The sequence below is a fragment of the Paenibacillus chitinolyticus NBRC 15660 genome, assembly GCF_000739915.1.
In the GTDB taxonomy this organism is placed as follows: Bacteria; Bacillota; Bacilli; order Paenibacillales; family NBRC-103111; genus Paenibacillus_F; species Paenibacillus_F chitinolyticus.
The window spans coordinates 1-115343 of sequence record NZ_BBJT01000008.1 but is presented as its reverse complement, the minus strand read 5'-3'; the positions used below and the strand labels follow the sequence as shown (position 1 = coordinate 115343).

General features: G+C 53.2%; 99 protein-coding genes, 1 pseudogene and 1 other annotated feature. Of the genes and pseudogenes, 76 read left to right on the top strand and 24 right to left on the bottom strand.

Annotated elements, in window-relative coordinates:
• The first annotated feature begins 165 nt into the window (after window positions 1–165).
• Together pdxR and PCH01S_RS19490 are read left to right on the top strand one after the other, a co-directional pair.
• Entirely contained in the window at window positions 166–1545 is a 1380-nt protein-coding gene (gene pdxR, locus PCH01S_RS19495; protein WP_042232132.1) for a MocR-like pyridoxine biosynthesis transcription factor PdxR, read from the top strand.
• A 342-nt stretch (window positions 1546–1887) separates the two neighbouring features.
• The gene (locus tag PCH01S_RS19490) at window positions 1888–2649 is read left to right on the top strand and encodes an HAD-IIB family hydrolase (RefSeq protein WP_042232131.1); all 762 of its coding nucleotides are present in this window, start codon (window positions 1888–1890) and stop codon (window positions 2647–2649) included.
• Window positions 2650–2681: 32 nt separating this feature from the next.
• Here PCH01S_RS19490 and PCH01S_RS19485 read toward each other — a convergent pair whose 3' ends face one another.
• The gene (locus tag PCH01S_RS19485; protein WP_042232129.1) at window positions 2682–3374 is read right to left on the bottom strand and encodes a M24 family metallopeptidase; all 693 of its coding nucleotides are present in this window, start codon (window positions 3372–3374) and stop codon (window positions 2682–2684) included.
• A 222-nt stretch (window positions 3375–3596) separates the two neighbouring features.
• Between PCH01S_RS19485 and PCH01S_RS19480 the strand changes: the two genes are divergently transcribed.
• The 4 genes from PCH01S_RS19480 to PCH01S_RS19465 all read left to right on the top strand — a co-directional run bounded on the left by PCH01S_RS19480 (window position 3597) and on the right by PCH01S_RS19465 (window position 7210).
• On the top strand, window positions 3597–3956 hold the full coding sequence (locus PCH01S_RS19480) for a hypothetical protein (RefSeq protein WP_042232127.1): 360 nt from the start codon (window positions 3597–3599) through the stop codon (window positions 3954–3956).
• A 330-nt stretch (window positions 3957–4286) separates the two neighbouring features.
• Window positions 4287–4781, top strand: coding sequence for a cation:proton antiporter regulatory subunit (locus tag PCH01S_RS19475; protein WP_042232125.1), 495 nt, complete (start codon window positions 4287–4289; stop codon window positions 4779–4781).
• Between the two features lie 4 nt (window positions 4782–4785).
• A complete protein-coding gene (locus tag PCH01S_RS19470) occupies window positions 4786–6027 on the top strand; it encodes a cation:proton antiporter (RefSeq protein WP_042232122.1) in 1242 nt (413 codons plus the stop codon).
• Between the two features lie 82 nt (window positions 6028–6109).
• Entirely contained in the window at window positions 6110–7210 is a 1101-nt protein-coding gene (locus PCH01S_RS19465) for a YitT family protein (RefSeq protein WP_042232120.1), read from the top strand.
• Between the two features lie 247 nt (window positions 7211–7457).
• Here PCH01S_RS19465 and PCH01S_RS19460 read toward each other — a convergent pair whose 3' ends face one another.
• Window positions 7458–8300: an AraC family transcriptional regulator gene (locus PCH01S_RS19460; RefSeq protein ID WP_042232117.1), complete on the bottom strand. Its 843-nt coding sequence runs from the start codon at window positions 8298–8300 to the stop codon at window positions 7458–7460.
• Window positions 8301–8597: 297 nt separating this feature from the next.
• On the opposite strand from PCH01S_RS19460, the gene PCH01S_RS19455 reads away from it, so the two are divergent.
• Both PCH01S_RS19455 and PCH01S_RS19450 read left to right on the top strand, forming a co-directional pair.
• Window positions 8598–9365 carry an SDR family oxidoreductase gene (locus tag PCH01S_RS19455; RefSeq protein WP_042232116.1) on the top strand — a complete coding sequence of 256 codons (768 nt, stop codon included), beginning with the start codon at window positions 8598–8600 and terminating at the stop codon, window positions 9363–9365.
• A gap of 64 nt (window positions 9366–9429) precedes the next feature.
• Window positions 9430–10695 carry a glucuronate isomerase gene (locus PCH01S_RS19450; RefSeq protein WP_042232113.1) on the top strand — a complete coding sequence of 422 codons (1266 nt, stop codon included), beginning with the start codon at window positions 9430–9432 and terminating at the stop codon, window positions 10693–10695.
• Between the two features lie 122 nt (window positions 10696–10817).
• On the opposite strand, the gene PCH01S_RS19445 is transcribed toward PCH01S_RS19450, so the two are convergent.
• From PCH01S_RS19445 to PCH01S_RS19405, 6 genes and pseudogenes are all read right to left on the bottom strand, one after another.
• Window positions 10818–11222: a hypothetical protein gene (locus PCH01S_RS19445; protein WP_042232111.1), complete on the bottom strand. Its 405-nt coding sequence runs from the start codon at window positions 11220–11222 to the stop codon at window positions 10818–10820.
• A gap of 191 nt (window positions 11223–11413) precedes the next feature.
• Window positions 11414–12646 carry a hypothetical protein gene (locus tag PCH01S_RS19440; RefSeq protein WP_042232110.1) on the bottom strand — a complete coding sequence of 411 codons (1233 nt, stop codon included), beginning with the start codon at window positions 12644–12646 and terminating at the stop codon, window positions 11414–11416.
• Between the two features lie 1889 nt (window positions 12647–14535).
• Window positions 14536–15396, bottom strand: coding sequence for a sugar phosphate isomerase/epimerase family protein (locus tag PCH01S_RS19420; RefSeq protein WP_042232102.1), 861 nt, complete (start codon window positions 15394–15396; stop codon window positions 14536–14538).
• 54 nt (window positions 15397–15450) lie between these two features.
• Window positions 15451–15794, top strand: a sequence feature (23S ribosomal RNA rRNA prediction is too short).
• 223 nt (window positions 15795–16017) lie between these two features.
• Window positions 16018–16725 (bottom strand): annotated as a pseudogene (locus PCH01S_RS19415) (Gfo/Idh/MocA family protein); the annotation flags it as partial.
• 266 nt (window positions 16726–16991) lie between these two features.
• Window positions 16992–17849 carry an AraC family transcriptional regulator gene (locus PCH01S_RS19410; RefSeq protein WP_042232098.1) on the bottom strand — a complete coding sequence of 286 codons (858 nt, stop codon included), beginning with the start codon at window positions 17847–17849 and terminating at the stop codon, window positions 16992–16994.
• A 309-nt stretch (window positions 17850–18158) separates the two neighbouring features.
• Window positions 18159–19319: a Gfo/Idh/MocA family protein gene (locus PCH01S_RS19405; RefSeq protein ID WP_042232095.1), complete on the bottom strand. Its 1161-nt coding sequence runs from the start codon at window positions 19317–19319 to the stop codon at window positions 18159–18161.
• A gap of 240 nt (window positions 19320–19559) precedes the next feature.
• On the opposite strand from PCH01S_RS19405, the gene PCH01S_RS19400 reads away from it, so the two are divergent.
• The 6 genes from PCH01S_RS19400 to PCH01S_RS19375 all read left to right on the top strand — a co-directional run bounded on the left by PCH01S_RS19400 (window position 19560) and on the right by PCH01S_RS19375 (window position 27499).
• Window positions 19560–20903: an extracellular solute-binding protein gene (locus tag PCH01S_RS19400; protein WP_042232093.1), complete on the top strand. Its 1344-nt coding sequence runs from the start codon at window positions 19560–19562 to the stop codon at window positions 20901–20903.
• Between the two features lie 120 nt (window positions 20904–21023).
• The gene (locus PCH01S_RS19395) at window positions 21024–21914 is read left to right on the top strand and encodes a carbohydrate ABC transporter permease (protein ID WP_042232091.1); all 891 of its coding nucleotides are present in this window, start codon (window positions 21024–21026) and stop codon (window positions 21912–21914) included.
• 14 nt (window positions 21915–21928) lie between these two features.
• Entirely contained in the window at window positions 21929–22753 is an 825-nt protein-coding gene (locus PCH01S_RS19390; RefSeq protein ID WP_042232088.1) for a carbohydrate ABC transporter permease, read from the top strand.
• Between the two features lie 53 nt (window positions 22754–22806).
• On the top strand, window positions 22807–25119 hold the full coding sequence (locus PCH01S_RS19385) for a histidine kinase (RefSeq protein WP_042232086.1): 2313 nt from the start codon (window positions 22807–22809) through the stop codon (window positions 25117–25119).
• Window positions 25116–26294, top strand: coding sequence for a response regulator transcription factor (locus tag PCH01S_RS19380; RefSeq protein WP_042232083.1), 1179 nt, complete (start codon window positions 25116–25118; stop codon window positions 26292–26294). The genes PCH01S_RS19385 and PCH01S_RS19380 overlap by 4 nt, the downstream gene beginning before the upstream one ends.
• Before the next feature lie 212 nt (window positions 26295–26506).
• Window positions 26507–27499, top strand: coding sequence for a serine/threonine protein kinase (locus PCH01S_RS19375; protein ID WP_042232080.1), 993 nt, complete (start codon window positions 26507–26509; stop codon window positions 27497–27499).
• Between the two features lie 92 nt (window positions 27500–27591).
• Here the strand turns inward: PCH01S_RS19375 and PCH01S_RS19370 are convergent, their stop codons facing one another.
• Window positions 27592–29646 (bottom strand): vWA domain-containing protein, encoded by a 2055-nt coding sequence (locus tag PCH01S_RS19370; RefSeq protein ID WP_042232078.1) that lies wholly within the window; start codon window positions 29644–29646, stop codon window positions 27592–27594.
• A 428-nt stretch (window positions 29647–30074) separates the two neighbouring features.
• Between PCH01S_RS19370 and PCH01S_RS19365 the strand changes: the two genes are divergently transcribed.
• The 30 genes from PCH01S_RS19365 to PCH01S_RS19225 all read left to right on the top strand — a co-directional run bounded on the left by PCH01S_RS19365 (window position 30075) and on the right by PCH01S_RS19225 (window position 58635).
• A complete protein-coding gene (locus PCH01S_RS19365) occupies window positions 30075–32243 on the top strand; it encodes a hypothetical protein (protein ID WP_042232075.1) in 2169 nt (722 codons plus the stop codon).
• Window positions 32244–32362: 119 nt separating this feature from the next.
• On the top strand, window positions 32363–32788 hold the full coding sequence (locus PCH01S_RS19360) for a hypothetical protein (protein ID WP_042232073.1): 426 nt from the start codon (window positions 32363–32365) through the stop codon (window positions 32786–32788).
• Window positions 32789–32977: 189 nt separating this feature from the next.
• The gene (locus tag PCH01S_RS19355) at window positions 32978–33409 is read left to right on the top strand and encodes a DnaJ domain-containing protein (RefSeq protein ID WP_042232371.1); all 432 of its coding nucleotides are present in this window, start codon (window positions 32978–32980) and stop codon (window positions 33407–33409) included.
• A 194-nt stretch (window positions 33410–33603) separates the two neighbouring features.
• Window positions 33604–34155 (top strand): FHA domain-containing protein, encoded by a 552-nt coding sequence (locus tag PCH01S_RS19350; RefSeq protein ID WP_042232070.1) that lies wholly within the window; start codon window positions 33604–33606, stop codon window positions 34153–34155.
• A 60-nt stretch (window positions 34156–34215) separates the two neighbouring features.
• Window positions 34216–34752 carry an FHA domain-containing protein gene (locus PCH01S_RS19345; protein WP_042232067.1) on the top strand — a complete coding sequence of 179 codons (537 nt, stop codon included), beginning with the start codon at window positions 34216–34218 and terminating at the stop codon, window positions 34750–34752.
• Complete coding sequence (locus tag PCH01S_RS19340; RefSeq protein WP_042232064.1) at window positions 34752–35594, top strand: PP2C family protein-serine/threonine phosphatase; 843 nt, start codon at window positions 34752–34754, stop codon at window positions 35592–35594. The genes PCH01S_RS19345 and PCH01S_RS19340 overlap by 1 nt, the downstream gene beginning before the upstream one ends.
• A gap of 50 nt (window positions 35595–35644) precedes the next feature.
• A complete protein-coding gene (locus PCH01S_RS19335) occupies window positions 35645–37408 on the top strand; it encodes a PP2C family protein-serine/threonine phosphatase (RefSeq protein ID WP_042232061.1) in 1764 nt (587 codons plus the stop codon).
• Window positions 37405–38691 carry a hypothetical protein gene (locus PCH01S_RS19330; protein WP_042232059.1) on the top strand — a complete coding sequence of 429 codons (1287 nt, stop codon included), beginning with the start codon at window positions 37405–37407 and terminating at the stop codon, window positions 38689–38691. The genes PCH01S_RS19335 and PCH01S_RS19330 overlap by 4 nt, the downstream gene beginning before the upstream one ends.
• Window positions 38682–39377, top strand: a complete 696-nt coding sequence (locus PCH01S_RS19325; protein WP_174446831.1) for an iron-dependent peroxidase — start codon at window positions 38682–38684, stop codon at window positions 39375–39377. The genes PCH01S_RS19330 and PCH01S_RS19325 overlap by 10 nt, the downstream gene beginning before the upstream one ends.
• Window positions 39378–39399: 22 nt before the next feature.
• Window positions 39400–42051 (top strand): Hsp70 family protein, encoded by a 2652-nt coding sequence (locus PCH01S_RS19320; protein ID WP_042232055.1) that lies wholly within the window; start codon window positions 39400–39402, stop codon window positions 42049–42051.
• A 26-nt stretch (window positions 42052–42077) separates the two neighbouring features.
• Window positions 42078–42854, top strand: coding sequence for a hypothetical protein (locus PCH01S_RS19315; RefSeq protein WP_042232052.1), 777 nt, complete (start codon window positions 42078–42080; stop codon window positions 42852–42854).
• Between the two features lie 29 nt (window positions 42855–42883).
• On the top strand, window positions 42884–43483 hold the full coding sequence (locus PCH01S_RS19310; protein ID WP_042232050.1) for a hypothetical protein: 600 nt from the start codon (window positions 42884–42886) through the stop codon (window positions 43481–43483).
• On the top strand, window positions 43480–44892 hold the full coding sequence (locus PCH01S_RS19305; RefSeq protein ID WP_042232047.1) for a contractile injection system protein, VgrG/Pvc8 family: 1413 nt from the start codon (window positions 43480–43482) through the stop codon (window positions 44890–44892). Before PCH01S_RS19310 ends, PCH01S_RS19305 begins: the two co-directional genes overlap by 4 nt.
• Window positions 44889–45524, top strand: a complete 636-nt coding sequence (locus PCH01S_RS19300; protein ID WP_042232044.1) for a hypothetical protein — start codon at window positions 44889–44891, stop codon at window positions 45522–45524. The genes PCH01S_RS19305 and PCH01S_RS19300 overlap by 4 nt, the downstream gene beginning before the upstream one ends.
• Window positions 45521–46084 (top strand): hypothetical protein, encoded by a 564-nt coding sequence (locus PCH01S_RS19295; RefSeq protein WP_042232041.1) that lies wholly within the window; start codon window positions 45521–45523, stop codon window positions 46082–46084. The genes PCH01S_RS19300 and PCH01S_RS19295 overlap by 4 nt, the downstream gene beginning before the upstream one ends.
• Before the next feature lie 124 nt (window positions 46085–46208).
• Window positions 46209–46640 (top strand): hypothetical protein, encoded by a 432-nt coding sequence (locus PCH01S_RS19290; protein ID WP_241688785.1) that lies wholly within the window; start codon window positions 46209–46211, stop codon window positions 46638–46640.
• Window positions 46641–46668: 28 nt separating this feature from the next.
• Window positions 46669–47058 carry a DUF4280 domain-containing protein gene (locus PCH01S_RS19285; RefSeq protein WP_042232037.1) on the top strand — a complete coding sequence of 130 codons (390 nt, stop codon included), beginning with the start codon at window positions 46669–46671 and terminating at the stop codon, window positions 47056–47058.
• Between the two features lie 22 nt (window positions 47059–47080).
• Window positions 47081–49768, top strand: a complete 2688-nt coding sequence (locus PCH01S_RS19280) for a restriction endonuclease fold toxin (protein WP_084706651.1) — start codon at window positions 47081–47083, stop codon at window positions 49766–49768.
• A gap of 1 nt (window position 49769) precedes the next feature.
• Window positions 49770–50147 carry a hypothetical protein gene (locus tag PCH01S_RS19275; RefSeq protein WP_042232034.1) on the top strand — a complete coding sequence of 126 codons (378 nt, stop codon included), beginning with the start codon at window positions 49770–49772 and terminating at the stop codon, window positions 50145–50147.
• 324 nt (window positions 50148–50471) lie between these two features.
• A complete protein-coding gene (locus PCH01S_RS31470; RefSeq protein ID WP_241688786.1) occupies window positions 50472–51131 on the top strand; it encodes a hypothetical protein in 660 nt (219 codons plus the stop codon).
• Window positions 51092–52378: a hypothetical protein gene (locus PCH01S_RS31465; RefSeq protein WP_241688787.1), complete on the top strand. Its 1287-nt coding sequence runs from the start codon at window positions 51092–51094 to the stop codon at window positions 52376–52378. The genes PCH01S_RS31470 and PCH01S_RS31465 overlap by 40 nt, the downstream gene beginning before the upstream one ends.
• Window positions 52379–52413: 35 nt before the next feature.
• Window positions 52414–53190, top strand: a complete 777-nt coding sequence (locus PCH01S_RS19260; protein WP_042232033.1) for a hypothetical protein — start codon at window positions 52414–52416, stop codon at window positions 53188–53190.
• 23 nt (window positions 53191–53213) lie between these two features.
• The gene (locus PCH01S_RS19255; protein WP_042232031.1) at window positions 53214–53819 is read left to right on the top strand and encodes a pentapeptide repeat-containing protein; all 606 of its coding nucleotides are present in this window, start codon (window positions 53214–53216) and stop codon (window positions 53817–53819) included.
• A gap of 276 nt (window positions 53820–54095) precedes the next feature.
• Entirely contained in the window at window positions 54096–54902 is an 807-nt protein-coding gene (locus PCH01S_RS19250; RefSeq protein WP_042232029.1) for an SMI1/KNR4 family protein, read from the top strand.
• Between the two features lie 130 nt (window positions 54903–55032).
• Complete coding sequence (locus PCH01S_RS19245; protein ID WP_042232027.1) at window positions 55033–55575, top strand: DUF6560 family protein; 543 nt, start codon at window positions 55033–55035, stop codon at window positions 55573–55575.
• A 234-nt stretch (window positions 55576–55809) separates the two neighbouring features.
• Window positions 55810–56466 carry a hypothetical protein gene (locus PCH01S_RS19240; protein WP_042232025.1) on the top strand — a complete coding sequence of 219 codons (657 nt, stop codon included), beginning with the start codon at window positions 55810–55812 and terminating at the stop codon, window positions 56464–56466.
• A gap of 443 nt (window positions 56467–56909) precedes the next feature.
• A complete protein-coding gene (locus PCH01S_RS30560; protein ID WP_129112452.1) occupies window positions 56910–57131 on the top strand; it encodes a hypothetical protein in 222 nt (73 codons plus the stop codon).
• Entirely contained in the window at window positions 57128–57622 is a 495-nt protein-coding gene (locus tag PCH01S_RS19235) for a hypothetical protein (protein WP_206735005.1), read from the top strand. Before PCH01S_RS30560 ends, PCH01S_RS19235 begins: the two co-directional genes overlap by 4 nt.
• Before the next feature lie 31 nt (window positions 57623–57653).
• Window positions 57654–58109: a DUF6630 family protein gene (locus PCH01S_RS19230; protein WP_042232023.1), complete on the top strand. Its 456-nt coding sequence runs from the start codon at window positions 57654–57656 to the stop codon at window positions 58107–58109.
• Window positions 58110–58158: 49 nt separating this feature from the next.
• Window positions 58159–58635 (top strand): immunity protein YezG family protein, encoded by a 477-nt coding sequence (locus tag PCH01S_RS19225; RefSeq protein ID WP_042232021.1) that lies wholly within the window; start codon window positions 58159–58161, stop codon window positions 58633–58635.
• Between the two features lie 156 nt (window positions 58636–58791).
• Here the strand turns inward: PCH01S_RS19225 and PCH01S_RS19220 are convergent, their stop codons facing one another.
• From PCH01S_RS19220 to PCH01S_RS19205, 4 genes are all read right to left on the bottom strand, one after another.
• Window positions 58792–59253, bottom strand: a complete 462-nt coding sequence (locus PCH01S_RS19220; protein WP_042232019.1) for a hypothetical protein — start codon at window positions 59251–59253, stop codon at window positions 58792–58794.
• 287 nt (window positions 59254–59540) lie between these two features.
• Window positions 59541–60569: a YrpD family protein gene (locus PCH01S_RS19215; protein WP_241688880.1), complete on the bottom strand. Its 1029-nt coding sequence runs from the start codon at window positions 60567–60569 to the stop codon at window positions 59541–59543.
• 236 nt (window positions 60570–60805) lie between these two features.
• Window positions 60806–61864, bottom strand: a complete 1059-nt coding sequence (locus PCH01S_RS19210) for a helix-turn-helix domain-containing protein (RefSeq protein ID WP_042232016.1) — start codon at window positions 61862–61864, stop codon at window positions 60806–60808.
• 18 nt (window positions 61865–61882) lie between these two features.
• Window positions 61883–64015 carry a cache domain-containing sensor histidine kinase gene (locus PCH01S_RS19205; protein ID WP_042232015.1) on the bottom strand — a complete coding sequence of 711 codons (2133 nt, stop codon included), beginning with the start codon at window positions 64013–64015 and terminating at the stop codon, window positions 61883–61885.
• A gap of 237 nt (window positions 64016–64252) precedes the next feature.
• On the opposite strand from PCH01S_RS19205, the gene PCH01S_RS19200 reads away from it, so the two are divergent.
• From PCH01S_RS19200 to PCH01S_RS19175, 6 genes are all read left to right on the top strand, one after another.
• Window positions 64253–66526 (top strand): Ig-like domain-containing protein, encoded by a 2274-nt coding sequence (locus PCH01S_RS19200; RefSeq protein WP_042232012.1) that lies wholly within the window; start codon window positions 64253–64255, stop codon window positions 66524–66526.
• Between the two features lie 267 nt (window positions 66527–66793).
• A complete protein-coding gene (locus PCH01S_RS19195; protein WP_042232009.1) occupies window positions 66794–68155 on the top strand; it encodes an ABC transporter substrate-binding protein in 1362 nt (453 codons plus the stop codon).
• 33 nt (window positions 68156–68188) lie between these two features.
• Complete coding sequence (locus PCH01S_RS19190; RefSeq protein WP_042232006.1) at window positions 68189–69142, top strand: carbohydrate ABC transporter permease; 954 nt, start codon at window positions 68189–68191, stop codon at window positions 69140–69142.
• 57 nt (window positions 69143–69199) lie between these two features.
• The gene (locus tag PCH01S_RS19185) at window positions 69200–70024 is read left to right on the top strand and encodes a carbohydrate ABC transporter permease (protein ID WP_042232004.1); all 825 of its coding nucleotides are present in this window, start codon (window positions 69200–69202) and stop codon (window positions 70022–70024) included.
• Between the two features lie 17 nt (window positions 70025–70041).
• Window positions 70042–70995 (top strand): sugar phosphate isomerase/epimerase family protein, encoded by a 954-nt coding sequence (locus tag PCH01S_RS19180; RefSeq protein ID WP_241688788.1) that lies wholly within the window; start codon window positions 70042–70044, stop codon window positions 70993–70995.
• 29 nt (window positions 70996–71024) lie between these two features.
• Complete coding sequence (locus tag PCH01S_RS19175; protein WP_042232001.1) at window positions 71025–72056, top strand: Gfo/Idh/MocA family protein; 1032 nt, start codon at window positions 71025–71027, stop codon at window positions 72054–72056.
• Window positions 72057–72171: 115 nt separating this feature from the next.
• Here the strand turns inward: PCH01S_RS19175 and PCH01S_RS19170 are convergent, their stop codons facing one another.
• Window positions 72172–72777 carry a hypothetical protein gene (locus PCH01S_RS19170; RefSeq protein ID WP_042232000.1) on the bottom strand — a complete coding sequence of 202 codons (606 nt, stop codon included), beginning with the start codon at window positions 72775–72777 and terminating at the stop codon, window positions 72172–72174.
• A 314-nt stretch (window positions 72778–73091) separates the two neighbouring features.
• Between PCH01S_RS19170 and PCH01S_RS19165 the strand changes: the two genes are divergently transcribed.
• Both PCH01S_RS19165 and PCH01S_RS19160 read left to right on the top strand, forming a co-directional pair.
• Window positions 73092–73883 (top strand): formate/nitrite transporter family protein, encoded by a 792-nt coding sequence (locus tag PCH01S_RS19165; protein WP_042231999.1) that lies wholly within the window; start codon window positions 73092–73094, stop codon window positions 73881–73883.
• A 2-nt stretch (window positions 73884–73885) separates the two neighbouring features.
• On the top strand, window positions 73886–74191 hold the full coding sequence (locus PCH01S_RS19160; protein WP_042231998.1) for a hypothetical protein: 306 nt from the start codon (window positions 73886–73888) through the stop codon (window positions 74189–74191).
• 64 nt (window positions 74192–74255) lie between these two features.
• Here the strand turns inward: PCH01S_RS19160 and PCH01S_RS19155 are convergent, their stop codons facing one another.
• On the bottom strand, window positions 74256–74999 hold the full coding sequence (locus tag PCH01S_RS19155) for an SDR family NAD(P)-dependent oxidoreductase (protein WP_042231997.1): 744 nt from the start codon (window positions 74997–74999) through the stop codon (window positions 74256–74258).
• Window positions 75000–75177: 178 nt separating this feature from the next.
• On the opposite strand from PCH01S_RS19155, the gene PCH01S_RS19150 reads away from it, so the two are divergent.
• The 9 genes from PCH01S_RS19150 (at window position 75178) to PCH01S_RS19115 (ending at window position 84551) form a co-directional block, all read left to right on the top strand.
• Window positions 75178–76080 (top strand): LysR family transcriptional regulator, encoded by a 903-nt coding sequence (locus PCH01S_RS19150; protein WP_042231995.1) that lies wholly within the window; start codon window positions 75178–75180, stop codon window positions 76078–76080.
• Window positions 76081–76301: 221 nt separating this feature from the next.
• Window positions 76302–76472: a hypothetical protein gene (locus PCH01S_RS30935; protein WP_009675738.1), complete on the top strand. Its 171-nt coding sequence runs from the start codon at window positions 76302–76304 to the stop codon at window positions 76470–76472.
• 100 nt (window positions 76473–76572) lie between these two features.
• Window positions 76573–77052, top strand: coding sequence for a hypothetical protein (locus tag PCH01S_RS19145; protein WP_042231993.1), 480 nt, complete (start codon window positions 76573–76575; stop codon window positions 77050–77052).
• A gap of 773 nt (window positions 77053–77825) precedes the next feature.
• Window positions 77826–79550 carry an ABC transporter substrate-binding protein gene (locus PCH01S_RS19140; RefSeq protein ID WP_042231989.1) on the top strand — a complete coding sequence of 575 codons (1725 nt, stop codon included), beginning with the start codon at window positions 77826–77828 and terminating at the stop codon, window positions 79548–79550.
• A 75-nt stretch (window positions 79551–79625) separates the two neighbouring features.
• Complete coding sequence (locus PCH01S_RS19135; RefSeq protein ID WP_042231988.1) at window positions 79626–80582, top strand: ABC transporter permease; 957 nt, start codon at window positions 79626–79628, stop codon at window positions 80580–80582.
• Window positions 80583–80594: 12 nt separating this feature from the next.
• On the top strand, window positions 80595–81524 hold the full coding sequence (opp4C, locus tag PCH01S_RS19130) for an oligopeptide ABC transporter permease (protein WP_042231987.1): 930 nt from the start codon (window positions 80595–80597) through the stop codon (window positions 81522–81524).
• A gap of 5 nt (window positions 81525–81529) precedes the next feature.
• A complete protein-coding gene (locus tag PCH01S_RS19125; RefSeq protein WP_042231986.1) occupies window positions 81530–82510 on the top strand; it encodes an ABC transporter ATP-binding protein in 981 nt (326 codons plus the stop codon).
• Window positions 82507–83472: an ABC transporter ATP-binding protein gene (locus PCH01S_RS19120; protein WP_042231983.1), complete on the top strand. Its 966-nt coding sequence runs from the start codon at window positions 82507–82509 to the stop codon at window positions 83470–83472. Before PCH01S_RS19125 ends, PCH01S_RS19120 begins: the two co-directional genes overlap by 4 nt.
• A 167-nt stretch (window positions 83473–83639) precedes the next feature.
• The gene (locus PCH01S_RS19115) at window positions 83640–84551 is read left to right on the top strand and encodes a winged helix-turn-helix domain-containing protein (protein ID WP_042231982.1); all 912 of its coding nucleotides are present in this window, start codon (window positions 83640–83642) and stop codon (window positions 84549–84551) included.
• A gap of 300 nt (window positions 84552–84851) precedes the next feature.
• On the opposite strand, the gene PCH01S_RS19110 is transcribed toward PCH01S_RS19115, so the two are convergent.
• The 5 genes from PCH01S_RS19110 to PCH01S_RS19090 all read right to left on the bottom strand — a co-directional run bounded on the left by PCH01S_RS19110 (window position 84852) and on the right by PCH01S_RS19090 (window position 90705).
• Window positions 84852–85838 (bottom strand): ABC transporter substrate-binding protein, encoded by a 987-nt coding sequence (locus PCH01S_RS19110; protein WP_042231981.1) that lies wholly within the window; start codon window positions 85836–85838, stop codon window positions 84852–84854.
• 119 nt (window positions 85839–85957) lie between these two features.
• The gene (locus PCH01S_RS19105; protein ID WP_042231980.1) at window positions 85958–86926 is read right to left on the bottom strand and encodes an AraC family transcriptional regulator; all 969 of its coding nucleotides are present in this window, start codon (window positions 86924–86926) and stop codon (window positions 85958–85960) included.
• A gap of 226 nt (window positions 86927–87152) precedes the next feature.
• Entirely contained in the window at window positions 87153–88226 is a 1074-nt protein-coding gene (locus PCH01S_RS19100; protein WP_042231979.1) for a sensor histidine kinase, read from the bottom strand.
• Window positions 88223–88900 carry a response regulator transcription factor gene (locus tag PCH01S_RS19095; RefSeq protein ID WP_042231977.1) on the bottom strand — a complete coding sequence of 226 codons (678 nt, stop codon included), beginning with the start codon at window positions 88898–88900 and terminating at the stop codon, window positions 88223–88225. Before PCH01S_RS19095 ends, PCH01S_RS19100 begins: the two co-directional genes overlap by 4 nt.
• A 50-nt stretch (window positions 88901–88950) precedes the next feature.
• Complete coding sequence (locus PCH01S_RS19090; RefSeq protein ID WP_042231974.1) at window positions 88951–90705, bottom strand: ABC transporter ATP-binding protein; 1755 nt, start codon at window positions 90703–90705, stop codon at window positions 88951–88953.
• Window positions 90706–90984: 279 nt separating this feature from the next.
• On the opposite strand from PCH01S_RS19090, the gene PCH01S_RS19085 reads away from it, so the two are divergent.
• The 11 genes from PCH01S_RS19085 to PCH01S_RS19020 all read left to right on the top strand — a co-directional run bounded on the left by PCH01S_RS19085 (window position 90985) and on the right by PCH01S_RS19020 (window position 108125).
• Window positions 90985–92004: an alkaline phosphatase family protein gene (locus PCH01S_RS19085; protein ID WP_042231972.1), complete on the top strand. Its 1020-nt coding sequence runs from the start codon at window positions 90985–90987 to the stop codon at window positions 92002–92004.
• Window positions 92005–92500: 496 nt separating this feature from the next.
• Entirely contained in the window at window positions 92501–94093 is a 1593-nt protein-coding gene (locus PCH01S_RS19075) for an extracellular solute-binding protein (RefSeq protein WP_042231971.1), read from the top strand.
• Between the two features lie 87 nt (window positions 94094–94180).
• Window positions 94181–95146 (top strand): ABC transporter permease, encoded by a 966-nt coding sequence (locus PCH01S_RS19070; RefSeq protein WP_042231970.1) that lies wholly within the window; start codon window positions 94181–94183, stop codon window positions 95144–95146.
• Window positions 95140–96018, top strand: coding sequence for a carbohydrate ABC transporter permease (locus PCH01S_RS19065; RefSeq protein ID WP_042231969.1), 879 nt, complete (start codon window positions 95140–95142; stop codon window positions 96016–96018). Before PCH01S_RS19070 ends, PCH01S_RS19065 begins: the two co-directional genes overlap by 7 nt.
• 78 nt (window positions 96019–96096) lie before the next feature.
• Window positions 96097–98376: a helix-turn-helix transcriptional regulator gene (locus PCH01S_RS19060; RefSeq protein ID WP_042231966.1), complete on the top strand. Its 2280-nt coding sequence runs from the start codon at window positions 96097–96099 to the stop codon at window positions 98374–98376.
• Window positions 98377–98806: 430 nt separating this feature from the next.
• Entirely contained in the window at window positions 98807–99805 is a 999-nt protein-coding gene (locus PCH01S_RS19055; RefSeq protein ID WP_042231963.1) for a zinc-dependent alcohol dehydrogenase, read from the top strand.
• A gap of 420 nt (window positions 99806–100225) precedes the next feature.
• The gene (locus PCH01S_RS19050; RefSeq protein ID WP_042231960.1) at window positions 100226–100816 is read left to right on the top strand and encodes a DedA family protein; all 591 of its coding nucleotides are present in this window, start codon (window positions 100226–100228) and stop codon (window positions 100814–100816) included.
• 119 nt (window positions 100817–100935) lie between these two features.
• Window positions 100936–101697, top strand: a complete 762-nt coding sequence (locus tag PCH01S_RS19045; protein ID WP_042231958.1) for a MerR family transcriptional regulator — start codon at window positions 100936–100938, stop codon at window positions 101695–101697.
• Between the two features lie 147 nt (window positions 101698–101844).
• On the top strand, window positions 101845–102150 hold the full coding sequence (locus PCH01S_RS19040) for a hypothetical protein (protein ID WP_042231956.1): 306 nt from the start codon (window positions 101845–101847) through the stop codon (window positions 102148–102150).
• A 518-nt stretch (window positions 102151–102668) separates the two neighbouring features.
• Window positions 102669–104474 (top strand): glycoside hydrolase family 35 protein, encoded by a 1806-nt coding sequence (locus PCH01S_RS19030; protein ID WP_042231952.1) that lies wholly within the window; start codon window positions 102669–102671, stop codon window positions 104472–104474.
• Between the two features lie 555 nt (window positions 104475–105029).
• The gene (locus PCH01S_RS19020) at window positions 105030–108125 is read left to right on the top strand and encodes a hypothetical protein (protein ID WP_241688789.1); all 3096 of its coding nucleotides are present in this window, start codon (window positions 105030–105032) and stop codon (window positions 108123–108125) included.
• A gap of 115 nt (window positions 108126–108240) precedes the next feature.
• Here PCH01S_RS19020 and PCH01S_RS19015 read toward each other — a convergent pair whose 3' ends face one another.
• Window positions 108241–110130 (bottom strand): alpha/beta fold hydrolase, encoded by a 1890-nt coding sequence (locus PCH01S_RS19015; RefSeq protein WP_042231947.1) that lies wholly within the window; start codon window positions 110128–110130, stop codon window positions 108241–108243.
• Window positions 110131–110192: 62 nt separating this feature from the next.
• Window positions 110193–110774, bottom strand: a complete 582-nt coding sequence (locus tag PCH01S_RS19010) for a TetR/AcrR family transcriptional regulator (RefSeq protein WP_042231944.1) — start codon at window positions 110772–110774, stop codon at window positions 110193–110195.
• Between the two features lie 64 nt (window positions 110775–110838).
• Here PCH01S_RS19010 and PCH01S_RS19005 point away from each other — a divergent pair, with 64 nt between their 5' ends.
• The gene (locus PCH01S_RS19005) at window positions 110839–111744 is read left to right on the top strand and encodes a polysaccharide deacetylase family protein (RefSeq protein ID WP_042231941.1); all 906 of its coding nucleotides are present in this window, start codon (window positions 110839–110841) and stop codon (window positions 111742–111744) included.
• 70 nt (window positions 111745–111814) lie between these two features.
• On the opposite strand, the gene PCH01S_RS19000 is transcribed toward PCH01S_RS19005, so the two are convergent.
• Window positions 111815–112243, bottom strand: coding sequence for a DUF4183 domain-containing protein (locus PCH01S_RS19000; protein WP_042231937.1), 429 nt, complete (start codon window positions 112241–112243; stop codon window positions 111815–111817).
• A 22-nt stretch (window positions 112244–112265) separates the two neighbouring features.
• Complete coding sequence (locus PCH01S_RS18995; RefSeq protein WP_042231936.1) at window positions 112266–112652, bottom strand: DUF4183 domain-containing protein; 387 nt, start codon at window positions 112650–112652, stop codon at window positions 112266–112268.
• A 177-nt stretch (window positions 112653–112829) separates the two neighbouring features.
• Here PCH01S_RS18995 and PCH01S_RS18990 point away from each other — a divergent pair, with 177 nt between their 5' ends.
• From PCH01S_RS18990 to PCH01S_RS18980, 3 genes are all read left to right on the top strand, one after another.
• Window positions 112830–113306 carry a hypothetical protein gene (locus PCH01S_RS18990; protein WP_042231933.1) on the top strand — a complete coding sequence of 159 codons (477 nt, stop codon included), beginning with the start codon at window positions 112830–112832 and terminating at the stop codon, window positions 113304–113306.
• Window positions 113307–113319: 13 nt separating this feature from the next.
• Window positions 113320–113871, top strand: coding sequence for a DNA-3-methyladenine glycosylase (locus PCH01S_RS18985; protein ID WP_042231931.1), 552 nt, complete (start codon window positions 113320–113322; stop codon window positions 113869–113871).
• A 405-nt stretch (window positions 113872–114276) separates the two neighbouring features.
• Window positions 114277–115218, top strand: coding sequence for an alpha/beta hydrolase (locus PCH01S_RS18980; RefSeq protein ID WP_042231928.1), 942 nt, complete (start codon window positions 114277–114279; stop codon window positions 115216–115218).
• Window positions 115219–115343: the final 125 nt, after the last annotated feature.

Sequence of the window (115343 nt, the reverse complement as noted above, 5' to 3'; positions counted from 1 at the left end):
TCAAGACAGGTTTGGGAAGATAAGAGTGAAGCTGTGGACCGGAAAAGCAGGATCTGCACGATAAAAATTAGGAGGCGAGGCACTCGGTAGCGATAAGGATGCCGTATGCCTAGTGTCTCCGGTACAGCCGGAGGAAGCATCCAAGCTTAGGAGGTGCGTCGCGTCATGCGTGAATTTACGCTGGATCTTTCGGCCAGCAAAAAGCCGATTTTTCACCAGTTATATACCTATTTCAAAAACGGGATCCGGGAAGGAAGGCTGCGCAGCGGAGACTATCTTCCTTCGCTCCGCAGCAGTGCCCGGTCTTTCGGCGTCAGTAAAAATAGCGTGGAAAACGCCTATCAGCTGCTGATATCGGAAGGGTATCTGCGGAATATCCCTCAGAGGGGCTTCTGCGTGACGTACGAGCCGGATGAGTCCTCGCGCAAGGTTATCCGGGCGGAAGAGGCAAATACCCCCGAACAGACGGTCACGACGGATTTCCGCTACGGCAATATTGAGCTGGGGACGTTCCCCTTCCGGCATTGGAACAAGGTCCGGAATCTTCTGGTCGCGCAGTACCAGAGCCGTTATGCCGTCGAAGGAACGAGTCAGGGGGAATATCCGCTCCGAAAGGAACTTTCCAGGCTTTTGTATGAATCCAGGGGCGTTCTGTCTACCCCGGACCAGCTCGTCGTGGGAGCGGCCCCCCAGCAGCTCGTGATGCTGTTAAGCCAGCTTCTCGACGTGAAGAAGCACAGGATCGGCGTTGAGAATCCCGGATACGACGGGGCCCGGAATACGTTTTTGAATCTGGGGTTTCGCGTCCACCCGATTCCATTGACCGGCAGCGGTGTCTCTCTTCGGGAGCTTACGGGAAGCGCCGCGAACGTGATGTATGTAAGCCCCTCCCAGCAGTTCAGGAACCGGGTGACAATGCCTGCGGATAAAAGAACGGAGCTGGCGGATTGGGCCCGCTCCCGCGAATATCTCATCGAGGACGATTACGAATGGGAGTTTAAATACGAGGAAGGGATTCTTCCCGCGATTCAGAGCATGGTCCCGGACAAGACGGTTTACATCGGCCGGATCTCCAAGGCGCTGCTGCCGGTGTTCAATCTCAGCTACATGGTGCTGCCCCCCGGACTTCTTTCCGAGTTTCACTCGAAAGTCCCGGAGTACGACCAGCCGGTTTCCAGATTGGACCAGCTCACATTCGCCCGGTACTTGTCCGACGGGTACTGGTACAAGCATCTGCAGCAGATGAGGAGGCTTTACGAGGAGAAGCGGCGCTATTTCTCGGAGGCCCTCGAACGGTATATGCCGGGAACAGCGCAAGCCGAGGGCAAAGACACGGGGCTCCACGCTTTCCTGACCGTACGGACGGACCGGTCGGAGGACGAGCTGATCGAAGCGGCCCTAGAAAAGGGCGTGCGGGTGTACGGCACCGCCCGGTACTGGCTGCGGCCCGGAGACGAGCATCCGACCGTGCTGCTCGGATACGGGGCGCTGGGCCGGGAGGAAATTGCCGCCGGCGTGAAGGCGCTGGCGGAAGCGTGGTTCTGAGCCGCCGGATTGTGACGGCGGCGGGCCGCTTGTTCCCGCTGCGCAGGCTCTGAGCGGGAAGGCGGGGCCGTGCCCTGTGCGCTGTGGGCCCGGCATGGTAGCGTCCGGCCCCGCGCCGCATTGCGGGGGACGCGGCGGTACCGCCTGGCCCGGCACCGTCCCTCACGACTCGCGGGCCTGAAAGGCCGGTAGGGGATTCGGGCGTACACCTGCCGCATGCTTGCCGCAGCCTGCCCTGCACGCCTGCGGGGTGTCCTGCTCACTTTGCGCGTTCTGTCCCTTTAACGGACGGGCCGTACCCGTTACGATTAGGTACATCAACCGAGTAAGGTGGGCGTGAACATGAACTTTATTTTCGATCTGGATGGAACGATTTGTTTCAAAGGACAGCCGATTTCGAAGCGCATTCTGGATGTTTTGCTGGAGCTGGAGGATGCCGGGCACTTTGTGGGCTTCGCATCGGCGCGGCCCTGCCGGGATATGCTTCCCGTCCTGGACGATAGATTCGGCGGACATCTGCTGATCGGGGCGAACGGCGCGATGACGTTTTACCGCAAGCAGCCGCTGGCGTACCAGCCGATTCCCGGGCCGTTAGCCGGGCAAATCGTTAACCTGCTGAACGATTATGAGGCTGAATATCTTATCGACGATACATGGAACTATGCTTACCGTCTGAGTCCCGGGCACCCGTTCCTGGCTAATGTGGACCCCCATGGGCTGGCGAGACGCGTGGAGCTGGACGACATTCAATCATTTGTCAAAATCGTCGTGCTCTCCTGCAGCCGGTTTGAGGAGCTGTCCGCGAAGCTGAGAGCCTTGGACGTTACGATCCATCATCACTCCTCGGAAGGCATTCTGGATGTGACCAGTCAAGGCGTCAACAAGATGGCGGCTTTGAGCGGTTGCGGACTCCAGTTGGATGAGTTCATTTGTTTCGGCAACGACAACAACGATCTGCCGCTTTTCCGGAAAGCGAAGCATTCGGTGTTGATCGGAGACCATGACGCTCTGGCTGAACTCGCCAAGGAGAGAATCGCCGTCGACGACCGGACGGAGGAGAATATCCTGCAAAAATTAAAGGAGCTCGGCACGGTACTCGTTTGAGTGCCGTGCAGGCTCCTTTTTTTGGCGGATGATTAGTCCACCGTCAGCAACTGCTCGAAAAATCCGCCGATCTCGCGCTCGCGGTCCACAAAATGGATCTCTAGGATCCAGTCGCGGAGCAGGCCGTTTTTATCGTTATCCCGCATCTTGATGTGGTTGTCGGGATGGATATAATTCTCGACTTCTTCGCCCTGTACGATCTCGTGGGGGAATTCCCCGATAAGATGACCGGCGTGAGGGCCGCCATACTCCCAGCCGTAATCGCGGGCTAAAGCGGTCATAAAATCGTAAAGCTCGCTGCCCGTTATGTCCGGACGGGAATCGAAGAAGGCCTTGCCGTCATGCCAGGCGAGTTCAACGTCCCGCCGCAGTTTATTTTTGAGGGGATCGTCTCCAAACACGTATGTGCGTCCGAAATCGGCTTCCCAATCTTCAAAGATAGGTCCGAAGTCGATAAAGAGAATGTCTCCCGGCTCGACCATTCTGTCGGGCGGATTTTCCCGGTACGGATGAAGCGTATTGCTTCCCGCACGCACGATCCGCTTGTGCCAATATTTTTTGATCCCGTAAAGCTCGAAGGCGAACTCATAAATTTCACGGTTCAGTTCTTTTTCCGTAACGCCGCTGCGCAGAATTCCTTTCGCTTCGGCCAACTCGAAAAGCGCAAGGGCTTTCTTTTCCGCCTCGCGTAAATTTGTATGACGTTCCTGTCTGGATGCTGCCATGATGTTGTACTCCTCTCTCTAACGGGCTTCCAATTATCACCTCCCCTATTGTACGGGTTGAGGGACGAGTTGGGAAGTTACAGATCCTGCAGGATAGTAGGGACAGGCTTCCGGTATTTTGCATAATCAAACAAAAAAATGCATAAAATAAGTCCGAAACTGTTTCGTAAAGGCGCAAAATGTGTTATCATAGTTGTAACAGATTATAAAAGGGGGGAGACGATGAAGCAACGGAACGCGATCATTCGCTGGTGCCTGTTTCTTGCGCTTTCTTTCCTGCTGAGCTTCTCCGCGCCCGTGCCTCTGACTCAGGAAGCCGCGGCCAGCCAGTCCTCCTCCACGTACGAGTCTGTCCCTCCGCTTAGCGAACACAAATCCAAGTATGTGATCCGCAAAGCCGTTACCCATCATTTTGCCAAAATGGTGAAGGCGGCCAACACCCTCGTGGTCTTATTCGTGCTGTGCCTGTTTACCCTCTTTAAAGCCCCCATTCCAGGGCTCCGGTACAAACCCTTCATCTGCCTGTTAAGGCGCAAACAATTCCTTCTTCCGATCAAATTCACGTCCAATTACGTGGTTTAAATCCTCTGCCGTTATCCGGTAAATCGTAAGTCCCGTTCATCCTAATTTTGAACAAATTTATTTGCCCGTATAATTTTTTTCGGCCGCTTTGAGACGGTTTCTTTGAGTCTGTCCGAACTTCTCCTGAATGCATAAATAATGCATAAATATGTATAAAAATAACATGAATGATACGGAAAACGTTGATGAGCCTCGGCAAAAAAATAAGCCGGGCGGCAAGGCCCCCGTCTGTCCGAATTCTTAGACTCCTTACGGCCGCTAAGGGCACATGCAGTCTGAAACCGGACCGGACGTCCATAATTACACTCATTTATAGGAGGCTATTCCACTATGTACGTAAGAGAATCCGATTTGCCGGGGATAGGAAAGAAGTTCCTGATGAATACCCGCGGCGGAGATAAGATCGTCGTTATCCTTCATGACGACGGCAGACGCGAAATGTACCATTTTCACTATGACGATCCGGACGAGAGTCTATCCATGGTTACCCTTGACGACGATGAAGCCCGTCAGCTTGCCGCAATCGTAGGCGGATTAACTTATAAACCGAAGGCGCTGGAGTCGATCGAAGTGGCTCTGGACGATTTGATCATCGAATGGTACAAGATGGACCCGGAGTATGCGTGCGTCGGCCAATCCATCGGCGAGCTGGACGTCCGGCAAAATTCGGGAGCGACCATCATTGCGGTGGTCGACAAAAATCACGGCAAGCAGATCAATCCGGGACCGGATTATGTCTTGTCCGCCGACTCGACTCTGATCGTGGTCGGGGAAAGACAGCAGCAAAAATTGTTCCGGCACATTTTAAAGAATGGAAGTGGTTGAATAGATGAATCACATGGTATTCGAGGTAGGTCTGGCCATCGCGCTTATTGCGGCGGCCGGGTTGTTGTCGGCCAAACTCCGCTTCTCGGTCATTCCTTTCTATATTCTGATCGGGATGGCCGTAGGTCCGCACGCGCTGGAGATCTGGCATTTTGATTTCCGGTTCATTGAAAGCGCGCCGCTGATCGAGTTTATGGGCCGGATCGGGGTCCTGTTCCTTCTGTTCTATCTGGGACTGGAGTTCTCGGTAGGCCGGCTTATCAAGTCGGGGCGTTCCATCGCCGTGGGCGGTACGATTTATATCCTCATTAATTTTACGCTGGGCGTCATATTCGCTTGGGCGCTCGGTTTCCCTCTAGCCGAAATTCTGGTGATTGCCGGAATTACGACGATTTCCTCCAGTGCCATCGTGGCCAAAGTTCTGGTCGATCTGAAAAGAACGGCCAATCCCGAAACCGAAATGATCCTCGGTATTATTATGTTCGAAGATGTTTTCCTCGCCGTTTACATTTCTATCCTGTCAGGACTCGTCCTAAGCGGTTCCACAACGCTGGGAGGCGTGCTGCTCTCCGCGCTCATCGCGCTCGGATTTATGCTGGTGCTGCTCGTAGCGGGCAGAAAAGCCGTTCCACTCCTGAACCGGCTGCTGAACATCCGCTCCAACGAGCTGTTCGCGCTCGTGATTTTCGCGGCGCTGTTCCTCGTAGCGGGCTTCTCCGAAACGATTCATGTCGCGGAAGCGATCGGTGCCCTGCTCGTCGGGCTTGTCCTGGCGGAGACGGAGCACGCGAAGCGGATCGAGCATCTGATCATGCCGTTCCGGGACTTCTTCGGCGCCATTTTCTTCTTCAGCTTCGGGCTGACCATCGATCCCCTGGCGCTCGGCGGAGCCGTCTGGATGTCGCTGGGAGCCGTCGCGATTACTTTGATCGGCAACTTGGCCGCAGGACTGCTTGCGGGGCGAAGCGCCGGTCTGCCTTCGAAGGCTTCGGCCAACATCGGCCTGACCATTGTGTCGCGCGGCGAATTTTCCATCATTATGGCCAATCTCGGCAAAGCGGGCGGACTGCTTGCGGTTTTACAGCCGTTCGCGGCTCTGTACGTACTCATTATGGCGATTCTCGGGCCGCTGCTTACCAAGGAAAGCAAAACCATCTACAAGTGGATGAATAAAGTGATTCCTTTCAAAGACGCGTCCGGCAAAAAGGAGGGCAAAACCGTTCTGCAAAAGGAGGGAAGCGGGTAACGCCGCGGGATATTCGCACTCGGACGCTGGCTGATTGTACGGTCCTGTAAGGACGTAATCTAAGCGATGAGGAGGAATTCCGATGAAGCTTTTGCAAAATGTCCGCATGGGTCCGGCCGGAGAAGTACTGGGCGGTTGGTCCTTGGCACAGTGGTGTTTCAAGCTCTTGATGGTGATTTGCGGGAGCGTACTGGCCGCAGTCGGGCTGGAGCTGTTCCTGATCCCGAACCGGATGCTGGTCGGAGGGATGACGGGCCTGTCCGCTTTGGCGGCCCATTTTACGGAAATGAGGCTTGGGCTGTTTCTGTTCGTGCTGAACCTGCCGCTTATTCTGCTTTCGTACCGGAAGGTCCGGCGTAATTTTGCGGTGCTTACGGTTCTCGGCCTGCTCGTATTTTCGCTCAGCGCCCTTATCTTGCATCCGGTACCGGCTCTGATCGAAAATCCGATGATGGCGGCCTTCTGCGGAGGAGCCGCTCTGGGGCTGGGGATCGGTCTGGTCATCCGCTACGGGGCGACCCTGGATACGCTGGAAACGCGGGATCACACCGAGAAACTGGTGAAATTCGGTTTCAAAGATCAAGATTTCATGCTGCTGAACTGTTTTATTTTGGCGGGGGCCGGCTTTATTTACGGCTGGGATCAGGCGATGTATTCCATTCTCGCTTACCTGCTCGCGTATGAAACGGTCCATTTCAGTCTTCGGGGGTTCTCCGTACACCGCCGGATTACGATTGTAAGCGGGCACTGCGCTGAAATCGAGAAAGAGATGGAGGCCAGGCTGGGACGGAAGGCCTCAGACTGTGAAGCTGAAGAGGCGGAAAAACGTGAGGCGGCTGCAAAAAGAGCGATGCCGGAAGAGCGTCACGCTTACGGGTTGGAGCGGGCTGCCGAGCGTTTTTTCAGCAGGCGCTCCGGACGGGTCATCGCGAACTTCCGGCCTGTCGAGCCTTGCGAGTCTGCGGGGGGAGGGGCGACCGGGAGTATACGGGAGCCGGACGAAAGAGCGCCGAATGAAGCGAGGAGCGAAAGCTTCAGCCGCAGCAGAGGCCGCAGCCTTTCTTATACCATTCATTTTATGGAAGAAGCCCGCATGAAAGCCATTGTGAAAGCGATCGACCCGGCTGCCGGTATCGTGACGGATTCGCGGGGCCGAAGAAGGGACGGAAGCTTGGCGGAATAGCGGATAGTGTAAGCGGGAGCTAGGGCAAGAGCAAGAGAAAGAGCGAGAGCAAGAGCGAGAGCAAGAGCAAGAGCAAGAGCAAGAGCAAGAGCAAGAGCAAGAGCAAGAGCAAGAGCAAGAGCAAGACCAAGAGCAAAGCATCGCCGGGAGGTTAACCCGTCAGCATAAGAAGGCACCGCAGCAAGTAACTGCGGTGCCTTCTTAGTGTTTTACGCAGCGGCCCCAAACAATACCTCACTCCTTCGAGTTAGGTGTTCAGCACCTGTTTGCGGTATTCTTCCGCCGTCAGGCCGGTAAACTTTTTAAACGTCTGACTGAAGTGAGACAAATGCTTGAACCCGACTTCATAGGCGGTTTCAGTGATGCTTTTTTGGGGCTCCAGGGTGAAAAGAACTTTCGCCTGGTTGATGCGGCGCCGGTACAAGTAATGAAACAAGGTGATACCGGTCGTTTCCTTAAACATTTTGACGAGATAGTGCTTGTTCAAGTGAACGGCGGCGGCGATGTCATCCAGGCGGAAATCCTCGGTGTAATGCGCCTCCACATAAGAAATGAGCTGCTGCACATGCTGCTGCCGGGGTCCGGCGGGCTCGTGGCTCCGGTTACGGGGTTTGTCCGCGATTTCATACACTTGAAGCAGAACCCGCATAAAAGAAGCGAGGAACCGGTCGCGACATAAAGAGTCGCTTTCTCCGGATAGGGAACACAATTCTTCGAGTATGGGTTCCAAAATCGCTCGTTCGCCAGGCTCCAGAGAAATCAGCCGGTTATCCGTTCTTTTGAACGGGTTCAGCACCGGAGTGTGAAAGGGTGCGCGGAACAGCCCCTCGGCATAGGCCGGATCGAAATGAACAATCGTGCGGCAGTACTCGAAAGCCGGGTTGATTTTGGGATAATGCAAAGTCATGCCGTTCATCAGAAGAAGGTCGCCCGGGGAAAGGTTATAAATCCGGTGCCCGACCAGGTAGCTGCATTGTCCGCTATGAAAATAATAAAGTTCATAATAAAGATGGGAATGAAAACCGGCGGGGATACGGGATGTGTTATACAGGGCTTCTATAGGCCTCGTAAAGGTGTCCATCAGGTTCATAAGGCTGTCCTCCGGATTTTCGGATTTGAGAGTAAACGATCGGGAGCAAGTTACGAACAGTTTAACACACCCGCTTAAAGATCACACCAACCACATATAAATGAACAAAGTCAGGTGCATAACGAGAAGAAAGCGTTTTACAAGAGGTCATGGTACGGTAAAGGCAGAGATATAAAGCACAATCGTTTATGTTATTAAAAAACTCGGCTTATCCTGGGAGAGCATAGATTGTGTCCTCATTATACTTAGTAGGACTATTCCCCGGAAGCCGCAGCAGCGAAAAGGAGTCAACCTCATATGAATTTATTCGATTTGACGGGCAAAACGGCTGTCGTTATCGGCGGCAACAGCACGCTGGGCGGGGAGATGGCGGCCGGACTGGCGGGACACGGAGCGCAGGTGGCCGTTGTGGGCCGCAATCCGGTTACCTCCGCGGCGGTCCGTGACCGCATCGAGCAAGGGGGCGGCGAGGCCCGCTGCTTCCAGGCGGACGCGACGTCGTCGGGAGATTTGCGGCGTGTCCTGGACGAAGTGCTGGACTGGACGGGCAGAGCCGATATTCTGCTCAACTGCCCGGGCAAAAACAGCGCCACTCCTTTTTTTCAGATCACGGAAGAGGAGTGGGACAGCATCATGAGCGTCAATCTGAAAAGCGTCATGCTAGCCTGCCAGGTGTTCGGCAAATACATGGTGGAAAGCGGGCTCGGCGGGAGCATCATCAACATTTCGAGCGTATCGGCCGATCCGCCGCTGTCGAAGGTGTTCACCTATTCCGCCTCAAAGGCCGGTGTGAACAGTGTGACCCAATATTTGGCGAGGGAGTTCGCTCCGGCCGGAGTGCGCGTGAACGCGATCGTACCGGGATTTTTCCCGGCGGAACAGAACCGTAAAATTCTTTCGGAGGAGCGGATTTCCTCCATTATGAGCCATACGCCGATGAACCGGTTCGGTGAAGCGCGCGAGCTTCAAGGCGCCGCCGTGTACTTGGCTTCTTCCGCGGCGTCGGGTTTCGTAACCGGCTCGATTCTGCGGGTCGACGGGGGATTCGGAGCTATGACGATTTAGAGCGCAGCGCTTCTTATCGGGACTTTTTTTTGCAAAATCTACCCCTATCAAAGGATGTGGAACCATGAAGGCACAAACGATCCAAAACGCGGCGGAGCTTAGAAAAATCGTCGAGAGGCTGGCTGCCTCCACCCCGGTCACCGATATGCATACGCATCTGTATTCCGTGGACTTTGAAGATTCTCTGCTTTGGGGAATCGATGAGCTGCTGACGTATCACTACCTGATTTCGGAGTCCTTCCGGTGGTCGGAGGACTCTTATGAGGCTTTCTGGGCGATGACGAAAAGGGAGCAGGCGGATGCCATCTGGAAAAAGCTGTTCGTCGATCATTCTCCGGTGAGCGAGGCCGCAAGCGGACTGATCACGATTTTGGACCGGCTCGGACTGGATGTTTCCAGCCGCAATCTGGAAGAATACCGCCGCAACCTGGCAGGCCGGGATTTGCGCGGACAGCTCGACACGGTCATGAAGCTCGCCAAGGTGGAGCACATTGTCATGACGAACGACCCGTTCGATGCGGCTGAGCGGGCGGTGTGGCTGGATCGCGGAGGCAATACGGACCCTCGTTTCTCCGCGGCTCTGCGTGTAGATGCGCTGCTGAACAACTGGCCGCAGGCAGTGCGCGAGCTGAAGCAGCTCGGATACCGCGTGGAGGAGGCATGGACGGAGGAGACGCGCGGGGAAGTCCGCCGCTTCCTGTCGGAATGGATCCGGCGGATGGATGCGCTCTATCTGGCGGTTTCCATGCCGGGGGATTTCGTGTATCCGTCGGACGATCACCGCAGCCGGATGATCGACGAAGCGATGGTCCCGGTATGCCGCGAGCACGGCATTCCTTTTGCGCTCATGATCGGGGTGCGGCGTTCGGTCAATCCGGGCCTCCGTCTGGCGGGCGACATGAGCATGCACTCGGACGTGACCGCGGTGGAGGCTCTCTGCCGGCGGTATCCGGACCAGAAATTCCTGGTCACGATGCTGGCCCGCGAAAATCAGCATGAGCTTGCGGTGCTTGCGCGCAAATTCCGCAACCTGATGATTTTCGGCTGCTGGTGGTTCCTCCACGTGGAATCGATGGTGGAGGAGATGACCCGCTTCCGGGTGGAGCTGCTCGGAACCTCCGTCATCCCGCAGCACTCGGACTGCCGCGTTCTCGAGCAGCTTATTTACAAGTGGGAGCATTCCCGATCCATCATCGGCCGGGTGCTTGCGGACAAGTACGAAAAGCTGCACGGCAGCGGCTGGTACGTGACGGAAGAAGAGATACAGCGCGACTTCGACGATCTGTATCATCGCAATTTCTGGCGGTTTTTGGGCAGAGAGGCGAGGTAGGCGGGGAGAAAAGTTGGAAAGTTAATAAAGTGGATTAAAAATCTACGAAGACAGAACCTCGCAAACAAGGCTCACAATTAAGTAATTATGGTTGTGAAGACAATGCTAGGAATCCATAACTCTCATGATTCATAAAGGCTCTTCATATGCTTAATAAGTTCTTCGGAAGGTAGCAAATATAGTTTATCGATTTGACTATTGGTAAAGCTAAACTTTATTTGATTTCCTTCATATAATTCCACTGCATATGCATAACCTGTTTTTGGTTCTTGATTTGGATCTGACTTTACTTCAATATCGCGAAATTTACCGAGCCACTTTTGGAGAGTTTCTTTATTTTTAAATGACTTTACTTCACCTGTAGCTCCATTACGTATATCGATACGAGTGATTTTGGTTATATCACCTTGGAAAAAATTCAATAATGGTTTTGCTAATGTTTCAGAGTCCAAATTTTTTCTTCCCCCTTGATCTGCGCATCCAGTAATGGATAACATTAGAATGAGAATTAAAATCATCCTTTTCATACCTGTTGTCCCCCTTCTTCATATCTGCTCTATATATAATAACGTACCATTTATAATCATTGTTTCATTAGTTAAATTAAAAATCGTTTTAATGATTGCTTGATAGAAATTTAGCTTTAAGGTTGAAACGGGAGCTTTTCTATAGAAAGAATACTCCCCATCTTTGAGGAGTACTCTTTCTATGAATAAAATTACATACTATAAAGAAGTGAATTCATTGATGTGTAATTTCTCCCATATGCTACATATACATTTTCAGGTGTATTACCCCAGTTATCGTGAACGATCATATATTGGTGGCCGGAGGAACTTCCGTTATAAAAATATTCAGTGTATCCAACCCCCACAACAGTATGTCCACAACTTGAACTACCACAATAGAATGATTGATCAAAGAAATCGAGAAGTGAGGGAGCACTACTCATATGTGATTTAACAGTATTCCATGAAGGAGAGGTAGTAAGGGTCGACGAAGAAGACTTGTAGCCTCGTGCTACGGCGTACGCACGCAACCCGCTTGCCTTAGCGCTGACGCTAGTGTTTCCAGCATTATCTGTACCCATTTTTTGTCTCATAAGCAATACCGAATCATCCTTGTCCACGTAACCGGAACTATTCTTTAATAAACCGGAAAAGCCTTTTTGGTAATGCCAATAAAACATAAGATTATAACCTGAGGTAGGAGCACATCCAGAAGCACCAGTCCACAATGAATTGGTATACTGATTCGCATCACCAACTCCGTCCCAAAATTTACTATTTGTAGAAGAGTAACCAGATTCATAAGCTCCTGGGTTATCTGTTACGCCGTCGCTAGTTGTTCCGATTTCACTAGTCACATCATCAATATTTTTCCAAAATTTCTTTCCCTCTTTGTTCTCTTTCCTTTCCTTCTTTTTGATTTTTTGGTTTTGTTCTTTGGTTAATTCAGCTACTTCTTTAGATTCAATTATTTCAGCAGACCCATCTGAAAATTCCTTTTTCAAGGCAAATTTAGCTGGTCCGTTTATTATAACCTTTTCAGTGGCTACTTGCTTTCCCATCTGTTTGACTTTGTTTCGTAATTCACTCTTTTCTTGATCTGCCATGCGGTTTGATGAATACCCGAAACTTAAAATAGGATTATCGTCTTTATAATAGCTGACCTCTACAAATCCTACTTCTCTGCCAGATGCTTTCAAGTTAACGATGTAACTATGTTTTTCTCCGGAAATATCATAAACTAGTACCGGTTCTGAAGCTGATACAATTAGATCTTTCCATTTAGAGTAATTATTTTCCTTCTGGTCTAAAACAACCTGAAATAAAGCTGCTTTTACTGCATCTTTAGATGATACTTCATTTGAAGATGCAAATACGGCTGAAGGAATAAGTGTTGCAAATAAAAGCACTGGGAGCACTTTCGTAGTGAGTTTCTTTAACATTTAGTAAAACCTCCGATATCTATTTTAGACAAAATACATTCAATTTCTTCGAAAGAAATAAGTGTATTTATAAAATATTTTAACATATATACCATTAATTTCATATAGCGAATAATTAGAATATTTGTCGAACTTTATAATCGTTGGTCCTAGTAGTTGAAAATCAGCTTAGCAAAACCAATACCGAGGGCGTTTACAGGTCTTCGTTCATTTGCTGGATGAACTTGTTTCCGATCAAATTGAAAAAGAAGTTGCCTTCTCTTTCAACTACAAACTCGTCCAAGATTCATACAGCTCGCAGACGAATGTTTCAGCGTAGATCTTTTTGTTCTCATCAAAATCGCCCTCAACCAGCATCTGTTCAGTCATACGCTCCATGCGCTAGACGATTAAAGAAATTGGAACGAGCATCGCCTACGCTGTTTTATCGACTGTGACTTTATCCAACTTATTCTTTATTTTATGACATTCGGAAGGACGACGTGCGCTGGTTTCAAAACACTGACATCTTCGGATCGATCTTCGTGCGAATCTTTCAGGAAGCCGTGCAGTACGGTTTCGTGGAACCGGACATTCTGTTTATCGACGCAACCCATGCTAAAGCGAATGGTCGTCGGAACCTCGGCCATCGTTGCGGCATTCGGACTATCACCTGCTTGCGAACAAGTGCGAAAAGCTGTATGGAAGCGGCTGATGCTTGAAACAGGAAGAAATTTAGCGCGTCTTTGACGATCTGTATCATCGCAATTTCTGGAGATCTTTGGGCTGGTAGGGCCGGTAGATGAAAAAGAGATAGAGACGGGTTTGAGGTTGAAAATGAAGAAAGGGCTGCCTTCCTTGTTGGTTGGCATAGATAACTTAGAGATGGCTTTTTTAGAATCATATTATCTGATAATGTTTCAGTATGTGGATTTCGATATTAAGAGGATAAATGGAGAGAAAATTAGTAATTTTATGTTAAAATTAATAATAATTTATGTTTTTTTATTTTTATAAAATATTTTCGTAAAATGCGATAAATTTCTATATATAAAAAGAGGAGAGATTTTATGAATTAGAAAAGGAAGTTTACTTTAAATGGATATTAAAGAGTTTATTTTTGCTATCATACTCTAGGCAATAGTTTATTTATTATTGTTTGTTCTTATGAGAAAGGTTATCAAGGTTGAGAAGTACAAACAGAGAATAAAATGGCTATTGTCAATACTATTTGTTTTAGGTATACTCTCAACCTCCTCAGTTTTATTTATAGCAAACTTAACTCGAAATTTATTTGAATTCCATAAAATGCATGATCAGTTCGTGGCCCAAATTATAAAGAAAGTTTTTGTGAAAAACTTTTTGCTTATCCTAATCGTTTTAACCGCCCCCTACCAGTACGGTAAGAAAAGAAGACAAGGTAAGTAAGTTTGAAAAATTAAAAAACAACGTTTGGTTGAACTTATTCATGACTCAAATTCACTAAACAGGCACTAGGGGCTAAAAAACTGTGAAAATCGGAAAATCAATAGCTGTTTCAAATGGGGAAGTGATTATTAAGAGTAAGGCGAATATGCTATTGGAAATGGCCCTTTTACTGTGTATGGAACTGCTATGCTCGCTTTCGTATCTGCTTCTGTAGCTATTATAGTTCAGGCAAAACCAGCTACGTAACAGGATGGAAGGAATCTACTACTCAATCCAAGAGTATATTTCTCCTCTTAAAAAGAAGAAAGAGCAAACGTAGCTCTTTCTTCTTTTTTTTGGGGGTGGCAATTATGAAGGAGAATATCTTGAATCATTTGGCCTAAATTTTGTTTCTCTTGGGGAAAAGATCGCCTCCATCCCTCCCGAAAAAGCAAAACCAGCCGGAAAATCCGGCTGGTTTTTTTATCGTGTGAACGGTGCCTCTATGCTTCGGAAGGCTGCATCAGACCGTTCATAAAAGCGCTGAATTTCTTCAGCATCTCCGGGCCCGGCAGCTCGCTGCTGAAATCTTCGACGCCCAGCCAGCCCGTGTAGCCGACCGCCCGGAGATCCGCGACGACCTGCCGCCAGTCGGCCATCCCCCGGTTCATGGGGCGGGCAGCGGAAACCCAGCGGGTCATGCCGTTCTCATCGGCACCGGACACCCATCCCCCGTTCTTGACGTGCACGTGGGCGAGATAAGGGCCGAGAATTTCCATCCCCATCCGGTAATTCTCGAAGCCTTCGTAGACCATGTTGCCCGGGTCGTACAGCACGCCGATATGCTCGGACTGCAGCCCTTCCACGAGGCGGTAGGCGGCGGAGGCGCTCGGCGCAATCGTGACGTGGTGCGTCTCGACGAGGCCTTTCACGCCGTACTGCCGGCACAAGGCTTCCGCCTCGAGCAGATAGGCCCGCTGCAGCTCGAACAGCTCGCGGAAGTTCCGCATCCGGTCATAGCGGTGTACGCCGAGCCGGATGAAGGAAGCGCCTAGCCGCCGGGCGGCGTCCAGCACGCGTTCCGTGCCTCCCAGATCACCGGCGTCGAGGTAAGGCGTCACGCTGAGGGAACGCAGTCCGTGACGCTCGGCGGCGTCTCGGAAACGGCTCAGCTCGGCATCGTCCCACTCCGGCGAAATGGAGCAGAGATTGTTGCGCCAGAAGGACGGCGTTTCACCGGCCATCTCGGGCGGAATCTCTTTGTATCGCCATTCGATGCCGGAGATTCCGGCTTCTTTGGCAGCGGCGGCAAGCTGCTCCGGGGACAGCTCGGGTGTAGCGACGGTAAACACGGACAGTTTCATTCGATAGGGCACCTCCGGTCGGATAGTTGGTTATGAGTATATCGCCATACCGCGTGCAGTTCACTGCGCTCGACGAGGTATCGCATGACTGTAGTCACTGAGTTTGGGGCTGACGGTTACCTAGTCCAGTTAAACTCTGAATGCTCAAGACATGAACCCGGGAATCAGACAACCAGCGCTAAATCCATTGTCATGCAGCCCAGATCATCAGTTAAGGTACTCAATTGCTTGAAGTGGGAAAGGGTGCGGAGCTGCACAGACAACCAGGTTGGCTTAGAGGCAGCCATCATTTAAAGAGTGCATAGCAGCTGACTGGTCGAGTGACTTTGCGCCAAAATTTAGCGTCCGTAAAAGACGGGACTTCCGCCGCTATTCGGCCCTGACCGCTTTCTGTTGGGCAAGCAGGCAGAGCTCGGCTGCTTTGAAAATATGCTCCTGGGTCATCGCATGCTCCGTACGGTTCAGACAGTCGAGGATCAACTCCCCGAAAAACGGATAGCCGACTTTGCCGCTCAGCTCAAGCCGACGTTCACCCTCGCCGTTCACGAGGTACAGGTTGTCGCCCTGCGCGCTGCGGGCAATATCGACGTATTTCCTCAGCTCGATATAGCCGTCCGTGCCAAGGAGAACGGTGCGTCCGTCACCCCAGACGGACAGGCCGTCCGGCGTCAACCAATCGACGCGGAAATACTGGGTCGCCCCGTTGTCTCCGAGCAGGGTCGCGTCGCCGAAATCCTCCAGCTCCGGATACTGCCGGTTGTTGTAGTTGGCGACCTTGCTGTGCAGCACCTGTGCATCCCGGCAGCCGGCAAAGAACAGGAACTGTTCGATCTGATGGCTGCCGATATCGCACAGGATGCCGCCGTACTTGGCACGCTCGAAGAACCAGCCGGGACGCGAAGCGGCGCCCAGCCGGTGCGGGCCGAGACCGAGCACCTGCACGACGCGCCCGATCGCTCCGTCACGGACGAGCTGTCCCGCGAAGACGGCGCTCTCGACGTGCAGGCGCTCGCTGAAATAGACCGCATACTTGCTGCCGGTTTCGGCTGCCGTCCTTTTGGCCGATTGAAGCTGGTCCGGCGCGGTAAACGGTGTTTTGTCGGTGAAGTAGTCCTTGCCGCTGCGCATCACTTTCTCGCCGAGGGGCCCGCGGTCGCACGGAATGGCGGCGGCAGCTACCAACTTTACTTCTTCGTCCTGTAAAATCTCTTCCAGCGACGTGGCGGGGCGTACGCTGGGATAGGCCGCGAGGAAAGCTTTTACTTTCAGGGGATCGGGGTCGTAGACCCATTTCAGCTCGCCCCCGGCTTCCCGCAGTCCGTTGCACATGCCGTAAATATGGCCGTGCTCCAATCCTGCAGCCGCGAAAATAAAGTCGCCCCGCGCGACGACCGGCGCCGGCTTTCCTTCAGGGGCGTAGTTCATGCCGTCTTTTTTATGCAAAAGAAACCCTCCCTTTCATGGCTATGGCCGATGCTGGCGCAGACGCAGACGGAGTCCGGCTCGCGGTTTATTTGCCGAACCGGTTGGTGTGAATCCCCCGGATGTGTGAACCCTTCTCAATGATGCCAATCCGGAGGCTGGCCGTTAAGAAATTAAGAAGAAAGCTGTTCGCGGACCGTTTTCTTATATTTTTCCGGCGTAAGGCCGACCTGCTGCTTGAACAAGCGGCTGAAATGCGCGAGATGCTTGAAGCCGACCTGCAGGCACACATCGGTAACGGAGTGGCCGGGATTGTGCAGGAACAGCGTTTTGGCCTCGTTGATTCTGCGGCGGTACACGAACTGAAAGATAGTCAGCCCCGTGATTTCCTTGAATATTTTAGATAAATAAAATTTACTGAAGTTCAGGTGTTTCTGAAGATGCTCCAAGTGCAGATCGTCCGCAAAGCGTTCTTCGAGAAAGCTGACGATACGCTGGACGTGTTTTTCTTTCTCGGAAGAAAATTCGCGCCCCGCGCGCAGCGTCCGCCGGCACTGCTCGTGAACGAAATACAGCAGGTCCAGAAATGCGAGGTGGAGACGGTTATAAGCGATCAAGCCGTCCGTCTTGCCGTGGATGCTCATTTCATGCAGGATGCGCTCCGCTTCTTCTTTTTCGGGGCCGCGAAGGGTGAGGCGGCAGTTTTTCAATTCCTGAAAAGGCTGGAGAACATTGACCGCGTGAGGCAGCTCCAGATACGGTTTGAGGGCCGCCGGCTCAAAATGCACGGTCGTCCGGATATAAGGGACGGCGGTGTCGACCTTAGGGCAGTGGAGCGTCATGCCGTTCATGAGGATGAGATCCCCGGGCTGAAGCATATAGATGTTGCCGCCGATCAGATAGTTGCAGCTTCCGCTGTGGAAGTAATAAATTTCGTAATACGCATGGGAATGAAAAACGGAATCGACCTTTCCCTCATTGCGGTAGCTCAGGCCGAGCGAATCTTTGCGGTCGTGCAGGTTCGTGAACATGCGGGAGAGCACCACGCTTTATCGGGATGTAGGGGCCGCCCGGAAGCGGCCTTTCTGTCTTTAGTGTAGCATGCAAGCGCTTCCCGTTTCTATTTGCAGACAATGCGTGTCCAGAGCGTCGTACGCTGCGGCATCCTGTGTGACTATGAAGCCCCGTCTTTTGTGACGGCGGTCGATCACAGGGCATGGAACAGGTAACCGCAACCGCACTGCACATCGCGGCAGTTCCCTGAAAATCCTGCAATCGAAGGCGGGCTTCTTATGGCGGCATTTCATGGATGAACTCTGCGCTGTATCGTCCCCTTCCCGTCAGTAAGAACCTGTCGTATCGAGCGTCTTCTCCTCCGTAGTTTTCGCGGCCCCGGAAGCCTCTATTTTCTGCCGGAGCAGCCCGTAGAACCGGTCCTCGTCCAGCGGCAGCTCCGCCCATTCGTCCGTCCATGCGGACAGCAGCATGGCGTTCGAGAGCGTGAGTCCCTTCAGGCCCTCTTCGCCCGGAGCGATCAGGGGAGTGCCGTGAAGAATGCCGTTCACCCAATCCTGGGTGATGAGGTGGTGCTGCCCGCGTTGGCCTTCGACGGGAATGTCGATTTTCCAAACCTCGGGCTCCCCGAAGCCTCCCTTATAGGTGCGGTTGAACTCCGTCTCCGACTGCCGCAGCCGGTAGAAGGTCAGCTTATCGTTCTCGATGACCATCCGGCCAAGGTCCCCCACCACTTCAAGCCGGTTCGTACCCGGCGTTTCGCAGGCGGACGTGATGAATACGCCCGTCGCTCCGTTCTCGTACTCCGCGTAGGCGGTCACTTCGTTCTCGACCTCGATGTCCCGGTGCTTGCCGAAAGCGCAGAAGGCGCGCAGCCGCTTGGGCATCATGCCGGTCACCCACTGCCACAGGTCGAGCTGATGGGGTGACTGGTTGATGAGGACCCCGCCGCCTTCGCCTGCCCATGTGGCGCGCCATCCGCCGGAATCGTAGTAGCTCTGGGACCGGTACCAGAGGGTGATGATCCAGTTGATCCGGCGGATTTCCCCCAGCTCGCCCTGCCTGATCAGGTCCCGAAGCTTCTTGTAGAGCGGCTGCGTGCGCTGGTTGTACATGATGCCGAACACTTTGCCGGCCGCCGCGGCCGCTTCGTTCATTTCACGGACCTGCTTCGTGTAGACGCCGGCCGGCTTTTCCGTCAGCACGTGCAGACCGTGCTTGAACGCTGCCACGGCTTCCGCCGGATGGCCGTAATGCGGCGTGCAGATGATCACGCCGTCGATTGTGCCGGAGGCGTACATCTCTTCGATCCCGGCGAAGCGTGCCACACCGTTTCCGAATTCCCGGGCCGCCCACTCCAGCCGCTCGGTTCGCGCGTCGCACACCGCAGCGAGTACCGCGCCTTTTACTTTGTTCTCAATCAAATATTTCGCGTGCGCCGATCCCATATTACCTAACCCGATGATTCCGATGCGGACAACTTCCATCTGTAAAACCATCCTCTCCGGCATAGATCAAGGCCGTTTTGTATTAGTGTAGCACGGCTGCGCGGGGGGACGTTTTACTGCGCTTTGCCAGTTGGCCGGAGGATTTAACTCTGGTTGTTCAGTTGGAAAATTTAACAATCTTGAAAAAGTAAACCACAAACCTTAATTTCTTGCATTGTTGAAAGCGCTCCAAACGATGATAATAAACTTACATTTCGAACTTAATGGGGGTCAGGAAAAATGGGCAGAAAAACAGCTCGCATCTCCGCCGCGGCTCTGGCCGGTGTCTTGGCGGTCGGCTTGGCGGCTTGCGGTAGAGCCGACCAATCCGCGGGTACGGGGAACACGCAGGATACGAATACGGGATCCAAGGGAGGGGACAAGAAAGTCACCATCACGTTCCAGAACATTTACCCCGATCCGACGACGCCTACGTACAAAATGCTTCATAAAATCGTGGAACAGTATGAGAAGGAAAACCCCAATATTCATATCGAGCTTGATTCCATGAACACCGATCAGCAGAAAATGAAGCTGAAAACCCAGGCCGCTTCCAAAGAGATCCCGGACATCACGATCGTTAACCCGGCGGCCCAGATGAAGCCTTTCGTCGATGCCGGACTGCTCGCCCCGCTGAACGACATGCTGGATAAGAACGGCCTGAAAGGGACTTTTCAGGACGGGCTGCTCGATTACTACAGCTTTAACAACAGCGTGTACGCCCTGCCGGACGGCAATAACATTCAAGTCGTTTACTATAATAAGGACTTGTTCGCCCAGGCAGGCATCAAAGATACGCCGAAAACGTTCGAGGAACTGCTGGAAGACGTGAAGCTGCTGAAATCCAAAGGCATCACGCCCATCGCCATCGGGGAAAAAGATTCATGGACAGGTTCGTTCCTGTTTATGAATATGCTGCTGCGCACAAACGGCGGTCCGGGCTTCCTCCAGGACGTGCTCGACAAGAAGAAGACGTTCAACGATCCGGCGTTCACGGAGGCCGTTTCGAAGTTCCAGGAGCTGGTGCAGGCCGGCGCGTTTAACGAAGGCGCGACGTCAGTCGACTATAATGCGGGCGGCAACATTTTCAAAACGGGCAAAGCGGCCATGCACATCATAGGCACATGGGAAACGGGCGCCATCGACGCTTCTTCCGTGGGCGGCAAGGTCGGCGTGTTCCAGTTCCCGACGGTAGGCGGCAAGGGCGACGTAAACCAGTACATGATCGCACCGGGCAGCGCCTTCGCCATCTCGGCCAACAGCAAGCATCTGCAGGAGACCAAGGACTTCCTGAACTACTTCACGCTGAATCTGCCGAAAGTCCAGTTTGAATTGAAGAACGCGGTGGGCATCGGACAGAAGGTAGAGGGAGATTTTAAAGCCGCGGGTTACTCCGATCTGGCCATTTCCATCCTCGATCTGTTCAAAAACGTCAAAGGCGGCGACCTCGCGTTCGACAACACGATGAACCCGGCTACCGCTCAGGTTCACTTGGGCAGCATTCAGAATCTGTTCATCCAGAAGGCCGATCCGAAACAGGTCGCGCAGGAGCATCAAAGCGCGTTCGAGGCCAACATCAAATAGAATGAGGCGCTGCGATGGAGGGGGTCGTACCGGCCCCCTTTTTCATCGAAATTTTTTTGCAAGGGCCGCGGCGTAGAGAGAAAGAGCAAGCGGCCGTTTGTCTACAGGAGGCGTACTAGAGTGAATGTGTTAAAAGTACCTGCGCGCACCATCGCCGTCTTCGTGCTTCCAAGCCTGCTGCTGTACGTCTGCATGGTGTTCGTCCCTATCCTGGTCTCGTTCTATACCGGGCTGCTGGACTGGAACGGCATATCCGGCTCCAAATTCGTGGGCCTGGCCAATTTTAAGACGATGTTTTTCGACGATCCGGTCTTCTGGCCGTCTGTCCGCCGGACGCTGCTTTATGCGGTCTTTTCCATGATCGAGATTCCGATTTGCCTGATGGTGGCGATTTTGCTGAACCGGTACGTGAAGAAAGCCAACTCCCTCGTATCAATCTACTTTCTGCCGGTGATTTTGTCGGTCGTCATTATCGGGCAGCTCTGGAAAACCGTCTACAATCCGGCTTCGATGGGCGGGATGATCAACGGGATGCTGACCGCGTCGGGCTTGACCGAATGGACGCACAGCTGGCTGACCGAGCCCAAGATTGCCATGTTCTGCCTGTACATCGTGTCGCTGTGGCAGTATTTCGGCTATCACCTGCTGATCCAGTTCACCGGCGTGCAGAACATTCCGGCCGAGATTTACGAGGCGGCCCGCATCGACGGGGCGGAAGGTTTAACGGCCGATCGTTACATCACGTTCCCGATGATCGTTCCCATTCTGAAAATCTCGCTGGTGCTCGCATTTATCGGCTCCCTGCAGGCGTTCGATCTCGTGATGGTCATGACGGGCGGCGGGCCCGCACACTCCACGGATGTTATCTCGACGCATATGTACAACATGTCGTTCCTGTCCCAGAAATACGGGTACGGGAGCGCGATTGCCACCTTCCTGGTCATCCTATGCCTCGCGTTTACGGTGCTGATTAACGTAGTTTTCAAACGTCTGGAAAATAAGGTAAGCTAGGAGGAGGACCACCTGTGAAATCAGTCAAAAAAGGAATCGTTTATACGCTTTTCGCGATTCTGATCGTCACTCAGATGTATCCTCTTCTCTGGCTGCTTACGTACTCCCTGAAGACCAACGAAGAGATTCTCGGCAGCAGCTTTTTCTCCTTGCCCGCGTCCCCGAGATGGGGCAATTACAAAGAAGCGTACGAAGCGGGGCACTATCTGCAGTATTTGTTCAACAGCGTGTTCGTCACGGTCTTGACGATGGTTTGCGTCATTCTGCTGAGCTCCATGGCGGCCTACGCTATTTCACGGTTCCGCTGGAAGCTGGCCCCCGCGGTCATGCTCATTTTCCTGATCGGGCTGATGATTCCGCTGCAAGCTACGCTGCTGCCTTTAATGATTATTTTTAAAAACATGAACATCCTCAACACGCACTTGTCCCTAATTCTGCCTTACATCGCGTTCCAGACGCCGGTTGCCGTCTTTATCCTGAGCGGCTTTATGAAATCGGTTCCGCACGAAATCGAAGAGTCCGCTTATATGGACGGAGCGAGCGTGTACCGCATTTTCCGGAGCATTATTCTCCCGATTTCCGTACCGCCGGTCATGACGGTCTGCATCCTGACGTTCATCAACATCTGGAACGAATACATCTTGGCGGCGACTTTCATCTCCTCCGAGAAGCTGAAAACGCTCCCGTTCGGCGTGTACACCTTTGTGAGCCAGTATTCCGTCAACTACGGCAACATCGGGGCTTTCCTCGTCATGGGGGCGGTGCCCGTCATTCTCCTGTATTTCATTCTTTCGGAAAAAATCACGAAGGGCATGGTTGCCGGGGCGGTAAAAGGGTAGGCGCCGCACGGACGGCTTGGGAACCGGGCGAAACAACGAAAGGGGACGAATCCTTGAGACGCGGCTTCCAATCCATCCACCACCGGTTGTTTTTTCTGTTCCTGTTCTGCATGTCCGGCATTCTGATCATCATCTCCCTGCTGTTCTACAGCCGCACGACGGAGCAGTTTCAGACGAAGATCAGCGACCTCTCCCGGAAAAACGTTTCGCAGACCGTCGATCTCTTCGACCTTCTGCTCAAAGGCTACGACAGCTTGTCCAAAACGATCGGCAACAATTTCGATCTGGTCCGTCTGCTGACGGAATCGCCGCAAGAACCCGCGCTCGATTATATTAACACTCGCTCCGTCACTAACATGATCGGGGCGATTTTCTACTCCCGGGAAGATTTGATCGGCATCCACGTCATCATGGACAAAGGAAAAATCTACAATTACGGCAACTACATGAACGTGGTAGACCCCGAATACCGCAGGGCCGACTGGTACCGGGACGTCCGTCAATCTTCGGGCAAAATGGTCTGGCTGGGCGTATTTCCGCACTCCCTGATCGACCAGAACGAGAAGCGGACCGTGTTTGCGTTCGGCCGCCAGATTTACGATCTCAACGAGCATAAGCCGATCGGGATCGTGCTTTACGAAGCGAATCCGCAGGCGATTTTGTCCGCATTGAATAATTTGAAGCTTAGCGAACACAGCGAGGTGTATCTCGTCTCGGACAAGGGGCGCTTCGTGTCTTCCACCGCTTCGGCCGAAGCGCTGCCTTCCCTCCAGGATATCCCGCTGCCGGACGATTCCCAGGAAATGACCGTCGATCAGAAGAACGGACGGCTGGCGGTAGCTTCCAAGCTGCCTTTTGCCGACTGGCTGGTGGTCAGCCTCACGCCCTACAAAGACCTGAACGTCGAGCTTGTACAGATGCAGCGTTATATTATCTTGATCGGAACGATTCTCGTTCTCGTCTCGGCTTTTATCGCGTCCATCGTATCCAAACGGATCTCGATGCCGCTCATCCGGCTTATCCGGCAGATGAAACAGGTGGAGCAGGGCAACTTCAAAGGAATCGTGAACGTGACGTCCTACCGGGAAATCAACATTCTGGTCGGATCGTTCAATCATATGGTGAACCGGATCGAGGAGCTTATCGAACGGGTGAAGATTTCATCGGTCAGCGAAAAGAACGCGGAGCTTCATGCGCTCCAGTCCCAGGTCAATCCCCACTTCCTATACAATACGCTGGATATGATTTATTGGATGATGGACGAGAAAGGCAACGATAAGCTGGGTGAAGTCGTCCTTTCACTCTCCCATATGTTCCGCTACAGCAGCCAGTGGGAAGAAGGTGCGGAGGTTACGCTGCGCGAGGAATTCGGGCAGATCCACCACTATCTGACCATTATTCTCGTCCGGCTCGAAGGGCGCCTGGAGGTGGAGCTGAAGACGGATGAACGGTACATGGACATCCGCATCCCGAAGATGACGCTCCAGCCCATCATCGAGAATGCCGTGAAGCACGGCCTGGAGCCGCTGCTTAACCGGCCGGGGATGCTCACCATCTCGACGGTTGCGGACAGCCGGGAGCTGGCGATCCGAATCGAGGACAACGGTGTCGGCATCGAAGAGGAGAAGCTGCGCCGGCTGCGCGAGTCGCTGTACGGCTTATGCACCGCAGGCGGCAGGCGGAGCGGGGGAGGCGCGCCGGATGCTGCGCATGGCCCGGCCGGCCCGGGCGCAGGCGGCGGCGCACCGCGAACGGATGCGGCTGTCGCGGCAGGCGAGCCGGGCGGCCGGGAAGTCGCCGGCACTGGTACCGATGGCGCTGGAGGTCGCGGCCCGACCGCCCCGGTTGCCGGAGCCGTCGGCGCAGCGGTTTTCGGTACCGTAGGCGAAGCCTTGGAGGCCTCCGCTAGCACTGGTGCCGGGGGCGCAGCGACCAACGCAGCCGCCGGAGGTCCCGGCGATGGCGCAGCCTGCGGAGCATTCCCCTCGGGTGCCGGAGTCTCGGGTACTGACGCAGCCGCCTCGTGCGCCGTAGCTGTCCCGTCCTCCGGAGCATCCGCCTCCTCAGGCACCGATGCCGGCTCGGCCTCCAGCACGGTCGCCGCCGCAGGCCCCGGGCCCGCGCAGGCCCCCACACATGCCGGCACCCCGGCTCTTGGGGCCGATCCGTGGTTTCCGTCCCGGCCGGTTGCAGGCGGCAGCGAGGAAGAGGCGTCGTCCCGGGGAGGCATCGGGCTGCAAAATCTGCACCGTCGCGTGCAGCACATGTACGGCGAAGCATACGGCGTCACTGTTGAAAGTTCAGCGGGCGAGGGGACGACCGTCATCGTGCGGGTCCCGCTTCCGAAGGAGGAGAGTAACGTATGAATATTCTGGTTGCCGACGACGAGAGCATCATCCGTGAAGGGGTGAAGCGTACGATCGAGAACGCCTACCCGGGGTACGGCGTTTTCTTGGCGGCTTCTACCGAGGAAGCGGTTAAGATCCTCGGCGGACAGCACATAGACATCGTGCTTACCGATATTATTATGCCGGGCATGACCGGCCTCGAATTTATGAGGATTTCGAAGCGGAAGCATCCGGCTATCAAGTGGGTCGTCATTTCCGCCCACTCCGAGTTCGCTTACGCGCAGGAGGCGGTCCGGCTTGGCGCCCGCGACTATCTGCTGAAACCGATCGGCAAGCCTAAGCTGATCGAGTTGATCGAGAGCCTCACCGGCGAGATCAGACGCGAAAACCTCCAAAGCAAAGAGAGCGTGAAGCTGAAGTCGAGCCTGAAATATTTGCGCGAAGCGGTTTTTCTCCGGCTGGCGGCGGGATTGGACACCGGCAACCTCGATATCCAATCGTTCGTGGAGGATTTCCCGGACTATTACCTGGTGTTCGTGCAGATGGATGCCGGGAATAAGAGCGTTCATCTGGAGCATTTTATCGTGGAAAATGTCCTCTCCGAGATGATCGAGACGCATGGCCAGGGGTTTGTCGTCAGCTACGACCGCCAGAGCCTGCTCGGCCTCGTGGCGCTCAGCGAAGGTATCCGGATCGAAACCTTGCTGGACGCGCTGAAAAGCCATCTCAAGCACTATTTGAAGGTGCCTTTCCAGATTTTGAATTCGGGACTGCATCATGATTTCAAAAGCGTACCGCAAACCGTCACCCGGCTGAGGCAGGCTTCCGCTGCGGTTGAGTACGACAGCATCAAAGTAAGCGGGGACAAATCCATCGAGGTTGCGCTTCAATACATCAAGGCGCATTATTCCGAGGACTTGTCCCTGGAGAGAATGGCTTCCGTCGTATTCCTGAACCCGGTCTATTTCAGCCAACTGTTCAAGCAGAAGACCGGCCAGGGCTACAAGGAGTATGTAACGGGCCTGCGGCTGGATCAGGCCAAGCAGCTATTGTGCAACCCGCTGCTGAAACTGGCGGAGATCGCCGAGCGAGTGGGCTACCAGGATGTGCGGCATTTCACGCAGGTGTTCCGCAAGAAATTTATGCAGACGCCTACGGAATACCGGCAGGAGCATAACGTGACGGTGGTATGAGCGGGAATCCGCGGGTTGGCAAGCAAGTTCGAACTTTATACGATCTACCAGGTTCCTTGCTTTTAGCGGGAACCTTTTTTTATCGCGCCGCTTTTTAACAAGATTACTATTAACCAAATGGTGGGCCCTATGTTAATATGAGCATATTATTTGAGACTTTATGGCATCGATAGAATGCTGCCGTTTTGGCAGAGGAGCGAGGAAGCGGGAGCATGTCGGTAAGAATTGAGTACGGGCTGGCAGCGAAGACATTCCTTCAGGGTGGAGCCTACCGGATCGGTAGAGTTCTTGCTTGCAGTGAGCTGTCCGTTGTCTATGCGGCACGGGAAACCGGAACAGGCGCGGCGTGCGTCGTAAAAGAATTTTTTCCTAAAAGTTTGGCTTTGAGAGATGTGGATGGGAAGTCCGTACTGTGCCGGACCCCTTCTTTAAGGAGCAAATACGAGACATTGAAGTCCGTCTTTTTGAATGAAGCGGTGATTCTGGAACACTTGCGGCACCCGAACATTGTGAGGCTTACCGGACATATGGAGGAAAACGGGACGGCCTATCTCATTCTTGAACGATGCCGCGGAATGTCGTTGGAACGCTGTATCCGTAAAAACCGTTTACGCTCGAAAAGCCGATTTTATGCGACAACGGTGCCGGGTCTCCTTGATGCTCTTGAGTATATTCATGAGCAGGGCGTGCTGCATCGTGACGTCAAACCTTCCAATATTATCGTCGGCCCGGATGGTCAGGCTAAGCTGCTTGATTTCGGATCGGCCGTCCGCTCGCAGAGTGAGGACAAGCCTATTTTTACGTCGGCGGGGTATTCTCCTTTGGAATTTTATTCGGCCGCATCCCGCCAAGGTCCTTTCTCCGACCTGTACAGCACGGGTGCAACCCTGTATTACTGCCTGTGCGGAGAAGCGCCGGTTGAGGCTAGCCGGAGATTGTTCCATGACCCGGTTGAACAAGGTTTACGTAAACGGGGCGGCAGAGCGACGCCTTTGCTGTCCCGCCGCATTATGAACTGCCTGTCCATGGATGCCGGACAGAGGGGGAGCTTGCAGCGTTTGAGAACCGCGATAAAAGCGGAGTCGCTTTTGTGGAAAGCGGTAGAGGGCTTACGTGCAAACTTTCGCCCTGGAAGAAAAAATTCCTCACCGACAAATGAGGCCCCCTCCGGTAAGAAGAAGGATTTGGTCAAGTCAGATGTCTAGTTCTTCTTAACGCCCGCCTGGTTCCTTCAATGAAAGCCGATCACCACGATTCGAAGCATGCTCCCGAATGTTAAGAAGCGCAAACCGCCCGGTTATGTCCGGACGGTCTGCGCTTCTTGTGTTTGCGGCTGATAACTGGCCTTCACGGCTTTATAACGTAGCTCGATCTCCGTAACGCCGTCTTCGAAAGTGATGTAGAGTTTATCCCCGTATTCCAGCTTGTCTTTCTGCTTCTTGCCTAGTGGAGACGCGCCTTTCTGCACCGCGCAGCGTGTGCTATGACGGAACAGGAGGCTGCCGTCCTTACGTGCCTTGAAGAAGATGCGGTCAGCCTCGGGCAGTGATTCGTTCACATTCAGGCTGCGGAACAGATCTTGGAGACTGATGCTCCGCGTATCAAAAGAAGTCAGCGGCCAGTATTTTACCGGGATGTCATTGCCGCTGGCGGTTTGCAGAAAATAACCTTCCAGGCGTCCCGAGAATTTGGGCTTAGGACGAAGGGTGAAGTAAAGAATCGCGCCTAAGGCTGCAGCGGCCGTAACTCCGAGCAGGATTTTCGTAATTAGCGTCCATATCGAAACGACTGTTACAGCCAGGATTGCCATTGCGCTCGCGCCCTCTTCATCGGTCGCCGTAACCCGCAGTTCGCTGTCTCCGGTATTCAGCGGGTTTAGGAGCAGGAAGCCGTCTTGGAATTTCGCTTCCACAGAATTTCGGCCGCCGTCTGCGGTAACGGAGTACGTAAGTTTATCCCCGTTCGCGTCATGGAAGTATTCCCCGAGGTCAATCTTCTGTTCGCCGTCCTCCCGGCTGATTTTGATCGTTCCGGGTTTCGCTTCAGGCGGGGTATTGAGCACTTTCAGCTCGGCCGGCTTGGTTTCCCGGTAAAAATCAGGGGCGGTCATCACGATTTTCCACGGATAAGTGCCTGTTGCCGGGAAAATATGCGCGAGCTCGAAGCCGTTTCCTTCCTGCTTCAGCGGAAAACGCTCCTCTGTTTTCTTTTGCGGATTTGTCACGACTAGTTCCGTTTTCATGGAACCGTATAGGTCGGAATCCCCAAGAGGTTTGCCGTCGGGATGATACAGGCGCGCGGTGAAAGGGGAGGCGACTCCCTTTTGCGCTTCCTCCGGTAGTTCAACCCCTGCTTGGAGCTTATAGCCGGCGAGGAGGTTCACCTTCACAAGATCGCCCGGTTTCCCCCGAAAAATGACCCTCATACTGCCCTTCTGGGGTTCGATCACTTTCAAAAGCGTATAATTGTCCGACTTGTAAAGCCGCACATTTTTGGAGGTGGAATAGACTTGCGCCTCTGTTAGCGGATTCGGAGACAGAAGAATTAGGTTTGCCTCGCTTATGCTCGAGTTCGCAACGGGTACCGTTACTTCTTGAAGCTCGCCTGTTGCCGAGACGGCAGATACGGAAACAAGAGACGACTGCAGTTGTTTGGCGAAGATGAGATTGAAAATCTCCGGCAAATCATCCGCACTGCCCGCCATGAAGGAGGTGCCTCCGGTTTCGGCGGCTATGTTTTCCAGTTCCGATTTACGGGCGGATCCGTCCCTGTTTAATCCCACGGTATAAATCGGGATGCCGAGCTTTCTGGCGATGCCGATAGAGTCTTCAACGTCCCGGCCCGAAATGTCCGCGTTTCTTCCGCCCGCGTGCTTGCCGAAGTCGGTCCCCCCGTCGGACAGCAGAATAAGGAACGGCTTCCGGGCGGGATCGTAACCGGTTTCCATCAGCTCGGCCGCTTTGCGCAGACCAAGTCCCATATCGGAGTACCCTCGGCGTTTGATTCCGTCCAGTGTTGATTTCCAGGCGTTGGAGCGATCGCTCGACCCGAGGTCCGAAAGCGGAAGCGAAGAGACGATTTTATCGTTGTAGGCTACGTAGCCGACCCGTGACTGGCCGGTTCCCTCCAGATCCATGAACATTTTGACGACTTCGGCTGCAATGCCGTCTTTGTCTGTTTCATTCATGGAAAAGCTTGTGTCCAGCACAAACATGGCATCGAGCCCTTGGGAGGTTTCCACTTTGGCGGCGGAAAGCGGACGGGGATAAATCAAAAGACCTGCAACCAGAGACACGAGCAGCGCGGCCTGGAGCCAATTTTTAGAGTGAATAAGCTTGCGGACGAGAGACATGACATCACCTTTTTGTAGAGATATCGGACTATATGACTACTAATATACAAATAATTGGTAAAATTTCTTTTATTCCACAATATAATCATCGGATTTAAAAATAGAAAATGTTAGATCGTGGATAAAAAAAGTAAATTTTTATTTTTAACCTACGTTTTTACTTATATAAAAGGTGTTCTATCCCTATTTTCATAAATATTGACAAAATGAAACGCAGATCATTATGATAACTTCTAAAGTCACAAACCGGATATTTTTCCATTCTCGGATTGTGAAGTCATGTTTTTACATAAATAGTTCTTTATAACTACTTAATTAGAAGAAACTAGTTCTAAACTCACAGAAAGGAGGGGGCGGCAGGTTTACTGTTTCGCCATTAAACAAGCCTTGCCTAAGGTCTTGATCAGGTAAACTTTCCGCTGACCGCTATGGACATTATCAATCAAACGAACCGAACGATGCTTTTTGAGGAGATCAATCCTGAGAAATTAGACCTAGTGACTATCGTAGGAGATGTCAAAGCCATTGACAGCTTGAGCGATGACAAAATCAAGGAAATCAACAGGCATTTGCTTGTACGTAATTTCGATGAGTTTCTCGACAAATTTTCTCCCACGGTCTACTCCTTCTACAATGCGGCTAATCAGAAAGTGATGTACACGCTGAAGAAGCCGGAAGGATTGGCGGATGACGCCATCTCTGAAATCAGGATCGACCAGAACAATGATTTTCTTAAAATGCTCTTCACCCTGATCGACACCAAACGCAGCCAGGGTATTCCCAATGTGGACTTTAAGTTCGAGAATTTGCTCGACATGATTTCCCCCAAAAAAGTGATGGACGATATCCGCCAGGTCAGGAAAGAAATCCATTATTTATTCGGGCAGTACGAAAAGCTGGACGAAGGAGATCCGAAGAAATTCGATCTGGGTGACAAGCTCAACGGAATGTTCGAAGATGCGAGCAAGAATTACAACAACGTCATGGCGATGCTTCCGCTTGCTATCGAGGATATCAAAACCCGGCTTCTGCTCGGCAGCGCGCAGGAGGAGAACAAGTCGGAGGCGTTCCAGATCGGCATGCTGACGATCGGCAATAACGGCGAGCTCAAAATTATCGAGGCGCCGAAGAGCGGAAGCACGGAACTTATGCTGCTCGACGATAACAGCTCTAACGAGCTCGTTTCCGTGTTCGAGGAAGATTACGAATCCATCACGGAAACGCCGTCGGGATATGTAAAAGATCTGGTTGTCCGCACGTTCTGTCCGCTTCCCGCTGTGCAGAGCACCGTGGATGTGGAGACGGAAGTACAGAACTACAACACCTATCTGGAATTTTACAAAAACGCCAAGGACGACTTCGTCAAAACGGTTAAACCTCTCGTTGAGAAAATACTGGGCGTCAAAATGTTTTTCGAACAGTACGCCACGAAGAACAAAGGCATGCAGCCTACTCTGCTCGTGACGAACAGCAAGCTGGACATGACGGTGAAGAGCAGCAATATTCCGCGTCTGGAGACCTACCTCAACACCGTCAACTCCAAGAACGATTTCAGCGATACGATCTGGTTCGGCATCGTACCTTCCGTTGAACTCGAAACGGCCGGCAAAGTGAAAGTCAGCCGGGAGCGTTTCAAGGGCAACGAGAAGGTCATGAAGCCTGACGGAAACACGATGGAATCGCTGTCCATGCTGCTCCAAGTCCTCAAGGAGTATAAAGTGCAGCTGTTCTTCAGCTTCGAATCTGGCGAAGACACCACCTTCAACAGCATGGCGACCGCGGGAATCGATAAATATATCGATAAATGCGGTGTGCTTGTCCGCAAAGAGTACAGCGAGTTTGCTGTCCCGTGCGTGCCGAACTTTACCATTATCCCGAAAGACAAATCGGGTGTGGTGATCGACAGCCGTATGCTGCATACCGAAGACGGAGCGCGTCTGTCCCAGGAGAAGGAAGACATCCTGAAGCTGTGGATCGAAGGCGTTTATATCGGCGCGAGTTACGTGGCGGCCGGTCTGGTATCCGCGTACCAATGCCCGGAATATTTGCGGGAGCAGTTTAAGAGCGTCAGCAGAGACTATCCGGGCGTGCGCTTCGATATTGAGGCGGGCGATCACAGCCTGCGGGCCGTATCCACTATGGCCAAGGAAATATCCGGCTTCACCAACAACATCAAGGATGCCATCAACCGCAAAAACTTTGGATTCATTTTCTCTTCGGAGAATGCCCAGCTTCAGGACCGGGATATCAAACGAATTACCGTGTATAAGGCCCGCAGTCTTGCGATGGCGGAAGACGGATTCGATTCCATTTATAAAACACTGGTGAGCACTTACATAGAGCGGATTCTCCGTTTCCAGACCGGTGATTTCAAACATGAGAATATCGTTAAATTTTTCAGCAACAATCCAAGCAGCCAGAAGAGCAAATGGCTCGGCACCCGGGGATTCGTAAACTCGATCATTCAGGATGGAGACGATATGAGCTACATCATCGACGACAAGAGCAACCTGTGCCATATCGATCTTGTATTTAACGGCAACGTGAAGAACCTGGAAGTGACGATTACGAAGGGTACGTCGCCGGTCAAAGTATGATCGGTGCACTAAAGCGTATGTTAAAGGCATGGTTTCCCATACCTGCCTTTATACATAAATCTCGTAAGCAATCCTTGCCGACGGGAACCTTATCAACCAATTTCAAGGAGGTAATACAAATGGGTTTCAGACTTAAAGTAGAAGGCGCAGAAACATTCGAATTGGGCATGGATAACATTCAAACGGTAACTTACGATACCGACACGCCAAACGATTCCAATGCAAGATCGACCGATGTAGGGGCAACGCTCCGGATCTCGGGCAAAATTATTACGGCTACGGACGGCGACAGCGCGGATGACACGCTGAAGCTGGGTCTGTGGTCGCTGGTTCCGGCCGAGAAAGCGGACTGCTACAGAAAAGTGACGCTTGAAGTCATTGCGGCTGACCAAGTTGTCCGTAAGATTTATTTCCCGAATGCTTTCGTAGTGGACTACAGCGAGAATTTCGGAGACACCGAAGGCGTGGGAAGTTTCAGCCTGTTTATTAAGCAGAAAAAGGACAAAACCGAATTCGCGAAAGTCGAAGGCGGCTACTCCATATAAATTCCGGACGTTCATCGGAACAAAATTTAAGAGGCGTTACGCCTCTTGAATTCTGTTCCGGAATTTTCCGGCATGTATGCATCGGAAAGCGATCCTGATTGGCGAATAAACCTACCTCTACACCGCGGTCGTTTATTTTCGGAAGACCTTGGCAGAGGTTTATCTCATATGTGCAGGGACGAGGACAGAATGGATTATTACCAGGTGCTTGGCGTGGCAAGGAACGCTCCGCAAGCGGAGATCAAGAAGGCGTACAGGCTGCTGGCCAAGAAGCACCATCCGGATCTCAATCCGGGCAATCCGGATGCGGAGCGCAAGTTCAAGCAAATCTACGAAGCGTACCAGACGCTGGAGGATGAAGCGTCGCGAAACGCTTACGATCATAAACTTGGCGGCCAGAACCGGCGAGAAAGCGGCGGCAAGGGCCCGCATGAGAAAGCGGCAGGCAGCCGTGCCGGAGCGCAGCAGGCTGAATTTGATCCAAGCGACGTAAGAAAGAATTTTGAGCGCTTTTTCGGTTTTGCCGGCAAAGCCGGAGGCGGGGAAGCCAAACCATCTCAGAAAAATCCGATGGATACGACAGACCTCTTTAACCGGTTCTTCGATGCGAAGAAGAAGTAGTCTGCTTCGGTAACAACGCGTAAGCAAAGTCGGCTTGCGGGATGCCCCCTGGTGAAGAAGCTTGCGGGTGCCAATGAAGCAGTATGTTCCACTTCTACGGTGTAGGGGATGTGTCGGAGACATCTTGCCGTCAGGAAGGGAACTTTTTTGCGTTCCCGATGGCGCGAATGTTGTGACGCAATAATGCGAAGGACATGGGGGAAACCGGCGTGAAAGGCAGAAAATCCGGGTGGATTACTCTACTGGACGTACTCATTGCGGGGCTGGCGGCAGCCGTCCTGATTTATGTCTATTTTATCAATATCGACAATACGCTGAAAATGTTCGTCAGTCTTCTTATGGCGCTAGGGCTGTCCGTTCTGGGGTTCGTATATTACCGTATGCCGGCAGAAAAGCCGGAACGGGAGGCGATCGCGAAGCTTGTCCTGCTTAATGAGGACGGGGAGAGCGTGAAGGAGTGGTATATCCAGGGGGAAACGTCCTTGCTGATCGGCAAAAGCTCCGGTCAATACGAGGTTGATATAGATCTGGCCGATACCGAATACGCATCGCTGATCCAAAGCGAGCATGCCGTGTTAAACCGCAGCGGCAGAGAGTGGTTTATCGAGGACGTCGATTCCGAAAGCGGTGTGGGCATCCAGAAAAGCGGCAGAGGTCCCAGAGACAAACAAGAAGTCGAGGAGCCTCACAAGCTGGATGTCGGAGATATTGTATACATAGCCAATACGAGGCTTTTGGTCAAATAAAGAGCAAGCGGAGAAGAAGCTGACAGCCGATCCGACAGGACAAACGGAGGAATGAACAGGATGAGTTTGACAAGATGCGCCAATGGACACATGTTCAGCACCAGAAAGCATGGCAATACGTGCCCTTACTGCAGCATTGTGGTCGAGCCGCCGGCTTCACGGGCCGAGGAATCAAGGGCCCAGAGAGTGCAGGAAGACGATAAAACGATGCCGTTTCTGGGCGAGACGACCGGCATTGAACCGGTTGCGGGATGGCTGGTTTGCATCGAAGGGCCTCAAATGGGACAAGATTACCGCATTATGGCCGAGAAAAATTTTATCGGCCGCTCGGAAGAAATGCACATCCGGATTATCGGAGACAACACGATTTCCAGACGGAACCACGCGGTCATTGTCTATGACCCTAAGAAGCGGAACTTTTACCTGCTGCCCGGAGATGCGTCGGGCTTGGCGTACCACAATAACGAGGCGGTTTATTCGCCGGTGGAATTAACCGCTTATGATCTGCTCCAGCTCGGGCGGAGCAAATTTGTTTTCATTCCGCTGTGCGGAGCCCATTTCGAGTGGAATAATACGGCCGCTGCGGGGATCGGCTAATGCCGGCGGGATCAGACGGAACACCGTATCTGATTGTCGGGGCCGCCATTCTTCTCATTCTGCTGATGCTGTATGTACGGAGCCGGCTGAATAAGCGGAAGCCCGAAGTGCCCGGGGTACGGATAGGGAACGGACAGACCATCGGAGCCAGGAACGAGCAGGACGATTATTTCGCCAGCACTACGACGTCCATCGGAACTTTGGCCGTACTGGCAGACGGAATCAGCGGACTGGCGAACGGCAGAATGTGCAGTACACTTGCGGTGTCCACGTTCTTGAAAAATTTTTTGAATGTGGAACATGTGCGGCATATCCCTTATTTTCTCAGCGAAACGGCTCGCAGGGTGAATTCCGAGATAGTCGAACAGCTTAGAGGGGCTCAAGGCGGTACGACTCTAGTGGCGGGAATCCTTAACGGGGATCACCTGTATTGGGGCGCTGTCGGTGACAGTGTGATTCTGATTTACCGGCAGGGGGAGTTTCTTCCTGTTAACCCCAAACATACGTATGGGAACGTATTGGAGCAGAAATATTTGTCGGGTGAAATTACAAAGGATGAAATGGAAGCTAATCCCAAGAGAAGACAACTGGTCAACTACCTCGGGTATGAGCAGTTTCAGAACATGGAAATCAGTGAGACCCCGTTCCGGCTAAAGACAGGGGACAAAATCATTTTCTGCAGCGACGGAGTGTATAACACGTTAACAGAGGTTGAGATGGAGCAAATCTTGACAGGCAGCGGTTCGCCGGAGGAATCCGCACAGGGCATGATCGACGCGATTGAAGCCAAGGGGCTTCATAAGCAGGATAATGCGACGGTCATCATTCTGGAGAAGGGCTGACAGTGCCGGATGAAGGAAACCGGTTTTGACAAAAGGGAGCGGGGGGACGAATGAGAAAAGAAAACAGCGATTTCAAGACCGGTTTCGTTACCGAAGCGGGGACCTTTGTGCAGAACAGGGATTACTTTGCCTTTGTCGAGCTTGAAGATATGGCTTGCTGGGTGCTGGCGGACGGTCTTGATTCGGACAGCGAGGTAAACAGTGCGGAAATGGTTGTCCGCAGTATTTTGTCCCGCTTTTTGAATAAGCCTACTTTGTCGGCCGCCCGGCTTAAGCGTTACATGCAGGAAGCCAGCGAATGGCTGAATGAGGAAAGCCGCCGGGTCCGCCTTAAGGCGAGCGTGCTGATCGTCGTGACGGATTACACGAGAATCGTGTGGGCCGTTGCGGGCAGTGCGCGATTGTATGTGATCCGGGGAGGCAGGCTCGCGGAACGGAGCCGGGACCAGAGCCTGGCCCAGTCCTGGGCGGATGAAGAACGTATTCCGCTTGAAGCCGTGGACCGGCATGAAGAAAGGCATAACCTGCTGAATTATGCGGGCAAACCGGATGTGTTCGAGCCGTATGTCTCTCGGAAAATGATGCTGGAAGACGGGGATGTGCTCTTGATGAGCACTCCGGGAATGTGGGAGAACGTCGCATCCGCCGAGATGGTGGACGCCGTCGAGGAAGCGAAAGGGCCGGCGGAGCTTGCGGATCTGCTGGAAGAAGTTCTTCTGAGCAGGCAAAAGCGGATGGTTCCGAACTATACGGCGGCGGCTGTTTATGCCAATAAAGTCTACAAAGAAGTGAAGGGGAAGAAGCGGAAGTGGGCTAAACGGATCGCGTTGATTCTCATTCCTCTGCTGCTGGTCGGAGGCGGAGCTTACGTGTATGCGGCCAAAGAAGCCGCGCGTAAAGCGGAAGCGGCCCAGGGCATGCTGGAGCACGGAAAGAGCGGGGACGACTATGCCGCCGAGGGGGATTATGCCAAGGCGCTCAAGGAATACAGCGAAGCGCGCAGCGATTCCCAGAAGATCAAAGATAAGGTACACACCGTACTTTTCACCAAAAAACAGCGTGCCGCCCAGTATATCGTGGACGGGGACACCTTCCTGAAGGAAGGGGAATACGATAAAGCCGCGGCGAGTTTTACCAAAGCCCAGTCCGAGATCAAAAATCAGGACGATTTTAATCCTCAGCATCTGGAAGAGCGCTTAGGGCGTGTCCAGGCTTATTCGGCTGTCATGAATACGGTCAAAGAAGGGGATCAGAAGTTTACCGCTCTCGATTACATAGGCGCTCTCGAAATTTACCGGAAAGCGAAGCAGGCATCCGCGGAAGCTTCGTTCACGGACGGGGACAAGCTCATCAAAGGAAAGCTGGATGAGACTCAGGAAAAGATCGCCGGCCTCGAGAAAGAGACCAAGCTTCTTGAAGCGGACAAGCTGGACAAGAAGGGAGACCGCAGCATGGCTGCCCAGGACTACGCCGGGGCGATCACGGCTTTTGCTTCGGCCCAGGAGATTTATCAGGAAATCAAGATGCTGGAACGGGTGCTTGGTATGGAGAGGAAGATTACCAAAGCCGAGGAAAAGCAAAATCCCGTCCCGTCGGCACCGCCCCCAGCTCCTGCGGCTCAAGGGGGACAAGCTCTTCCGGGCCAAGGATCGGGGGAACATCCGTCCGGATCGAATCAGCCGGCCCAGCCGCAGACGCCGCCATCCGCAGGAGGACAATCTTCTCCTTCTTCGGCGGGGGCATCCGGGTCACCGGCCGGCGGAGAAGGGCAGGCTCGGCCCGCTAAGGGCGAAGGAGGGGATTCCACCGCATGAAGGATATTATTTTGGACCGGCTGAACAAAATGGAGGATTTGGAGCAGCGCCGTATGCTCAAGCAGTTGATGACGGGGCTTTTTCTGAATCTGGTGGACTATCAGGAGCAAATGAACCGGCAGCTGGAAAAGCGGGTTTTTGACGAGATTGAAGATTGGGAAGGCCGGTTTGATATTTATGCCAGCTTATGTTCGCGGGATGAGTGGGACCCTCTCCATGAATTTTTGTATCCCATGTGCCCGGAGGATGTGGAGAATACTTTGATTGATATGCTTCATGTCATCGAAGGGCTGAGGGACGGCAGAGAAGAGCGGCTGATCTCTCTGTTCCTGGAATGTGATTCCGTGCGTATCCGGGAATTGACGAAGAGCGGCAGGCTGTTCGACGGGCATCTCAAGACGCTTTCGGGAACCTACCCGATTAAAGTGGCGCTCCGGCCTTGCGAGAAGTACATCAAAGAGATCGAGAATCTGTATCAGATATTCCTGAAAAACGGGATTCCATGGCGGACCATCAACCATCCGTTTGCCTATAAATTTATCGACGTCGTTCTGACGGAATGCGCCGCAATACCGGGGGAAGACGAGACCGTTACGGAAATTTCAGTGAATCTGGAAGAGTTCGAAGCGTACAAGCGGACGGATCGGATTCCGCTTTGGAATATGGAACGGCTTGAGATCAAGAACAGCGGATTTCCGGTTCCCGCTTCGGACAAGGTTAATTTCGAACATGTTCTGTCACTGAGGAAAACGGGGATGGAGCATGGGTATCTGGTGGATGGGCACACGGACGATATCCGGTACATCAAACGATCCGGGGAAGAGCTGACGATCGTTTCGCCGCAGGAGAAAGCGGGAGTCTGGAACGTGCTGAAGGTTGTTCAACCGGTGGATATCCAGATCGGGAGACTTCAATACGCACTTGTCTCGAACCGCTGCGCCAGTAGTTTTGTCGGCAAGTATGCACGAAAGCAGGCTACGATTGTGCGCTCCAAAGGGGAAGTGGCGCGGATTGTGCATTCCCTTGAAGCTTCCGAATATTTGACGCTGGAGGATATCCGGATCGTGGACAAAGCCGATTCGGCGGCAGTTACGTACGAAATGAATCCTTTTATCAGTGACCAGGTCCGGGCTTCGAGCGGCAGGGCCGCGCTGTGTCTGAGCTTTCGGCCCGGCCGGTCGTTCGGAAGGGATGAATTTATAAGAAACGACTTCATGAGCTTTGTCGTGTCGGAGGTTCAAATGTACCTGCCCGAATACACATGCGAAGGGGTATGGGTTTGAATTACATATGGGATCTGTTGATCCGGGCCGAGCAGTGCGGTCTGGACAAGAAAGACATTCAATTCTCGGCCGCTTCCGTATACTCCCCGTATATGGAGCTGAGCCTGGAACATATGAACGCAAGTCACGTCGAGAAACAGGTTGAAATTAATCCGTTCTACCGTTTTGACGAGATGTTCCGGGGGATGCTTGATATTAATTACACGGAGTACCCGGAATTCAGAGGTGCCTTGTTCGATATTCTCATTCATTTTTTGGGCGAGATCGATCTGCTCCAGGGAATGAACAAAAGGGAATTTTACATTCGCTTTGTCCGCCGTGACATAGAAGCCGGGATTTTCGGGGACAAGGTGCGCCGGAACTTTCAGAAGTGCGGCAAGGAGGAGCAGGATATTGTGGCGGCAAGTGTTCTGCAGACGGTTCAGACGGGGGATGCGCTCTTTACATTGAAGCGGACAGCCCGCCTTTTGTTTCCGGGGTCCACTATCTATGCAAACTGCGAGGAAAAGAATGAGCTTCTCTTCTATATCAACCAGGAGGAGAGCGAGTCCGGCCGGGCCAAGATCAGCTTGCTGCTGGATCTGCTGCTCCCCGTCCGTTTTCATACCGAGCTGTATTGGAACCGGCATTTCGGCATATTGGGCGTAGAAGAGACTATGCGGCTGGACCGCATTGCGATGTATTGACCAGCCGTGAAGGAGGACAACGATGAACGGATACTCATACAGGCTGTATCAACATCCGGAGGATAGAATGGCCGATCCGGGCGTCGTACGCTACAGCCGCGAGGAGCTGACGGAAATGACGACGTACCAGCTCCGGACCATTTGCAGTAAAGAGAAACTGATTGAAGGGTTCGCCAATACGCTGGACCGTGAAGGTTTCATCGCCACCATCCTCAAATTCAGGGGGACGGAAGAACGCCTGTTGATCGGAGGCCCGGTTCCGGGCGGCGAAGAACGGCTGCAGACCGCGATCCGGCGCTATTTGCGTACGCCATTGGGGGAGAGGGGCACCAAAGTCCCGGCCAGAATCACACTCTACGAGGGACTTCGTCTCGATGAGCGGGACGGCTGCAGGCTGGAGGGGGCTGCCGCTTTCTCGGGGACGAACGCCCTCCTTGTAAATGAGCAGATGGAGCTGTGCGGCATACTGAATGTGGTCGAAAGTGTATCGAAGCCGGGTACATTCTGTCTGACGAGGAACCGGGACGCCTATCTGAAGCGCTCGGCCAACCGCAACTACAGCTTGCTCTTCTTCAGCCGGAACGATTCCGATTATTTGTACCGGATCTACCACCAGAACAAACCCCTCCCCCCGGTTAATCTGCATTACTGCCGCCTGCCGGCGGCCGATCTGGAAATCCGGGAGCCGGAGCTGACCGAGGCCGTATTGGCCATAGACTTCGGTACCTCCAATACGACGGCGGGGGCTTATCTCGACGGCGCCTATGTTCATACGCCATGCAGCCAGGACCTTCTGAACGGAACGGTCCGGCTCGATGCGATTAACTACGCGGCGTTCCCCGATCCGGCCGCCCCGAACGGTCAATGGATCGAGCTTCTGCCGACGGTCGTCCGCGTGGCGGATTGTTCCGATCCTTCGCATATCCGGTATCAGTTCGGACACGAAGCCCTTCTATACCGGAAGAAGCTCGGATCCGGCACGCAGGCGACCGTATTTCACGGGATCAAACGGTGGGTGAATGATTACGCGAGATCCGAAGAAGTAAGCGATGCGAGCGGCAACAGCACGCATGTGCGCAGAAGCGACATTATCCGCGCCTATCTCGCTTATATTATCGGAACCGCCGAGCATCAGTTCAAATGCCGCTTCCGGAATTTGCACATGTCCAGCCCGGTCAAGCTGAAAGCCCAGTTTCTAGACATGTATGCGGAAATTTTGCCGGAATACCGCCTGGAAACGGAAGATTCGCTGGATGAAGGGATGGCTGTCCTTTATAACACGATCGCGGACCGCTTCCAGCAGAACCGTTTTGAAGACGGAGAAACCTACAAAGCTCTTGTGATCGATTGCGGCGGCGGCACGACGGACCTGTCTTCCTGCCGGTTCCGTATTGAGGACGGCCATATGTCTTACAGGCTTGACGTTCAGACCACGTATGAGAACGGCGACACCAACTTTGGGGGCAATAACCTGACTTACCGCATCATGCAGTATATGAAAATCGTGTTCGCCGAGTATTACAGCTGCGGAGAAACGGTGACGGACATCGACAGTCTTATCGGGATTCCGAGCGGAGATGTTTTCCGGCATGTCGATGAGTTTGGGGTGGCGTCGGTATACGAACGGCTGGAAGAACGGTACAGGGAAGCGGAGCTGCTGCTTCCTACCCGTTTCCGGGAGTATGGCAGCCATACGCGGGAGGATTACAACCGGGTTCGCAACAATTCTCATTTCCTGTGGGAAATGGCGGAGAACATGAAGACGGAATTTTTCCGCAAAACCGGCATCTTGAGGAACCGGTTTCACTCCGGCAGCGGAGATGTCCGCGAGCACGACCTCAAAATCACGGGAGTGGACCGGTGGTATTTGTCCGTGCGCGAGCAGGGAAGGTTCAAGGACCGGTATGAATTCCCGGATGTGGTATTTACCATTCAGGAAATTAATCATTTGATCAAAGCGGATATTTATGAAATTGTGCGCAAGTTTCTGGAAGATTTCTACCAGAGCGGCGAGCTGCAGACTTATTCCATCATCAAGCTGACGGGCCAGTCCTGCCGGATCGATGTTTTTCGGGAAGCGCTGAAAGAATTTGTCCCCGGCAGAACCATTCAATTTACGCAAAAGGCGGGAGAGACCGATCGGGTGCCGGATTTGAAGCTGGCTTGTCTGAGAGGCGCTATCCGTTATCTGGGGGACAAAAAGGCCGGAATCATCCAGACTCATGTGACGCATCAGGCCGCCGTTATCCCTTACGCGGTCACGGCTTATACGCACAGCCGCAGCGAAAAGGTGCTGATCAGCACACTGGATCGCGTCAATACCGCGCAAGGCTCGATTTCGAGACCTTGGGGAGCCGCCGAGATCGAGTTCTGCCTCAAAGATATGAACGGAAAGCTCCGGCAGAAATACAGCTATCCGAGCCGGCCCGACAGTTTCCAACCCGTGCTTTATGAAGATATCGCGGAGACATACGGCCGCAACATACCTCAGGACGAGACCGATTCCATCGTCAATGAAGAAGTGAAATTTTTCGTCTTCGGAGGGGGTCAAAATTGGGGGTTCCACGTAGTGCCGGTAGCGCGCCGCCGGGAACAGCTGTATTTGGGCGCCAAACGATTTTTTGCCTTTGAAAATGATCTGTCGGAAATTGATTTCTTCGACGGCTTGAAGTAAGAAGCGCGGACGAAAGGGGGGTGTTCATGTTTACCCGTACCTATCCGAATTTCGCCAAAGGGCGGATTTTGAAAACAGAGATGCTTGAGAATTTGAGGGATTACCCCCACGAGCTGACGGATTTGTTTCTCAGGGATTATTCAGACGGTATCGTGGCGGGGACTGAAATCCGGGTTGGCGAAGACAGTTTGTGCATCGGCCCCGGAATAGTTAAGCACGGAGGGATGATCTACACGCTGACTCGCGAGGTTGAGCTGCCCTACGCCGCGACGGGGCGGGAAACCGTGTTAAAAATCCGGTTCTATCCGGCCGAAACCGAGGGTGACTTTACCGTCTGCCGGGCCGAGCCCGTGCTGGACGAACACGTATCCGTCTCTTCCGAAGAACTGGAGCTGGCGCGGTTCAAGCTGAAGGAAGGAGCGAGGCTGCGCTCGGACTACCGCAATTTCGCGGACTTGGCGACCGAGTACAACACGCTTAACCGGCTTCATGCACAATATGCGGGCTTCCGGCAAAGTACGCTTCATCCGGAAATTATGCGGTATTTTGCGGCGGAGTTGATGAAAAGCCGGGCTTCCGGCACCCAGGACTTTACGTTCGCCATGCAGTGCCTGAGTGTGCAGCCCGTTGACCGGGAGGCGATTCTTCATTACTTGGCGCTCCGGCTGGGCAAGGAATACAAGACCTATACCAATGTTCAGATCCATACCCATTTGACCCGGGTTCTGGAGGAAGCGGGGAGTGGAGGCCGGCCGGTAACCGGAGGCAGATTCGGGGCTCCGCAGCGGATGATCGTGGATTAATCCAGGAAGAAGAAAGGGCGGGAAGTGCCGTGGCGTTTTCGGACGAGAAGATTATTGCGATGCTGAACAAGATGGAAGAATCCCAAAAAACAAACACCATTGAAGAAGGGCCTGTACGGATCGGACAACGTTTTTACGAGTTTGAGCAGCAGGCTTTTTACGATGACAAGCTTCTGGTATTTATTCCGAAAGATTTCACAGACATGCCCGAAGCATTAAGTGCCATCAAATACCCTCATTCCCAGCGGCCGGAAACGATCAAAACCAATGAGGACGGCAGCATCAATATTACGCTTAACCGGATCGATCAAGACCTGGAGGAGGGATGGGTCGAGGAATTGACTCAGGGGATGAAAACGATCCTTAAAAAAGTGAATCCCTCCAACGTGTTTTTTACGGACGGTGTCGAGGAAATCCACGGAAAACAGGTCGGCTATTTCGAATTCAAGAGTCCGGCGCTGGATGCTTTTCTCTATAATCTGATGTTTTTTCTGGAGCTGGGAGGCAAGACCCTTATGGGAACTTTCAGCTGCAAATACGACGAGTATGAGGCTTGGAGGGACGTAGCTTTTCAGATCGTGCGGGCCGTCCGGGTCGTTCAAGTCGAGGAAGGGGCGGAGCCAGCATGAGCCAAACGGTGTTTTCATTTGCCGACATTTCCGTTGCGCCGTACAAATTCGAGAGGATTATGGACCTCCATCTGGACAAAGCAGTCAATGAGCATGCCAAGCTGACGATCAGCGGGATCGTTCCGGAAGAGATGCTGGACCGGTACGTGGAGCAGGCCGATGAGAATGAACAGATTGCCGTTTCGGTGCGTGACGGTGAGCGTACGACCGTTATTTTCCAAGGAATCGTAACGAATATGGCCGTAAAGGCTGTACACAATGTCCGCACGCTAACCATCGAAGCCCAAAGCTCGACACTGCTGATGGACATCCGGAAGGTCACCCGTTCTTTTCAAAATAAGCAGATGACCTATCGCGGGCTGTTAGATCGCATCGCGGGTTCTTATCCGAATTCGGACGTTGTCGTGGAGGCTGCCGGAGGAACAAGCATTGGCGGACTGGTCGTCCAATACAAGGAAACGGACTGGGAATTCGCCAGGAGACTGGCTTCCCGTCTGCATCTGCCTCTGATTCCGCTCTGTTCGCAGAAGGGCATGAAATGCTATGTCGGCGTGCCGGACCTGGGAGAGCCCCATAAGGTCGACGCCTACAACTACAGCATCCGCAAAAATTTGAAGGACTTCAAGCGGAAGTCAGAGAACGGCGTCTCCGGTATCGACGAACAGAACAGCATCAGCTACGAGGTCAGCAGCAGCTCGATTTTGGAGCTGGGCAGTCCGGTTGCGTTTCAGCAGAGGAAGCTGTATGTATACCGGGCCAGCACGCGGATGGAAGGCGGCACGCTGACCAGCCGGTATGAATTAAGAGACAAGCAGGGCTTTAGCTGCCCGACATTGTATGCCTATAAGCTGGCCGGGACCTCACTGTTCGGGTCGATCAAGGACGTATCCAAAGACAAGGTGAAGGTCAAGCTTCATATCGACGGGAAATCATCTTCCGATGAATCCTTGTGGTTCCCGTACTCGACGGTCTATTCGTCTCCCGACGGCAGCGGCTGGTACTGCATGCCCGAGGTCGGGGACGAGGTCAGGCTGTACTTCCCGGATGAGCAGGAGAAGAACGCTTATGCCGCCAGTTCCGTGGATACCGATTCCTCCGATCCCCAGAAGCGCAGCGATCCCTCGGTTAAGAGCATCAGCACCAAATACGGCAAGCAAATTGTATTCAAGCCCGGCTCCGTTGAAATCATCGGCAGCGGCAGCCTCTTGATGCGGCTTACGGACGACGGCGGGATCGAGATCAACAGCCACAAAAAAATATCCATATCGGCGATGGAAGACATCGAGATTACCGGGGGTGGCAAGGTTCTCATTCAAGGGGAAGAAGGCATTGACCTGAAGCAGGCCGATGCAAGCCTGAGCATCATGGATGAAGTCAAAATCAGCGGCGCCAAGGTCAACATCGAATGAGCAGACGGATGGATAAAGAGGCGGCGCTGGAGGACTTCCTGGAGAAGCATATATTCGGCAAGTGGCAGGAAGATCTGATGACGGTTGATGCCGTCTATCAAGAACACCGGCAGCGCATAGAAGAGGAGTTTCTTGCCGCTTTCGATGCGGTTTGCGGACAAGCGGCCGAGCTTCAAGCCAAAGGATGTAAGGGAGCTATCCGGTACATCTACTTTTCCCTTATGCGGACAAGCGTAATGGAGAACAGCCCTTGTTACCGGATTGAAGCTTACGATGAGAACTGGTTGACGGATACGGCGGATTGCCGGTCGGAGTGGAGGGCGGATTTTATATTTGCTCCGTTATTCCGGCGCATGGAAGAGCTGGAGGAGACGAAGAAATCTTATGTAAGGCGTGTCACTTCCGCAGATTTGGACCGCATCAAGCAGATCGAAGCCGTGAAATATCATCTGCTGACCGTGGAATTTATGAGGAATATGGTGCCGCAGCTTCTTGTCTGCAAGAACTATCAACAGATGGATAAGTTTCCGGAAATCGCCTTGCTGGCCGGGGAATACCGGGATGAGTGCCAGCTTCTGCACGGTTCGCTGGAATCGAAAAGCGGCGCAAGCGGGGAGGCTCTTAGCGGATGATGGATTACTTTGTGCTGAAGCAGGACGAGCGCTGTACGGACGCGCCGGTTCTTCTTGATGTGAGAAGCCGGATCGATCTCAGGGATATTCGCCCGGATAGAGCGCACCGGATTGCCGACACGGTTGTGATGCAGGTAAAGTCCACCCCGGAAACGGAGTACCCGGATGTGCTGGACGGGCAGTTGTATCTGATCTCCGACCGGCTGAAACGAATCGCGGCCGCTTATGAACCGGATTTGCCGGTCAAGCTCATTCCCCTGATGGACAGAGTCCAGCGGAAGCAGAGCAATTACTATCTGCCTCTTTTTGAAGAGGCGGAGGTATTGAGCCCCTCCAGTGAGCTCAACCGGGACGGAACCGTGGTCAAAAAGCTGGTCCTTCAGAGAAGTAAGCTGGCGGGACGCAAAATTTTCAAGATCAAAGAAAGCGCCAAGTCGTTGATCATCGTCCGTCTGGATGTTGCCGAAAGCCTGCTGCGAAGAGATTTCGCCGGAATCCGGCTGGAGCGCGCGGCGGTAGAAGAAGATACGAAACTTGAGATAACCGAAAATTATTCATAGAAAGCGGGTTTTTGGAACCATGTACATCTCAATTGTAAGAAAAATGACAGAAAAAATGCTCAATCCCATGTTTGGACCCGCGAAAAGAAACTCCGCGGGAGACCTGAAACTGGTCAGATTGGGAATGTTTCGCTGGCTGGTGAGCCTTGGTTTTTTATGTGCGGTAAGTGCTCTGCTTCTGATGCCGTCTATGGAGATGGATGCGGAAGAAAGCGGGCAGTTCATAGCGATTATCGGGGCGTGTGCGTTCATTCTCGGATTCCTTGCTATTTTCCTGCTGTTGTCTAAAACGGTCGTGACCGATCATGAAGTACGTTCTCATAGCTGGTTCGCAAGTAAAACGATCTCCTTTTCGGATATTGAGAAAGTCGGTTACTCCCGCTTTTTCGGCGGCCGGTTTATTTTGCAGGGGACGAGCCAAGCCGTCAAGGTTCCCATAATGAGCGTGGGATCCGCGGAATTTGTGGACAAGCTGAGCGAGAAGCTCGGCAGGGAACGGGCCGGGGCGGCTGTAGAGGCCTTAGCCAAGCAAAAGCAACAGATAGAACGGTTATAAATCATGTTGACCGAGGAGGCGGCGCGTCATGACAGGACCCCGGTATGTGGTCAGGGGAGCGTACATTCAATGCCAGTGCGGAACCCATAAAAGGCACATCAATCTGCCTAACAGCCACGGCTCTTACGTGAACGAGAAACCTATGATGAATGAAGAGGACTATAAGCCGGATAATATTTCCCATTTCGGTATTTGTATAAGTCCGCTCAATCAGAGCGGGGAAACGATTTATTTGATCAGCGAGAGCGGGGAGACCATTTCCGGGAAACCGTGTCTGCCGTCTATTTTGGCCAAATGGACCTACTCCAAAGAAACTACAAAGGTGGCCGGCAAACCGGCCTTAACGACAGACTCCGAGCTGCACTGCGAGTTACAAGGGGTCATTAAATTCTTAAACGACGGACAGCATGACAATTAATCCGATCGGAGGCTGACGGAGTATGATAGGGTACGACCAAATCAGAGTAACATCTCCCTACCGGATGAAGCGGATTGATCATGTGGAGATTACCTGGAAGCCGGGCGAGCATGGGCGGATGAAACTGCGCGGCATCGTAGATGATGCGGATCATGTCGGTGCGGTACTCGAAGCTTCCTTGAAGGATGAAATACAAGTATTTGAAAACGGCGAAGATGGGGAAGAGCCTATCTTCAAAGGTTTAATCACGGACGTTCAGGCCGTGTTTACCCAGGGTGTATACACCCTCGAAATCGAGGCGCTGGCCGGCAGCTATCTGCTGGATGTCCGCAGGAAACGGCGTTCTTTTCAGCAGGCGGATATGGATTATCCCGCTCTGATTGCCGCCATCCTGGCGGATTATCCCGGCCACGATGTAATTTGCGAAGCGGGTGCGGGCGTGCCTATCGGCGCTCCGGTTATCCAGTACGATGAAACGGACTGGGAGCTGCTTAAGCGGCTGGCGAGCCGTTTTCACACGGTGCTGATCAGCGATATTTGGAGCGTTCAGCCCAAATTCAGTTTCGGCATCCCGAAGCTCAAAAGCCGTACGCTGCCTTCCGATACGTCCTACAAAGCCTTTAAGGATTTGCTGGCGTATCAGAAAGCGGGCGGCAGCGGAGCGGGGCTGCACGATACGGATTTTTTCGGCTATGAGTTCGAAAGCGGCATCCGCTATGCCATTGGGGAAGAGCTTCGCTTCAAGGACAAGCCGATGCGGGTCAGTGAGGCGTCCGGCCGGATGGAAGCGGGGCAGTTGAAATACACGTACCGCCTCTCACGTCTGGAAGGCATGTACCAGCCGAGCCTGCATAACGACAAGCTGACCGGTATCTCGCTGGAGGGCAAGGTGCTCGACGTGAAAGGGGAGCTCGTCAAGCTTCACCTGACGATCGACAAGGAGCAGCCGAAAACCTCGGCGCACTGGTTCGCATTTGCGCCGCCGACAGGCAGTGCCATGTACTGCATGCCGAAGGCCGGCACCGATGCGAGCCTGTATTTGCCCGACGACAGCTGCAGCAATGCGAAAGTGCTCGACTGCGTGCGCAAGAACGGAGACAGCTGCGCCAAGACGGGCAATCCGAGCAACCGGTATTTCGGCACGGAGCACGGAAGCGAAGTCGAGCTGACGCCGACGGCCGTCAACGTGGCAGGCGGCAGCAAAGAGCCGCTGAAGCTGAGCTTTGACGATGCGAGCGGCGTCACCATTACGAGCCACAAGAAGCTGACGCTGAATGCCGGAGAGGACATCTCGCTGTATACGCCCAAACGGATCGTGATCAAGGCAACGAGCCAGTTGATGGCGAAGAAGCTGGCGGCGCAGAGCGGATTTGCCATTGAAGGCGAGTACCACTTCCTCAGCGAGAACGTACTTGCGGAGGGAAGGGACCAGACTTCGTACCCGTCGTACAACGATGAGCCGCAGAAGGGGACGCCACCACCTCCGCCACCTCCGCCGCCGGAGAAGAAGTTCAGTTGGGGTGGCTTACTTATAGCCGCTGTTGCAGTTGTGGCGGTTGTGGCCGTCGTTGCTCTATCCGTTGCAACCTTCGGTGCGGGAGCTGTTCTTGCGGGAGCAGCGATAGGTGCTGTTATTGGAGCAGTTGGAGCAGTAGCAAGTACTGCTGCTTCCGACATTGCTAAAGGTGAGTTCAGTGGCGTTGGCGATTACCTTTTTAATGCCTTAAAGGGAGCTACAGTAGGAGCTGTATGTGGTGCGATATTCGGTCCTTTTGGAGGCCTTGGGGGAGCCGGAGGGTCGCTATTGCCACAGACTGGCGGACAGGTCGCGCAAAAGCTTGGGGCCATGCTATTTATAGGCGGTGTAGATAATTATACAGGCTATGTGGCATCTGAACTTATGGAGGGCCGGGAGCCAACCTTAGCAGGAGGTATGGGCGCATTTAAAGACGGGGTCCTGTTTGGCGGTATTTTTGCAGCGGCTGGGCCAACTGTTAAGTGGGTCAAGGATGGTGCTCTTTCAGTTGGAACAAAATTGTACCTAAAGATGGACGATTTGGCCCAAGCAGCAAGTAATCTCGGAAAAAAGTATTTGCAAGAAGCCAAGAGTTATATAGACGGACTCAGCGGCATTTCGTTTGGACAGAGACAACCAGCGTTAGTTGGCATCGGCTCAACACCCAATATTCAATTATCCAAAGCAGAACAAGGTCCAAAACCTTATTATTCGGACACACACGAAAATTACAAGGCCTACATGAAGGAAACGCAGGATAAGGCGGCGAAAGAAGCAACAGCCGTTAAGTCTGAGGGGACGGGTAGTGTTGAGGACAAGCTAAAATTATCTGATAAAGCAAGAGAATTAATGCAAAAAGGACACTACAGTCAAGCGATGGATAGACATTATGAAGACTTGGTAAGAAAGAAAACCGGTGGTAAAGAAGTGATCTACGGAGAAAAGGGCAGAGAAAGGGAACTTGATAGTGTTACTAAAGATGCAGTAATTGAGACTAAGAGGTCGATGTCTGCTGTCACCAAGCCCGATAATTTTATAAATAAGAAGATGAAACAGCAACTTAAAGCTACAATACAATATGCAGAAGAACATGGATTAAGAGTAGAGTATTGGTTCAAATATGGTGTACATCCTAAAATTCGTAAATATTTAGAAGAGAAAGGCGTCATAGTAAAAACAGGTATGGGGGATTGACATGGGGAAATATATTTCAATTAGAGGTTGGTTTGAATGTGAAGAACACGATGTTAGTAAAGTAAAAGAAATATGTAGGGAATTTACCGAAAATTATAGTGATACTGAATTAAATTATAACACACGGAAATTGTACCAATCAGGGTGGGTTTTCCCTGAAAACCAAGTAAATTGGACTACGTATATCTTTTATGGGGCAGATATAAGAGAGTATCACTTAGATTTTATTAAGGAGCAAATTTCTAAAATAGCAGTAATCCCAGAAATAACGGGATATTTTTTGATTGATGATCATGAAGGTGAAAAAAAAATATGTTGGCAAGTATTTGATGGACATTTTGTAGAAACTGAGCAGATAAACATACTATTTAATAACTAGATTTGTTTTTTGTGTATGTGTTTATACCCTAACAACAAAATCACAGACTACAACCAGCCAAGCCACAATGCGAGATAGCGGTCCGTATTGTGGTCTTCTTTTGCTCTTGTTTCAACTCCTACCCAGTGCCGAATGAAGGTGGAGGCTGGGTCCAAGAGACATAACTCAAGTCAAATTTTTATAAAGATTTCGTCATTTTGTTTGTACTCACATTGCTTGAAGTTTATACCCTAAGTTACTCTGTTACATTGAACAGATCAATTATGGTTAGATACCACCATGATTGACCTGTTTTTTTGTTATTTCGTTTTCTCATAATACTGCATGCCGAAGGCCGGCACCGATGCGAGCCTGTATTTGCCCGACGACAGCTACAGCAATGCGAAAGTGCTCGACTGCGTGCGCAAGAACGGAGACAGCTGCGCCAAGACGGGCAATCCGAGCAACCGGTATTTCGGCACGGAGCACGGAAGCGAAGTCGAGCTGACGCCGACGGCCGTCAACGTGGCAGGCGGCAGCAAAGAGCCGCTGAAGCTGAGCTTTGACGATGCGAGCGGCGTCACCATTACGAGCCATAAGAAGCTGACGCTGAATGCCGGAGAGGACATCTCGCTGTATACGCCCAAACGGATCGTGATCAAGGCAACGAGCCAGTTGATGGCGAAGAAGCTGGCGGCGCAGAGCGGATTTGCCATTGAAGGCGAGTACCACTTCCTCAGCGAGAACGTACTCGCGGAGGGAAGGGACCAGACTGCGTACCCGGCGTACAACGATGAGCCGCAGAAGGAGACGCCGCCACCGCCGCCACCGCCGGAACAGCGGCAGTGGCGGCTAAGGCCATCTCGGATATCTCGCGCGGGGAAGTCAGTGACTTTGGAGATTATGCGGCGGATGCTTTTCGAGAATCCGTTATCGGAGCCGTATCCGGAGCCGTATTCGGACCATTGGGCGCAGGCGCCCCGATACTGGGCAAGATGGTTGTAGGGGGCGTCTCAGGCGCCGCCGAAAGTATCGTCAGTCAACTTACTGACGGCGATCCGGGATTCAGTTGGGGACAAGTGCTGTTCACTGCGGGAGTCGGGTTTGGTACGGCAGGTCTGCTGGATGCCAAGATAGCCCAGAAGACGATAGGCGAATATATCTCCCAGGGAGCCACTAAAATAGCTCCTAAGTGGATAGCGGACGGATTTGGCAAAATAGGAGAAGGTTTTGGAAAATTTGTAGGGAATTTAAATGATTGGGGTACGAGTTTGGGCAAGGGCTACATGAAGGAAACCCAGCAATTTGCCCAAAGTATAGCGAGTTCTGTAACCGGAACCCTGAATAAATCCGTCAACAGATTAACCAAGGACATTGCCGATTTAGGCCAAATGGGCAAAGAACTGGGCCAGAAGTTTAAGAATAGTGTCCAGATGCCAAGGTTCGGTTATGAATTGGCTTTTGATGGTCCACCGTTGCTTGCCAATCAAATAGGCAATCAGTTTGGGAAATCCACTACAAACAGTGCGAACGTCCTACAAAGTTCTTCTAAGGCTGTGACTCGTGCGGTTGGTGGCGGGGGAACTGGGGGGACGGGTAAAACTAGCGGTGAAGGACTACCTCTAGATAGGAAAAAGTATTATCGACAAAAAATTGATGAAGCGAACGCACGAGGAGATCTGAAAGCAGCCGATGATGCTCGGTATGAGCGTTATTGTGAAGAAAAGCTAGACAAGGGTGAAAAGCCGGTTTCTCGTAAAAAGTGGGATGAATTAACTGAACAATTAAGAAAGAACAGAGCAAATGGAATAGAACAGGAGATTGCAGGTAGAAATGCACTCGAAAAGCAATTAGGTAGAGAATTGAAAGATAATAATACTGGTGAAGTACTTACTTTCGAATCAAGTGAAGGACATCTTACTCGTCCGGATAGTATTGCACGAAACGAAAAAGGTGAAATTGATCTTATCCATGACCATAAACACAAATCCAGTTCCGAAGATCAAGTTGTTTATAATGATAGTCAAATGCGGGCTGAAAGAGAAATGCTTGAGGCGGGCAATGGTAAGCATATTGTGACTATTTCAAGTGATAGCCCTAATTTAGATGCAATTCCTCCTAGACCGAGACCTAGTGCGCCATTGGGAAAAGAGAGCACGGTTTATTATGTCGATCCTGAAAGCGGTAAGATTACCCGTATTTGGAAAGTGGATGAAAGCATTCAAGGTGGAGGTTACTGGGTAGATCCCTGATTCATGTGATTGATTTCTTTGAGCGGAGGATAGAAATGACACCAAATTTATTTTTAATTGAAATGTATCCAACAGTATCTTTTAGTAGTGAAGAGGTGTTAGGTCGAATTTTAGATGTTTTTGAGTCAGATGAAAAGCTTGTTCCTACCCACTGGGGAAATGATGAACGGATTAAGGTCGAGTATAATCGAAATGAAATTATTGAGAAAGTTAAAGAAGGAAGAATAACAGAAATTCATCTTCATCGAGATAAGTCTATCAAATATTCTGGTTATTTTCATGTGAATCTCAGTAATCGATCATTTTTATATTTTAATTTCCATAAATCCCTTTCTAAAAAACATTGGTCGATGGTTTTTGAGATATCTGACAAAATATCAAATATTGCAAAACCTCGTTACGGAATTACTAATATATTTTGGCCAACAACATATCCTTGGAATACTGAAAATGAACGTAATCAAATATGGATGAATTTGTGTTCACAACCAGTACCAGTGGAGTTTCTGCAGAACGGTCCTTTGGGGGTAGGGTCTCGAACTTATTTTAGTAATGATATTCTTGAACTGTTTGGAAGAGAGTATTTGAAAAATTCACCTGGTCATGTATCTGAGTTGGATTGGGAAGGAATTTGTATGGATGTAATTGAGAAGCCATGGGAAGCTGATTCTAGTGAATTACTTAACAAGTGGTTGCAAGTAATGAAGTATTTAGAAACCTCTGGCGCAATAGCTGTTCCGAAATTTTCCAATAACCGGATGGGCGCAACGTTTAGTCCTAGTGCCGCTTGGCAAAACTATCTCAATAGATAAAGTGCAGATGGGAAGTGGTTAAAATGACCGGGCAACAGGATCGAAGTAATATCTTGAAAATATTGGATAGTTATAAAATAAATAAGGAAGTTATTTATGGATTAGAGATGAGCGGTGTAGATTTAGCTTATACTGACTTATCTGAGGTAATGGGAGACTGTATTCAGGCGGTAAGAGTAAATCTTAGAGCATCATCATTAATAAGAGCTTCCTTTCTTGATTGTGATTTTGAAGAAACTGATTTCAGCAACAGTAACTTAGAGAAGATAGATATGGGAGATTGTGTTCTAAATGGAGCGAACCTTTATAAAGCTATTTTAAAAGGAGCCAAGATTAATATAAGTATGTGCAGAGGAACTTGCTTTGATGAAGTTGACTTTTCTGGTGGGGAAGTAGTTGGATCATCGTTTAGTAACGCATCATTTAAAAATGCGAATTTATCCAGAATAAATGCTCAACAAGCAAGTTTTTCTAATGCAGATCTTACAGGTGCAACCCTCACAGAGGGGAATTTCGAAGAAGCAGATTTTAGAAATACCATGCTTGATGGTGTAGTTTGGACTGGTGCTTTAATAGATGGGGCAATATTTGATGAAGGAGTCATGGAAATAGTCAAAAGTAAACTTTAGATATGTATGCTGAACAAATATCACTACGTGTCTACTCTCATAAAACATCATAATGATTGAATAGTAGGATGATAGTTGGTGAAACCGACTATCATCTTTTTACTCCGCAATAAAGGATTAAACTTAGGGGACGGGTTACGTGGCTTCATACCCACCTAGAACTCCAGAGACTACTGTAGAAGCACAAAACGCGGTAGGTCAAAAGTAGTAAATACTGCACATGATAACCCAAGTAAATAACAGATATGGATACTGTTTCAGAGGAGTACATGAAATATGCAAATGCCAATAAAAAGTAATCACATCCCACCCATAGGAGATTGTACAAATCTTTTTGAACGATTATCAAAATATATATCAAGATTTGATGAGAAATGGGTAAATGAAATAGAACCAGCAAAAAAAGAGGACATAGATACGCTAAAAAATCTAACTCAAATTAATAAATATAACTATCATTTTCCTAAAGAATATGAGATTTATTTAAATTATATGGGGCAGGATGATAAGGGTTTACTAAAAACTCAACTTCCAGGATATGCTTCAATTTCTGAGATAATTAATTCTTATGAAGGGATACATGAGGAAGCACCAGACACTTTAAGTGATAAATATATACATTTTTTTCAAACTGAATCATTTTATGGTCAACTATCATTTGATTTTACCCAAACTGATAATCCTCAGATTGTTATGACTGATGAGGATAGCCAGTTTGTAAGTTATTTTGCAGATAACTTTGAAAAATTCTTATTTCAATGTGCGTTTAGTAAATACGAAAGATTAAATTATGATAAGTGTATAATCTTTGCTGGAACACCTAACATGCTTAAAGAAGCAATAAAGAAGCACAATGAATCGGATGTTTTTGGCATAATTGATAAATTTTCAAAAACATATGATTTTCAAAGAGCATGGTTTAGTGACCTAACCCATCACATAGGTTTTAAAGACGGCATTAGCTTTTACATCGATAGTAGAAATAATTCTTTGCGTGGGTTTGTAGCAGGTGATTTAGATAAACAAATCGACAATATTGGCGAAACCTTACTAGCTGAATTATATGTTAATAAAAACAATTAAAGCTTTCACCGTGCGTATATGCAAAGTTTCATCCTATAACCCATGTAATACCTGTATAAAGATTTCGTCATTTTGTCTGTACACACAGTAATGCTATCCAATCAACAAATTTTGAAATGGAGAAATCATATTGGAACACAATTTGGTTCAGAAGCTTTCACATAAGATGAAAATAAGAATGTGGGCATCCTGCCTAAAACCGGCCAAAATAAATCGAAATGGGGAGATGGTGATTTCCCCTCACTGGTTTATCAAATGGGGAGTCTTTCTATTAGCTTTAGTCTTTGTTGCCGTTACAGTTGTATTGCTTTTTGATCCCAAGATAAAAGAAGAAGCAGTTGCCGCATGTGGAATGTTTGCGCTGATTCTTGGATTCTGTTCGATTGGAGCGGCGATCTCTAAGATGGTTATAAATGAAGAGACAATCCGTACATACAAATGGTATGGAAAGAAAACAATACGTTTTGCCGATATTACTAGAGTTGAGAGCACTACGCTTTACGGTGGAGCCATTGTTATCAGATCGAACAAAAAGTCTATAACAGTCACGCTTGAAAATCGAGGTATTCATGATTTCGTAAAGCATTTATCTCGAAAATTAGGTTCGGAGAGGGTTGCCCATGCGTCGGCAATAATCTCTGAACGAATACGTGTAATAAATTCTTACCAGTAATCTCTTCAATAAAAATATACAGGTCGGTTATGGTGAGTTACTGCTATGATTGCCCTGTTTTTCTTTGTTTCCACCTAGTCTTCAGCGAACAGATAAGAAGTTTTTGAAAGGGGTGTTGTTTGGAGGAGTGTTAAATAACGCTCTTTCGTTGCACCGAACAGATTGATTATGGTCGTATATTACCATGATTGACCCTCTTTAATGATTGCAGACTATTTAGACTGAGGTGTAAATATGAAAGCAAACGAAGCGTTTGATAACGTATGCAGTTTAATATCTGGAAAGTATACGGCTAGTGGATGGAAATATTCTAAGTCAGGTCATTGGATGACAAAAAAAGATAAAAATTTCATGTACAAGGTGTTTTTTTATACAAGTTGGAATAATATATCCGATAAAAACGTAGCATTTTATGGTGAATGTGCAATTATCCCATTAAAATCGAAAGATAAAATATTTCATATTAATACCCGTCGATGCAATGTTCCAAGTGGTCAATTATATTGGAATATCGCAAATGAGGAAAATTGGGAACGTACCGTTAAAGAATTCACTAATTGGTTAGATAGTGTATTCATACCGATTGTAGAATGCTGTATGAATGATCTGGATAACTTTGTTAAACAAGTTGCTGTGAGAGGATTTTATCCTCCGAATGGTTATGTGGTTGATATTAGTTTTATCTTAACGTATGGTTCACGTGAGTTAGCCGAAGAAGCCACTAAAAGATACTATGCTAGTTTAGACGAGTCGATAAAAAAAGAATTTAAAGAAAATTATGAGAGTATGATAAATGGCAATAAGGCTGTAAGTGCATACGGTAATAATATGATGAGAAATTATTCGAATTTTAGAAACATCGTAGAAAATAAAATAGTTGTAATAATATAGTACATAAATTGTTTGACATCGCTATGCGGTAATTGGTAACCCAGTTACTGCTTTTTTTGTTGTCTAATATAGCTTTACAACTTCAAAAAAATATACGAGGAGAAAAAAGCTTGGACAACCAACAACGCATGTACCAGTAGGGAAAAATTTTGATAACTTTACCGATGCTGCTGTAGATGCATTGTTAGAAAAGCAATCACTCAGGGACAAATATAGTTTAACTTCAGATTCTAATGATATGGCTGCGATGATGGCATTTGCTGAAACATACAATGGATTAGGATATTATAATTGGAGAGGCTCTATTTCAATCGCTAACAACGAAGAAGCTGAAGAATTTTGTTTGGTATTAAAACTTTGACATGAAATACAGAATTCTCGATCAACGGGTATTCTGTATCTCAGTGTATTATAAGTAAAAAATTAGTTTGAGGAGAACCATAATGAAAAATATCTCAATAATTATAGCCCTTGGAATTGTTTTGGTTTCTGGCTGTGCGAAATCTCCAAATTATTCGAATCAAGGCAGCAATGCAAATAATGTGCAGCCATTAATACAAGCTAATTCAAATAATAATCAAGTGGATGGTTCTAATAACACTAAAATACTAATGAAGAGACTATTGGTAACTCATTTTTCTTTAAAAACGGTGTCTCACAGTTGAAATATAAAGGACAATTTCTATTTGATGATATTGTTGAAAAAGATGTGATATTGAAAATTAATGTAGTGGATAATCTTAAATATGGTAAATTATATGAGTTGAAGCTTGATCCTATAGAAAGTGTTCCTAATGAGCGGTTAAGTTTAGGATATTTTTATGTTCAGAAAGATAAAATATATAAAATAGAACCAACAAAAGATAATCTTATTAAGCTAAAATCAAGTGAAGAATTGCCAAGTGGTAGTGTCATTGTTTGTCAGGAGCAAGAAATAAAAGATACTTTAAGCAAAAATGAACCAGGATGGCATCACTATCTTGAAGTAAATGGAGATAAACGAGAATATCACTCATTCAATAATCAAGTTTCTACTGGATATTATGAATCGTTTATATGGGAAAGCAGTAAAGGATTGATTAATTATAAGAGTGGATATGGTGCTGAAAGGGATTCAATGGAACTGCAGCTTGACAATAACAATAAACACGGATAATTGTTCCAATAATTTTACGGAGGATACCAGCATGTCGAATAAAGATATTGTACGGCTCATATTTGATGATAGGAAAGATGTAGAAGCGATTTTAGGCGACCCGGAGGCATTCGATATACACGAGTGTATATTAAATTATGGGCTGTCTACGAAGAAATTTCTCTATCTTGATTATAAAGGTGAGGATGACCGTGAGATCGTGGATTATATGTTAGATTATGAATTCGCTCGTAACATTGAACTAGCTTCACAAGAAGAACTTGAGGTGCTTGGAGAGTTTGAATATGAATTGTTACCTGACAAGATAAAGGAAGCTAATAAAATTATATCGAAAAGAGGATACGGGTTATTTTCCTATCCGACCTCTGGTGACTTTTATGCGCTTTTCATTGCCAAGCTAGAGAATAAAACTAAATTGCTGCAAGTGGATCTGCTGCATGATGAAAGAATTCCTTCAAAGGAAAGATATGTTCAGTATTATTTCTAAAATGAGGACCGCTGTTGATTGGACAAATGGCAACCGGGAGGTTAGCAGGATGGAACAGCAGATGAATGATTTATATAGAGAGATAGCAGAAACAATCAATCAATTGATACCGGAAGACTGGGAGGATTTTTATTTTAATGGTGAGGTGGAAAACGGAGAAGGAGGGGTTTTCTTTTTCTTCAGGCCAAAGAATGGGAGTGAATATATTTATTCTCTTGATATTCCAAATAGATACGATGTTAAAGATGAATATGATCAATTAGAGGCTAAATTGTTTGAAGTCACCAATGATCTGAAGAATCTGTTTTTGGAAAATGGACAAGAGCCTTGGTTTTCAATAACCATGAAGCTTACATCTGAAGGCAAACTAAATATAGAATACGATTATACAAAATGGAGAGAATCCAATTTTGGTCCTTCAGACAGGTTGGAATATTGGGAAAGCAAGTACCTGAATACTGTTCCACAAGATGAAACGGATAGAATTAAAATGGATAAAATGAGGGAATTTGAAGGCTACGTTTAATAAATGAACAAGTACCGGAAGTCGGTTATCAGGATGTCGCGATCTAAAAAAAGGTACATCTCCCTTAAAATGAAGGGGAATGTACCTTTTTACATGGCAGTCCTTGTTCCGATGACGGGGGTCTGGGTTTATACAACCCCCTTTCTCACCAAGCTATTAATAATCGAACCGGCTCGTAATATAAGCCGAGACATGCCACTGCTGGGTCGTGTCGTAGAACTTGAAATAGCTTCCGACCGGCTGGCTCAATCCGTAAGCGGTTCCGGCCACGGAGGCGACCAGGGTGGAATTTTTGTAAATGTCGAATTTGCCTACAATCTCATCGTTTGTGCTGGAACCGAACGAGACGAGCCGGAACTCATACTGGCTTCCATTGGCTTGAACGATAGCGTTGAAGAATCCGCTGTCACCCGAGGACAGGGGCTCATTCGTCCAACTGATGATGACATTTCCCGCCTTAGCTTTGTAAGCGGTACCGTTGTCTATGACCTGAATAGGTTTCGTAGACCAGATACTGTGCACACTCGTTACCGGCGCTGCGGCTGCTCCGCTGATTAACAGCGTTAACGACAGCAGGGCGGCTGTCATTAAACCAAGCACCCATTTTTTTACTCTCATCAACTCATCTCCTCTGTTTTTAGTGGGATTTAAAATCAGGTTGCGTTTACACTATATGGGAATAAGGAGGGCGGTATTCTACTGGGATACGCATGATGGTCTCAAATAGAGAAATAATTTTTCATCTGCTCGGGGAAACCACAAAAGGTATATCCTCCTCTATGGGGGATATACCTTTTGTGGTTTCGTACAGAGGGCCGGTATCTTTCTTGAGCCCCGTCCAAAGGGATGAGTTCATGGAACGAATACGGGAATGAACGGATGAACGGAATGGAAAGCAGCCCCGGCTAGTTCATGTTGATGCTGACGGTTTCTTCACCCGCGTTGACATAGTTCACGCTGACCTGGGTGGAGTTCGGATAGGTGCAGTAGCCGCCCGTATCTGCCGCGAGCCATTGATGATTGCTGGTCGAGCTGGTGCCGATCATGGAATTCGACCATTTAACGTTTTTCAGATAGGTACCGGTGTTGTAAGGCTTGGAGGCGTTGCTCGCGATGGCCGTGATCCGTTTGAGCTCGTTGCCGGTACCGCTTTTTTTCCAGCCGGACGCATTGGTTACAACGGTGTAGTTGTCCGCCACATTCGTGTCATACCGGATACCTGCGGCATATAGAGCGACTTGTCCGTCTGCCGGTACGTAGAATTTGAACGTAAGATTTTGTCCGGCCTTGAACCGGAACGAGTTGTTATGGTAGTAGACACCGCCGGTAAAGATCGAGTGGGCCCAGTTGTTGTAAGTTTTGCTGTACTGGAATCCGGCATCGACTTCGGAGGCTCCGTTGCTGGCGTGTCCGCCCGTATAAATGTAAGGAGTATCGTTGGAAGAAGCGTTGTTCACGTAGACTTCATTGTTGGTGCTGGAAGGCAGGTATACATTGCCGGACCACCAGGAATAACCGGGATTCGAGAAAACGCGTCTGTACGGGCCGCCCGCTTCTCCACAGGCATAACCCGCCAGCGGGGTAACGGAAGCGTTCTTGTTCAGTGCCGGCGAGTCGGTGCTTGTCGGCAGGGTAAAGGTTTCATTGTTGCCGACGGTTACGGTATTCTCTTCCGATACCGCCGCTTTGCCGAAAACATCTTTCAATTCAGTCTTGTTGGCATGAATTTGCCCGTTGTCGTCGATGTAAATGACATTTTCGCGCTCTGCTTTGGGAAGGTTCTTCATGACGTCGAGCATGATCTGACGCTCCTGGCCGGTAATTCCGGCGGCGACTTCTTTCTCCAGCTCCCGGTTATTTGACGAAGCGGACACAGGGGCGAGAGAGACTACAAGGGACAGCAGAGTGAGACTGGAAGCGAGAGCGGTCTTCATTTTCTTCAAACGGCACACATCCTTTATAGTTTTTTGGTTCTTACAAAAAAAGCTTAACACTTCTAGTAAAAATGTAAATAATTTCATCTAATTAGTTAAAAAGTAATAATTAAACTACCATAAAAAGTAACCAAAATACCAGAAAATGGGCCTTCTGTTTTGGTTCCCCCCGCTTGATCACCATGCAAAAAAACCGCAAGCGGTAGGGTCCGTTTGCGGCTTCTGTTTATGCGGGACTATCCGTTCGGATGCTGCCGGCTTTGTTTCCTAAGCTCGGAAGGCGTAAGCCCGTACGTTTTTTTGAATGTTTTGCTGAAATGGGAGTAGTCGGAGAAGCCGACCTGGTACGCGGTATCCGTCGTCGGACAGTCCGTATGCTCCAGGAGGTCCCTGGCTTTCTCCATCCGCAGCCGGATGAGGTACTTCACGAAGTTCACGTTCGTCTCCTCCTTGAACGTGCGGCTCAGATACGCATCGGACATGCCGATGGCCTCCGCCACCTCGCTCAGCGAGAGATCTTCGCGGGCAAAGTGCTCCTGCATGTACTGCATCGCCCGGTGGATGTTCTGCCGGGACCCGAGGTTGCGGGTCCCCTTGATTTCACGGATCATGCCGCTCAAGGCATCGCGCAGGGCCTCCCCGAGATCCGCCGCATGGCCCGGCCATTCACGGTCTGCGTAAGGGCGGGCAAACCGGAAATCCCGTTTGCCCAGCTCCGCCTCCAGCATGCCCGTAAAATGGTGGGCAAACTGCGGGGGGCTGAGCTCGGCCGGGCCCGAGCTCATGTAATGCCGGAGCGCCTCCCCGGCCAGAAGCTGCGCTTTGTCCTCGCTGGCGGCCCAGATCTGCTCCAGCAGCTCCCCGCTCAGCCCCTGCAGCGTCAGCAGCCACTCATGCTGGCGGGACAGCTTCGTCTCGCTGCTAGCGAGCTGATCGTACACCCGTCCGAGCGCTTCGCGGAACTGGTCGGGATCGACGGGCTTCAGCAGAAAATCCGAAACCCCGAAGCGGATCGCCTGCCGGGCGTATTCGAAGTCGCTGTAGCCCGACAAAATAATGAACTGGGTCCGTTCATTCCGTTTTTTCGCCGCTTCGATGAAGGAGAGCCCGTCCAGTTCGGGCATGCGGATATCCGTCAGGACGATGTCCGGGGAACAGCTCCCGAGCAGCCGAAGCGCTTCCTCTCCGTCCTCCGCTTCGCCCGCGATGATAATGTCCAATCCGGACGTTTCCACCATTTTGCGGACGCTCAAATGTATCATGTATTCGTCGTCGACAATCATCATCCGGTACATGGCAAGACCTCCCTGAAGTTAGTTGGTGTACGGCAGTCGAATCTCGAAACAGGTTCCGGCGCCGGGAGAGGAAGAGAGGAGGAAGACTCCGTATTCCTTCCCGAACGTAAGCCGGATGCGCTGGTGCACATTGAGCAGGCCGATTCCGCCTTGGCGCGCGCCGTCGTCCGGCTGCGTTCCGGCCGCATCCGGCCATGTCCTTCCGGCGGCAGGCTGCTGCGGCGTTCCCGGTCCGCGCAAAGGCTCCGGAGCCGGAGCGCTCCCGGCGGCGGGTCTCTGCGGCACCACCGGATCGTTCACGGGTGCGGGGGCTGCTCCGGGGCCGTTCCCGGCGGAGGCGCCCGCTCCCCGGCCGGCGGAAGCCGCAACGGCTTCAAGGCTCGCTTTCGAAAGATCCGCGACAGCCGCAGAGGCACGGCCGGGTACGGCCGACGGAGCTTCGCCCGGACCAACCGAAGCGGTGCCGCCCTGTTCCGACGGCACATCCCCGGTGACACCGGCAAGCAACGAGGTCAGCCTCCCGGCCGCATCCGCGCTCATTCCCCTGCCGTGGTCGGATATTTCGACGGCGTAGTACGTTTCGCGGGCCTTGCCGATAATGCCGATATACGTAGGCTTTTTGTCGCGGTAGCCGTGAATAAACGCGTTTTCCACCAGGGGCTGCAGCGTCAGCCGGACGGCCGGGACGGTACGGCCACACGGTTCCTCGACGTCAATCTCTACCTGGAGATTGCGGAAGCGGGAAGTCTGGATCTCCAGATAGGAGCGGATATGCGCCGTTTCCTCGCCGAGCGATACGAGAGGCCCGGTGTTTCCCGTGTTGTAGCGGAAAATATGCGCCAAGGCCGCCGTCATTTTGCTGATGCTGCGGTTATTTTCGAGGATCGCATGAGAATTGATGATTTCCAGCGAATTATACAGAAAATGAGGGTTGATATGCGCTTGCATGGATTGCAGGGCCGATTCTTTCTGCTTGATAATGAGCTCCTGCTCTTTCAGCTTGGAAGAATGAACCTCCCTCACAAGCCGGTTCAGCTCACTGACCATTTTGGAAAAGCTGCGGAACACAAGCCCGATCTCGTCCTTGCGCTCCCGTGTGGAGGTAAGCCGGACATTAAAGTCGCCGTTCTCGACCTTTGCCATCAATCGCTGCAAATAAGTCAGGGAGCGTGTGATGGAGAGTGAGTAGCCGCCCACAATTGAAAGCGCAATCATGAATAACAGCAGCGCAGCCGCAAGAGAGATGTTCCGCAGGCGGATCAGATCCCCGATAATGGTCTTCATCGGAATGTTGGCCCCGACGATCCAATCGGTCACCCGGGAAGTTTCATAAATGACGAGTTCCTCCCCCTGAGGCGCACCCGTCCGGAAGGAAGCAGAAGCGGAAGCGGGTTCCCCTCCCTGAATCTGCATCAACTGTTCCCCGGAAATGCGCGTTCCGATCTTCCAGGCGTCCGGATGATAGACAAGCTCTCCGTCTGCGGAGGAAATCCAGGTGCTGAAGCTTCCTTGCGATTCGTCTTTGCATATATTTTCGATCTGCTCCAGATTAAGATCGACGATCAGCAGTCCCTCGTACAAATAGGTCGAGCTGCTGTGCAGCTTGCGCGCGACGGTCAGAACGGGGCTCGAGCCGACTCGGTTTAAACCGAGGATCTCGAAATTGCCGAGAGTGTCCAGCCTTTTCAGCAGGTCCGCGTTGCGGCTGCGGATCGTGTTCATATCCAGAATTTCTTTCGCCTCGCTGAAATCGGTGATCTGCAGGCTGTTTTTGCCGACCAGGGAAATGCCGACAATGTCGGAGCGCCCGTAGATCATTTGCGCGAACAGATCGTTTTCGACCTTTTCCGTAAGCTGGTAGTAGGGATAAGCGGAGGGCAGAGCGGGCGCCAGAAACTGCTGGGTCAAGGGACTGGTCACGATGGGATACGTGGAGTTTTCCAGGTTTTTAATATACAAATCCAGGTTTTTACCGGTTTGTTCGATAAAACGCCGGTTCGTTTCAATGGCGGACTGCTCGATCGTGCGGGTGGACGATTCGTACCAGAGCCAGCCCATCACCAAGACGGGCAGAGCGATGAAAAAAATGATCAGAATAAACAGCCGCCGGTGGATCGAAACGATTTTGCGTTGAGAATTCCGGATCTTCATCGTCACACCCCTTTTCCGTTTTCATAGTCCAAGTTAAAAATAGTGTAGCAAAAAAACACCAATTGTAAATAAAAAACCATGCGGGGCCGCTTTTTCATCTCGTATACTACAACTACACATTGAAAACGCTTTATTTTTATCGCCTCGTTAAAAAAGCGCCTGTCGGTAAGCGCAAAACAAGCTGCACGCCTGCCGGGGCCGTAAGACGAACATGAATCCGACAAGGAGGTTGATCCCGTGACATCCGTATGGAACGGCTGGAAAAAAGGTTTTCTTTTCGCACTGGTTCTTCTGCTTGGTTTAGTGACGTTTCCGGTGTCCAGGGGGAATGCGGCTTCGCTGCTGACGATAGATTCCCACAGGGACGGAGGCCGATTGGAGGTCGGTACGGTAAGAATCGGCGGCTCTTATGCGGGAGCTTACGAAGTCGAGCTGGTGATCAACGGTCAAAAAGTGGCGGATGCGCACATGGACGATCCTGACGGAGATGATGCGGGTACCTGGTATTATGACCTGGATACGACCGCATACGACGGGGAAGTCGAGCTGATCGCCAGGGGGAAGGATACGGCGACCCGGTACAATGCCTGGTCGGCTTATACCCGGCTGACGGTGCATAATCCGGCCGCGGGCGTGCCGCAGGTAACGATCACGAGTCCGGCGGATCGCGACAAGGTGAGCGGCGCTGCCGTCGTAGCGGTGAATGTTTACGGCGCGAGTCCGGTTAAGTCCGTGGAGGTGCGCATAAACGGGGGGAACTGGAAGCGGGCCGAGAAGAAAGGAAACGGCTATTCCTACAAATGGGACACGAAGAAAGCGGGAACCCGGACGAACAGCATCGAAGCCCGGGCAACCGACGTCCGCGGCCATACGGGCCGGAGCCTGACGACCTACGTTCAGACGGGCGGAGGGGATGGAACGAAGCCGGTCACCGTGCTGCCCCGCCAGGACCGCTCCATGTGGATCTGGGAGAACGCGTCCTATAACCTCATCCGGACGCCGGGTTCCCGCCAGGTGCTGGATGCGATGGCGAAAGATACGAAGACGTTCGGGCAGGACCCCGTTACGACGCTTTATCTCGGGGTCGACAAATTAGGGGGCGCGGACATGCTGGAGGACGAGAGGCCCGAAGTAAGGGATTTCGTGCGATGGGCTCATGCCCAAGGATACCGCGTGCAGGCACTGATAGCGGGAGGAACGGTTCCGCCGTACTTCGGAACTTATCCGAGGTATAGGGAAGATGCGCTTCGGGAGTTCGAGAAAGTGCTGAATTATAACCTGGCTTCCAAGTCTGCGGAGCAGTTTGACGGAGTAAACGTGGATACGGAGCCGTATTCGCTGCCGGATTTTAAAACGGGCTACCCGGACGTTCAGATTCAATACCTCGATATGCTCGCTGCGCTGATGGAGCGCAAAGAGGCGTCGGGCCTGTCTCTGCCGGTCGGTCCCGCTATTCCGAGATGGTACGACTCGTCGGACACGGCGAAAAGCATCACGTGGAACGGCTCGACGAAATGGCTGTCCGAGCATATCCAGGATACGGCGGACTATATCGCCATCATGGATTACCGGGACCAGGCCGACGGAAGTGTCGGCATTATCCAGCAGGCGCAGGGTGAGATTGATTACGCCAATAAAATCGGAAAGCCGAACTCCGTCATCCTCGGCGTAGAGACCAAAGACATCGCGGACGGAGGCGATCCGGAAACGATCTCCTTCAGCGAAGAAGGGCGCTCCTATATGGAGCGGGAGCTGGATAAAGTGTACGCCGCGTTCGAAGGGAACGCCGCATTCGGCGGAATCGCGCTGCATCACTACGATACGCTGCGCGCGCTGCCTTCCGCCTGGGGTCCCGGCGCCCGCTTCTGGCAGCCGCCGGCCGACAACCGGCCTCCTTCGGGAGTGAAAGGCAAGCCCCAAGCGGCCGCTTTCGACTACCAGCGGATCGATCTGACCTACGGCCGGGCTACCGATAACATGGAAGTCGAGGGCTATAAGATCTACCGGAGCACGGTCCGGGGATTCAAGCCCGCGGAAGAGCTGCTGGCCGGAACCGCGCGCGGGCTGACGTTCAAGGACGACGGTCTCCTGCCGGACACGGTGTACTACTACCGTGTAGCGGCGGTCGACGCGTCGGGCAACGAGGGTCCGGCCTCGCCGGAAGTATCCGCGAAGACGGGCGTCACCGGCCTGAAGCCGATGATCGTGGACGGCATGCAGGTGACGTACGACGGCACGAGAGCCACGGTCCGGCTGAAGACGGCGGACATGCGGACGGGCGAGCCCGTCGCGGCCGCGGTCCACGGGCGATTCACCCGGATGGGCGGCAAGTACGTGGACGGCCGGTCCGCCGCCGACGGGACTTTCACCGCGGTGTCGGAGCTTGTCCAGGCCGATTCCGGCGAGATCGGCTTCGCGCCCCGGCGGGTGATGGCGGGCGGCTATTACTGGGCGCATGCCTACGATAAGCCGCGTGAAGCTTCGGCCGTCTGGGGCGGCGCGGAGGAGTAGGGGCGGACATTCCGGGCTTCCGGCGTTAAGCGGCGTGCGTGAACCGCAGGCGCGCGTTGGGGCATTCTGCGGCGGTCGGCCTGATCCGAAGGCCGGTCGAACCGACGAACCACATCTGCGAGGGCAGCGGACTTCGTAAGAAATGCTTTCAACGCGCGAATGACACGCCGCGCTCGGCTCCCTGCGGGCGATGCTTGGCGTCATATGACGGTGGTCAATGACCAGACGAACAACCTCATTTTGAAGAGACAAGGGGCTGAACGAGAGATGAGAAGAAAGATTTGGACGAACGTACTCCTATCTGCACTGACACTGGCGGTTGTGGGTGCAGGCTGCTCGAAAGGGACAGCGGAAACGACGGGAACGACTGCGGGCGGCGGTTCCCAGGAGGGCGGCGGCAAGCCGGTCGAAATCCTGCTCGGTTATTATTCCGACGGGAAGTCGGATGCGAAGATGAAAGAACTGATCGATAAGTTTATGAAGAAGCATCCGGACATCAAAGTGAACACCCAGAGTGCGCCTTACGGGCAGTTTTACCAGAAGCTCGATACGCAGATCGCGGCCGGCCAGGCGCCGGACGTGTGGCTCTCGGACGGAGTCTATGTCATGAAATATGCCGAGCGGGGCGCGGTTAAAGACCTCACCGAATGGATCGGCAAAGATTTGAAGAAGGACGACTACTACGGGCTGGATTTCAACAAAGACGCCAAAGGGAAGTACTGGGCCGTGCCGCAGGGCATTCAGGTGGGAGCGCTTTTCTATAACAAGGATTTGTTCGACAAAGCCGGTGTAGCCTATCCCAATGAGAATTGGACGTGGGAGGACTTGAAGAAGAATGCGGCTCTCCTTACGCTTGACGCCAAGGGCAAGAAGGCGGACGAATCCGGCTTCGATCCGAAGAACGTCAACCAGTTCGGGCTGACCTTCTTCAGCATTACGGAAGGCTGGTTCTCCGTGATGAAATCCTACGGGGGCGGCGTGCTGGACGAGACGGCACAGAAGTCGATCATCAACACCCCGCAGAACAAGCAGGCGTTCGAGTGGATGGTGGACGGCATGAAGAGGGGCATTATTACCGACCCGGCGGATCTGAAAAGCTTCCAGAGCTCCATGGCGGTATTCCCGAGCGGCTCCGCGGCGATGCGCATCGGCATCTACGCCCGCGTGCTGGCCGCCAACGAAGCGAAGCTGAACTATGATGTCACGCTGCTGCCCAAAGGGCCCGACGGCAAACGGGTGTCGCCGGTTATCGCAAACTCCTGGGTCGTGAACCAGAAGTCGGCGGACGCCAAGGCGCAGGCAGCCTGGGAATGGATCAAATACTGGGCCACGGAGGACGACGTCCAGAAAGAATGGGCGGCGCTCGGCGAAGCGATTCCGGTGAAGAAATCCGTCGCGAATTCCGACGTGTTCCTGAAAGCGGGCGAGAAGCCGGCTAACCGGAAAGCGTTCCTGGAGAGCCTGGACTTCGCCAAGACGCTCGACAACAACGCCGTATGGGAAGAGTGGGTCGGGAAGTTCAACGAGAACGCGCAGCGGGCTTTCCTCGGAGACGCCCCGATAGATGCCGCGCTGGCGGATGCCGACAAGGCGGTGCAGAAGGTGCTGGATGATTTTTATAAGAAGTAAACCGCAATTTACGGAAGGGAGGTCGGGCTTTCTATGAACGATACCGTAAGCGGCAAAGCCTATGCGAAAGCTCAGACCCCGGCAAGAAAGCTCGGAAAACTTGATCAGGAGGGGAAATGGGGACTGCTGCTCGTCTCCCCTTACCTGCTTCACTTTATCGTATTTGTTGCCGGGCCTCTTATCGCTTCGCTCTATTTCAGCTTCTCGCAGTACGACATGATGAACCCGCCGAAATGGACGGGACTGGACAACTACGGGCGTCTTTTCGGAGACACTCTCTTCTGGAAATCGCTGTGGAACACGCTGTATTTCGCGATTCTGTTCGTGCCGGCCCAGACAATTCTGGCGCTGGTCCTGGCCGTCGTGCTGAACCAGAAGCTGAAAGGGCTGAAGCTGTTCCGGATGGCCCATTTCATCCCCGTTATCTCTTCGTGGACGGTCATTTTGTATGTGTCGGACGCCATCTTCAATTCCCGTTTCGGCTTCGCCAACTCGATTCTGGCTTCGCTGGGACTCGATCCGCAGCGCTGGCTGCAGGACGGGAAGCTCGTGATCCCGCTGCTGGTTCTGATCGCCGTCTGGAAGGGGATCGGCTACATCATGGTCATTTATCTGGCCGGTCTGCAGAGCGTGCCCCAGGATTTGTACGAGGCGGCTGAAATAGACGGAGCGGGTACACTGCGTAAATTTGTGTCGATTACGTTTCCGCTCATCTCTTCGACCACGTTCCTGGTCGTGATTCTGAGCACGATCAGCACGTTCCAGGCTTTCGAGCAGGTGTACGTTCTGACGGGAGGCGGGGATATCAGTTCCGCAGGCGGCCCGAACAATTCGAGCCTCGTCCTGATGCTGTATCTGTACCGCGAGGGCTTCACCTTCATGCGGATGGGTTATGCCTCGGCTATCGCCTGGGTGCTGTTCATGATCCTGTTCACGCTTACCCTGATTCAAATGAAGGTGCAGAAAAAATGGGTCCACTACGATTGACCGTGCGTTGCGGAATGGACTCTGGCGCGGTTCCGCCGCCGGAAAGGAGAACCTTGTATGAAACATAAAAGGCTGCCGACGATTCTCCGTTACACGGCCATTATTTTGTCGTCGCTGGTGATGATCGTCCCGTTTGCGACGGCTCTGATGAACTCGCTCAAAACGTATAAAGAGTACACGACCGTACCTCCGAAATGGATACCGGAAATTTTCCAATGGTCGAACTACGCAGAGGTATTGAAGCTGGGCAATATCGGCGGGTACACGCTGAACAGCTTTACCGTTGCCCTGCTGTCGGTGATAGGGGCGCTGCTCTCGTGCTCCATGGTCGGCTATGCGTTCGCCAGACTCCGGTTTCCGCTCAAGAACGCGCTGTTCGTCATGGTGCTCGGAACGATGATGATCCCGCCGGTCGTCATCATTATCCCGCATTTTATTATTTTCAATAAGCTGCATCTGCTCGATACGCTGACGCCGCTCTGGGTAATCGAATGGCTCGCGCAGCCGTTCGGCATTTTCCTGATGAGGCAGGCGTTCATGAACATTCCGAAGGAGTACGAGGAGTCCGCGAAGCTGGAGGGGTGCAACCCGATCCAGGTGTACTGGCGGATCTTCATGCCGATGGCGAGGCCGACCTTGGCTACGCTGGCGATCTTTACGTTTATGGGCAAATGGAACGAAATTTTGACGCCGGTCATTTATTTGACCTCGAACGATAAGTTTACGCTTCCGATCGGGATTCTTTCGCTCGGCGGCCAATGGTTCGGCAACGAGCAGTTGATGGTTGCGGCCGCTCTGCTAAGTCTAGTTCCGATTCTGATCGTATTCCTGTTCGCGGAAAAGTATTTCGTTCAAAATCACAGTGCCTCGGGCATTAAGTGAAAGGAGACGGCACTCTTATGAAAATCGCGGCATTCAGCGGCGCTCTCATGGAGTACAGCATTCAGGAAGCGATGAAAATCACGGCGAATCTCGGATTCGACGGGATCGAAATTGCGTGCCGGGAGCCTCACCTCTCGCCTCAGACCTCTCTTCCAAGGGTAAAAGAGATCCGCAGGCTCGCCGATGAGCATGTGCTGGATATCCCCGCGCTCGGCGGTTACATGGGGCGGTTCTCCGAATCCAGCGATTCCGAATGCGCAGCCGCTTACGATGAGTTTCTCGGTTTGCTGGAGCGGGCGGATTATCTGGAGACGGATATGATCCGGATTTTTCCGGGAGGACCCAACGCTTTCCTGGCTGCCGATTACCATTATGAGAAGGCGGCCCACTGGCTGAAAAAATGTGGGGCGGAAGCCCGCAGGCACGAGAAGAAAATTTTGCTGGAGATTCACAATGTGAGCCTGATCGAGACCGTGGAGAGCTCCATGCGTCTGCTGGAGATGATTGGCGAGGATAACGTCGGACTGATTCACGACGCGGGCAACATGTACATCAGCGACACCGATTTCGGCCGCGCTTCCGTTACGGGGCTGGGCAGCCGATTGCTCCATGTCCATGTGAAGGACGAGAAAAGAATCCCCGAGGCGGGCGGGCCGGGGACGTTCCGCAACGTCACCCGCCACGGGGAAGAGCATTTCCTCCAGTGCCGCCTCGGCGAAGGGGAAGTGGACCACCGGGAGCTCTTCGAGGCGCTGGCGGAGACGGGATACGGGGGCTGGGTGACGCTCGAATGCTTCGCCCCGTATCCGCCTGTGGAGCAGCTTGCCCATGACCGCGACGCGGTTCGGCAGCTGATCCGGGAGACGGCGTCGGCATCGGCACCGGCGATAGCGTCGACAACAGTGTCGACAACAGCGCCGACATCGGCATCTCCATCCTCTTCATCCGTGTCCGCGTCCGGCGAAAATTAGCCTACCATCGAAAGGGAAGTGACTTTCTTATGACAACACCGGTTACGGCGCAGCCAGTCCGGTTCGGCCTTATCGGATGCGGCATCATCGCCGACATCCACGCCAAGGGAATCCGGGAGACGCCGGAAGCGGAATTGACCGCGGTGTACGACTTCGTGCCGGAGACCGCGGTTCGTTTCGGACAGACCTACTCGGCGGCGGTCTACGAGAGCCTCGAAGAGATGCTCGCCCGCGACGATCTGGACGTGGTCTGCATCTGCACGCCGAGCGGGCTTCATGCCGGGCAGGCCGTGCAGGCCGCCAAAGCGGGCAAGCACGTCTTCGTCGAAAAGCCGATGGCCATTACGATGGCCGACCTCGACGACATGATCCGGGTAAGCGGCGAGAACAGCGTTCTCCTCTCGACGGTATTCCCCCGCCGGATGTCCCCGGCGGCACGATATGCCCGGGAGCTGATCCGGGCGGGCCGGCTGGGCAAGCTTAGTCTTTGCTCGGGTCGCGTAAATATTTACCGCAGCCAAGAATATTACGACAGCGCGGGCTGGCGCGGCACTTGGGCGATGGACGGAGGCGGGGCCATGATGAATCAGGGGATTCATACAGTGGACCTCCTCCAGTGGCTGGCGGGCCCCGTCGCTTCCCTGTACGGCAAAGCCAAAGCCGTCCTGAGGGATATCGAGGTGGAAGATACCGCGGTATCGGTGCTTCAGTTCGAGAACGGCGCGCTGGGACTGCTTGAAATTACGACCACCGCGCATCTGGGGCCTGTACATCGGATCGAAATTCACGGGGAGAGGGGCTCCCTGGTGATCGAAGACGACGATATCGTGGCGCTTAAAATCGACGGGGAGCCTGTGGAACTCCCGGAATTCGAACCGTTCAAGATCATTCCCGACGGCCATCGGATCCAGATCCGGGACATGGCACTCGCTGTCCGGGAGGGCAGAGAGCCCATCGTGCCCGGAACGGAGGGAAGGCATTCGCTGGAGATCATATTGGGAACCTACGAATCCGCCCGGACCGGCAAGGAAATCGTTTGCCAGGGCACTCCTGTCGGGTAAGCTTCACTTAAAGAGACACCTTTTTTCTGCCGTAAAAGGCGGAAAGAGGTGTCTCTTTTTCTTGCTTGTTCACGCGTATTCTGCTTGACGACCCAAAAAATTTAAGTGCCCGGATTTAACGGTCAAGCTTCAGCGGCGCGTACGTTTTGTCCTGAATCATTTGCTCTCTGAACGTTTGTTTGGGGGCATACTTCTCGTCGTCCGCATCCGTATGGTCCGTGTTATATTTTCCGAACTCTGCATTCATGATGAAATAAAGGCCCCCGCTGTTCTTTTTCAGAAACAGAAGATAGTTACTCGATTTTTTTAATTCCGTATAATTTTCTCTTGTTATTTTACTTTTACCTGTTAAGCCTTGAAAATAACTAATAGGCTCACCAACTTGGATCGTTGTTTTAGGTGTAAGATTACCTTTGATAACATGCTCTACTTGAAAATCGGTGATCGTATAAAAATCCTGGATAGCATTAGTGACCGAAAAAGTTGTGATCATTTTTTTTCTTTCCTCGAAACTCTGACTAGTTGATCCTGATACGATCAATTCGGCACTATTGAAAAGCTCATCTTCCGATTCGAACGATGCGTAAACTCCAGATGTGTTGATAATTGTATCTTTAACTGAGTTGTAAATGAATAAATAATATAAACTAGAAATTAAGAGAAGGCCTGCTAACAGAGTTAAAATAATATTTTGTTTTTTTACAACTTTGTTGAGTTTCATTTTGTGTCCTCACTTTTGAACCAAACATTAAATTGCCAGCATGATCACTTTTGTAACTAGAAATCTTTGAATTTTCTACAGTTAGAACGTAAGACTGTACCAATAATAGTAATTGATACAACGATTTTACAATAAATTCTCCTTAATTTACATTTATTTTGTGGATGGTACAGCCGGGTTTAGAATGGTGAATAACATTAAATATAGTTTTCATCTATCTGACACCTTTATTAAAAACGGGATTCGTAATAAGCTACATAGGAATGGAAAATATGCACAACTAGTGGATTCGCCGTGGAGGGAGAGACCGGACTATGGAAGTACAGCCGCTGCTGCAAGTTGAGAAGCTGGCGATGAAAAAAATGAAAATTTACAAGCAGAGCAAGCTCCGCTATTTATCCCGTTCCGCGCTGGCGAGCATGTTTATCGGGTTCGGGGTTATCGTCGCGTTCAAGACGGGAAGTTTCTTCTACCTGGAACATTCCCCGTTCACGTATCCGATGGCCGCGATCACTTTCGGCGCCGCGATCATTCTGATCTCGTACGGCGGCGGTGATCTTTTTACGGGAAACACGTTCTACTATACGTTTGCCGCGTTAAGACGGAAGCTTCGCTGGCCGGAGGTTATCCGATTATGGCTGACAAGCTACGGAGGCAACATTCTCGGAGCCGTGGCGTTCGCGCTGCTGATTTTGGCGACGGGGCTTTTCAGGGAGCACAACGTGAACGGATTCCTTCTAAGCGTGGCGGAAAAAAAGATGAACGCGCCTACGCTTGAACTTTTTTTCAGGGCCATTCTTTGTAATTGGCTCGTGTGTCTGGCCTTTTTTATTCCGATGTCGCTCAAAGGGGACGGGGCGAAGCTGTTCGCCATGATGCTGTTCGTGTTCTGTTTTTTCATCTCCGGTTACGAGCACAGCATTGCCAATATGTGTACGTTCGCGATTGCGCTGGTGGTCGAGCATCCGGATACGATTTCCTGGGGCGGAGTTCTCCATAATCTGATCCCGGTGACGTTCGGCAATCTTATCGGGGGCGGTATTCTGATGGCGGTTATGTATCACTACGTGAACAAGCCGTTTATGGACGAGCACGAAGAAGCTTAGCGGTGAAAAAAAGAGCACAGCGCTGTCCGCTTCATGCGGAGGCACAGCGGAGTCCAGAGCTGAGCGCCGTCGCTTGGGCTTCATCGCCGGCAGGGGCGGACGCCGCATTGAAAGCCCGGGACGCGAACGCCCCGGGTCTTGCGCAGTCGTGCCCTCAAAAGGGCTCACCCCGTTTGGCGGGTGTGAGCCTTTTTGTGCGCGGTTATACCGGCTGCGCGCCGGGAGAGCCTGCACGAGCCGGTAGGGCGGACCTCGCTTCCGCCCGCAAAAAAACCTCCTTAACCGGGCAAACGGTTAAGGAGGTTTAAGGTTTATGAAACCCGGCTGATATTCCCCGTCAGGAAATATCAATCCGGCGAATCGTGCGGCGCGTTACTGGGCGGTGTATCCGCCGTCCACGAGCAGCGTCGTGCCGGTCACGAACGAGGCGTCGTCGCTGGCGAGGAACAGCACCGCTTTCGCGACCTCTTCCGGCTTGCCGAGGCGACCCATCGGATGCAGGGCCGTGAGGTGGTCCGTGATGGCCTGGGTGCGTCCCGCGATCAGCGGCGTGTCGATGTAGCCGGGGCATACGGCGTTCACACGGATGCCATGCTGCGCATAGTCGATGCCCAGCGTTTGCGTTAGCAGCTTCACGCCGCCTTTCGCGGAAGCGTACGCGGTGACGCCGGCTTTGCCGACGTGGCTGTGGATGGAGCCGCAGTTGACGATTGCGCCGCCGGTTCCCTGGGCGAGCATCTGTTCCAGCGCGTATTTGTCGCTGAGGAATACGCCGGACAGGTTGATGTCGATGGTCTTCTGCCAGGCTTCCCAGCTCAGCTTGTCGGCGGGGCCGTCTTTGGCAATGCCCGCATTGGCAAATAAAATATCCAGCTTGCCGTATTGTTTGACCGTTTCGGCAACCATATGTTTAACGTCGTCTTCTTTGGTGACGTCGGTTTTGACGAACAGGGCTTCGCGGCCCTCCGCTTTCAGCTCGTCGGCTACGGTCTGGCCGCGGTCGGAAAAGTCCGCGATGACGACTTTGGCGCCTTCCCGGGCGAACAGGCGGACCGTCGCTTCTCCGATTCCGCTGGCTCCTCCGGTTACGATGGCTACTTTATCGGTAAATCTCATGAGGTATCTCTCCGTTTCTCAAGTAGGGTGAACGGTCGTTACGGCCGTGTAATCCAGGAGGTCCTGCCATGGGGCAAGTCCTCATCATCTTGCTTGTATTGTATCGCTTTTATTCCTATAGAACTATTTAAACTTAGTAAGCTATACTTAAGCCGTGCTTAAGGAAGGGGGCGGAATTTTGCATCTGGAGCAGTTGGAATACATCGTCGAAGTGGCGAAAACGGGATCGATCACTAGCGCCGCACGCAATCTGCACGTGTCCTTGTCCGCGGTCAGCCAGTCCATCACTCACCTGGAAAGCGAGCTCGGGGTCGTTCTGTTCGCGCGCTCGCGGATGGGCGCGGTTCCGACGGCCGAAGGCAAGGTAATCATCGGCAAGGCGTTCGAAGTGCTCAGCAAGCTGGACGAGCTCAAAGAAGCCGCGCGGGTCTGGGGCGAGACCCTGAGCGGGGAGCTTCGCATAGGCACCATTCCGGGACCGATGTCCCTTCTGGTCGATGCCGTCGCGGGGTTCAAGCAAGATTACCCGCTGGTGCGGATGGAAATCGCGGAGAAAGGCTCGCAGGAAATTCTCGATGACATCCGCCATAACCGGCTGGACATCGGTTTTATCATATTGTTCGAGAGTCTGCTGAAAAAAAGCGAGGGCGTGACCTTCGAACGGCTGCTGGAAGGAAAAATGGTCGTGGGCATGAGCGATAAGTCTCCGTTGGCTTACCGGGGTGCCGTCACGCCCGAAATGCTCCGCACCCAGCCTGTCGTGCTGTATAACGACGAATACGTGCGGTGGTTTATGAACCGGTTCGCCGCGGAGCACGGCGAGGTGGACATTTTATTCACGACCAACAATACGGACGCCATCCGCAAGGCGGTGGAAGAGCAGAATGCGGTAACCGTGGGGATGGATTATTCCTTCCGGCGGGAATGGGCCCCCTTGTTCACGGAAGTCAACATGCTGACGGCGGAGCTGGAGTTCAAGGCGGGTCAGCCGGTTTACCTGGGCTGGGTGCGCGCGGAAGGGCGCCATTTCCCGCGGGTTTCCAAGACGTTTGTGGAGCGGCTGAGAAACGGGCTCCGGTAGATTTCCGGCTCGCCTTCCGTCCGTACCCGTGGGATTCGCGGCAGGATATGGGAGGATACCGGAGGATGTTTCCGAACGTCACGGCTCAGTACGCCTCGTCGGGGGTGAGCGCGGGTGAGCCACCGTCAGCGGGGCTGAGTCCGTTTTCCAAAACCGGCTTCCTTCTTTATACTTATAAGAGTGTTTTACACACGAATAAACGAACCGGGAGTTGACTTGGATTGACGTATGCTGAAATGTTGGGACGGCGCAGTGAGATTTTAAAGCGTACCATCGGAGACATGATTGCAAAAGACAATACGAAAGGTCTCGGTATGCAGGAAAGCAGCTTTCTGAGAAACATGATTAAAGAGCTGCATCAGAACGAATATGAACTTCAAAGAAACTCGTAAATCTTCCTGAAACCCTTGAAATTACCTATAAAGGAGAGGAAGACACCAAGCCCGCTTCCGGGACTTGGTGTTTTTCGCTTGAGAAAGGAACCCGTCCGTCATGAATGTGAAAATAATCGGTGTAGCGCTCTACATCATGCTTATCTACGGGATCTCGAAGCACTACCCGGCTATGCACGGACTGTTCTTCCCCGCGCTGGGGGCATTCAGCTTCCTGTTTATTTCCCGCCCGTTCAACGCGAAAGCGATGAGTTCCATTTCGGCGGGAGCTGTGCTGGCCACGGTCGTGGGCACCCTGATTTATTACCTTGTTCCCGGCATTTTGGCACTTTTCGTCAATACGCTGATCATCATTTGGCTGAACAAGGTCAAATGGAACGCGCCTCCGATTCTCGCCGTTTCCCTGATTCCCTTTTTTACGGAGACTCCCCGCATCTGGGACGTACCTCTCGCCGTCGCCTTGTCTTTGGCAGGGCTGACGGTGACGCTGCTGGCCGCCGATTTCGTGCATAAGCTGCTGATGGTGACCTTCCGAAGCGGAAGCAAGCTTGCGCCCGGTTCGGAAGAGGCCGCGGGGTAACGGCCTATCGGCAGCGAGGTGGGAAACCCGCGGGTACACCGGGCCGAGTGGGTATCAAGCCGCCCTCGAACCGGCAACTGAATAAGCGGGCGCTCTCTTCGAAGGCCGCCCGCCCCCGAAACAAAGACTCCCGCTTTTTCCGGCCGGGCGTCTTTTTTGTGCTGCTTTTATTCGGTTATCATTCGGCGTAAACGATCATAAATTGACCTTTACTGAAATGATTGAAACAGCCCGCGCTGAGGAATATGTCGCCGTAATAAGCGGCCCCAGAATCATCAGTCTGAATCGCTATGCTTAGAGTAGCGGGGGTTCTCAACAGGTTCAACGGGCTAACAATAGGGTTAGCCCGTTTTTCTAAAAATTTCTTTAATTGAACTAAATATTTTTATTATTATTTCAGAAAAACCTTGAAAGAAGTCACTTAGATATTTTTTGACTAGGAACCCTACCAAAGTAAAGAATAGTGAAATAACTATTATATAAACAAATAGTTTTAGTCCTGTTTCTATGAATTCCATTTAGATACAGCACCTCCTTAACAGATTGTAGTATAAACCACTAAAGGGGAAAATGCCCATAAAATGATTTTGTTGGCGGATAACACCTATCGAGTGTTTAGAGGTACTGTTTTCGGAGAAAATTTTTAAAGTTCCCTATTTACAGAACCGAAAAATCCTCCTATAATGGCGATAGATTAATTCCTACTTTACCAATAGGATATTAAGAAATTAGCATTCGGATGGGATGCAGCTTAAAAACGGGGAGGAACAATCATGAAAAAAAGAGCTTCATACGCGGTTAGTCTGATTTTGGCTGCTTCACTGGCCTTGTCGGCTTGCAGCAGCTCCGGAACACCCGGCGCATCGGAAGCGCCGAAAACGGACGACCAGGCCAAACAGCAGACGGGCGCAAATCAGTTTATTGCCGCAACCGACAAATCCAAGTCGCCGGCCGCCGCTACCGCAAGGAAGGATACGGTCGTGGTTACGCTCACGGAACCCGGCGGCGTGTTCAATCCTTATTTCTATCACAACGGCTATGACGGCAACGTAACCTCGGTCATGTTCTCGCCGCTGGTCGACATCGACGAAACCGGTAAGCCGATCCCGGCTCTGGCCGAGAAATGGGATATCTCCCAGGACGGGCTTAAGTATACGTTCCATCTTAAAAAAGACCTTAAATTCAGCGACGGTTCCCCGCTGACCGCGGATGACGTGGCGTTCACTCTGAGCGTGCTCTACGACAAAGCTTACGACGGCGAAACGGATATTACGGAAACGGCCGTTAAAGGCGGCCAGGCTTATAAAGAGGGCAAAGCCTCCACAATCGAAGGCATCAAGGTCATTGATCCGCAAACGATCGAAATCACGACGGAGAAAGCTAACGCCAGAGCGCTTCTGCTGCTGGGCGGCCAGGTTCTTTCCAAAGCCTACTACGGCAAAAACTACACACCGGGCAATCTCGAATACATAAAAACGCTCCATACCAAGCCGGTGGGAACGGGTCCGTACAAACTGGAGAAATTCATTCCTGGACAGGAAGTCCGTTTTATCGCGAACGAAAACTACTTCGGCGGCAAGCCGTCCGTGGAACATTTTATTTATAAAACGACCTCCGGTGACGCGACGCAATTTTTCCAGACCGGAGAAGTGGATTACAGCGCTTATCCGGCCAACGACGACAGCCTGGAGCTTCTCAAAGGCCTCGGCTACGCGAACGTAAACATTTATACTTCTACGGCTTACAGCTTTATCAAGTTCAACCACAGCAAGCCGATTTTTAAAGACAAAAACGTCCGTCAGGCGTTTATTTACGGCCTGGACCGCGACAAAATCGTCGCAGCCGCTTACCAGGGCTACGGCCAGGTAGCGAACGTGCCGATTTCTCCCGCTTCCTGGGCTTATACCGAAGAAGGCGTCAATACGTTCAAGTTCGATCCGGAAAAAGCGAAGAAGCTTCTCGACGATGCGGGCTGGAAACCGGGAGCGGACGGTATCCGGGAGAAAGACGGCGCGAAGCTGGTCGTCCATTATTTCACGACGAAAGGCCCGCTCAGCGACGTGCTCGTTCCGATTGCCAAAGAAAATTACAAGAACATCGGCATCCAGCTCGAAACGGAACTGATGGACTACAACGCCCTGCTGGCGAGAACAAGCAAAGGCGATCACGATCTGGCTTCCTTCTCGACCACGATGCTGCCCGATCCGTCCGACGGTGTCATCAGTTTCTACTCGAAGAACAAAAGCAGCTTTACCGATACGAACGGCTATGCGAATCCGAAAGTCGATGAGCTGATCGAGAAAGGAATCTCTTCCTTTGATATCGAGCAGAGAAAAACGACTTATAAAGAGTTGTACAAGGAACTGTCCGACGATCCGCCGTTTATCCTCCTGACTTACCGGAAAATCATTTCCGCGCATAACGCGAGAATCGAAGGCTTCAAACCGAACGGCTACACGGGCATTTCCTCCAGCCTGCCTAAGCTGAAGATCGAGTAGTCTTTTCCATCCTATCAATAGCGGAAAGAGTAATGCCCAGCTTACAGGCTGGGCATCTTTCTTGGGAGGTACACAATGAAGTCTTACGTAATCAAACGATTGATTTATATGCTGATCACCCTGATCGGGGCATCCATGCTTATTTTTATGCTGTATGCGCTGACGCCCGGCGACTTTGTCGATTCCAACCCGAAGCTGTCAATGGAGCGCAAGATCGAGCTGAAAGAGCTGTACGGACTGGATAAGCCGGTCGTCGAGCGCTATTTTATTTGGCTGGGCAATCTGCTGAAGGGCGATCTGGGCTTCTCGCTGCAGTACCAGCAGTCGGTGACCTCGCTGGTCGTCAGCTTTATCGGCAATTCCTTTCTGATCGCGTTCACCTCCATGATTTTCACGTGGCTGATCGCGATAGCGATCGGGGTCTTCTCGGCTACGAAGCAGTATTCCTGGTTTGACGCCCTGATTACGTTTCTGGTCTTCGCCGCCATGTCGCTTCCGGCTTTTTTCGTGGGGCTGCTCATTATTAAACTGCTCGCGGTCGACCTCGGATGGTTTCCGCCGGGAGGAAAAATCACGACCGGCAGCACAACGACGGGCCTGGCTTACGTATGGGAAGTCATCCGCCACATGGCCCTCCCGGTCGCTGTCCTCACGATGCTGAGCGTCGGCTCGCTGACCCGGTATTTCCGGACGAATTTGCTGGAGGTCATCAAGCAGGATTTTATCCGGACCGCCAGAGCCAAGGGGCTCAAGGAGAAGACGGTCGTATATAAGCACGCGCTGCGCAATGCGCTGTTGCCCGCCATCACTCTGCTCGGCTTCGAGATCCCTTCCTTGTTCGGAGGAGCGATCATTACGGAGAAAATCTTTAACTGGCCGGGGATCGGGCAGGTGTACATGCAGGCTTTTTCCGTACGGGATTATCCGGTCTTAATGGGGTTCACGATCTTTATCGCGACCTTGACCGTGATCAGCAACCTGATCGCCGATCTGCTCTACCGCGTGGCGGACCCGCGCGTAAGATTGAAATAGGAGGGCTCTTGCATGTCAGTCACCGCTCAACATCCGTTAAATCCGGCCGCAGGACAGCCGTCGGCTCCTAAGTCTTCTTTGTGGAAACAGTCGTTTCTGAGGCTCAGGAAGAACAAGATGGCCATGCTCGGTCTGGGCGTTCTTATTTTTATATTTCTGCTCTGCTTCATCGGCCCGTTTTTCTCGCCGTACAGCTCCGGCAAAGTGGATGCCGGTCTGATTAAGGCGCCGCCCAGCTTGAAGCACTGGCTCGGTACGGACCAGCTTGGCCGCGATATTCTGACCCGGCTTATGCAGGCGGGCCGTATCTCGCTTACGGTCGGCCTCGCATCCATGGTGCTGTCGGTCCTGATCGGATCGGTGCTCGGCATCCTCGCGGGTTTTTACCGGGGAGTCGTCGATCAGGTCATTATGCGCGTGGCCGACGTGCTGATGACGATTCCCGAGCTGCCGATGCTGTTCATCATGGGCGCCGTCCTGTCCGAATGGAAAGTGCCTTCCGATTACCGGCTGTATATCGTCATGATTATGCTCAGCCTGGTGGGGTGGCCGGGACTCGCCCGGATGGTACGCAGCCAGATTCTGGGCTTGCGCGAACGCGAATTCATCCAGGCCGCCGATGCCCTCGGCCTGAGGGACCGGCGCAAACTGTTCTACCATTTGCTGCCGAATACGATTCCGCTGCTCATTGTCGTCGCGACGCTGCGGGTTGGCGGGGCCATCATCGGCGAGTCGACGCTGAGCTACTTCGGACTCGGCGTCGTGCCTCCGACGGCCTCCTGGGGGAACATGATCGACGCGGCCAATTCGCTGATCGATTTCCAGAAGCGGCCGTGGCTGTGGGCGCCTCCGGGCTTCGCCATCTTTATCACGGTCATTGCCGTGAATTTGCTGGGTGACGGACTGAGAGACGCCATGGATCCGAAAATGAAAAGCAGGTGAGCGCAATGAACAAACCGTTGCTTGAAATTAAACAGATGAGTACACATTTCTATACCGATGAAGGAACGGTGAAAGCCGTAGACAACGTCAGTCTGAGCTTGAAAGAAGGAGAGACGCTGTGCATCGTGGGAGAATCCGGCTGCGGCAAGAGCGTAACCGCCATGTCGCTGATGAGGCTCGTTCAGGAGCCGGGCGGGAAGACGGTCGCGGGAGAGGTCTGGTTCGACGACAAGGACCTGCTGAAGGCGGGGCCGAAAGACATCCGTCATCTGCGCGGTAATGAGATCGCGATGATCTTCCAGGAGCCGATGACGTCGCTCAACCCGGTGCTCACCGTAGGCGAGCAGATGATCGAGCCCATTATCGAGCACCAGCTCGTCTCCCGGAAGCAGGCGAAGAAGCAGGCGCTGGAGCTGATCGCAATGGTCGGCATCGCACGCGCCGAGTCCATCTACGACAGCTACCCGCACGAGCTGAGCGGCGGCATGCTGCAGCGCATCATGATCGCCATCGCGCTCTCCTGCAATCCGCGGCTGCTCGTCGCCGACGAACCGACAACGGCGCTCGACGTGACGATTCAGGCGCAGATTCTCGATCTGCTGCGCAAAATCAAGGAAGAGCGCCGCACCTCGATCCTGCTGATCACGCACGATCTGGGGGTCGTGGCGGAGATGGCCGACCATGTCGTCGTCATGTACGCCGGTCAGGTCATTGAGGAATCTCCGGTGCTGGATCTGTTCCGCAATCCGAAGCATCCGTATACGCAGGGGCTTCTGAGGGCCAAGCCCGTCGTCAACCAGCGCAAGGAGCGGCTGTACACGATTCCGGGGCAGGTGCCGAAGCTGGTGGATCTGCAGGAGTCGTGCTATTTCAGCGACCGCTGCGAGCACTGCATGGAGATCTGCCGCACGAAACAGCCTCCGATGCTCGAGACGGGCACGGGCCACAGAACGGCCTGCTGGCTATACGAGGAGGGAATCCGGTGAGTACAAAACTGCTTGAAGTCAAAGGCTTGAAAAAATATTTCCCGGTTTCCGGCGGCTTTCTTAACCGGACGGTGAATCACGTCAAGGCGGTCGACGATATCAGCTTCACGATCAACAAGGGCGACGCCTTCGGCCTGGTCGGAGAATCCGGAAGCGGCAAAAGCACCACCGGCAGGACCCTCCTCCGTCTGACGGACAAAACCGCCGGTGAAGTGATCTACAAGGACCGCGATATCTTCTCGCTGTCCAAAGGGGAGATGCGCACACTCCGCACCGACATGCAGATCATTTTCCAGGACCCGTACAGCTCCCTGAATCCCCGCATCCGGGTAGGCGACGCCATCGGGGAAGCCGTGCTTGACCACGGGCTCGCCTCCAAGGCAGAAATCCGGGAACGGGTGCTGGAGATCATGTCGGTATGCGGGCTGGCTCCGCATCATATCGACCGGTTTCCGCACGAGTTCTCGGGCGGGCAGAGACAGCGGATCGGCATTGCGCGGGCGCTTATTCTGAGTCCGGACTTCATCGTCGCCGATGAGCCCGTATCCGCACTGGACGTGTCCATTCAGGCCCAGATTATTAATCTGTTCAGTGATTTGCGGGACCAGAAGAATCTGACTTATCTTTTTATTTCCCACGATCTCAGTGTCGTGGAGCATTTGTGCAACCGGATCGGCGTCATGTACCTTGGCTCCCTGATGGAGCTGGCTCCGCGCGACGAGCTGTTTGCGAATCCGCTTCACCCGTATACGCGGGCGCTTCTGTCGGCCATCCCAATCCCCGACCCGGAAATCCGCCGTGAGCGGATCGTGCTGACCGGAGATATTCCGAGTCCGGTCGACCCGCCGTCCGGCTGCAAATTCCATACCCGGTGCCCGTTCGCCAAGCAGGTGTGCAAGGAGGCCGTCCCCGAATACCGCAACGTGGGGGGCGAGCACTATGTCGCTTGCCATTTGGTTTGACGCCATGTAAACTTCTTCTAGCAGTCCGTATACTTGAGTGGACGCTTGAGTGAGTTGTCCGCCGAGTATCTCGTGCAAGCTGTTTGACCGCCCTCCTCTGAACGGGGGCATGCCGTATGGGCAACCGGACAGCTACAGCCTGGGTTCGAAGGGAAGCGTGAACGGCATTGGCATATGAAGTTGAATTTTCGTTTCAGCCTGCGAACGAACTGATCGTCAGTCTGCATACGTATTTGTGCAAGATTTGGTATAAAAGAATCGATCTCGGCCCGGACTGGGCCCCCGAAATCCGTTCGGGACTCACGGACGACTTCCGGCAGGAGCTCGATTCGACGGATTTATCGCCGGAGTGGCGGCTGATCTTTCTTTTCGCTTACTTGTCTCCCGAAAAGAAAGATCAGCCCGGCTTCCTGCATTGGCTTGAAAGCTTGTCCCTCGGGGATCTGTACGTTCTCCTATCGCCGTACATCCAGAACTTTCCCGCCGACATGCTGGCGGTGCGGGACAAGTTTGTCCACCTCCTGTCGGAGTGGAACAGCCAGTACTTCGCCAAGGTTGAGCCCGGCATCGTAACCGCTCTCGAAGAGGACGCGGAGAAGAACCGCGCCCTCATCGGACGGATGCCCGCCGTCGAACTAGCGGAGCAGACGACTAGCGGCATGTATTTCGAGCCGGGAGGCAGCTTGGCGAAGGTCGTGCTGACCCCGCAGTTTCACTTTGTGCCGGGGAATGTGTTTTACAGCTTCGGGCCCGTTACGCTCTGTCAGTACCCGGCCAGTTTGCCCGGGCACGACCACGAGGAAGGGCCGTCGCCGAAATTGTACCGGATGCTCCGCAGCCTGAGCGAGAAAAGCCGTCTGCGGATCCTCCGCTTTTTGCGCAGCGAGCCCCATAGCTTTATCGAGGTGGTGCGTTACTTGGGTATATCCAAAGGGATCACTCACGAGCATCTGTTCAGCCTGCGGTGCGCCGGTCTGCTCAAAGCCCATGTGACGGGGGAAACCGTCACGGGATACAGTCTGCGGACGTCGGCCGTAGGCGAGCTGCAGGAGCTGCTGCTGGAGTACCTCGAAGACTAGCCGAAGCTGCGGGGGCCGCTTGCCTGGTACCGGGCAAGCTGAAAGGCGGGAGAGCAGAAGGCAAAACGCGTTAGAGGCGAAGGCAACGGGCGCGAAAAGAAGCCGAGCCAGAGGCTGGAAGCCCCGAAGCCCGAAGCCCGAAGCCCAAAACCCAAAACCCAAAACCCAAAACCCAAAACCCAAAACCCAAAACCCAAAACCCAAAACCCAAAACCCAAAACCCAAGAAGTAAGCAAAAAGCCGGATTTCCTCTTTTTCAGAGATCCGGCTTTTTTTGCGTTTCCGGCGTCAGGAGTAAGCCTAACGCTTGTTTTTTTCCAGAATATCTCCGGCGATTTGCCCGATGAGATTTTCTTTTCCGAGTGCGAAGAACGCCTCGTTGTAACTTTGCCTGCTCGTCACCCGGTAGACATGGCCTGTTTTCACGGCACGCAGTCCGCCCCACAGCCGGCTCTGCTCCAGCGCGTTCTGCTCGTTGTCCGCCAAAAGGACGATATGATCCGCATCAATGGCGGGCAGTGCTTCCAGGCTCAGCACCTTCCCGCCCCAAGGGTCGGGGTCTGGCGTTCCCGGAGGCTTGGGCAGCCCGAGATCGCGGTACAGCATATCGGCGATGCCTGTCTCGGCATAGACGCGGATTTCTTTCTGCGTCGCTTCGATCACGGCAAAAGTTTCATTACCCGTAAGCTTCGTAATTTGCTCCTTTAGTTTACGGCTGTCAGCTTCATACCTGCTGCTCCAGTCTTCCATTTCCTTTTTCTTGTCCAGGGTTTCCGCCAGGAAAGAAAAGCGTTCCCGGAACGCGTTGAATCCGTATGGGACCCGCACGGTGGGGGCGATTGTCCGGAGCTGGTCGTAAATCTTCGACTGTGCCGGTCCGGCCAGGATCAAGTCAGGGTTAGCCGCCGCAATGGCTTCCAGGCTGACTTCGCTCTGGAACCAGCCTGCCTTCACGGTACCGCCTCCCAGCTTCTTCTGCAAGATCGGCGTCAGTTGAGTCGGGGCGCTCATCTCCGTGTTGCCCGTGACGACGGGGGTGAAACCGAGGACAAGCAGCTCCTCTGTGGAACCGGAAACATCCGCTATGCGCAGAGGTTTAACCGGGATAGCGACTTCGCCGCCGGCGTCCCGTATGGTCCGGACGGCGGCTTGGCCGGAGGCGCCGTCCGCCCCTTCCGCAGCCGGTTGTCCGCTTCCTGACTGCTGTCCGGCGGTTCCGCAAGCCGCTGAGAACAACAGCAGGAGCAGGGCGCCGCCTAATCGTACATTTTTTCCGGTAAACCGCATGAGGTAAATTCCTCTCTTTCATCAAATGATAATCATTCTCACTTAAACTCAGAATGATCATACAACGGGTGAGTAGGAGCGGCTACCCTGCGGCGGATAAAACGGCCCTTTCGCGGATTTTATCGCGGTTCTTTTCTATAAACGGACGGATTCACACCGAATTTGCGCCGGAAAGCCTCGGCAAAATGGCTGAAATTCATATAACCGACCCGGGCCGCCGCTTCGCTGACGGACATATCGCCCGTGCGGAGAAGTTCACAGGCCTTATGAAGCCGCTGTTCGCGCAGATAGGCGAATACGCTGGTTCCGTATAGCTCCTTGAAGCCCAGCTTCAGCTTGTAGTCGTTAATCCCGACGATCCGGGAGAGCTCGAGCAAGGAGGGCGGGGCATCCATTCGGCGGATGATTTCTTCTCTCGCTTCACGGATTTTCTGCCGGTCGGTACGGCTTAGCGTGCCGGATACGGGGGCTTGCGAATCGTTTTCATACAAAAAACGGTTCGTATAAACCGCAAAAAGCTCCAACGCCTTGGCTTCCAGATACATGTCCTTCATCGCTCCGGTATACGGACAGTCCTCCAGTTCTTGAAGCAGTCCCCTCGTAGCGGGCAGAATGGGACAGCGGAACTGCCTGAAAGAACCCGTACCCAGCAGACGGTTGAACGGATTGACAGCAGCCGCAGAAACGGAACTGTGGTACGCGTTAAACAGCGACACGGGCATCCCCAACGCCAGAGTCCTCACACGCGTGCCTTGCTCATAGCGGAACGAGGCGCTGAAATCGCGCATCAGCTGCAGGGAGCACGAGCCTTCCTGCAAGTCATGGGCGCCGCCCGAAACCTCTACCTGTCCGCAGCCTTCGAAGCAGAAACTGAGCTCGACCATGGCCGACTCAGAGATGCACCGGACCTCGCGTTCGCGGCGGATGGTCCAGTCGGTCCGGACGATTTCCAGCCGGGACGACATATGCCCGGACTTGCCGTCAGTCCCGGTAGTCCGGTCCGTACCGTTAGTCCCGTGATGACGAGTCATAGCTTCAAAGTAGGTGTCAAAAATAGAAAAAGACTCCTGCCCGATCCCCTGGTTCATATCCGCTGCTCCTCCAATTATTGAGAATGATTATCAATATTGTAGTGGAATCGGAAGAATTGAACAACGGTTTTCTTGGCGGGAGTCTTTCTGCAATACGGCAAAAACGGCATACACGGCTTCGTGCATCGGTTCTATCACGGTAAAAGTATGCTTTTAAAAAGAGGAGCTTATGTTTCATCGGGTCCCTGTGCTTCCAAGGACAGACAAGCGGAAAACGGGACTTTCACGCGTCCGGCTCCTGAACCTCCAAAGGCAGTGTCACAAGGAAGACGGTGCCTTCGCCCAGCCGGCTTTCAACCGAGATTTCGCCGCCGTGCATCTCGACGATCTTCTGCACGATCGACAGCCCCAGCCCGCTTCCTCCGCCGGAGGAAGTTCTGGATTTGTCCGCTTTGTAGAAGCGCTCCAACACATGCAGCCGGTCTTCCTCGGTCAGCCCGATTCCGGTGTCGGCTACGCTCACGCGGGCACGGCCCTCTCCGGCGGACAGCCCGATACGGATCGTACCGCCCTCCGGCGTAAATTTGATGGCGTTGGACAAGAGGTTGATCCATACCTGGCTCATCAAATCCCGGTCCGCCCGGACCGCTAGCGGCTCCAGTTCGACCTCCATGTCCAGCTTCTTTTCCAGCCATTTCGGTTCACTGGCCAGCACGACATTGCGAAGCTGCTTATCGAGCCTGTACGGAATCTGTTCAAACGGGTGATGCTTCGATTCCAGCGAAGTCAGCTTGAGCAGGTTGTCGCTGATTTTGGATAAGCGCTCGCTCTCCGTCTCGATGATGGTAATGTAGCGCAGCCGCGCTTCCGGCGAGAGATTTTCCTGCTTGATCGCCTTGGCGAAGCCTTGGATAGACGTCAGGGGAGACTGGATTTCGTGCGACACGTTGGAGATGAACTCCTGCCGCATTTTTTCCAGGGCACCGAGCTCTACGGCCATCTGATTCACATTGGAAACGATCGTGCCGAGCCGGTCCTTCTCATCCATAGGCAAATCGATGCTGACGGAGAAATCGCCCTTGGCGATGCGCCGCATGGCGTCCTGGATCGTATCCCAGACGATCATGTGCCTTTTGCTCATTAAGGAAGAGATCGCGCCGACACAGCCGACGAAGAGAATGAAGAAGACGGTGGCAAAAATCGCCTGCCTCCAGTACGGGGCCGGCTCCGCGCCGAGCAGGGAATACAGGTAAGGCAAGCCGGTATAAGCTGCGTAGGTGCAGAGCAGCATGATGGCCGTGGCGGTAAGCAGGATGAGAACGGCCGTACGGACCCGGGCGGCGGAGCTTTTTCTCATTCCGCCGTTTCCAGGCGGTAGCCCAGCCCCCGGATGGTGCGGATTCTAAACCCGCAGTCTTCCTCGGGAAACCGCTCCCGGAGCCGCCGGATATGCACATCGACGGTCCGTTCATCACCCGCGTAATCGTAGCCCCAAATCTCCTCGATAAGCTGGTCGCGCGAGAACGTTTTGCCCGGATAGCTTCCCAGTTTGAACAGCAGCTCATACTCTTTCAGAGGCAGCGTCAGGTTCTCACCGTTCCACAAAAGCTCGTACGTGCTGCGCCGCATCGTCACCGAGCCGACTTCCACCGCCTGCGAGACCGAAATCCGGTACCGCTTCAGCAGTGATTTTACCCGGACAGTCAGTTCGGCTGGCTCGAACGGTTTGACGAGATAGTCGTCGGTCCCCAGGTTGAACCCTTTGACCTTCTGGCTCGTTTCGCCTTTGGCGGTCAGCATAAGCAGAGGAAGGTCGCCGTGATGGGCACGGATTTCGCGGCAGAGCTGCCATCCGTCCATCTTCGGCATCATAATATCGAGAATGACCATATCGATCTTGTGAGTTTCGAGCTTGGAGAGCGCGTCGAGACCGTCGACGGCCTCGATCACCTGCAGTCCCTCCGCCTGCAAAAAGATCAGCACAAGCTCCCGGATATGCGCATCATCGTCGACAACCAGAATGTTCGCCATCGGCTGTGCCTCCTTTTGAATAGTTTTTCATCGTCATAGTTTTGCGAAATTTACGCTTCTTGAAGCCTTAACTGCTGAGAGGCAAATTCCTTGTACATCGAGTGAGTCTGGAACAACTGGTCATGCGTGCCGCTTCCGGTAATATGTCCTTTCTCGATAAAAAGGATATTGTCGGCATCCACGACAGTGGAGAGGCGGTGGGCGATGACCAGTGTCGTCCGGCCCTTCATCAGATTGTCCAGCGCTTTCTGGACGTAAATCTCGGACTGGCTGTCGAGGCTGGATGTCGCTTCGTCCAGCATCAGAATCTGCGGGTCCCGGAGCAGGGCGCGGGCGATGGCGATCCGCTGGCGCTGGCCGCCGGACAGCTTGATGCCCCGTTCGCCGACTTCGGTGTCGAATTTCTGCGGCAGTTCGGCGATAAATTCGCTTGCGTAAGCCATTTCCACGACCTTGTTCAGCTCGGCGTCGGTCACTTCCCGCTCGACCCCGTAGCAGATGTTATCGCGGATCGTTCCCGAAATCAGGGCGCTTTCCTGGGCGACGTAGCCGATATGGCTTCTCCAGGAATGCAGCGAGAACTGCTCGATCGGCGTGTCTCCCAGCGTAATGGCGCCGCCCGTCGGCTTATAGTAGCGCTCAAGCAGCGAGAACGTCGTCGTTTTGCCGCCGCCGCTCGGACCGACGATGGCCGTTACTTTGCCCGGCTCGATCGTAAAGTTCAGCCCGGTTAAAATGCGCTCGTCTCCGTAAGCGAAATCCACGTCCTTGACATGAATCGGCCGGGAGACGTCCTTCAGAGCGGTTCCTTCGTACAGCTTCTCCTCGTCCTGCTCCAGGACGGACATCATTCTTTCCGTAGCGCCCATCGCTTTCTGAAGGTGGGTAAAGAACATGGTCAGCTGGGTGACCGGGATGATGATCTGGATCAGATACAGAATGAAGGCGACCATATCTCCCGCAGTCAGCGCTCCGGACGATACGCGGACGCCGCCGTATCCGATAATGGCGACAAGCACGACCATCAGGACGAACGAAATGAGCGGACTGATCAGCGCATGGATTTTCGCTTCGCGCAGGCCGAACCGGAACAGGTTCGTGATGCCCGTTTTTCCACGCTCGTATTCGATTTCTTCGGCATTGGACGCTTTGACCAGACGCGTTTCGGGCAGAACCTGGTTGAGTACCGCGGTAAACTTGGCGGTTTCTTCCTGCATGCCGCGGGAAATGGTGAACATTTTTTTGCCGAGCAGCATGAGCACGACCATGGCCAGCGGCACCGCCAGCAGCATGACCAGCGTCATTTTCCAATCGAGAAAGAGCAGGATGATAACCGAGCCGATAATGGATAGAACTCCGGTGATACAGTTGGCGAGATGCTCCGTGATGACTTCTTTGACGACAGCGGTATCGTTCGTTACCCGGCTTAACATTTCCCCGGATTCATTCGTGTCGTAAAACGAGATCGGCAGGTGGAGCAGCTTCTTCCACAAACGGTCGCGCAAATTCGCCACCACATGATGACCGACCCGGTTAAGCAGGTAAATGGACAGGCCGCTGGCCACCGCCTGCAGAACGAATGCCAGTACAAGCAGGCCGATCTGCCACGGATTCAGCGATTGAATCGAGAAGCCGTCCACGAGACTCTTCGTAAAGAGAGGAACGACAAAGCCGACCCCGGTCGTTGCCACGCTCATCACAAGGGCGGCGATTAAAAGCAGCTTCGAAGGATGGGTATCTTGTATCATGCGGATAAACAGCCGCCAATTTCCTAATTGTTTCTTGTCTTGTATAGTTTCTTGCATCTCAAGTGTTCTCCTCCCGCAAAACTGTGTGGCCACACAATCTTTTTCTATGGTTTGTTGTTCATGCCGTAAATTTATCATGCATTTATGAACTCCATATTAACTGGGAATGGAAGGGGCGCACCTCTAAACCTACATGAAAGATTAAAACCTCTCTAACACGGGGCTAACAATAAGTCCATATACTGGTAAAAACAAGGAAAAACACGAAATTCCATTAAAAAACCGGAAAATGATATGTTTTTTCTTGTTTAATTAAAAAATAAAGGAGTGGAATTCATGTTACACGCGCGGAACGATTGGAAAAAAACGGTGAGCGCCGCCCTGCTTGCGGGCCTGCTTCTTCCGGCATCGCTTGCCGGAGCCGCCGCTTCGCCGGAGACGAGTGCTGCACCCTCCATCGCCGGGAACGCCGCCGGAGGACCGGAAAGCAGCGCGGTACAGCCTGACGCGTTGAAGCCGGAAGCCGGGCAGGCTGCTCCTGCCGCGGCGGTCAAGAAGAAGAAGGTCCTCGTGATCGGGCTGGACGGCACGCGTCCGGACGCTCTGCAGGCCGCCAACGCGGTCAATCTGGAAGCGCTGGCCGCCAACGGCGCTTACAGCTGGACGACGAAGGCGAACTCCAACTACACGTGGAGCGCGACCGGCTGGTCCACCATCCATACGGGCGTCTGGTACCAGAAGCACGGCGTTAAGGATAACACGTGGACGGGCAGCAAATTCGGCCAGTATCCGTCTCTGATGAAGCGCGCGGAGCTGTACAACCCGGCTCTGTCGACGGCGTCCATCGTACACTGGGGCCCGATCAACGATAAGCTGGTGGAGGGCATTGACTTGGAGAAAACCGTCGCTACCGATGCCGAAGTGGTTTCGGATACGGTGAATCTGCTGAAAACCGGTAATCCGGATTTTCTTTTCCTTCATTTCGACGACATAGATCACGCCGGCCATACGTACGGTTTCAGTCCGAAAGTGTCCCAGTACACAAAAGCGATCGAAGGCGTGGACGCTCAAATCGGCACCATTCTGGACGCGGTCAAAGCCCGCAGTACTTACGCCCAGGAAGACTGGCTCATTCTCGTCAGTACCGATCACGGAGGCAAGGGCACTTCGCACGGCGGCGGCAGCAGTGAAGAGACGACCATTTTCCTGATCGCGAGCGGAGACAGCACCGTTAAAGGACAACTGACGGGAGCGACCTATCAGGCCGACGTTATGGTAACGGCTCTTAAACATCTCGGCGTGCCGGTCAGCAGCAGCTGGAACCTGGACGGCCGCGCGGTCGGGCTGATCCAGTAGGAGCGGCCTCGGCGCAGACGAAGCAAGGCGGGGCTCGACGACCACCGCGCAGTGTCGCAACGCGCGTCTAGGATTCGCGGCCGGTCCGCATAGGGCAGTGAATGACCAGCCGCACGATCCGGAAGCAAAGACCGGGGAGAAATCCCCGGTTTTTTTATGCGGGCGGAGAAGAAGCGCCGATAAGACAACCATCCCGAAAGCACCTGGTGAGGGTGCTTTTTATACGGTCAGGGACATGCGCGGAAAAGGCTGGAATTTTATTATTTTCTACCGCTTTATCATTTTCCACATCGTCTCTATCCCTTGTCTGTCAAGGACTTTGGTCATTTTCCGGGGAGGAGGCGAGAAAAATCCGCAGATTTATGAAAACGCTTTATTTACGAAATCTCTCCGGGCTTTCTATACTGGGGATGTGCTGAGGGCGCCAGAAGCCGAACACCGGATAGCCGGAATGCCTCCAGCGCAAATCCATCATTGAGGTCAAGGAGGCACAAGTATGACCCGTAAGCTTCTATCGACGTTTTTATCCCTGACGCTGTTTGCAACGATCGCATCGGCGTGCGCCGGGGGCAAGCAGGAGGGGGCATCTTCTGCAAATACGAAACCGAGTACCGCCGCCGCGGCAGACTACGGGGACACGGGCGGGCTCAAGCTTCCGCTGGTGGACGAACCCGTGACCTTGAACTGGATGCTGGTCAGCGACAATCCGGATCTAAGCAACAAGCTCATCGTGAAGGAAATCGAAAAAAGGACCGGTATCAAGCTGAACATCCAGGCTTACTCCACCGCTAATTATAAAGATAAATTAAAAGTGGTGATGGCTTCGGGCAAGCTGCCGGACGTTTTTCACGGACTTACACCGGCGGAAGCCAACAAATTAGGTTCGCAAGGGGCGCTGACTCCGATCAATCCTTACCTCGACAAGCTGCCTAACTTCAAAAGCCTTTATGTAGATAACAAAGACAGCAGCTGGGTGATGAAGTCCTGGTCCGACGACAAAGACAACCTCTATACGTGGCCGATTTACAACATCAACCGGGATGTTAATCACGGCTTCCTGTACCGCAAAGATATTTTCGACAAGCTGGGCATCCAGGAATGGAACACCACCGAGGAATTTTACCAGACGCTGAAAAAACTGAAAGAAGCGTACCCGACTTCTTATCCGTACGCGTCCAAAACGAAAGATTATATTTTCCGGGACTGGGCGCCGGGCTGGGGGATCGGCGGAGCGAGTTATCCGGCGGCCTACGACGAGAATACGAAGATGTGGAAGCTTGCTTTTATCCAACCGGAATACAAGCAAATGCTCGATTTCATGAAGAAGCTGTACAACGAGGGGCTTCTCGATCCCGAATTCATCACCGATACCGAGGCGTCCTGGACAGCCAAAATGACGACGAACAACAAGTCTTTCGTCACGTTCGACTGGATCGGCCGTCTGGATCTGTTCCATAACCAGGTCAAGTCCCAGAACCCGGACTACAACCTGCGCTACGGGAATCCGGTAGGACCGACGGGAAAAATCAAGCAGCTCTCCAAGATCGACAATTTCGGTATCGTCGTATCCAATAACAAGAACAAGGAAGTGGCGCTGAAGCTGCTCGATTACTTGTCCAGCCCGTCCGGGGCGGCATTGGTCACGATGGGCGTCGAAGGAGAGACCTTCAAGATGGAAGGCGGCAAGGCCGTCTATCCCGAGTTGAAAGATGTGCCGAACGTAGACATCGGCGTCCTCAAGGACCGCTACGGGCTCTGGCTGGAAGGGATGTACGTCCGCGCTGACAGCCGCAGCGTGTACTACAACTTTACGGAGAAGGAGCAAGAGGCCCAGGACAAAATGGTCAAAAACAACAAGATCGACGTGCTGGACCCCGTTCTGAAATTTACCGATCCCGAGACGAAGAAAATCGCCGATGTCCTGACATCTCTGCAGAAATCCGCCAACGAGTTCAGCACCAAGTACATTCTGAGCAAGAGCTACGGGGACGCGCAGTGGAATGAATGGCTGCAAACCGCCGAGAAAATGGGCGCTTCCGCCTATATTGAAGCTTACAACAACGCGCAGAAACGGTTCGACAGCAAATAAGCGCGCCTTTCATAAAGATACAGAGCAAAGACGGACGGCATCCGCAATCAGTCGGGTGCCCCTTCCGCCTTGAAGGAGGTACCCTGCATGCATCAGGCACAATCCGAGCTGGCCCAAACGGCGGTCAGCCAACCGAAACGTTCCAAAGGAGCCGAAATTTTGCGGCACATCAAGAGGGACCGCCAGCTCCTGCTTTTGTTCCTCCCCTGCATCGTTTTCTTCATCCTGTTCCGCTACGGCCCCCTGTACGGGCTGATCATCGCGTTTAAAAATTACAACGTGTACGAGGGCATCCTGGGCAGCGAATGGGTGGGACTGGAGCATTTCAAAACGTTTTTCTCCAGCCAAGATTTCTGGATGCTGTTCCGCAACACGATCCTGCTCGGCTTGTTTAGTCTCTTGTGGGGCTTTCCGTTCCCGATCCTGTTCGCCCTGCTGCTTAATGAAGTGCGCCTGTCATTTTTAAAAAAGACGGTGCAGACGCTAAGCTATCTGCCGGCGTTTCTGTCCGTCGTCATTATCTCCTCCATGATTATCGATTTCCTGTCGCCGACCCGGGGGCTGATCAATACGATTATCGAGGCGCTCGGCTTTACCCGGACCTATTTCCTGATCGACCCCGAATGGTTCCGTACCATTTACGTGTCCTCGGAAATCTGGGCGACGATCGGATACGACGCCATTATTTATTTGGCCGCGATCGCCGGCGTCAGTCCGACCTTGTACGAAGCGGCGCGCGTGGATGGCTGTACGCGGTTCCAGATGATGCGCTATATCACGATTCCGAGTATTTTGCCGACCATTACGATTATGTTCATCTTGAAAACGGGCGCGATGTTCCGGATCGGCTACGAGAAGGTGCTTCTGCTCTACAACCCGATGACGTACGACGTGGCGGACGTGTTCTCAACGTATGTCTACCGCAAAGGTCTGCTTGAAACGAACTACAGCTATGCCGCTGCCGTAGGCTTGTTCGAGGCGCTGGTCGCGCTCGTGATGCTGCTGGTCAGCAATATGATCAGCCGGAGAGCGGGAGGAAGCAGCTTATGGTAACCGCAAAGGGAAGCAAACTTCGCAAATTCGGTCTTTTCGATCTGATGAATGTGATCGTTCTCAGTCTGGTCGCGGCCGCAACCGTCTATCCGGTGCTGTACATCATCGCGATTTCGTTCAGCGATTCGGCTTACATCGTGCAGAATAAAGTGTTCCTGTGGCCCCGCGGATTCAACCTGGACGCTTACAAGGAAATTCTGCAAAATCCGCGTATTCCGCGCGCCTACCTCAATACGATTCTGTATACGGGCGCGGGCACTTTAATCAACCTGCTGATGACGGCGGTGGCCGCTTATCCCCTCTCCCGGAAGACGTTCTTCGGGCGGAAATATTTTATGATCGCCATTGTGATCACGATGTTTCTGAACGGCGGCATTATCCCGACTTACATCGTCGTGCAGAAGCTCCACCTGCTGGATTCCATCTGGGCCCTCGTACTGCCCAACGCGATCTGGACGATCGAACTGCTCATTCTCAAAAGCTTTTACGAGTCGATGTCCTCGTCCTTGCGCGAATCCGCCCTGATCGACGGCGCCTCGGAATACCGGATTCTGTTCAGCATTATCATTCCGCTGTCCAAGCCGGCGCTCGCTTCCATCGGCCTGTTCTACTTCATGGGCCATTGGAACAGCTTTTTCCTGCCGCTTATTTATCTCAACGACGCCAACCTTTATCCGCTGCAGGTGGTGCTCCGGGATATGCTTATTTTCGATCAGGCCAAGGAGTCGGGGCTCGTGGATCAGGCTGCGCTGACGCCGGAGGCGATGAAAAACGCGACCATCTTCATTTCGATGATTCCGGTGCTGCTGATTTATCCGTTCGCGCAGAAGTATTTCGCCAAGGGCATTATGCTCGGCTCCGAAAAAGGCTGAGAAGGGATGCCCGGCCGGATGTCGAAGATTAAGGGAACTAACAGCGTCATTTCCGTTATAGAGCGAGGGGGACGGAATATGCCGAGGATCCGCTGGAAAGCGAACATGGGGCTGCTGAAGATTTTCTTTTCGCTTCTGCTCGTGGCCGTTGTTATGTTCGCATCCAATTACTTGGTCTTCGAGAATTCGATTTCGGGTATTTATCGTCAAGTCAGCGAGAATAACAAACTGGTTGTGAAGCACGTCATCCGGTCGTTCGATCAGGCTTTCAAAGAGATGAACGATCTCATCTATTCGATCCATGCCTTGCCTTATAAGTCCTGGGAGATGATGGAGGATGACCGGATCAACATGAACGACGTGTATCTGATGCAGAAAAACATGACGACTCTGGTGTCATCCATGGATTATCTGGAGGAAGTTGTCCTGTTCGAGAAAGGGTCCGCCATCGCGATTACCTCGCAAGGGACGTCGAGCCTGGAGGCGCTCTTCAACGAACAGTACCGGCACGATACGTACAACGCGGAATACTGGAGGTCTTTTGCCGAGACGAACCGGACACAGAAAGTATTTCCTGCAAGCGTATTCAAAGTGCAATTCGCGGACCGGCTTGTCCAGAACCGCAATCTCATCGTGCTGATGGGAAGCAATCAGATTTCGACGTACAACATTATGCTGCTGATCGACGTGGATAAGCTGCTGAAGCATGTTAACCAGACCGCGATGATGCAGGGCACTTCCCTGATGGTGATGGATGCCGAGCGCAACCGTATTCTGAGTACGGACCCGGAGTGGGATCTGGTGGAAATGCTCAACGAGGTGTATTTTAACCCGGGGCAGGAAGCGACGGTCAAAAGCCGGGATTACGAGTATCTGTTTTATAAATCCGACTATAACGATTTTATTTATATCGATAAAATGCCGGTTGAGCTCGCGGGCACCGCGCCGGTAGTCGCGTGGAACCGGATGATTATGATTATCGCCATTTTGTCGGCGGTGGGTCTTTCCATCGTGCTCAGCCACTACCTGTACCGGCCGATCCGGGATCTGGTCCGCCTGCTGGGCGGAAAAACGGCGGAACCGCAGGCGGATTACAGCCGTATCCGAAGCGGCATCGAGCAGATCCAACTGGAGAATGCCTCCGTCAAAGTCCAGATGGAGACGGTACATTCCGAAATCCGGCGCGGCGTGTTCCTGCATGCCCTCGACGAATTCTCGCATTCGCGCGAATTCGAGAACCGGATGCAGCACATCTTCGCGGATTTCTTCCGGACGGGTCAGTTCATGATGGCCGCCATTCATCTGCGGCCGAAGGAAGGCCCGGAAGCCGGAAGCGAACCGCCGGCACCGCTGCGGGCCGCTTCCCTGGAGCAGGCGCTGCAGGCCGTGCTGCGTGAAGCGGCAGGGGAGGCCGGCGGCCACTGCGCCGTTTTCCACGCGGGAAGCCTGCAGTTCCTGGCGCTGATCGGCCTCGACCGGCCTTCGGACCGCGAGCCGGTCATCCGGCGCATGGGGCAGATACTGAAGCAGGCCGGGAACGGACCGCTGAAGGACGTCGCCGTTATGGCGGCCGTCAGCAGGCTCTACGCCTCGAAGATCCAGTACTGCCAGGACGCTTACCGCGAGGTGAAGCGGGGCCTGATGTACCGGGATCTCTCGGAGGCAACCCCCGTCACGGACACGCAGGCGATCCGGTATACGTGGAAGGTGTACTTCCCGCTGCATGAAATCGAGAAGCTCTCCAATCATCTCGCGGGCGGGAACGTGGAGGCATGCCTTGCGATGATCCGCGCCATTCTGGAGAAGAACGCCGAGCGGCATGTCCACCATCACCAACTGGTTCCCGTTGCCGAGTGCATCTACTATCACATGCAGCAGTACGTGGAGCCGGGCAAAGTCGACGGGCAGGAGTTGATCCGGCTGCAGGAAGGTTTCATCCGGTCGGTCCATCAAGCGGTGAACTACCGGGAGATCGAAACCGCGCTGGACTATGCCGCGCGCCGTTTTGCGGAATGGCGGAAACCGGCGGGAGACACGAAGTTGGAGGCGGAATTCATCGCCCAGTATATCAACACGCACTATAAGGAAAATCTGCACCTGGATCATATGGCCGAGCTGCTGGGCACGACCCCGAAATATTTCTCGAACTACTTCAAGAAAGCGTTCGGCATCAATTTCGTGGAATATCTCAACAAGGTCCGGATGGCGCACGCCAAGGAATGGCTGAAAACGACCGACTGGTCGGTTGCGGAAATCGGCGAGAAATCGGGGTATCTCAATTCGTCGACTTTTACGAGCACGTTTAAAAAATACAACGGCATTTCGCCCAGCGAATACCGGAGGAAGTCGATTTCCTGACGGGGATGCCCAGAGAGGTTCACCAGCCAAGGAGCGCTTGAAGCGAGGAACGAAGGTTGCCTGGCGAAAAGTTGACCGGGTCGATATAGAGCGGCATTAAGATGAACGTGTATAAAATAGTAACGCTCCCAATAACTAACGGGGCCAATAACTAAGGCGGCCAATGACTCACGGGGCAATCATTTAATGAAGCGTAATTAAAAAAGCCCTGACCACAGGCATAAAGATTAGCGAGAACATGAATAACGGAACTACATGCACATCGAATGACGTGAAAACGAATAACGAAACGTCGAATAACGAAACATCGAACAACGAGAACATTACCCTTATACCCGGGATACCCCGCCCGGATACCGCTTTCTCCATGAGCAGGCTGCATTAGGGCGGGCATACGGGAAGCTGACGAAGGGCATGGAGGCAAAAAGCAATGAAATGCGTTGCGGCACAACATGGAAAAATTGTTCTGCGTGAACTGGAGGAACCGCCGCTCCTGCCGGGGCATATTCTGATCCGTACCGAATATTCGGCGATCAGCCCCGGAACGGAGCTGTCGATGCTCCGCCGGTCCGGCGAGACACCGGTCGAGCTGGGCTACAGCGCGGTCGGCATCGTCACGCAGGCCGGCGAGGGCGTCCGCGGCCTGGAGCCGGGACAGCGCGTCGCCTGCTACGGCGCCCCTTACGTCCGGCACGCCGAGACGCTGGCCGTTCCGGCGAACCTGGCCGCCCCGGTGCCGGATCACGTCCGGCCGGAAGAGGCGGCGCTTGCCGGGCTAGGCGCCATCGCGATCCACGCGCTGCGTACGGCCGACCTGCGGTTTGGCGAGTCCGTCGTCGTGGTCGGGCTCGGCATCCTCGGCAACCTGACGGCGCAGATCGCCTCGGCCGCCGCCATCCGGACGGCGGGCCTAGACCTTGACGCCGGACGCGCGGAGCTGCTGCGCATGGGCGGCGTCGAGGCGTTCGCGAGCGCCGATGAGCTGGAAGCGCAGCTCGCGCGGGTGACCGGCGGTCTTGGCGCCGACAGCGTCCTGCTCTGCGTGGGCGGCGACGGCGAGCCGCTGATCAACCGCGCGTTCGGCTGGTTGCGGGACCGCGGCTCGGTCGTCCTTGTCGGCGACGTGAGCGCGAATTTCTCGCGCGGCCAGATGTTCGGCAAGGAGGCCCGCGTGCTGATCTCCCGGGCGGGAGGCCCCGGACGATACGACCCGATGTACGAGCGCGACAACCGGGATTACCCCGTCGGTTACGTCCGCTGGACGGAAGGACGCAATACCGCGGAGTACATCCGTCTGCTCGCGGAAGGCCGCATTTCGGCGGCCCCGCTGCTGACCTCGCTTCCGTTCAGCCGGGCCGCGGAAGCATACGAAAGCTTCCGCGGAAGCGAACCGGCGCTCGGTGTGCTGCTCCGGTACGGAGCGGACTAAGGGCGGGGCCGCTTAGCCGCCGCTTGCCGTGCGGACCAATCCTTTTACCGGCGGGCCGGGCCTGTCCATGCGGAGCGTACTCCTTTTGACCGGAGACCCCGGGGTCTGTCCCTACGGATCGGCCCCTTAACCGGAATCGCTCGGCTTTTACACGCGGAAAAAACGGCTGCGGCGGCATGAGACGGCCAAGGCGGAACCGCTCGGGCGCTCTCTCGTGAAAGCTGCTTCCATTTAAATCTTAACGTGAACAAAGCGAAACCGATCCTTGTCCCAAGGTGACGTTTCGCTTATTTGTATCTTCTTTTTTTGCGGGCACGAGTATTTCCGGTATTTCTCAGGTTCCGCATCAAAAAAACGTAACAATTTTAATTTAAGATTGGAGTCGTAAAGGTATTTAACCACGAAGGAGGTCGGAGGGCGATGGGGGATCTCATCCTGGAGCTGGTGGACCAGTACGGATATGCGTTTTTTTACGCGGCTCTGGCGCTGGGGCCTTTCGGCATTCCGGTACCCAATGAAGTGACTGTAATGACAGGCGGCGTTATCGGAGCCGAAGGGCTGCTTAATCCTTGGCTCGTTTATCTGTGTATTTTTCTGGGACTGATCACGGCAGTCACGATCGGGTTTGTGATCGGCCGGGTATTCGGCAAACGTTTGATTAACCGGCTGCGCGGAAAGGAAAGGTTCGCCCGGTATTTTGTGTCTTCCGAGCAGCTTCTCGATAAGTACGGCACGGCAGCGATCTGCATCAGTTGTTTTATCCCGTGTGTCCGGTATATCGTGCCGATTTTTATGGGCGCATATGGCAAACGCTATGCCAAATTCGCTCTGTACGCATATAGCGGAGCCTGGGTATGGACGCTTCTTTTCTACGGAATCGGGCGGCAGTGGGGCGGCAATCTGTCCCAGCTTCTGATCGTCCCGGAAACGAAGCTCTTCCTGGTTATCGGCTGCGCCGCGGCGGTTTTATTCCTCTTCTGGAGAAATAGAACCAAAAAATCACAAACCTAGACCCGCCATATCCCCTGCTAATACCCGGTTACCGGTGAACGATATAAATTTTTTTGCGAATTCGTCTTGACCCTCCTCTTGGAGGAGCCTTTAGACTTTGACAGGAAAGGAGGAATACCATGCTAAGCGACAAGCTCTTGACCGTCAAGGAAACCGCGCGGGTGTCGGGTGTAACGGTAAAGACCCTGCATCATTACCACAAAATCGGTCTTCTTCCGCCCCGGGAGATCAGTGAAGCGGGCTACCGGCTGTACGGGATGGAGGAGCTTCAGCGCCTGCAGGAGATTTTGTTTTATCGGGAACTGGATGTGCCGCTGGAAAAAATCGGGAGGGTGCTGGAAGAAAAGCCGCAGCGGACGGCTGTTTTATCTGAGCAGGAGGAGCTGCTTACGGCGCGGAAGGTAAGGCTGGAACAGCTTCTCCTGACGCTGCGGCAGTCCATCCGGTACGCCTCGGAGGGAGAAAGAATGGAAATGGCAGACATGTTCAAAGGATTCGGCAAGGAAGAGGAATGGAAAGAGGCGCTGACGGAGCAGAACGAGTATTTGAAAGAAACGTACGGGTACGATCTTCTGGAGAAAGAAACGATCGATGTGGAGGCGTTGAACGAACAGGCTGCGGAGGCAAAACGGTTTACGGACGGGATGGCCGCCGCCCTTAAAGACGGAGTGAAGTTCGATCACGAAGACGTGCGGACGCTGCTCCGGGACCATCTGGATTTCCTGAACAAAGCAGGGCACGCATTCGGACCTCAAGACTACGTCAATCAGGCGAAGTTTTTTATGGAAGACGATTTTCACCGGCAGATGCTGGAGAGCCAGCAGACCGGTTTGGCTTATTATTTGCGCGCCGCCGCCGAATCATGGGCGTCCGCACAATAACGGCGAAACGTATTGCGAACGGCCGCCGGGCGTATGTTGCCCGGCGGTTTTTTGCGGTATAATTAGTTTCTCGGTTGACGCCCGCGCCCGGTGCGCATAACCGCTTTAAACGCATGATATCATCCTGCCCGGAAAGGGGGAGAACCGGTGGCTTTTGGAGTGAAAAGAGAGGAATTGCAGCGCTGGAAGGCGGCGGTTTCCCGGGGAGACATCGCTTACCTGACGCATTACTGGCTGGAGCCGCGCTTTCCCGGAATCACAACGGTCACGAAAGTCGGGTGTTCCGACCTCGACCGCTTGTCCGACTGGTGCATCTCCCACGGGCTGAATCCCAGGTACATTCATAACCGGGCCCCGTTTCCGCATTTTGACCTGATCGGCACCAAGCAGAAAGAAATCTTGCGGAAAGAAGGCATTCACGACCAGTTGGAGCGGTTTAGGCTGCTTGATTGAAGCGCCAAACCCACAGCCTTACCCTCTCCGTATTAACGCTTCTATGAGCAACGTGACAGTACGTTTATCTTTTTGATTGTGTATTTTTTTCACCCTTATCCAAAGGACATTATTTTATGCGGGCTAATGCGACTGGCTTTACGCGAAAAACAAATAGCCGGCCGGAATGTGCGCGCCATATAGGAACCGTATAAAAAGAAGCTCCGCCGCGGGGCTTTTTTTTGCTGCCTCGAAAACAAGTCAAAAAAGTGCATACATCGGTCATTTCTGTTCATGTTCAAGCGGCGGGACATTCAGTAAGGTAGAAGGGGAAGAGCGCGGGGGCATTGAAAACATTTCTTTCCCACATGCCTGCGCGGGTGGTACTGTTAATTTGCATCATCATCGCTTCTGCGGACGGTGACCACTTCTTTCAAATCGATGAACGAATGATTCCTACGCTCGTACTGTACGCCCTTCTGCAGCATAAAATAACCGCCGGCATCAATGTGGGCGACTTGAAAGGATAGATAAAACCTATGACAAGTTTTAAAGTGAAAGGCAGCCAATTCCTCTTGAACGATAAACCGTTCCGGATTATTTCCGGGGCTCTTCACTATTTCCGGGTCGTTCCGGAATATTGGCGCGACCGACTGTTGAAAATGAAAGCCTGCGGCTGCAATACGGTGGAAACGTATGTGGCGTGGAACGTTCACGAGCCGGAGGAAGGAAAATTTGAGTTCGGCGGTATAGCGGATGTGACCGCTTTTGTAGAGCTTGCCGGGGAACTGGGTCTCCACGTGATCGTGCGGCCCAGCCCGTATATTTGCGCCGAATGGGAGTTCGGGGGCCTGCCGGCCTGGCTTCTCAAGGACTCGGAGATGCAGCTGCGCTGCTCCGATCCGAAGTTTCTGGCGAAGGTCGACGCCTACTATGACGTGCTGCTGCCAAAGTTCGTTCCGCTTCTATGCACGAACGGAGGCCCGATCATTGCCATGCAGGTGGAGAACGAATACGGCAGCTACGGCAATGACAAGGCGTATTTGCGCTATCTGCGGGACGGCATGATCGACCGGGGCATCGACGTGCTCCTGTTCACCTCGGACGGGCCGACCGACGAGATGCTGCAGGGCGGAACGCTGCCGGACGTGCTCGCCACGGTGAATTTCGGCTCCAGATCGGAAGAATCGTTCGCCAAGTTCAGGGAGTACCGGCCGGATGAACCGCTCATGTGTATGGAGTTCTGGAACGGCTGGTTCGACCATTGGATGGAAGAACATCATACGCGCGACGGAGAAGACGCCGCCCGGGTGCTGGACGACATGCTCGGCGCCGGCGCTTCCGTCAACTTTTATATGTTCCATGGCGGGACGAACTTCGGCTTCTACAGCGGAGCGAATCATATCAAGACGTACGAGCCTACGGTGACGAGCTATGACTATGACGCTCCCTTGACGGAGCGGGGAGACTTGACGACGAAGTACGAAGCTTTCCGTGAAGTCATCTCCAAGCACGAAGGCGAACCGGAGTGCGCCCTGCCGGACCCTCTTCCGGTAAAGGAATACGGCGAGGTGGAGATGACAGAACGTGCGGATCTGTTTGCGCAGCTCGGCAAGCTGTCGCAGCCGGTCCGGCGGGTAACGCCGGAACCGATGGAGAAGCTGGGCCAGAATTACGGCTTTATTCTGTACTCGACGCACGTGACCGGCCCTCGCCGGGGGCAGGAGCTGCATATCCAGGACGTACGCGACCGCGCCCTGGTGTTCCTGGACGGCAGCTATATCGGCGCCGTGGAGCGGTGGGATGTCCGGCCGCTTAAGCTTGATGTGCCGGCCGGAGGAGCGCGTCTCGACATTCTTGTCGAGAATATGGGGCGCGTCAACTACGGCCCGCTGCTGCGCGATCACAAGGGAATCACGGAAGGCGTGCGTCTCGATAACCAGTTCCAGTATGGCTGGGACATTTATCCGCTTCCGCTGGATTCGATGGACGGGCTTGAGTTCGGAACGGCCACTGCGGCGCAACATGCGGACACGGCAGGCGAGAAGCCCGCGTTCTACCGGGGCTTCTTCGAAGCGGAGGAGGCGGCCGACACCTTCCTCCGGCTGGAGGGATGGACCAAAGGCGTTGCGTACGTCAACGGCTTCAACCTGGGACGCTACTGGGAGCGGGGCCCGCAGAAATCGCTGTATGTGCCGGGGCCTCTGCTGCGCAAAGGGACGAACGAGATCGTCCTGTTCGAGCTTCACGGCACGGAACAGCTTTCCGTCCGGCTTGAAGACAAGCCGGATTTAGGGACGGAGGCTGCCGTGGACCAGAGCATCCTGAATTTCACGGGAGAGTAAGGGAGGAGCGCGGATGTATAGTCCGCGCTCTTTTTTTAGGCGCTTGCATGCCGTTATGCGGTGTATGCACCGCGATATGGCTTGCATGGAGGCTATGCGGATAATGCCGGGCGGCCTCCCCCTCCATAAACAGGTGAAGGAGCGTGTTCCTTATGCGGCAGCCGAATATTTTGTTTATCACCGTCGATCAGATGCGGGCAGACTGCCTCAGCATTCTTGGGCAACGGTGCTGGACCATCTGACCGGCCCGGTCAGATCCCCAGGGAAGGATGACACCGTCATCCTTCTTTTTGTTAGGTCACCCCTGCAGCCCACTGACGTGCGGATGCGGGGGTTTTGTCGTCAGCAGATGATTATTTACCGGACGGATGATTTACATAGTCTGCAGTTCTGGGACACTTACGAGGGTAAGGGATGTATTTGTGGACGGGCAAAAGAGGAGGTTCGTTTTCTTGTCCTTTTAACTTGAGGCCAAACGGGCACTCACTTGGAAACATGAACGATTGTGATTTCCATATACTGGAGTGAGCGCAAACAGAAAGGAGTGGTGATCTATTGCCAGAGAATCAACCCAATCGGCAAATCTTTAGCGATCGCTCCGGTTCCGTTATTCCGTGGAATCAAGTAAAAGGCAGCCGGAAAGTTGAATATTCCGCTACCCGCCGGAGGGGGGTGGATTTAAACGTAGGCGCTGCGGAAAAGTTCGTCGCCAAAATGAAGAACGTGCCTGTGTTTGCTCAAATTGGCGGTGAAGTAACCTTCCGCGCGCAAGCGCAAGCACCGCTGGATCTATTCGATGAGGCCGGATTGGCGGTACGGCTTCAAGCCATTGCCCGCCTTGCTGCGGGAATCGGACTGCGGCCGAGGATGTCTGTCAGAGATCTTACGGACGCTGTCGGAGGGCTGCCCGATATGAAGGGAGCTCCGATGGAGCTGTTCCAGCTTCTTCTGGGAGAAATTACGATACAAGGAGAGATGCATGCCCAGGCCGCAGTTGCGATAATGGCCTATGCAAATCTCGTAGCCTCCGGAACTTTTCTCAGTAATGACGGATTCGGCAAACCCGGGTTCCAGTATATTTTTGAAGCGGGGTACGGCTTTAAGGTGGGCGGCGGGTACCGTGCTTTCGTAGAGGTGAATTTTGATAATCCGCGCAGGCTTATCAATCGTTACGCAGAAGCCGCTATCACCCAAATGATTGCTTTGGCCGGTCAGAGTACGTCTCCGGAACAACTGGCCCTGATACGTTCTCTTGAAGCGCCAGTAATCATTGGAGCCCGGCTTGCTTATGAAATCGGTGAACTGCCGAGAGAACAAGCCGGTGAACGGAGTATCGCGGTCATTATCCTGGAAGGGCAGCGCTGGCTGCTGAAACGGTTTCGGGAGACAGCTTCGAACAGCACCGTACAATGGACCGCCAATAATCTATTAACGTCGTTAAACAAACATATGGAGAGTAAGATGTCTCTCTATCCATTCAACGGACCCTTGGAAGTTCAAGTGCCGTCAAACGTAGCGAATGACGTAAACACTCAATTAGGCCGAAGTCCGGGCACACCACTTTCCCAAACAGATTTGATAACCTACTTAACCGGCAAGCCGCTTCAAACCCTGCTTTCCCAATCGGAAGACACGCGCCTCATCCTGAACATCTTCCAAAACGCTTTTCCGGGCAATCCGCAAACAAGCGCAGGAGCCATCTTTGCTTACACCGGCAGCAACCCGTCGGGCCTCTTGACAGGACTAACCTCCGGACTCCAAGCCTACGCGGGGCAGCAGCTGAACACACCGGCCTTTAAACAAGCTGTTCAGCAAGTCGCTTCGGGCAGCCGGGAAATGGGCGTTATTTTACAGAGCGGTCTGATTCCCTCTCTGGAGATTGCGGCCAGTGTCGCACTTCCCTATGTTATGAATCAAGGCGGCTATGATCGGACATTCGTCCGAGAGGCTCTTTCCTCTGCGCTGCTGGCAATTGTCGGAAGAGGTCTTGTCCGTATGTTTAACGGGGTTACCATGCATATCCAGGGGCAGCTCGGCGGACTGCTCAATGGAGCGGCCAATCAATTGTCCAGCCCTGCTGTCGTGAACCTGCTTGAGCTGACCGGGCCTGCCAACCGATATCTCATCCGGCCTTTACAGGCAGGATTCAGAGAGGCGGCCGACCAGTTAGCGAATTTTATACCTCAGCGGGCATTCGATCAGATGCTTATTATTTTTACCCCGATAGAGGCCGGATCTACCGCCTCGTTTGTTCAGAATCTGCGGAAGACGGATTGGTCGCCGAGAGCCGGCAATCTGTCGGATGTAGCCAATACATTGCTGACCATCCTTATGACTAGAGCAACGACATTTACTTCAAAAATCATCGCAGTCGTGCTTCAAGCTTTCCTTGAAGTTCTTCTGCAGGAGCTCCAGGACTTGATCGATAAATTTGGCCGTATTCTCAAAGAAGCCTGGGAAGCCCTCCGAAATTATATGCGGACCGTACTGACTGAGCCTCTCAGACGTATTATCCGTGAACTCGTCGGTCAAAAAATAAGCGTATTACCTCCACGCATTCAATCCCTTGTAACGGAGGGGATAGACGCCGCCATCAATAGTTTGCTTCCCGGTGCGGTATTGGATCCGATCATGAACGGACTCAGTAAAGTAACCTTGGATTCCAAAAAGGTACTGGATACGATGACGGGTCAAGGGAACTTCCCCGCTTTCACGGATTATCTGTTTCAAGAGATTCTCCAGCAGCTCCGGCGTTCGAATCTAAATCTGAACCTAAGTATTAACGTGCCGATTAAACTTCCTGGACCGCTCAGTGGTCCGGCTTTTACGGGAGGAGGTCCGGCAGGATACGGCGGTATCGGCGGCTTAGGCAGCGGCAGTATAGGTGATTTGGGCGGAGGGTTAGGAAACATTGGGGGCTTAGGGGATGCAATAGGAGGGTTAGGCGATGCGATAGGCAACTTAGGCGGAATTTTAAAAGGGAATGAAAGCCTTGGCGAAGCCCTGGATAAAATTCTGAATAATGCCGGTCTCGGGGGTCTCATTCCGGTCCCCGGCGGTAATCCGCAAATTCCACTCGGGGTTACCCTGACACCGGAGCACATTGTTCGTGCCATTCGGGAAGCCGTACCAATAAGAACTTTGCAGGGACAATACAGAAATTTGCGTTCGCAAGCGGCCCCCGCTCTTCAAAAAATGCAGCAGGTGGCCGAATTTCAGGCTGCCATCCCGCGTATTGTCGCTGATTTTCAAATTAACCGCTCTTCTGAAAGATCGCTTGGCATTGTTTATACGGATGCCCTAATTCTGCTGCGTCCTCTTCCGGGACAGGGAAATCCTTCCGTTTTTGAACTTCTTGTTCACTTTCCGGGCTTAAGGAAGCCTGTTCCCGGCATAATCGGGACTTATCCTCAAATTTCAGTCGTTCTGGACAATTGTCAGCTGCCGCTAAATACCTTTCAAACGAGATGGAACGATAACGGAGGGATACAAGGGAGACCGCCGGGCCTCACGCTCCGGCGTACGCTGACCCTGCGGGAATTGAGGGGAGGAACGAATATGATCTATACGGCTGCCTCTGCTCCCTATTTCGGGAAGGTTGAAGCTGCGACACAATTTAGAATACAGTCCAATCCGCCGCTCACAAAATAAAAGGGAACAACACAAGGATCATAACGAATGGATAAGCTATGATCCTTGTGTTTGGGGAACCTTGCCTCCAGGGTGCAGCAAGCCGTTTCAGGAAAGCAGACAAGCGGGAGAGGGTCTAAAAAAGAGGCTGCCGTTCCATGGCCGTCCGCTCAGATCCGCAATTTTCCGCATGCGCCAGAATCAACCCGGCCGTCCGGTCCGGATGGGAAATCGGAAATTGGTGCCCGGCGGGGATTTCCGTTACGGGCAGATGCCGGAAAGCCTGCGGCAGGCGGTACCGCCGGTCCAGCTCTCCCCAGATGAGGCGGACTTTGCCCGTGTCCCACTTCCCGGGACTCAGGCCGAACGCTCCGGCGTTCCCGAGAGCGGCGAATACGTCCGCGTTCGTTTTGCGGACCCGGGGCGAAGCCAAATCACGGAGCACATAGCGCACGTACTCCTGCGGGATTTCCTCCTCGTCCGCAAAGCTGCCGGATTCCAGCAGCTTCCGGACCAGCGCCCGCTCCGTCATCCGCTTCATATAGGCGCCCGCAATCCAGGCGGGGACGCCGGCATGAGCCGGATGAAGGGCCGGCTGCAGAAGCACCGCTCCGCGGACATAGCCGGGCAGCCGTTCCATCACCTTGGCGGCGATAAGCCCTCCGAAGGAGTGGCCGGCCAGCACAACCGGTTCCCCGAGCTCCATCAATGCGCCCGTGACGGCCTCGACATAACCGGCAATTACATCGCTTCCGTGGTGATAGGGCGAGCGCCCGAAGCCCGGCAAATCCACGGCGTATACGGGGTGGCCGTTCAGCCGGGAAGCGGCCGGGAGCAGCGGGAACGCCCCGCTGAAGGTCCCGTGCAGGAGTACCACCGGGATACCGGAGCCTCTCTGGCGGGACCATACGGCGAGCTTACCCAGACGGCCCGGTTTAAATTCGGCACCAGGCAGCCCCGCCTCCCCGTGAGAGAGCCGGTAATCCAGATCGGCTATGGTGCCGGGCAGGATATCCCTGCTCAGCCCCGTATCCAGCTTGTATTTCCGCTCCACGGCTTGTTTGGAGGCAAGAGGAAAATCGCCGTCCGCGATAAAATTCATGGACTCCGCCGGAATGCCGGTTTTACGGCCCCATTTTGTCCCCAGAGCCTTGCTCAGCAGGGGAAGAGGCATCGCGCCGAAGGGTCTCCGGACACGCACTTCTTTGGCGATGCTCCGGGCCAGTTCACGCATATCAGGGCTGCCGCTTTTTTCGTCCAGCAGAAAATAGGTGCCGTTCCCGGGCTCTTCTTCCCGGGCCAGCGCTGCGATGAATGCGGCCGCATGGTCGGCGTGCACCAGGGGCAGCCAGTGCCCGGCACCGCCGGGAGAGAGGGGCATCAGGCCGCGCCGGACCGAGTCGACGAGAATGCCGAGACCTCCCGTCTGCTCGGTGACGCCGGTGGCGGAATCCCCGATCACGACGCTGGGATTTACGACGGAGAGCGGAATTCCTTCGCGGTACAGCTCCCTGCGGATATACAGGTCTGCGGCGAACTTTCGATTCTCGTAAGGAGGCTCGCCGGGATGCCCGATGTGCTCGGGGAGATCGGCGTTTTTTTCGTGGTAAGGGCTCTTGAAGCCCACCAGATGGATAAAATGCTTCAGTCCCCGGTTGGTATGGATCTGTTTCGCTAGGGACACCATCTCTTCGCTGGAGCGGAAAAACACGCTCTCGGCCTCCTCCCGCCCGAGCCCGATGTCCATGGGCCCGCCCATGTGCAGGAGAATATCCGCCTGCCCGGCAAGCTCCAAGCCGATATCGTCCAGTCCGAGCGAAGGCAGAGACAGGTCGCCTTTCACGGGACGGATATGTGGGGAGTACTCCAGTCCCTCCTTTTGCAGAATAGAATCGAAGCGGGCGAGAGACCGGACAAGGACGGTAAGCCGGTGGGATCCTCCCGACCCCGCCCCCGGAAGGGATAGAGCCCGGAGAACGTGACGGCCGATAAAGCCGGTTCCGCCGGTAATAAAGATGTGTGCCATTCATGAACACCTCTGCTTTCTGAAAATATACTACTAATTAGTACTAGAAATACTCAAAAAAATTACTTTAGCAGCTGGGCTAAAGCGGGAAGCACTTGTTGCATATAAGTAGAATCAGGGCTGGCATGCTGGAGGAAAAGCGCGCCTTCTATACCGGAAAGGATCAGTGCGGCCGCAGGACCCGGTTCCAGACTTGATCTTAATTCTCCGCTGCGGACGCCTTCCGCGAGAAGTCCTTCAAGGTACAGGGTCTGTTCCCGGAAAAAACGTCCGATCCGCTCCCTGACGAATCCGGCCTCACGGGAGGTTTGTACGTACAGCGTCAGAAACGGGCAGCCTCCGAGGAAATCGTCCTCACCCCGCATCAGCAAATCGCCGATCGCCGCAATTTTCTGCGGGACAGTCAGTCCGCTCCGGGAACCGGCTTCGCGGATAAGCTCCTCGTAACGTCCGACGAGTCTTTCCGTAATGGCCCCCAGAAGCTCCTCCTTGCTTTTAAAATGGTAGTAGATATTCGTTTTGGATACTTTGCTCTCGGTTACAATTTCGTCCATACTGGTAAGGAGAAACCCTTTTGTCAGAAAAAGGTGTTCGGCGGTATTCAGGGCCTTGTCCCGGTTGGAAGTTCGTTTAGTCGTTTTCATACTACTACTGTATAGTACTAAAAAGGGTTTCGTCAATCTTTACTTTCGGAAAGAAGGGGAAAAGATGAGTCTTGCGGAAGCGCTGGGCTACCGCCCGGATGAAAAACTGCTTATCGTCAACGCGGACGATTACGGCATGTGTCATGCCGCGAACGAAGGAATCGCGCAGCTTCTGGCCGAGGGGGCGGTCTCGTCGGCGACCGTCATGATGCCGTGCGGCTGGGCGAAAGAAGCCGTGGAGTGGGCGGCGGCCCATCCCCAGACGGATGTGGGCGTCCACCTGACGTTTACGAGCGAATGGACGCCGTACAAATGGGGGCCGGTTACCCGGCACGGCAGCGTCGCGTCGCTCGTTACGCAGGAAGGATACTTCCCGGCGGATTCCGCCTCATTCGAGCGTAGAGCCGACCCCGAAGAGGTGCGGACGGAGATCGTGAGCCAGATCGAGCTGGCGATGCGGATGGGCGTTATGCCGACTCATTTGGACAATCACATGGGAAGCTTGTACGGCCTTGGCACCGGCCGGGATTTTCTCGGCATCGTGTTTGACATCTGCGCGTCCTACGGGCTGCCTTTCCGGATTCCCCGGTACGTGGACATGGGTCTGGAGGTGCCGGCCGAAGCAGCTAAGACGGCCGGGCTGCGTGCCGCTCAAGCCGATGCCAAAGGCGTGGTGATTCTGGATTATTTGCTGGGGCTTCCTTTTCATATGGAAAAAGGGGAGACCTACGAGAGCTTCCGGGGAAGCGTCATGCGGCTTTTGAGGGCTCTTAAGCCCGGAGTCTCGGAGTTCATTCTTCATCCGGCTCTGCCCGCCGAGGAATTGAAGGCGATCAACCCTCATTGGCAAAAGCGCGAATGGGAGTTCCGCCTTTTCCGCGATCCCGAAATAAAAGGACTGCTTGCCGCCGAAGGAATCCGCCTCATCGGCTGGTCGGAGCTTCAAAGATTGCAGAGGGCGTCCCGTTAAAAAAATCCCCCTATCCGGGGGACGGCCGCACTGCTTGGCCGGATGTTTCCCGCTGAAGAGGGGGAACCGTTTACGTGTTTACCGTCGTCGTTACGGTCAGGTTCGGCGTTGAAGCGGAAGCGGACGTCGTGCCGGTATAATCGTGAACTTCCACGATAACGGGCGTTCCGGGAAGCAGCGCGGCCGTAGCGATGACAAGATTTGTCGCGGACAGCGTGGAGAGGCCTCCCTCCTGCAGCACTCCGTTCGCATACAGGTTATAGTAACCGCCCGCCGGCGGAACGGGGAGCGCGCCTGCGGCCAGGGTAGTGCCGGAGTCGTCCCGGAAGCTTGTGTCGGGGATTGTCGTCGTGCCTGCGCCCGCGTCGATCATCGGCGCGGTCACGACCGCATCGAACCGTCTGACGTTGTCGTTCACGGCCGTTGTGGTCGTCGTGGTGACGGTACCCGTAATGACGCTGCTCGCCGCAACGAACAGCTTGATTAAAGATGGGGGCATGCGTGATCACCTCTTTGCTTGTTTACCTTACCTTATGCGGTGAACGGCAGGTTGTCGCGGTCTTTCGCCCCCGGCATCCGCGGGAGTGCTTTCCCAAAATCGTGACGAATTGCAGCATGATCGGCACGCCTTTTTCCGGCAATTCCGGCGAGCGGAGCTTCAGTTTCCCCCGGCTTACCCGGTAGACGCTGGACGGCTGGAGGACCGCGTTTACGAACAGATTCGTGTAGGACACGGTGCGGGGATCCGGGATTCGTACCCGGCCGTAGGAGGGATCCTGATCGCGATTTCTGTAAATGCGCCGGAATCCGTCGGAAAACGTGACAAAAACGGCCGTTTTTGCCTGAAGAATGCGCAGGGAGCCCGATTGTTTCGTTTTGCGGATTCGTTTCTTCCGTTTTAGCCGCACCGCGCCTGCCTCCTTTCTCAGAGGGAAAACTCTTCTTCCTGTTTATATATGCAAAGGAGAGGCTGCCGTAAACCGGGCGTTTGCCGGGCCCCGAGCCGCAATCGTGCAGCGGGCCTGACTTTTACAGCGTTAAAAGAATGCCGGACAAGTTCATAAAGTGTAAAAGGAGGAAACTCTATGAAAGCCGGATGGGCCGCGCTCCTGTTTCTCCTTGTGCTGACGGCATGTCAAGACGGGAGGGAAGTCCAGGTCCCGCGGGAACACAGTTTGGCCAAAAGCTATCTGGAGGACAAAGGCTATCGCATTATGTCTTACGAGGGCGAGGGCCAAAGCTACGAGCTGACGAAGGATGTGCTCAGAAAATTGCCCGGGATGATGTACTGGGGCCTGCAAACCGTAGATCCTGAACAATATTTGGGCAAATTGATCCGTGTCCAGAAATTCGTCGTCAAGGGACATCCTCTTTCCAAAGGAAAGGTCGACGTTTATGTGTACGAAAGTGAGGGAGAGCCGTTCGGCGGGTTCTCGTTTCCTCAGGATCAATACGGATCGACCGGCGGAGGCTGGTCGCTGGACGGCAAAACGCTGGAAGAAGTCCATTCCGTCACTTACCCGGATTGGAGAGCGGCGTGGCGGGAGAAATACGGCAATTAAGAGGGGTGGAAAATTGGACGCGTCATTTCTGGAACGCGATACCGTTACGGTAGCGAAAGAGCTGCTCGGCTGCGAGCTGGTCCGGCAGACAGAGGCGGGGCTTATCCGTGTGGCGATTACGGAAACGGAAGCCTACCAAGGCTCCGATGACCCGGCCAGCCATGCCTGCCGCGCCGTCACCCCGCGCAACCGGCTTATGTTCGGCGAGGTCGGCCGGCTGTACGTGTACCTCATCTACGGGATGCACCTGTGCATCAACGTCGTGGCCCACGAGCCCGGCGGAGTGGGAGCGGTGCTGCTGCGTGCGGCCAGGCCCCTGGAGGGGCTGGAGCTGATCCGCGACAACCGCGGGGGCGCCCCGGACCGGAATCTGCTGAACGGTCCCGGTAAACTGGCGCAGGGCCTCGGGATCACCCGGGACCTGAACGGCTGCGACTTGCTTGCGGAACCGCCGCAAGGACTGGCGCTGGAGCGCGGAGCCCCTCTCGCGGGTCCGATTCTCGTCACGCGGCGGATCGGCATCACCAAAGCGGTGGACTACCCGTGGCGTTTTGTCGCCGAGTGAAGCACCCGACGGAGGCAGGAGAGGGACGGAGGAAACACGTTTGCTCCGCTCTGCACGGATTCTTAACGCCAAGTCCCCCGCTATACCCGGCAAGCCTATTTCCGCGTATACGCGCCGAAATAGAAACAGCCCGTTTCGAACAAGCCGAGACGGGTTGTTTTTTGTATGTGCCGCAGCATATAGAGTCCTTTAGAGACTAGGCAAGCGGGCTAAATTTGACTTTCGGTTCCCTGCCATTTACCATTTAGATAAGTGAAATGTTCCGTGTTTAAATATTTCACTGTGAAACCAAATATCGGAGTCCGTATCCGATCGTGCGAATGTCTCCCGTTCCTTTTTGTCCCCCTTATTTGCGCTTCATTCCCTCTGGGGGGAACGCTTAATTTCGAAAGGAAGTCGTGTTATATGCCGGTGGAACCGCGTATTGCCATGATGCTTAAACAGATGAATTCACACCCGCTGCCGTCTTGGGAGGATCTGAGGCCGGAGGATCTTCGCAAAGGTACGGGGAATGCGGCCTTCACTTTCGGGGTGGAGGAGGTCAAACAGGTGGAGGACCGGAAGCTTCCGCTCAAGGGACGGGATATCCCGATCCGGATTTATACACCTGAAGGTCGGTGCCCGTGGCCGGCGTTCGTTTTTTTTCACGGGGGCGGCTTTGTAGTCGGAGATTTGGAATCGCATGACTCCATCTGCCGGAACTTGGCGAACTCGGTTCATGCCCGGGTGATTTCCGTGGATTACCGCCTGGCACCGGAACATAAATTTCCGGCGGCGGTGGACGACGCTTACGATGCCCTTCAATGGATCGCTTCCCATCCGGACGAGTTCGGCATCGATCCCGCACGGATCGCCGTCGGCGGCGACAGCGCGGGAGGAGCGCTCGCGGCCGTAAGCTGCATCAAGTCGAAGGAAGCGGGCGGCCCGGAGATCGTTTACCAACTGCTATGTTATCCGGCTGCGGGCTTTCTCGAAGAGGACCCGGCATCGCTGCGCGAGAACAAGGAAGGTTACCTGCTGACCGTGGGGATGATGGAATGGTTTTCGAAGCAGTATTTGAACACGGAGGAAGAAATCCGCAATCCTTATGCTTATCCCATTCACTATAAAGATTTTGGCGGACTTCCGCCCGCGATGATTGTGACTGCCCAGTACGACCCGCTGCGGGACAGCGGCAAGGCTTATGCGGACAAGCTTATCGGGGCGGGAGTCGAAGTGACGTACAAGAATTACGAGACCCTGATTCACGGCTTCGCCAATTTTCACAAGTTCGTCCCTGCCGCACAAGAGGCACTGGATGAGATGGCCTCGCAGCTTCGGCTGGCCTTGGGTACGGATAAACGGTAACCATATAAAAAGACAGAGATGACAAGACAACCGGCCGGAAACCCCGGAAACCCCGGAACCCCCGGAAACCCCGGAACCCCCGGAACCCCCGGAAACCCCGGAACCCCCGGAACCCCCGGAACCCC

What these genes read in the sequence shown, in the direction of transcription:
- pdxR (WP_042232132.1), top strand. Translation starts at nt 166, where the DNA reads ATGCGTGAATTTACGCTGGATCTTTCGGCCAGCAAAAAGCCGATTTTT.
- PCH01S_RS19490 (WP_042232131.1), top strand. Translation starts at nt 1,888, where the DNA reads ATGAACTTTATTTTCGATCTGGATGGAACGATTTGTTTCAAAGGACAG.
- PCH01S_RS19485 (WP_042232129.1), bottom strand. Translation starts at nt 3,374, where the DNA reads ATGGCAGCATCCAGACAGGAACGTCATACAAATTTACGCGAGGCGGAA.
- PCH01S_RS19480 (WP_042232127.1), top strand. Translation starts at nt 3,597, where the DNA reads ATGAAGCAACGGAACGCGATCATTCGCTGGTGCCTGTTTCTTGCGCTT.
- PCH01S_RS19475 (WP_042232125.1), top strand. Translation starts at nt 4,287, where the DNA reads ATGTACGTAAGAGAATCCGATTTGCCGGGGATAGGAAAGAAGTTCCTG.
- PCH01S_RS19470 (WP_042232122.1), top strand. Translation starts at nt 4,786, where the DNA reads ATGAATCACATGGTATTCGAGGTAGGTCTGGCCATCGCGCTTATTGCG.
- PCH01S_RS19465 (WP_042232120.1), top strand. Translation starts at nt 6,110, where the DNA reads ATGAAGCTTTTGCAAAATGTCCGCATGGGTCCGGCCGGAGAAGTACTG.
- PCH01S_RS19460 (WP_042232117.1), bottom strand. Translation starts at nt 8,300, where the DNA reads ATGAACCTGATGGACACCTTTACGAGGCCTATAGAAGCCCTGTATAAC.
- PCH01S_RS19455 (WP_042232116.1), top strand. Translation starts at nt 8,598, where the DNA reads ATGAATTTATTCGATTTGACGGGCAAAACGGCTGTCGTTATCGGCGGC.
- PCH01S_RS19450 (WP_042232113.1), top strand. Translation starts at nt 9,430, where the DNA reads ATGAAGGCACAAACGATCCAAAACGCGGCGGAGCTTAGAAAAATCGTC.
- PCH01S_RS19445 (WP_042232111.1), bottom strand. Translation starts at nt 11,222, where the DNA reads ATGAAAAGGATGATTTTAATTCTCATTCTAATGTTATCCATTACTGGA.
- PCH01S_RS19440 (WP_042232110.1), bottom strand. Translation starts at nt 12,646, where the DNA reads ATGTTAAAGAAACTCACTACGAAAGTGCTCCCAGTGCTTTTATTTGCA.
- PCH01S_RS19420 (WP_042232102.1), bottom strand. Translation starts at nt 15,396, where the DNA reads ATGAAACTGTCCGTGTTTACCGTCGCTACACCCGAGCTGTCCCCGGAG.
- PCH01S_RS19410 (WP_042232098.1), bottom strand. Translation starts at nt 17,849, where the DNA reads ATGTTCACGAACCTGCACGACCGCAAAGATTCGCTCGGCCTGAGCTAC.
- PCH01S_RS19405 (WP_042232095.1), bottom strand. Translation starts at nt 19,319, where the DNA reads ATGGAAGTTGTCCGCATCGGAATCATCGGGTTAGGTAATATGGGATCG.
- PCH01S_RS19400 (WP_042232093.1), top strand. Translation starts at nt 19,560, where the DNA reads ATGGGCAGAAAAACAGCTCGCATCTCCGCCGCGGCTCTGGCCGGTGTC.
- PCH01S_RS19380 (WP_042232083.1), top strand. Translation starts at nt 25,116, where the DNA reads ATGAATATTCTGGTTGCCGACGACGAGAGCATCATCCGTGAAGGGGTG.
- PCH01S_RS19375 (WP_042232080.1), top strand. Translation starts at nt 26,507, where the DNA reads ATGTCGGTAAGAATTGAGTACGGGCTGGCAGCGAAGACATTCCTTCAG.
- PCH01S_RS19370 (WP_042232078.1), bottom strand. Translation starts at nt 29,646, where the DNA reads ATGTCTCTCGTCCGCAAGCTTATTCACTCTAAAAATTGGCTCCAGGCC.
- PCH01S_RS19365 (WP_042232075.1), top strand. Translation starts at nt 30,075, where the DNA reads ATGGACATTATCAATCAAACGAACCGAACGATGCTTTTTGAGGAGATC.
- PCH01S_RS19360 (WP_042232073.1), top strand. Translation starts at nt 32,363, where the DNA reads ATGGGTTTCAGACTTAAAGTAGAAGGCGCAGAAACATTCGAATTGGGC.
- PCH01S_RS19355 (WP_042232371.1), top strand. Translation starts at nt 32,978, where the DNA reads ATGGATTATTACCAGGTGCTTGGCGTGGCAAGGAACGCTCCGCAAGCG.
- PCH01S_RS19350 (WP_042232070.1), top strand. Translation starts at nt 33,604, where the DNA reads ATGGGGGAAACCGGCGTGAAAGGCAGAAAATCCGGGTGGATTACTCTA.
- PCH01S_RS19345 (WP_042232067.1), top strand. Translation starts at nt 34,216, where the DNA reads ATGAGTTTGACAAGATGCGCCAATGGACACATGTTCAGCACCAGAAAG.
- PCH01S_RS19340 (WP_042232064.1), top strand. Translation starts at nt 34,752, where the DNA reads ATGCCGGCGGGATCAGACGGAACACCGTATCTGATTGTCGGGGCCGCC.
- PCH01S_RS19335 (WP_042232061.1), top strand. Translation starts at nt 35,645, where the DNA reads ATGAGAAAAGAAAACAGCGATTTCAAGACCGGTTTCGTTACCGAAGCG.
- PCH01S_RS19330 (WP_042232059.1), top strand. Translation starts at nt 37,405, where the DNA reads ATGAAGGATATTATTTTGGACCGGCTGAACAAAATGGAGGATTTGGAG.
- PCH01S_RS19325 (WP_174446831.1), top strand. Translation starts at nt 38,682, where the DNA reads ATGGGTTTGAATTACATATGGGATCTGTTGATCCGGGCCGAGCAGTGC.
- PCH01S_RS19320 (WP_042232055.1), top strand. Translation starts at nt 39,400, where the DNA reads ATGAACGGATACTCATACAGGCTGTATCAACATCCGGAGGATAGAATG.
- PCH01S_RS19315 (WP_042232052.1), top strand. Translation starts at nt 42,078, where the DNA reads ATGTTTACCCGTACCTATCCGAATTTCGCCAAAGGGCGGATTTTGAAA.
- PCH01S_RS19305 (WP_042232047.1), top strand. Translation starts at nt 43,480, where the DNA reads ATGAGCCAAACGGTGTTTTCATTTGCCGACATTTCCGTTGCGCCGTAC.
- PCH01S_RS19300 (WP_042232044.1), top strand. Translation starts at nt 44,889, where the DNA reads ATGAGCAGACGGATGGATAAAGAGGCGGCGCTGGAGGACTTCCTGGAG.
- PCH01S_RS19295 (WP_042232041.1), top strand. Translation starts at nt 45,521, where the DNA reads ATGATGGATTACTTTGTGCTGAAGCAGGACGAGCGCTGTACGGACGCG.
- PCH01S_RS19290 (WP_241688785.1), top strand. Translation starts at nt 46,209, where the DNA reads ATGTTTCGCTGGCTGGTGAGCCTTGGTTTTTTATGTGCGGTAAGTGCT.
- PCH01S_RS19285 (WP_042232037.1), top strand. Translation starts at nt 46,669, where the DNA reads ATGACAGGACCCCGGTATGTGGTCAGGGGAGCGTACATTCAATGCCAG.
- PCH01S_RS19280 (WP_084706651.1), top strand. Translation starts at nt 47,081, where the DNA reads ATGATAGGGTACGACCAAATCAGAGTAACATCTCCCTACCGGATGAAG.
- PCH01S_RS19275 (WP_042232034.1), top strand. Translation starts at nt 49,770, where the DNA reads ATGGGGAAATATATTTCAATTAGAGGTTGGTTTGAATGTGAAGAACAC.
- PCH01S_RS31470 (WP_241688786.1), top strand. Translation starts at nt 50,472, where the DNA reads ATGCCGAAGGCCGGCACCGATGCGAGCCTGTATTTGCCCGACGACAGC.
- PCH01S_RS19260 (WP_042232033.1), top strand. Translation starts at nt 52,414, where the DNA reads ATGACACCAAATTTATTTTTAATTGAAATGTATCCAACAGTATCTTTT.
- PCH01S_RS19255 (WP_042232031.1), top strand. Translation starts at nt 53,214, where the DNA reads ATGACCGGGCAACAGGATCGAAGTAATATCTTGAAAATATTGGATAGT.
- PCH01S_RS19250 (WP_042232029.1), top strand. Translation starts at nt 54,096, where the DNA reads ATGCAAATGCCAATAAAAAGTAATCACATCCCACCCATAGGAGATTGT.
- PCH01S_RS19240 (WP_042232025.1), top strand. Translation starts at nt 55,810, where the DNA reads ATGAAAGCAAACGAAGCGTTTGATAACGTATGCAGTTTAATATCTGGA.
- PCH01S_RS30560 (WP_129112452.1), top strand. Translation starts at nt 56,910, where the DNA reads ATGAAAAATATCTCAATAATTATAGCCCTTGGAATTGTTTTGGTTTCT.
- PCH01S_RS19230 (WP_042232023.1), top strand. Translation starts at nt 57,654, where the DNA reads ATGTCGAATAAAGATATTGTACGGCTCATATTTGATGATAGGAAAGAT.
- PCH01S_RS19225 (WP_042232021.1), top strand. Translation starts at nt 58,159, where the DNA reads ATGGAACAGCAGATGAATGATTTATATAGAGAGATAGCAGAAACAATC.
- PCH01S_RS19220 (WP_042232019.1), bottom strand. Translation starts at nt 59,253, where the DNA reads ATGAGAGTAAAAAAATGGGTGCTTGGTTTAATGACAGCCGCCCTGCTG.
- PCH01S_RS19215 (WP_241688880.1), bottom strand. Translation starts at nt 60,569, where the DNA reads ATGAAGACCGCTCTCGCTTCCAGTCTCACTCTGCTGTCCCTTGTAGTC.
- PCH01S_RS19210 (WP_042232016.1), bottom strand. Translation starts at nt 61,864, where the DNA reads ATGTACCGGATGATGATTGTCGACGACGAATACATGATACATTTGAGC.
- PCH01S_RS19205 (WP_042232015.1), bottom strand. Translation starts at nt 64,015, where the DNA reads ATGAAGATCCGGAATTCTCAACGCAAAATCGTTTCGATCCACCGGCGG.
- PCH01S_RS19195 (WP_042232009.1), top strand. Translation starts at nt 66,794, where the DNA reads ATGAGAAGAAAGATTTGGACGAACGTACTCCTATCTGCACTGACACTG.
- PCH01S_RS19190 (WP_042232006.1), top strand. Translation starts at nt 68,189, where the DNA reads ATGAACGATACCGTAAGCGGCAAAGCCTATGCGAAAGCTCAGACCCCG.
- PCH01S_RS19185 (WP_042232004.1), top strand. Translation starts at nt 69,200, where the DNA reads ATGAAACATAAAAGGCTGCCGACGATTCTCCGTTACACGGCCATTATT.
- PCH01S_RS19180 (WP_241688788.1), top strand. Translation starts at nt 70,042, where the DNA reads ATGAAAATCGCGGCATTCAGCGGCGCTCTCATGGAGTACAGCATTCAG.
- PCH01S_RS19175 (WP_042232001.1), top strand. Translation starts at nt 71,025, where the DNA reads ATGACAACACCGGTTACGGCGCAGCCAGTCCGGTTCGGCCTTATCGGA.
- PCH01S_RS19170 (WP_042232000.1), bottom strand. Translation starts at nt 72,777, where the DNA reads ATGAAACTCAACAAAGTTGTAAAAAAACAAAATATTATTTTAACTCTG.
- PCH01S_RS19165 (WP_042231999.1), top strand. Translation starts at nt 73,092, where the DNA reads ATGGAAGTACAGCCGCTGCTGCAAGTTGAGAAGCTGGCGATGAAAAAA.
- PCH01S_RS19155 (WP_042231997.1), bottom strand. Translation starts at nt 74,999, where the DNA reads ATGAGATTTACCGATAAAGTAGCCATCGTAACCGGAGGAGCCAGCGGA.
- PCH01S_RS19145 (WP_042231993.1), top strand. Translation starts at nt 76,573, where the DNA reads ATGAATGTGAAAATAATCGGTGTAGCGCTCTACATCATGCTTATCTAC.
- PCH01S_RS19140 (WP_042231989.1), top strand. Translation starts at nt 77,826, where the DNA reads ATGAAAAAAAGAGCTTCATACGCGGTTAGTCTGATTTTGGCTGCTTCA.
- PCH01S_RS19135 (WP_042231988.1), top strand. Translation starts at nt 79,626, where the DNA reads ATGAAGTCTTACGTAATCAAACGATTGATTTATATGCTGATCACCCTG.
- opp4C (WP_042231987.1), top strand. Translation starts at nt 80,595, where the DNA reads ATGTCAGTCACCGCTCAACATCCGTTAAATCCGGCCGCAGGACAGCCG.
- PCH01S_RS19125 (WP_042231986.1), top strand. Translation starts at nt 81,530, where the DNA reads ATGAACAAACCGTTGCTTGAAATTAAACAGATGAGTACACATTTCTAT.
- PCH01S_RS19110 (WP_042231981.1), bottom strand. Translation starts at nt 85,838, where the DNA reads ATGCGGTTTACCGGAAAAAATGTACGATTAGGCGGCGCCCTGCTCCTG.
- PCH01S_RS19105 (WP_042231980.1), bottom strand. Translation starts at nt 86,926, where the DNA reads ATGAACCAGGGGATCGGGCAGGAGTCTTTTTCTATTTTTGACACCTAC.
- PCH01S_RS19100 (WP_042231979.1), bottom strand. Translation starts at nt 88,226, where the DNA reads ATGAGAAAAAGCTCCGCCGCCCGGGTCCGTACGGCCGTTCTCATCCTG.
- PCH01S_RS19095 (WP_042231977.1), bottom strand. Translation starts at nt 88,900, where the DNA reads ATGGCGAACATTCTGGTTGTCGACGATGATGCGCATATCCGGGAGCTT.
- PCH01S_RS19090 (WP_042231974.1), bottom strand. Translation starts at nt 90,705, where the DNA reads ATGCAAGAAACTATACAAGACAAGAAACAATTAGGAAATTGGCGGCTG.
- PCH01S_RS19085 (WP_042231972.1), top strand. Translation starts at nt 90,985, where the DNA reads ATGTTACACGCGCGGAACGATTGGAAAAAAACGGTGAGCGCCGCCCTG.
- PCH01S_RS19075 (WP_042231971.1), top strand. Translation starts at nt 92,501, where the DNA reads ATGACCCGTAAGCTTCTATCGACGTTTTTATCCCTGACGCTGTTTGCA.
- PCH01S_RS19070 (WP_042231970.1), top strand. Translation starts at nt 94,181, where the DNA reads ATGCATCAGGCACAATCCGAGCTGGCCCAAACGGCGGTCAGCCAACCG.
- PCH01S_RS19065 (WP_042231969.1), top strand. Translation starts at nt 95,140, where the DNA reads ATGGTAACCGCAAAGGGAAGCAAACTTCGCAAATTCGGTCTTTTCGAT.
- PCH01S_RS19060 (WP_042231966.1), top strand. Translation starts at nt 96,097, where the DNA reads ATGCCGAGGATCCGCTGGAAAGCGAACATGGGGCTGCTGAAGATTTTC.
- PCH01S_RS19055 (WP_042231963.1), top strand. Translation starts at nt 98,807, where the DNA reads ATGAAATGCGTTGCGGCACAACATGGAAAAATTGTTCTGCGTGAACTG.
- PCH01S_RS19050 (WP_042231960.1), top strand. Translation starts at nt 100,226, where the DNA reads ATGGGGGATCTCATCCTGGAGCTGGTGGACCAGTACGGATATGCGTTT.
- PCH01S_RS19045 (WP_042231958.1), top strand. Translation starts at nt 100,936, where the DNA reads ATGCTAAGCGACAAGCTCTTGACCGTCAAGGAAACCGCGCGGGTGTCG.
- PCH01S_RS19030 (WP_042231952.1), top strand. Translation starts at nt 102,669, where the DNA reads ATGACAAGTTTTAAAGTGAAAGGCAGCCAATTCCTCTTGAACGATAAA.
- PCH01S_RS19015 (WP_042231947.1), bottom strand. Translation starts at nt 110,130, where the DNA reads ATGGCACACATCTTTATTACCGGCGGAACCGGCTTTATCGGCCGTCAC.
- PCH01S_RS19010 (WP_042231944.1), bottom strand. Translation starts at nt 110,774, where the DNA reads ATGAAAACGACTAAACGAACTTCCAACCGGGACAAGGCCCTGAATACC.
- PCH01S_RS19005 (WP_042231941.1), top strand. Translation starts at nt 110,839, where the DNA reads ATGAGTCTTGCGGAAGCGCTGGGCTACCGCCCGGATGAAAAACTGCTT.
- PCH01S_RS19000 (WP_042231937.1), bottom strand. Translation starts at nt 112,243, where the DNA reads ATGCCCCCATCTTTAATCAAGCTGTTCGTTGCGGCGAGCAGCGTCATT.
- PCH01S_RS18990 (WP_042231933.1), top strand. Translation starts at nt 112,830, where the DNA reads ATGAAAGCCGGATGGGCCGCGCTCCTGTTTCTCCTTGTGCTGACGGCA.
- PCH01S_RS18980 (WP_042231928.1), top strand. Translation starts at nt 114,277, where the DNA reads ATGCCGGTGGAACCGCGTATTGCCATGATGCTTAAACAGATGAATTCA.